The sequence below is a fragment of the Novosphingobium marinum genome, assembly GCF_013408095.1.
GTDB classification, from domain to species: domain Bacteria; phylum Pseudomonadota; class Alphaproteobacteria; order Sphingomonadales; family Sphingomonadaceae; genus Novosphingobium; species Novosphingobium marinum.
In genome coordinates, this window is record NZ_JACBZF010000002.1 from 725,813 (window position 1) to 835,152 (window position 109,340).

The following is a 109,340-nucleotide window of genomic DNA, read 5'->3' on the forward strand; positions in this document are numbered from 1 at the left end:
GTCGTGAAGCCGATCTGGTTGTTGATGATGAAGTGCAGGCAGCCGCCGGTCGCGTAGCCGCGGATACCCTGGAAGCCGAGCGTTTCCCAGACGATGCCCTGGCCGGCGAACGCCGCGTCGCCGTGGATCAGGACGGGCAGCACCTCGTCCATTTCCTTGAGGTCGTTGCGGAACTGGAGCGTCGCGCGCGCCTTCCCGAGCACCACCGGATCGACCGCCTCGAGGTGGCTGGGGTTGGGCACGAGGCTCATGTGCACCTTGATGCCGTCGAACTCGCGGTCGGTGGAGGTGCCGAGGTGGTACTTCACGTCGCCCGACCCGCCGACGTCGTCCGGGTTGGCCGAACCGCCGTGGAACTCGTGGAAGATGACCTTGTAGGGCTTGGCCATCACGTTCGCGAGCACGTTGAGGCGGCCGCGATGGGCCATGCCGAACACGATCTCGCGCACGCCGAGAGCGCCGCCGTACTTGATCACCGATTCGAGCGCCGGGATCATCGATTCGCCGCCGTCGAGGCCGAAGCGCTTGGTGCCGACGTACTTCTTGCCGAGGTACTTCTCGTACTGCTCTCCGCGCACGACCGCCTGCAGGATCGCCTTCTTGCCCATCACGGTGAAGTCGATCGACTTGTCGGCGCCTTCCATCCGCGATTGCAGGAAGCGGCGTTCCTCGACGCTGGCGATGTGCATGTACTCGAACCCGACGGTGCCGCAGTAGTTGAACCGCAACGTATCGACGAGCTCGCGCACCGTCGTCCATTCGAGGCCGAGATTGCCGCCGACGTAGACCTTCTTGTCGAGCTTGTCGGCGGTGAAGCCGTGCCATTCGGGCGTCAGGTCGCGCGGGAGAGCACGCTGGTGCAGACCGAGCGGATCGAGATCGGCGGCAAGGTGCCCGCGCACGCGATAGGTGCGGATGATCATCATCGCACGGATCGAATCGGCCGCCGCTTCCTCGAGCGAACCGGCGGGGATGGGCTTGCCCGCCTTCTCGGCAGACTTCGCGATCTCCGCCTTCAGCGTCGTCGGGTCGAGGCCCTGCGTGAGATCGTCGTCGTTCCCGGCAAGCGGCCAGCCCTCGCGCTGCCAGCTCGGACCCGGCTGCGGGTCGTCGGGGAAGAAATCGAAGCCTTCATTGCCCATGGGCGTCTACCTCAGTCGAGTCCCTGCGAAGGCAGGGACCTCATGGCTCGTTCGAAAGATGCATCGTATCGAACAGATCGATCCATCCCGGGTTCCGTTCCGCGATCCGCTTCAGCTTCCATTCGCGCCTCCGCTTCTTCATGCGAACTTCCGCCTTCCGCGCGTCCTCGAGCCTTTCATACCGCTCGAACCGGACGAGACGGCGACAATCGTACTTTCGCGTGAAGCCGGGCACCGCGCGCCGGCGGTGTCGCCGGACGCGGTTTGCAAGGTCCGACGTCACGCCGTCGGGACGGTTCGTCAGGATCTGGACGTACCCCGGTTTCACATGCCTCCTTCAACAGGACGAGGTCCCTGCCTGCACAGGGACCCAGGTGTCAGGCAAGCTCCTTGAGGAGCGCATCGAGAGTGACGCCCAGCTCGGAGGGCGAGGGGGAGACGCGGATGCCCGCATCCTCCATCGCCGCGATCTTGTCGTCGGCGCCGCCCTGGCCGCCCGAGACGATCGCGCCGGCGTGGCCCATGCGGCGACCCGGAGGCGCCGTACGGCCAGCGATGAAGCCCACGGTCGGCTTGCGGCGGCCGCGCTTTGCCTCGTCCTTCAGGAACTGCGCCGCTTCTTCCTCGGCCGATCCGCCGATCTCGCCGATCATGATGATCGACTTGGTTGCGTCGTCGGCAAGGAACAGCTCGAGCACGTCGATGAAGTTGGTGCCGTTCACCGGGTCGCCGCCGATGCCGACCGCGGTCGTCTGGCCGAGGCCGATGTTGGTCGTCTGGAACACGGCTTCGTATGTCAGCGTGCCCGAGCGCGAGACGACGCCGACCGAACCCTTCTTGAAAATGGAGCCGGGCATGATGCCGATCTTGCACTCTTCGGGAGTGAGGACGCCGGGGCAGTTCGGGCCGATCAGGCGCGACCTGGAACCCTGCAGCGCACGCTTGACGCGGATCATGTCGAGCACGGGAATGCCCTCGGTGATCGCGACGATCAGTTCCATCTCGGCGTCGATCGCCTCGAGGATCGAGTCGGCGGCGAACGGCGGCGGCACGTAGATGCACGACGCGGTCGCGCCGGTCGCGGCCTTGGCTTCGGCCACGGTGTCGTAGTTGGGCAGGCCGATGTGGGTCGTGCCGCCCTTGCCGGGGGTGACGCCCGCGACCATCTGCGTGCCGTAGGCCAGCGCCTGCTCGGTGTGGAAGGTGCCGGTCGATCCGGTCATACCTTGCGTGATGACCTTGGTGTCTTTGTTTACGAGGATGGACATGAGTCGAATTCCTTCGAATTGTTATTCTGGCGCTGAGCCCAAATCCTGCCCAGCGTGTATGTAACCGCGCCGATGATCAGTTGACCGACTGCGAGCCAGCCAAAATGTTGAAATAGAGGCGAGCTTGATTGAGAAAAGTCTATTGCAAGAGTCATTAACCCACCCATTGCAGCAGGAAAGCTGACCAGAAGGGCCAGCCACCACCACTTTCGCAATCCTGCCCAAAACACGAGGCCGATGTAAATAACCAGGCCTACCAACCCGAGCAATAAAACGAATAGTGATGGCTCCATCACTTCAGGCTTTCGTCGATACCCTTGCAGGCTTCGAGCAGTTCCTTGACCGCGTCGACCGAGACCTGGAAGTTCGACTTTTCCTCGTCGGTGAGGTCGATCTCGATGACCTGCTCGATGCCGTCCGCGCCGATCATCGCCGGAACGCCGACATAGAGGCCGTCGACGCCGTACTTGCCTTCGACGTAGGCGGCGCAGGGCAGGATGCGCTTCTGGTCGCCGAGGTAGGCTTCGGCCATGGCGATGCCGCTGGTGGCGGGCGCGTAATAGGCCGAGCCGGTCTTGAGCAGGGCGACGATCTCGCCGCCGCCGCCGCGCGTGCGCTTGACGATCTCGTCAATCTTTTCCTTGGTCGAGCGGCCCTGCGCGACGAGGTCGAGCACGGGGATGCCGCTGATCGTGGAATAGGACAGCACCGGCACCATCGTGTCGCCGTGGCCGCCGAGGACGAAGGCGTTGACGTCCTTGACCGAGGTTTCGAATTCCCACGCGAGGAAGGTGGCGAAGCGCGCCGAATCGAGCACGCCGGCCATGCCGACGACCTTGTTCTTCGGCAGGCCGGAGAATTCGCGGAGCGCCCAGACCATCGCGTCGAGCGGGTTGGTGATGCAGATCACGAAGGCGTCGGGCGCGTGGGTCCTGATGCCCTCGCCGACCGACTTCATGACCTTGAGGTTGATGCCGAGCAGGTCGTCGCGGCTCATGCCCGGCTTGCGGGCGACGCCGGCGGTGACGATGATGACGTCCGCGCCCGCGATGTCGGCATAGTCGTTGGTGCCGGTGATCCTCGCGTCGAAGCCCTCGATCGGACCGCACTGCGACAAGTCGAGCGCCTTGCCCTGCGGCAGACCCTCGGCGATGTCGAACAGGACGACGTCGCCCAGTTCCTTCTTCGCGGCGAGGTGCGCCAGCGTGCCGCCGATGTTGCCGGCGCCGATCAGTGCGATCTTCTTGCGAGCCATGATTCCGGGATGTCCTCTCTTCGAGCGGGATGGCATCGGACAAACGGCAGCCTGCATGTCCCGCCGCTTCGGCAGGTGCCCCAAGGTTCCGGGCTGCCCTAGGCCGCGCCGGAAGCCATTGCAACCGGGAAAAAGGCCAGTCCGGACCTATCTTTGCAAGCTATTCGCAATAGCAAGAATGATGCGGCGAGCGGCGCCGCGATGTGCCTAGAACCCGGTCGCGTCGGCCATCCGGCGGTCGAAGCTGCGACAGATTTCGAGCCAGCGGCGATAGCCGGCCTCGTCGCCTGCGAGAAACGCGTCCTCGGCATTCTTGCGCGCGACCTTGGCCGATGCCAGCCCGTGTTCGCCGAAGTGGCGCAGCGCGTCGATGAGCAGCGCGTTGCGCGACATGTCCCATCCATTGTCGTTCGCCGCCTTGCCGATCCTGCCTGCTCCGAGAGCACGGGCGACAGGGCGGGGGTAGCCGCGGGAAGCGGCGGCGAAGCGAATGGTCATGGCGGGAAATCTCCGTCTTGTTCCGGCGGTCGGCCATTCCAATAGCGTGCGGCGGCTAAGCCTTCGTTCGACGCTATGGTTGCCGCATTGTTAGCAACCGGGGCTGCGCTCAGTCACCGGGCCGGGCGATCCAGCGCCCGCTGTTGCGATACTCGGGGCGCACCTTCGAGGCTCCCGGCAGGCGATCGCGGCTCGCTTCGCTCGCGACGGGTTGCGGAGCGGCGGCGGGGGCGGTGGCGGCGGTCGCCTCGCGCTCTGCGGGCGGCGCCGCAAGCGCCGTTGCAGGTTTCGCATCGAAGGCGGCCTGGACCGCAACTGGATCGAGAGCGGCTGCGGCAACGGGCGCGCGGCGAAGCGGCGCCGCGGTCGGTTCGCCGCCCGCATAGGCGAAGCGGAACGCTCCCGGCCTGCCCGCCGCGCCGCCGAAGCGGTAGAAGCGGTGCGCGCCGATCGTGCCCATCGAGGTCAGGCTGCTCGCCCAGTACGGATTGACCTGGACGGTGTGATAATGCGTGGCGAGACCGGCGGGTGCGTGGACGTATCCGCCCAGAGCGGCGCGCGCCACGCTTTCGGCGCGCTGCCAGAACATGCGCGAGGGCTTGCGCGCCAGCGAACCGTCGCAGGTAAAGCTGAACTGGCAGCCCGTCCGCCGCTCAGACCCCTGGTAGACCACGCCGCAGACCGTGGCCGGATACGACGGATGCGCGACGCGGTTGAGCACGACCTGCGCCACGGCGCGCTGGCCGGTGTCGGGCTCGCTCGCGGCTTCGTAATAGACCGCCGCCGTCAGGCACTGCAGCGCGCGGGTGCGGTCGACGCCGCTATGGTCGATGCGCAGCGCGCTTGCCGCCGGGCCGACGAAGTTCGCGGGCCCGGGCCCGGCAGGCGCGGGCGCCTCTCCCGTTGCCGGGGCCAAATCGGGCACGGGTGCCGCGTCCTCCACGGCGAGGTAGTAGAAGGCCGATCCCGGAAAGCTCGATCCCGCCTGCTCGAACGGCATCGGCTGCACCATCGCCTGTGCTTCCGGGGCATTGCCGATCTGGAAGGCTTCCCATTCGCCTGGCGCCGCGAAGGCGGGCAGGGCGACCGCGCCGACCAGAGCGAAGGCCGCGCGCGGCGTCGCCCGCCGCCGCCTGTCCGCGCGCACGCTCACCATGCGCGAACGCCGGACCCGCGCGGAAAAATCGCGCGGCCTGGGTTCGGGCGGCAGGGTGAACGCGTCGGTCATTCGGCTCCTTCAATCGGCGCGCCTTGGCGCGTACCGGGCAAAGCCGCCCGCCGCACGCCCGCAGAAACGACCGTGCCAAGGCGGCACATCCCTTCAGCATAGGGTTAAGACGTTAACGATCTGCCGCGCTTGCGAAGCGCGCGGTTCGGGTCTATCGCGCGCTCCACGTCACGGGTTGCCCGTTTTCGCGGGCCGAAGAGGGAAGCGGGTGAGCGGGGCGATGCCTCCGCAAGTCCCGCGCTGCCCCCGCAACTGTGACCGGGGAGCGCGCCTCCATCATGCCACTGGCCCACGGCCGGGAAGGCGGCAGGCGAGCGACGATCCGGGAGCCAGGAGACCTGCCCGAGACGGTCGTTCCGCGCCGGGCGGGGTGTACCGGAATGCAGCGTGGTTCGTGCGCCGATCGGCGCGCGGGCCTCTCGCCATGAACGGCATGTCGTTCAATGGTGGAGGCCCAACCTGTGAAATACCTTGCAATACTGAGTACGTCGCTCGTCGTTGCCCAGCCCGCGCTGGCGCAGGGAGCGTCCGAGAACGAGATCACCGTCGTCGCCGCCGGCCTGCCGCAGCAGGTCGACCGCACCGGACAGTCGATCAGCATCGTCGGTGCCGAAGAGATCGAGGCGGTGCAGGGGCCGGACCTGTCGCGCGTGCTTGAGCGCCTGCCCGGCGTCACGCTTACCCGCAACGGCGGTCTCGGCGGCTTTACCGGCCTGCGCGTGCGCGGCGCCAATGCCGAGCAGGTGCTGGTGCTGGTCGACGGTATTCGCGTTGCCGACGTCGCCGCGCCCGGTGGCGGATACGATTTCGGCAACCTCGCGGCGAGCGGACTGGAAAAGGTCGAGCTGCTGCGCGGATCGAACTCGGTCGTCTGGGGATCGGAAGCGATCGGCGGCGTCGTGGCGCTCACCTCGAAGAAGATCGAGGGCGTCGAGGCCGCTGCCGAATACGGTGCGCGCGACAGTTTCGACGGGCAGGTGAACGGCGGCATCGCGGGCGACGGCTACGGCCTTTCGGCTGGCGGCGGCTACACGCGGACCGATGGCTTCTCGCAAGCCGCCGTCGGAACGGAGCCCGACGGCTGGCGGCAGTGGCGCGCGCACGGGCGCGGCTATATAGGGCTGACCGACCGGCTGACTGCCAAGGCCGCCGCGCGCTACAGCGACAGTCGCCTCGACATCGATGGCTATCCCGCGCCGGACTACACGTTCGCCGACACGCCCGAATTCCAGCAATCGCGGGAGATGAACGCGCGCGCGGGGCTGGACTACGTGGACGAGACGCTCGTCCTCGACGGCGGCTTCCAGCTCTCGGATACGCGCCGCGAATATGTCGACCCGACGTTCGGTCCCGCGCCGTACTACGCGACGAAGGGCCGCGCCGAACGCGCCGAGATCAAGGGCAACTGGACGCCCATCGGCCTTGTCCGCATCGATTTCGGCGCAGACCACGAATGGTCGCGCTTCGCCGACAGCGACGGGACGGAGAAGGCGCGGCTGGCAAGCGGGCACGTGCTTGCGGGGTGGTACGGACGGGGCTTCGCGCTGGCTGCGGGCCTGCGGATCGACGACCATTCGCGCTTCGGCTCCGAATGGACCTTCGGCGCGAACGGCAGCTACGCGCTGTCGCCCGACTTGCGCCTGCGCGCTTCCTACGGCGAGGGCTTCAAGGTGCCCACGCTCTACCAGCTGTTCTCGGACTACGGGAACGGCGCGCTCGCTCCCGAACGGTCGAAAAGCTACGACGCCGGTATCGAGTACGGCAATCGCAACGGGCGGTTTCATGCCGCGCTCACCGCGTTTCGCCGCGATACCGCGAACCTCATCGACTACGTCTCGTGCTTCTCGGTGGCCGACCCGCTGTGCGAAGACGGGCGGTTCGGCTTTTACGCCAATGTCGGAAAGGCGCGCGCGCAGGGCATCGAGATCGAGCTGGCCGCGCAGCTTTCGGAACGGTTCCGCGCGCAGGCGGCCTACACCCTGCTCGATGCCGCGGACAGGACGCCCGGCGGCGCCAGTCGCGGCAACGAGCTTGCCCGCCGTCCGCGCCACGCGGTCACCGTATCGGCAGACTGGCATAGCCCGCTTGCCGGGCTGACGCTGGGCGGCGACGTGCGCATGGTCTCGGACAGTTTCGACGATGCGGGCAATTTCACGCCCATCGACGGGCACGCGCTCGTCACCGTGCGGGCCAGCCTGCCGGTGAACGAAGCTTTCGAGATCTACGGGCGTGTCGAGAACCTTGCCGGTGTCGAATACCGGACGGTCGCCGGATACGGCACCCCCGGGCGTTCGGCATTCGTCGGAGCGAGGGCGCGATTCTGATGCGGACGGCGGCGCTCCTTCTTGCGCTTCTCCTCGCGGCCTGTTCGCGCGGGGGACAAGAAGGCGCGCCGCCTGCCGACCTGCCGACCATCGTATCGCTCAATCCGTGCAGCGACGCGGTGCTGCACGAAATTGCGGCTCCGGGCCAGTTGCTCGCGGTTTCCTCGTGGAGCCACCACCCCGCATCGAGTTCGATGGGTGTCGAGGCCGCGCGCCGCTATCGATCGGTGTCGGGCACGGTCGAGGAAGTGCTGGCGCTCGAACCCGATATCGTCGTGGCGGGCGCGTTCCTGCCGCCGGCGACCGAGGCTGCCTTCGCCGACCTCGGCTTCCGGGTCGAGAAGCTGCCCATCGCGGCGAGCATCGCGCAAAGCGAAGCGCAGGTACGCCGCCTTTCCGCGCTGGCAGGGCGGACGGCAGAGGGCGAGCGGCTGGTTGCGCGGATCGATGCGGCGCTGGCAAGGGCCGCTCCCGGTCCCGGCCCGGCGCTGCCAGCCGTCGTGTGGCAGTCGGGCGGGATCGTGCCGGGCAGGGACACGCTGATTGCCGATGTCCTGGAGGGCACCGGGTTCGCGAGTTTCAGCGCGCTGCGCGGGATGGGGCAGGCCGATTACCTTCCGCTCGAAACGATGCTCGCAGATCCGCCGCGCGTGATCTTCGCCGCCGGCAATGCCGCGTCCAACGATGATCGCCTGCTCGCGCATCCCGCGCTGGCAAGCCTTGCGGAGACGCGGCGCGAGCGGCTCGATCCCTCGCTCCTCTGGTGCGGCGGCCCCACCATCGCGCGCGCCGCCGAGCGCCTTGCCGAAGTGCGCGACACGGTCGCGGCCCTGCGCAAGCAGGGACCCCTGGCCATCGACGACATGCCCGACCGGCAGGAGGCCGCTGCCTTCGCAAGGCCTCGGCAGCGGTGACGCGCACGATCCCGCTGCTGCTGGCCGGGCTGGCGCTGGCGGTGCCGCTGTCGCTGCTCGCCGGGCGGGTATGGATCGATCCCTTCGCACCCGAGACGCGCAACGCCGCCGTCATCCTGATGGAGCTTCGCCTGCCGCGTGCGCTGCTGGCGCTGGCGGTCGGCGCGGGGCTTGGCGCGGCGGGAGCCGCGATGCAGGGTTACCTGCGCAACCCGCTCGCCGATCCGGGCCTGTTCGGCATCGCGCCGGGCGCGGCGCTGGGCGCGGTGCTCAGCTTCTGGACGGGCTACGCCGCCGCGCCGTTCGCACTGCCGCTGTTCTCGCTGGTCGGCGCGGCGGGCGCGATGGCGCTCCTCTCGCTCATCGCCGGGCGCGAAGGCGGGGTCGCGCTGTTCACGCTGGCGGGCATGATGATCGCCAGCCTTGCAGGCGCGCTGATGAGCCTGGCGATCAGCCTTGCACCCACGCCCTTCGCGATGAGCGAGATCGTGACCTGGCTGATGGGCGCGCTGGTCGACCGGTCCTGGCGCGAAGTCTGGATCGCCGCGCCGCTGACGCTTCTCGGGCTCGGCTTCCTGCTCGTCGCTGCGCGCAGCCTCGATGCGCTGACGCTGGGCGAGGCGGCGGCGCGGTCGCTGGGCGTCGATCCGCGGCGGCTGCAAATGCTGCTGATCGCGGGCGTCGGCCTGACCGTGGGGGCGGGCGTCGCGGTTGCCGGGATCATCGGCTTCGTCGGGCTGATCGTGCCCCACCTCGTTCGCCCGCTGACCGACCGGCGTCCTTCCTCGCTGATCGTGCCGAGCGCGCTGGCGGGCGCGCTGCTGCTGCTGGTCGCGGACTGCCTGTGCCGCGTCCTGCCGCTCGCGGGCGGGGAACTGCGGCTGGGCATCGCGCTCAGCCTGATCGGAGCGCCGTTCTTTCTCCATCTCCTGCTGCGCATGCGCCGGGGGCTGGCGTGATGCTGGAAGCCCGCGCCGTCACCGTTCGCGAGCGGCTGGAAGCGGTGGACGCGGTGTTGCGCCCCGGCGAAGTCGTGGCGATCTGCGGACCGAACGGCGCGGGCAAGTCGACGCTGCTGTCGTGCCTTGCGGGCCTGCTCGCTCCCGATGCCGGCGAGGTCCTGCTGGGCGGCACTTCGCTTTCGGCGCTGCGGGCTTACGAACGCGCGCAGGCCATCGGATACCTGCCGCAATCGCCCGAAGTCGCCTGGGACGTCAGTGTCGAGACGCTTGTCTCGCTCGGCCGCATACCCTGGCGCGGCGTTCCCCGGGCCGAAGCGCAGGGTGCCATCGAAAACGCCATCGCGGCGATGGAACTGCACGAATTGCGGCATCGCCCCGTCTCGCGGCTTTCCGGCGGGGAAAAGGCGCGCGCGCTGATGGCGCGGGTGCTGGCGACCCGCCCGCGCTGGCTGCTCGCCGACGAGCCGCTCGCCAACCTCGACCTTGCGCATGCCGCCACGCTCGTCGCGATGCTGCGCCGGCAGGCCGGGGAGGGGCGCGGCGTCGTGCTCGTCCTGCACGACCTTGCGGCCGCGATGAACCATGCGGACCGCGTGATCGTGCTCGACCGGGGCCGCCTTGCCGCCGACGGCACGCCAGCACAGGCGCTGGCCGAGCCGGTGATCGAGCGCGTGTGGCATGCAAAGGCCCGCTGGCTCGGCGAACCGGGCCAGCAGGCCTTGAGCTTGCCCGGCTGATGTCGGGTATTACCGGATGCCCGTCTCGTCCCCGCCGCTCGTCGCGGTCGCGCCCTCGATGAGGCCGCGCGCCTCGAGCATGGGTTCGACGCGAGGGTCGCGTCCGGCGAATGCCTTGTACATCTCGAAGTAGTCCTGCGTCCCGCCCCGGCTGAGCACGGTCGCGCGGAAGTGGTCGCCGTTCTCGCGCGTCAGGCCGCCGTTCTCGCGGAACCAGTCACGGCTGTCGCGGTCGAGCATCTCGGTCCACAGGTACGAGTAGTACCCTGCCGAATAGCCTGCAGGGTTCGAGAAGATGTGCCGGAAGTACGAGCTGCGATAGCGCGGCGGCACCAGCGAGACTTCGAGGCCGAGCTCCTTGAGCGCCTTTTCCTCGAATGCGTCGACTTCGGCGGGCGTGTCGATCGCGGCGGCTTCCTCCGCCGAAAGCGCATGCCACTTCATGTCGAGCAGCGCCGCCTCGACCACTTCGCCCAGTTCGTAGCCCTGGTTGAAGCGCGCCGCTTCCTGGATTTTGTCGATCATCTCGGTCGGGATCGTCGCACCGGTCTCGTGGTGCTTGGCGTAGTTCGCCAGCACCTGCGGGTCGGACGCCCACATCTCGTTCACCTGGCTGGGGTACTCGACGAAGTCGCGCGCGACCGCCGTGCCCGAAAGCGACGGATAGGTCTGGTCGGCGAAGAAGCCGTGCAGGGCGTGGCCGAATTCGTGGAACATCGTCTCGACGTTGTCCCAGCTGACGAGCTGCGGCTCGCCTTCGGGCGCCTTGGGGATGTTGAGCACGTTGTAGATGACGGGCTTGGTGCCGAACAGCCGGTTCTGGTCGACGAAGTTCGACATCCACGCTCCGCCGCGCTTGTTGTCGCGCTGGAACGGATCGAAGTAGAAGACGCCCAGCTCCGAACCGTCGCGGTCGAACACCGTGTAGGTCCACACGTCGGGGTGATAGACGGGCAGGTCGTCGCGGCGGCTGAAGCTCAGGCCGTAAAGCTGGTTCGCGGCATGGAAGATCCCGTCCTCCAGCACCGTGCGTACCTCGAAATAGGGCTTAACCGCGTCGGGATCGAAGTCGTAGCGCGCCTTCTTCACCTTGTCGGCGTACATCTGCCAGTCCCACGGGCGAACCTCGAAGTTCTTGCCCTCGTCCGCGATCGCCTCGTTCAGCATCGCCGCCTCGCGCCGCTGCGTGGCGGCGAGGGCGGGGACCATGCGCTGCATGAAGCCGAGCGCGGTGGTCGGATTCTCGGCCATGCGGTCCCACATCTGGTAGGTTGCCCAGTCGGGCTGGCCGAAGATCGCGGCCTTCCTCGCACGCAGCGCGGCGATCTCGGCGATAAGCGCGCGCGTATCGGTGTCGCCGCCCTGCTCGGCGCGGCTCCAGCTCTTCGCGAAGAGCGCCTCGCGCGTGTCGCGATCCTGCAGGGTCGAGAGCAGCGGCTGCTGCGTCGTGTTCTGAAGGGCGATGACGTACTTGCCGGGCATGCCGCGCTCGGTCGCGGCCTTCGCCGCCGCCTCGATCTCGGCATCGGACAGGCCGGCGAGCGCGTCGCGGCTGTCGACGACCAGCGCGTTCTGCTTGGTCGCCTCGGTCAGCTTCTGCGAGAACTCGGTGGTGATCGTCGAGAGCCGGGTGTTGATCTGCTTGACCTCGTCCTTCTGGGTCTCGGTCAGCATCGCGCCGGCGTGGACCATCTGGTCGTAGGTTTCCTCGAGCAGCTTGGCGTCCTCGGGCGTCATCGCCATCGCCGCGCGGTTGTCGTAGACCGCCTTCACCCGCTGGAAAAGCGCGGGGTTGAGCGTGATCCCGTCGAAGTGCGCGGACAGCCTGGGGCTGACTTCGGCATCGATCGCGTCGAGCGTGTCGTTGGTGTTCGCGCCGGTCAGCGCATAGAACACGGTGGCGACGCGGCCGAGCATGCGGCCGGACTTTTCCAGAGCGACGATGGTGTTGGAGAACGTCGGCGGCGAGGGGTTGTCGATGATCGCCTGCACTTCGGCGTTGTGGATTTCCATCGCCTGCTCGAACGCCGGGCCGTAATCGGCATCGTCGATCTGCGTGAAATCGGGAGCCTGGAAGGGCAGCGAGCTGGGCTGCGCGAAATAGCCGGTGCCCTGGGGGATGTCGGCGGTGGCGGGAGCCCCTGCCATCGGCGGGGGCGGTGTGTCGGGCATGGTGGTGCATCCTGCGAGCATGGCCGCTCCCAGCACTGCTGGTGCGGCGGCGGCCTTAAGCCGGGTCTTCATCAACGTGAAATCTCCTGTCGGTCAGGCAGAGGGGGGATGGCGGCCGCATCGGGGCCGCCGGGTCTGCCCGTGCTGTAATGGCGACAGGTTGAACCAGCGATTGACCGGCTTTGCAAGGCCCTCGCAAGGCAGGCTCCCGCGCCTCAATCCTCGCGGCGTTTAAGCCGGAACGCCAGCGCGACGAGCGCGATCCCGCTGACGAGCGCCCAGAACCCGATCACCCAGCCCAGCGAGAGCGCGGTGACGGCGGGGCTGGCGAAGGCAAGCCAGACGAGGGCGAGGCCGAGCAGCGCGGTCAGCGCGCCCGACGCCGCCAGCAGCCACTCGTTCGCGATCTCGCGCCGCATGCGGATCGCCGCGACCGCCTGGCTCACCCCGGCGACGATGGCCCAGAGCGCGATCAGCCACACGGTCAGCAGTGTGTAGGTGAATGTCGAGAGGAGCGGAAAGACCACGAACAGCGCGCCGATGGCGATCCCCGCGATCCCGGTCACGATCAGCGCGCCCCATCGCTCGGCCCGCTCGCCAGCTCCCCTGACCGCGCTGATCAGCGAGGCGACGCCGTCCGCGAAGCTGAAGGCGGCGAAGACCATCGCGAAGGCGAACAGCGTCAGACCGGGCGCAAGGATCGCGATCACGCCGAGCAGGATCGAAAGGATCCCGCGCACGAGGAACCACGACCAGTTGTGCCGCGGCAACCGTCCCGGCAGCCAGGCGCTGCCCGTGGCCAGCGTCGCGCCTGTCATGCGATCGGTTGCGCTATCCTGCATGTGCCCCTCGGTGTCGATTGAACCCGGTTAATCAATGCGCGGCACGATGCAGGAGTTCCGGCATGCCCCTGGCCAAGTACGAATTGCACGATGCGATAATCGCCGGGGCCAGAAAATGAAAGTTGAGGCAAAATGTTTCAGTTCAAGAAAAAATGTTCGACGACAGATGCTTAGTCAATAATCTCGCGGACTTGCATCTTTAGCTAATTTGCACAACCATAAGTTGCGATTCGCAACGCTTCGTGTGGATGATCGAACGTGATCACGCGATCTGGTCCCTTTAGGGCCCGTCTTGCGACCAAAGCCGTCTGCTGATCAATGGCCCTTGGGGCCTTTTCGCAGACGATGATAACAGGAGGGCAACGTGGCGCTCATCTCCTGCGAGGAATGTGGAAAGCAGGTTTCCGACAAGGCAGCAAATTGCCCGCACTGCGGTGCTCCTGTCGAAGTCACCCAGAACGTGACGTGCGAGGAATGTTCTGCGGACTATCCGGCGACATCCGATAATTGCCCGAACTGCGGAGCCCCGAACGACAGTCTCCCGGCAACGGGAGAACCAGCGCCCACGATGGGCGCGAGGCCACCTGCCACTCCTGCAGGACCGCTGGCCGCGCCGCCGCAGCCCGAACCCGTCGATACTGACGGCGAAAGCGATAAACGCAAGAAGCGCAGCATTATCGCGACCGGTATCTTCATCTTGTTTGTTATTGGGATCGTTGCCTCGAAGATTGCTGCCACCAACAACCGCGAGCGGGAGAGCAAACAGTTCCTCGACACTATGTCCGCGATGTCCTCTTCCGATCGAGATACGGACACCGGTAGCGACGCAATGGCAGAGGCAATGGAAGAGGATGCGGACGTCTTGCCACCGCGCCCGGTCGCGCCGGTGACGAGCTCCGGTTCCCAGCGCTTCGACCGGGCAAACCTGATCGGACAATGGACCTGCCATGCCTCCACTGACATTGCGAACCACGAGGGCGAGTTCATCTATTCGGCTGACGGGACGGGCACAAGCAGCGTCTACTCGGCCGGACAGGACAATGGCACCCCGTTCCAGTCGAGACTCGATTTAAGCACCCGCTGGCGCCTCCAGGGATCGAACCTTGTGGAGACCGTGACTGGCGTCGAAGTCCGGTTCTTTTCGGTCAACGGCCAGCAAATCTACGATCGCGCGTTCCTCTACGACCGGAGCAAGAGCCTGGTCGGACAGGAGGAGACTTCGCGCATCACCCGGCTGTCGGGCTCACAACTTACCTATCGCGATTCAGTTGGGTACGAGACCGAGTGCAGGAAGGGCGGCATGACGGGCAATTCGTGAGCCGCTTTCTCCGACCCTGCTCAACCCGGTTACGTCGATGAGGCAGGGCCAGGCGCGCGGAAGCAGGCCTAGCGTGCGCAGGCTTCGTAGTATCCGGCGCGGCAATCGGCGACGTCGGCGCGCCAGTCGGCCATGGCCTGCTCGTAGCGGCGGCGGTCCTCGGTGTAGCGCCGGGCATCGCGTTCGTAGTCGGCCTGCCGCGCCTCGTACTCGGCGAGGTCCTGCGCATGCTCGTCGCGGGCGCGGCGCGCGCGGTCGTAATCGCGCCAGCCCTGCGCGTAGCGGGCATCGCGTTCGCGCACGTATTCGAGTTCGCCGACATTGAGTTCGCGCGTCAACTCACGGTCGCGCGCGATACCCTCGGCGTCCATCGCCGGATCGAACGGATCGTCGGCCAGCGCCGGTCCCGACAAGATCGCCGATGCCGCCACCGCCATTGCCGCCAGCACTGCCTTCAAGCGCTTCTGCATGATTTCCTCGCCTTCCCAGTCCCTTGCCGCGAGAATGCCCTGAGCGGCCCGCCAAGGCAAAGCCATTGCGATGAGCCGAGCGCATCCCATCTTGTGCCGGTATCCCCCCGCGCCGCTTGAATGGCGTGAACAAATCTGGAACACGGCATTTCATGAGTCTCACCCACATCACCGTGCGCGGGGCGCGCGAGCACAATCTCAAGGGCATCGACATCGCGCTCCCGCGCGAGAAGCTGATCGTCATCACCGGTCTATCTGGGTCGGGGAAGTCGAGCCTGGCGTTCGACACGATCTATGCCGAGGGGCAGCGCCGCTACGTCGAATCGCTGTCGGCCTATGCGCGCCAGTTCCTCGAGATGATGCAGAAGCCCGATGTCGAGCACATCGACGGCCTCTCGCCCGCGATCTCGATCGAGCAGAAGACGACGAGCCGCAACCCGCGCTCGACGGTGGCGACGGTGACCGAGATCTACGACTACATGCGCCTGCTGTGGGCGCGGGTCGGCATTCCCTATTCGCCCGCCACCGGCCTGCCGATCGAGGCGCAGACGGTTTCGAACATGGTCGACAGGGTGATGGCGCTGCCCGACGGCACGCGGCTCTACCTGCTCGCGCCGGTCGTGCGCGGCCGCAAGGGCGAGTACCGCAAGGAACTGGCCGAGTGGCAGAAGGCGGGCTTCACCCGCGTGCGCATCGACGGCGAGATCTACGGGATCGAGGATGCACCCGCGCTCGACAAGAAATACAAGCACGACATAGAGGTGGTGGTCGACCGCCTGGCCGTGCGCGAGGGGATCGAGACCCGGCTCGCCGACAGCTTCGAGACGGCGCTGCGGCTTTCGGACGGGCTGGCCTACATCGATCTTGCGGATGGGACCGTGGCGTCGTTGCCCACCCCCGACCCCTCCGGCAAGCGGGAGGGGATCGAGACCGAGGCAGCCGAAGGCGGCAAGATGAAGGGCGCCGGCCTGCCGCCCAACCGCATCGTCTTTTCCGAACGATTCGCCTGTCCGGTCTCCGGCTTCACCATCGAGGAGATCGAGCCGCGCCTGTTCAGCTTCAATGCCCCGCAGGGCGCGTGCCCGGCGTGCGACGGGCTGGGCGAGAAGCTGCTGTTCGACGAGCAGCTCGTCGTCCCGAACGAGGCGCTGAGCCTCAAGAAGGGCGCGGTCGTGCCGTGGGCGAAGTCGAACCCGCCGTCGCCCTATTACATGCAGGTGCTCTCAAGCCTGGCGAAGGAATTCGGCTTCGGGCTCGAAACCCCCTGGGCCGAACTGTCGGATGAGCACCGCGCCGTCATCCTTTACGGCACGAAGGGCAAGCCGGTGCCGCTCACTTTCCAGGACGGGCGCAAGAGCTACACCGTCAGGAAGGCGTTCGAGGGCGTAATCGGCAACCTCAACCGCCGCATGCTCCAGACCGAGAGTGCCTGGATGCGCGAGGAGCTGGGCAAGTTCCAGACCGCGCAGCCGTGCGAGACCTGCCATGGCAAGCGCCTCAAGCCCGAGGCGCTGTCGGTCAGGATCGCCGGCTCCGACATCGCCGACGCTACCCGCCTTTCGGTCGCGGATGCGTACAAGTGGTTCGGCTCGGTCGAGGACAGGCTTACCGACCAGCAGCGCCAGATCGCCCGCGCCATCCTCAAGGAAATCAACGAGCGGCTGGGTTTCCTCAACAACGTCGGGCTCGATTACCTCAATCTCGACCGGACGAGCGGCACGCTGTCAGGCGGGGAATCGCAGCGCATCCGGCTTGCCAGCCAGATCGGCAGCGGGCTTTCGGGCGTGCTCTACGTCCTCGACGAGCCGAGCATCGGCCTGCACCAGCGCGACAACGACCGGCTGCTCGAAACGCTGAAGCGCCTGCGCGACCTTGGCAACACGGTGATCGTGGTCGAGCATGACGAGGATGCGATCCGCGCCGCCGACCACGTCGTCGATCTCGGCCCCGGAGCGGGCGTCCACGGGGGAGAGGTCGTCGCCGAAGGCACGCTGAAGCAGGTGCTCAAGTCGAAGCGCTCGCTCACCGCGCAGTACCTGACCGGCGCCCGCGCCATCGAGGTTCCGGCAAAACGCCGCAAGGGCAACGGCCACAAGCTGACCGTGCACGGCGCGCGGGCGAACAACCTGCAAGACGTCACCGCCGCGATCCCGCTCGGCACCTTCACCTGCATCACCGGCGTATCGGGGTCGGGCAAGTCGAGCTTTACCATCGACACGCTCTATGCGGGGGCGGCGCGCGCGCTCAACGGCGCACGCATGATCGCGGGTGCGCACGACCGGATCACCGGCCTCGAATTCTGCGACAAGGTGATCGAGATCGACCAGTCGCCCATCGGCCGCACCCCGCGTTCGAACCCGGCGACCTATACCGGCGCCTTCACCCAGATCCGCGACTGGTTCGCAGGCCTGCCCGAGGCGCAGGCGCGCGGTTACAAGCCGGGGCGGTTCAGCTTCAACGTCAAGGGCGGCCGGTGCGAGGCGTGCCAGGGCGACGGCCTGATCAAGATCGAGATGCACTTCCTGCCCGACGTCTACGTCACTTGCGAGGAATGCGGCGGCAAGCGCTACAACCGCGAGACGCTGGAGGTCCGGTTCAAGGGGCTGTCGATCGCCGACGTGCTCGACATGACGATCGAGGATGCGGAGGGCTTCTTCAAGGCGGTCCCCCCGATCCGCGACAAGATGGCGATGCTGAACGAGGTGGGGCTGGGCTACGTCAAGGTCGGCCAGCAGGCGACGACGCTGTCGGGCGGGGAGGCGCAGCGCGTGAAGCTGGCCAAGGAACTGTCGCGCCGCTCGACCGGGCAGACGCTCTACATCCTCGACGAGCCGACCACCGGCCTCCATTTCGAGGACGTGCGCAAGCTGCTCGAAGTGCTCCACCGCCTTGTCGACCAGGGCAATTCGGTGGTGGTGATCGAACACAACCTCGACGTCATCAAGACCGCCGACTGGATCGTCGACCTCGGACCCGGCGGCGGCGTCCGCGGCGGCGAAGTCGTGGCCGAAGGCACGCCGGAAAAGGTGGCGGCCTGCGAGGCGAGCTTTACCGGCGGGTACCTGCGGGAGATGCTGGGGAAGTGACGCAACCCCTCGATTTCGCCGCGATCACTTTCTCGCCAGGACGTACGAGGAGCGGTCCTCGCCCCCGTCCGTTGCCCTTGCCGGACCGGTCCAGCGGTGCGCCTTCGCGGATTGGGCGAGATACGCATCCATCTGCCTCAATCCTTCCTTCGATAGCTTCACGAAGCATCGGCGCAGGTCGCGCTCGTCGGTTTCGCGGGCGACCAGTCCGCGCTTTTCCAGCAGCTGCAGCCAGCGCAGGCCCGTCGTCGGAGGGACATCGGCGCCGATGCACGCGCTCGTCACGCTGATCCTGCGCTTTTCCAGCGTGGCGATGTACAGGTCGAGAAGGATGTCCCAGGCCGGTTCGGCAAAGAGGTCTTCGGGAAAATGCTCCTTGCGGAAACGTCGCGCGCCATACAGTTCCCTTGCCCGCGCCAGCAGGTAACGGTCGGTTGCCGGGCGGGATGGCGCGGAAACCGGTTCCGCCGGCCCGATCTGCGCGATCAGGTCCTGCAGCTGGCCCGCAATTTCCGAGAGCTTTCGCCGGATGTCCGGTTCGCCGTGGTCCTTCGCGAAGGGAACGACCGAGTTGCTAGCCCGCCCGGTCATCGGCGCGCGATCCCATGCGCGTCCGGCGCCGGTGGCATGCGATCGCGCATCCCAGGACTGCGAACTGGAGGTATTGCGGCACCGCCATCATCGCCCAGTAGACGACGTTCTTCCCGTCCACCTGCATCAGCACCGGGATGTGCGCCAGCACCACGACGAGCTGCAGCGCGGCCATGCCGATGGGCCAGAGCCGGTTCGCCCACAACGCTATCCAGACAAGTGCGACCAGGACGGACGTATCCACCGCCGCCATGACCGGATCGACATAGAGGAAGTCGAACTGCCCGATGATCGCGCGGTTGAGGACGCCGAGAAACAGCGATGCCCCGAGGATGTTCGCAACCTGGCGTTCCGGCTTGCCGCCGAGGCGATGGGCCAGGAAAACCAGGGCGGCCAGGACGGCCACGGTTAGCAACAGACGCATGCCGTACGCGAAACATTCCCCGGGTCATCAGGTCAAGGTCTCAGGCGGCTTCGGCTTCGCTATCCACAAGCGCGGTGTTGAGGTCCGGGCAATCCTGCGCCAGGTCGCCGTGAACCTGCCGGTCGATGTCCGCCAGCTGCCCGTGCACGCGGCCGAGGTCGTTGCCCGCCGAAAGCAGGCTGGTCTGCACCTTGTGGAGGCGCAGCAGCGCTTCCTGCCCGAGGAAGGCGCTTTCGGCGACCGCGCGCCTGCCGGCCACCATCGCCGCGAACAGGTTCGCCTGCTGCAGCAGTGCTTCGTCGAGCGCGGTTTCCGCCACGGAAAGCGCATTGCCGACACGTACGCGATTGATATTCTCGATCATCATCAACCTCTCTCGCTCCAGGCGGGCCGGAATTGGCCCGGGGGGTCCGAGAGGCGGACGATCAGGTCGCGAGCATTTGCGACACCGATTCGTAGATCGCCGCGGTGCCCGCTCCTGTCAGGACAAGCACGAATGCAATCGCGGCGATCAGACCGAGCCGGAAGAGCCACCCGTGCCCACCGCCCAGCCACTCGGGAACGATGCGATTAGGATCTTCTGGGCGGGGCGCGGAATCCTGTTCGATCGGATTTCGAACAATCAGGCCCTGCTCGAAGCTTGCATCGTCCTGTCCGGCACTGTCGGCAAAGGCGGAGCTGTGGGCGACGTCCGGCGATCCATATACGAAATCCCCGGATAGGACCGTTTCGGATTCGACGAGCTCGCGGTACGTCCTGGCCAGCTCCGCCCGGTTGCCCAGGCCGAACTTCGCCTTGGCAAGTTTCACGCGCTGATCGACCGTATGCGGCGAGATTCCGAGGATGCGCGATATCTGCTTGGAGGTCTTGTGCTCGATCAGCAGGTCCAGGACTTCCCGCTGCTTGGCGGTGAGGGCATCCAGTCCCGTACCCTCCGATATATGATCGACTGACATGGCGAGCATCCGTTTCGAGCGTTGATGTAGCTAACATGAACCTCCGAATCGGTGTGATCAATTAGGTAAAAGCCCATAGTCTCAATATGATGCATTGCTGCAACGCAGTGTAATCGGGCACGGGAGGAGAGCGCGGTTAGCTAAATGGGCTGTCGGAGGTGTCCGTGTCGGGGGACATGCGCGGGCTCCCCGGAAATGCTCACCCGGCTCGGCGAATGGGGCGCATCATTCGTGGCGATCAAACACTAACCTCGACGTCATCGAGAGAGCTTTGACCGGATCGTCAGCTTCAGCCCCGGCGTCCGCGACGGCGAGATCGTTGCGCGAGGGACGCCGGAAGAGCTAGCACCTTCCGAGACGATTTTTGACGGCGGTAATCTGCGGCGGGATGTTGGTGGAGGTCGAAAGCTTATGAATGCGATAAGGTCGGAAGGAATTACTCTGACTGAACGGTATCTTTCCGGCTTGGGTCAACGTAGCTTTTTGTCCCTTTGGTCTCACTCCAATTTATTTCGAGACAAATCCAAGGAATTGGCAGACCTCACCGTAGTTTGCGGAAATCACGTTATTATCTTCAGTGATAAGTTAATAAAATTCAATGAATCTATCGATATAAATACCGCTTGGCTTAGGTGGTATAATAAGGCTGTTCTAGCTTCTGCTAAGCAGCTAAAAAGAGCGAAAGGGTGGATAATGCGCCACCCAGACCGGATATTCTTCGACAATAAGTGCGCAAATGCGGCATGCTTGTTTGATAATATCGATCAAGATCTTGAAATTCACCTGGTTGCCGTAGCGAATGGCGCTGCAAGTCCGTGCATAAGGCACTTTGAAGGCGGGAGCGGTTCCTTGATCGTGCGCCCTTCAGAAAATGTGAAAAAACCAGAGCTCTTTTCCATCGGTAATCCCGGAGGAGAAAGCGAGTTCATCCATGTCTTTAATGAGGCAAACCTAAACATTGTTCTTCAGGAACTAGATACTTTAGGAGATTTACTTTCTTATCTGAGGGCGAGAGAAAAAGTATTCTCAAACGATAGCCTTCTATACGCGGCCAGTGAAGAAGATTTGTTGGCATTTTTTCTTACAGATATAAATGAAAAGGGCGATCATGACTTTGTAGTAACAAGTCGCCAATCCTTGAGGGGAGATAAAAAATTTCTTATCGATGAAGGATTATACAATTCTTATATAACACGTCCAGAATATAAAAGGAAAAAGAAAGCAGACAAAAAGTCGTATCTTTGGGATAGGATGATAGAGAGGTTTTCGACAAACTTAAATAATGGAACCCTTGTTCCTATTCCAGAAGAAATGTCTGAATTTGATGGCCGGCATGGTGGTGCTGAAATCGGTTTGAGGTACATGGCTCTACAGCCTCGCGTTGTTCGCAGAGCACATGTTTCGGCGATATTAGGCGCGTTTAAATCACTGAGTAAGGCTAAAGCCGATAGATTCTCCAGGGCTATGCTTCCGGATAGTGAATCGGGAGATGGGACGGGGTTTTTTATAATTCTATTAAATAGGAAGGGGGTGCTAAGTTCATGGACTGAAGAAGAGTACAGAAGATATAGAAGTCTTTTATGTTATGCCTACGCTCAAAATCTGCTAATGCGCCGGAGAGACTTGTTGCGTGTCGTCGGCATTGCAACAGAGGGTGAGTTAGGATCGGGTAGATCAGAAGATCTAATATTTCAATCGCAATTAGTTTGGGACGAAGATATTGAGCGAAAAACCTACGATTTAGCCAATAAATTCAATGTATTTTCAAACGTTTCAGAGCAAAAGTTTTCGGAAGATGAGTATCCTAAAACTGAGTTAGGCTTGCGTGGAGGATATGCGCCGATCCCCTATAGATTCTTCGAACCACCTAGGCTGGATGATCGTCATTCGATTGTTGGTAATCGGGCGCAGCGTAGGGCCCAAAAATCAAGAAATCGACAGACGTCCGCTCGCGGTAAAAGGCGGCGCTGACTGGCGCTTTTGTGGGGCAATTGGTCGCATTCTTCGCAAGTGTCCAAATGAAAAGAAGCATGATGGTGTTATGCAATCGGATACACACAATGGTACAGATCATCGACCGGACGGCGGAGACCGCGCAGATCTTCCAGACGCGCAACGGGCGCAATATCTTCTCTCACGGGCGCAACGATGCACGGCGGCCCACGGGCAATCTCCAAGGGGTGATCCTCCACCAGACCGCCTTCGTCTCGCACGACATGGCGCGGATGAACTACATCATCGCCAACTACATCGTCATGCAGGACGGGCGCATCCTGAAGGTGCGCGATCCCTCGATGATGCTCAATTCGATCGGCACCAACCGCCGCTCCATCGATATCGAGTTCGTCGGGCGCTATCCCGACGCGCGGACCGCGCATCGCGCGCACGGGGCGGGCGGGCCGCCGCCGGCGCAGGTGATGCAGGGCCGCGCGCTGGTCAAGCACCTCAAGGAAACCTACGGCCTCACCCACGTCTATGCCCACGTGCAGTTCACCGTGAAGAACTGCCCCGGCCCGCACCTGTGGTACAACGTCGGGCGCTGGGCGATGGACGATCTGGGCATGGCCACCGCCTCCACCCCGCTGCCGCGCGGCTGGGACAGGGAGGAGCTGGCGGTCGCCTGACGCGTCGCAGCCGGGCCTTCACGTCCTCCGGCGGAGCATGCCGGGGACTGCCGCCAGCGGTGTCACCGCCGCGCCGGAGCCTTGCGCGGGCGTTGGGCGCGCGTACGGCACGCTTCGGCTCTGATCGCACAACCGATTGAAATTGCGTGACGTTTCTTCACAGGACGGCGGCTCGCAGGCGTTTCCCCTCTTCACCCTCGGCCGTCGTCACAACCTTCGGAACCCGGTTGCCGACGGCGAAAGCGCCGCGGCCCGCGTCGCCGGGTCCGGGCCAAGGGTCGGGGGCACTCTTGGGGGACGTCCGTGCCGAGCCCGTCGGCGCGGGCGGGGCGGGGGCTTCTACCGGGAAGCCTCCGCCGTACCCCTCCTTCCCCGCCTCGGGTCCCGTGTCAGGTCCGGAGCGGGCGCGGCCCTTCCGTCCGGCGGCGGCGCGGGTTATACTGCGCTCCGCCTCGAAGAGGAGGGGGCGCCCCATGGCCTTGCCTTCCCGATCAAGCCTGGCTTGTTACGTGCTTTGCGCTCTGCTCGTGCCGGGCGCCGCGCCCGCGCTGGCCGACAAGCGCCTGCCGATGGCCAGGGAAATCCACGCCGATCTCGTCGGCGAAACCCAGGTGCCGTTCCCCGGCGACGTCGACTGCACCGGCCGTTTCACCGGCATGGTCAACCGCGAAACCCGCCAGCTGTGCTACGAGATAAAGGTCGCGGACATCTCCGAGGCGACGAAGGCGGTGCTGTTCGTCGGCGATCCGGGAGAGCAGGGCACCCCGCTCCTCGAACTGCAGCCGCCCGCCACGGGGTTCTCCAGCGGCTGCGTCGCCATCGCGGACGACTTGTCAGAGCACCTGATCATGTTTCCCGAATTCTACTTCGTCAACGTCATGACCGCCGGCTATCCGGGCGGCGCGATTCGCGGGCAGCTCGCCGAATAGCCCCGAAAAACAGGCTTTTGTTGCAACGGGCGGCGCGGTATCCTGCGCCCGCCTGCCGGATGCGGTGCCGTGCCGCCCGGCCTACGGGAGAGCCAAAGCCATGACCAGAACCGCAACCTGCCTGCTCGCCACCGCCGCCGCCGCCGCGATCGCGCTGCCGGCCCACGCCTCGGCCGCGACCCTCGTCGCCAGCCTCGCGGGCGCGAACGAAACCCACGAAGGCGACGCCTCGGGCACCGGCGTCTTCACCGCCGACGCCGATGTCGACTCGGGTGACCTTTGCTACACTCTCGCCGCGGAGATCGAAGGTGAACCCATGGCAGCCCACATCCACAAGGGCGCTGCCGGTACCGACGGTGCTCCCGTCGTCACCCTCGAAATCACCGGTCCCGAAGACGATATCTGCATGGCGGTGGAACCCGACGTGCTTAAGCCCATCCTCGCATCCCCTGCGGACTACTACGTCAACGTCCACAGCGCAGCCTATCCGAAGGGCGCAGTGCGCGGGCAGCTCGAAAAAGGTGGATGACGAGCGATTTCAGCACCCTAGAGGGTTACGCCCTGCCCTCAAAAAGTATATGACCCTGAGGTGAACGGGCACGTTAGCGGGAAAGCAGTCCGTTCCGAAAGGTTACGGACATGAAAATTCCGTGGAAGGTGCTGGCGCTAGGGGTTCTGACGGGTTCCATTGCGTCTCAGGGTTCGGCGACGACGAGTTCGACGGCGCGGATCGGCGCGCTGCTCGCCGGTGTGTACGAACCGAGGGGCGGAGACAGCGATGGCGGCGGATCGCTGCTCATGGAAGTCGATGCCGAAACGGGGCGAATTTGCTACACGCTCACCGCCCGTCGGATCGCACTGACCAACTCGGCGAGCCTGCACCAAGGCGAACAGTGGAAGCGGGGACCGGCGGTTCTGGCACTGGATGTGACCGGGCCGGACGGGGACGTGTGCACCGCCGCCGACCCTGACCTGGTTCGGCGCATGATCGCGCAGCCAGAGTCCTATTACGTGAACATTTCCAACTGGCAGTTTCCCGACGGAGCCCTTCGCGGACAGCTCGAAGCCAAGTAGGTGGAGCGTATTGCCCGAACGATCCCGGTCAACTGGTCAGGAGCGAGAGGCGCACCGCGCCGTGACCGCGCTTCAAAAGCCCGATCTGCTTGGCCGCTGCTTCCGAAAGGTCGATGACGCGAGCGCGATGGAACGGTCCGCGGTCGTTGATCCTGACAACAACCGATTTCCCGTTGCGACGGTTGGTTACGCGCACCTGGCTTCCGAAAGGCAGGGTCCTGTGAGCAGCGGTCAGGCCGGTATGCCGGAACGTCTCGCCGCTGGCGGTACGCTTGCCGGAGAAGCGGCGCCCGTAATAGCTGGCGTTGCCTCCCGCGATCTCCATTTCCGACACCACCCCGGGAGAAGGCTCCGCTTCGTCGGCGTCGTTCCTCGCCTCGGCAAGTGCGGGTGCATCTGCCGGGGCCTCGGTCTCGACGCCTTGGACGCTGGCGACGCCGGTACCGAGCGGCACGCGCTCGGGCGACGAAGACTCGTCCGCATACCCAACGGCCAGAGCCGCAGACGCGGGTAGCAGCAGCGCCACCGCACCGACCAGATATTGGCGCTGGCGCTTCAGATTTACGAAAGCTTTCAACCGCTTGCGCCGCGAAGGGAGGTGTGTCTGTTCATTCATATCGCCTTCAGGTTCTACCATGAATGTGCGGAAATGAACACAGTCGTCCGCTCGACCGAGCGCGTATCGCGAACGCCTCGGCTGTCGGCTGTGGAACGTCAGCGGTCGCGCTGTGCGAGCAGACGCAGCCGAAGCGCGTTGAGCTTGATGAACCCTTGCGCGTCCTTCTGGTCATAGGCGCCGGCATCGTCCTCGAACGTGACATGGCGCTCGGAATAGAGGCTGTTCGGCGACTTCCGGCCCACGACGTGCGCGCTTCCCTTGTAGAGCTTCAGGCGAACGGTGCCCGAAACCCGTTCCTGCGAATGGTCGATGGCGGCCTGCAGCATCTCGCGCTCCGGGGCGAACCAGAACCCGTTGTAGATGAGTTCCGCATAGCGCGGCATCAGCTCGTCCTTCAGGTGCGCCGCGCCCCGGTCGAGCGTGATCTGCTCGATACCGCGATGCGCGCGGGCGTAGATTTCGCCACCAGGCGTTTCGTACATGCCGCGGCTCTTCATGCCGACGAAGCGGTTCTCGACGAGGTCTAGCCTGCCGATCCCGTGCGTGCGCCCCAGGTCGTTGAGCGCGGTGAGCAGCATTGCCGGGCTCATCGCCTTTCCGTTCAGCGCAATGCCATCGCCCTTCTCGAAATCGATGGTGATGTACTCGGGCTCGTCCGGTGCGTCTTCCGGATTGACCGTGCGCGAATAGACGTAATCCGGCGTCTCTTCCCACGGATCTTCCAGCACCTTGCCCTCGGACGACGTGTGCAGGAGGTTCGCATCGGTCGAGAACGGGCTTTCGCCGCGCTTGTCCTTCGGCACCGGAATCTGGTGCTTTTCGGCCCAAGCGATAAGCGCCGTGCGCGAATTGAGGTCCCATTCGCGCCAGGGGGCGATGACCTTGATGTCGGGATCGAGCGCATAGGCAGACAGTTCGAAGCGGACCTGGTCGTTGCCCTTGCCGGTCGCACCGTGGGCGATGGCGTCGGCGTTGGTCTCGCGCGCGATCTCGATCAGGCGCTTGGAGATCAGCGGGCGCGCGATCGAGGTACCGAGAAGGTAGTCGCCCTCGTACCGGGCATTGGCGCGCATCATCGGGAACACGAAGTCGCGGACAAACTCCTCGCGCAGGTCGTCGATGTAGATGTGCTCTTCGGGAATGCCCATCAGCCGCGCCTTGTCGCGCGCAGGTTCGAGCTCCTCGCCCTGGCCGAGGTCGGCGGTGAAGGTCACGACCTCGCAATTGTAGGTAACCTGAAGCCACTTCAGGATGACGCTGGTGTCGAGGCCGCCCGAATAGGCAAGGACGACGCGCTTGATGCCGGACATGGCTCCACTCCGCTTGGAAACTCGGCTACAATGCCGGGAGCGCCCCTAGGCCATGGGGCCGGATGCGGCAAGGGGAGGTACGCATGAGCGGCAAAGCCGAAAACACCGACCGGTCCCGGGACGAGGTTGTCGAATTCATCGCATCGATCGGGGACGACCGCCAGCGGGATGAAACCCACGTCCTAGATGCGATGCATCGCCGGGTCACCGGATGCGAGCCGGCGATGTGGGGGCCGTCGATCATCGGCTACGGCAGCTATCACTACAGGTACGACAGCGGGCGCGAAGGCGACTGGATGCGGGCGGGATTCTCGCCGCGCAAGGGAAAGTTCTCGATCTACCTAATGGGCAACTACTGCGACAGGCGTGCCAAGGCCGACGATTTGTTTGCGCGTCTCGGCCAGTACAAGACCGGCAAGTCCTGCCTCTACGTGACGCGGCTCGAGCGGATAGACCTCGACGTGCTCGAACGGCTGGTCGACCTCAGTTGGCACATCATGCTCGAGAAGTATCCCGAATAAGCGCGCTTTCCGCTTCGTGCAGGTAGTCGCGCGTCAGCGGGAGCGCGTTGCGGTTGCGCGCGTACTGGATCTGGTAATTGCACATGCCGCCGCTTTCGAAGGCTGCCGTCGCGCCCGAAAGGTAGAAGGTCCACATACGGTAGAACCGCTCGTCGAACATGCCGACGATCGCGGCGCGGTTCGCTTCGCAACGGCGATACCATTCGCGCAGGGTCCTGGCGTAATGCAGCCGCAGCGTCTCGACGTCGCTGGCGATGAGCCGTGCCTTCTCGCTGGCGGCCACTGTTTCGCTGAGTGCGGGGATATAGCCGCCGGGGAAGATGTACTTGTTGGTGAAGGCGTCGGTGCTGCCCGGCTTGCCGAACCGGCCGATGGTGTGGAGCAGCATCACGCCGTCGTCGGTCAGCAGGTTGGCGCAGGCCCGGAAGAAGGTTTCGAATTGCGGACGTCCGACATGCTCGAACATGCCGACCGAGACGATGCGATCAAACTTTTCACCGCGCCTGGGCAAGTCGCGATAGTCGACAAGTTCGAACATGATGCGATCGGACACTCCTGCGAGGTCGGCCCGCTCGCTTGCGAGGGCAAGCTGCTCTTCGCTCAGCGTGATCGCATGGACGCGCACGTCGGCCTTCTGCGCAAGGTAGATCGCCATGCCGCCCCAACCGCATCCGATGTCGAGCACGCGCTGGCCGGGCGCGAGCGCCAGCTTTGCCGCGATGTGCGCCAGCTTCGCCTCCTGCGCCTCGCCCAGGGTCATGTCCTCGCGCGGCCAGTAGGCGCAGCTGTACTGCATGTGCTCGGAATCGAGCATCAGGCGGTAGAGGGCATTCCCGATGTCGTAGTGGTGCGCCACGTTCTTTCGCGACGAAGTCGCTTCGTTGAACGATGCCGCCGCGAACGCCAGGCGATCCCTGATACGGCGAGTAAGCGAAGGGCGGCGCAGCGCGCCGCCCCTGTCCCAGGGCTGGTTTGCGCGCATCAGCGACACCAGGCCCATGATGTCGCCCTGTTCGATGACCAGCCTGCCGTCCATGAACGTTTCGGCGGCGCCAAGGCGCGGATCCATCAGGATGTCGCGCGTCACCTTCCTGTCGGCCATGCGCAGCGCGACTTCGGGGAAGCCGGGCTCGGGCGTGCCGAACGAGACCTTGCGACCGTCGGCGTGGGTCACATCCAGCCTGCCGCGCTTGATGACGCTGCCGATGCCCTTGTCGAAAAGTCTGGAACTCATGCGATTTGAGAAATCTTGCTGCGTTCGAACATGGCGCGACCTTAGTTGGCGCGCCTCGCCGTGCAAGAGTGTTTCGCCTGCCTATGGCCACCCCGCGATCCGTGCAAGTTGCCACAGGCCCAGGACAAGGAACAACAGCGCGGCAGCGATCCGCGTCGCCCTGAGCGAGATGCGCCGCACCAGCGCTTCGCCGAGGAACACGGCAGGCGCGTTGGCGATCATCATGCCGAGCGTCGTGCCTGCCGCGACCACGAGAACCGCCTCGTATTGCGCGCCCAGCGCCACGGTGGCGACTTGAGTCTTGTCGCCCATCTCCACGATGAAGAAGGCGACGAGGGTTGTGAGAAAGGCACTGCCGCGCCGGGTGAAGCCTTCCTCGTCCTCGCCCAGCTTGTCGGGGATCAGGATCCAGCCTGCCATCGCGATGAAGCCGAGCGCGACGACGAGGCGGAACCAGTCCGCCTCGACCAGCCCCGCCACCTCGCGCCCGACGAGGGCGGCCAGCGCATGGTTGGCGAGCGTCGCGACGAGGATGCCCGAGAGAATCTGCCAGGGCGCACGCAGCCGTGCCGCCAGCACTATCGCCAGCAGCATGGTCTTGTCCCCGATTTCCGCGAGTGCGACGACAAGGGTCGACGCGGCAAAGGCTTCGATCATTGCCGGGCGAGGTATAGTACATCGCGCGGCTGCGAAAGGAGGTGCTGGCCCGAATCCACGAACATCGTCTTGCCGCTTGCCAGCCATCCGCCCGCCAGGAACAGCGCGGCGTCCGCGATCTCGTCCGCGCCGGTCTTGCGTTCGAGCAGGTTGAGGCGATGCGATCGCTCGGTTTCTTCCTCGGTCTGGTCGTGGCTGGCAAGGATCGCGCCGGGAGCGAGCCCGTAGACCCGGTCGCGCGGATCGTCCTGCGCCATCGCCAGCATGCGGACGGTCGATGCCAGCGCATGCTTGCTCATCGTGTAGGAGAAGAAGTCGGGGTTCGGATTGGCAAGCTTCTGGTCGGTCAGGTGGATGACGCGCCGCCCGCCGTCAGCCCGGGCGCGGGCAAGGAAGGCCTGGGCCATGCGCGCCGGGGCGGCGGCATTGACCTGCATCGCGCGCCCGAAGGTACGGGGATCGAGACCGGTCGCGAGATCGCGCTCGAACAGGCCGGCGCAATTGACCAGTACCCGCCAGTTCCGGATCGTTTCCGCAAGTTCCTCGATCATCGCGACGGCAGCATCGCCATCCGCAAGGTCGCAGGTCACGACGGAGGCGTGCGGCAGGCTCGCGGCCAGTCGGTCGGCTTCCTCTCGCGAGCTGTTGCAGTGGATCGTCACGTGCCATCCGGCGCGGGCAAACCCTTTTACGATCCGCGCTCCGATACGCTTCGCCCCGCCAGTAACGAGCACGCCGGGGCGCGTGGAATTGGTGGCAAGGTCGCCGGTCATGTCCGGGAAATCAGCATAGCGACGGCTTCAAGGGAAGAGCTGGTTCGAAACAATTTCCCGCGCAATTCCTTGAATCCTCAAAGGCAACTCGAAAAACGGAGAAACGACATGCCACGCACGCTCGTATCTGCAGCGATTGCCGCTGCATCCATCGCTCTCGTCCCCGCTGCCGCACAGGCCGCTCCGGACGGCCTGAACGCACAGGAAGAAGCGCAATGGAACGAGCTCGAAAAGCGGGAACGCGAGCTCGCACGGACGGTCGACGACAGGCTGGAAACGGTCGAGAAGCGCCGCAAGCAGATGGACAAGGCACAAAAGCGACTTCGCGAAGCGCGCGACGACGTCGATGACGCGCGCGAGGATCTGGCGAAGGCCAACAAGCGGCTGATACGCGCTCAGGACAACTTGCAGACGGTCACATCGCGAAGGATCGAACTCGCCGGCTACGGATCGGGTACCGACACCCGGAACTGATCGACGCTGAAAGCAGCAGTATGGGAAGGGGGCGCGGAATCGGTCAGCGCCCCCTTCCCGAACCGATTAGCGGCAGCGCAGGCTGCCCTTGTCGATCTCGCGACCGAGAAGACCGCCGGCCACGCCGCCGATGATGGCGCCGAGCGTCCTGTCGCCGCGTCCGGCGATCTCGTGCCCGGCAAGCGCGCCGACGCCCGCTCCGATGATGAGACCGGTCGTACCGTTGTCGCGGCGGCAATAGTATCGACCGTCGCGCCCGCGCCAGACGCGATCGCGCCGATCCATGCGACGCGGTTCAATGTAGCGTCCGCGCGAATCGTAGATTTTCTTGTCGCGATAGCCATGCGCGGGTGCCCAGGGCGGCGGGTCGGCAAAGGCGGGGGCCGCCGGAACAGCCATCGTCGCGGCAATCGCGGCCGCCAGGAATTTCGTTCGCATTGGATGCTCCTTCCAGGTCGCTTCGGGTTGCCCTGTCAACGCGGGACCTCGTTCATCGCTCCACAACGTCAGATGAACGAAAGCCTGCATTCATTGAGAAAAGACAGGCTGTGGCAGCGGCGCGACGAATGCCGCCGACAGAAGCTAGATGAGTTATCGCATTGTCGATTGGATCACCTCAAAGTCCCGATATGGTTGTGCTTTGACGGAAAAGGGAATCTGATGCGGCGTCTGAAAGAGGTCATCCTCACGATCGTTGCAGCAATGGTCTCGCTTGCTCCGGCGGCTGCGCTCGCTGAGGCACCCGACTGGAGCAACGCGACCGCGCCGGTCCCGCTGCTGATCGAAGCCGATGAGCAATATCGATCGGATGTTATCGCGCTACTTCGTGAGATGCAGGAAGGAGTGATTCGGCCGGAGACCATAGAAAGGGTCGACGCGTTGTCCGCGCGGCTCAGCGAAGCATCGGGAGCGACCGGCCTGCTCAAGCTCTTCAAGGGCAGGCAAATATTGTCCGCGGGCAGGAAAGGCGAAGGGGCGGCGCAACTGAAGGCAGCCCTTCGGCAGTACCCCAATATCCCGGTGGCGTGGCTCTGGACCATAGAAGGCCTGAGCTTTTATACGCCGGAAGTCGGGTTTGCCGCGAACGCCTGGATGGAGCTTGCGCAGCAATCACCCGAATTGGCAAATTTGATCGACCCGATATACCTCACCGCGCTAGCCGGCAATCTGGCTGCCAACGGGGAAATGGAGACGCTTGAGCAGCTCTATCTTGCGCTCGACCGTATCGGTTACGCTGCCAAGGACCCTTTCACGAGTTCGGCGGTCGCATACGAGGCATTCGGTTCTCTGGCCGAGGATGGGCTCGAAGAGGAAGCTCGACTGCGGCTCGCACGCATCGCGGACCCGAGCAAACTGGCGCAAATCCTCACTTACCGCACTTTCGAACCTTACTGGAACGATGTCGAATTCGATTCTGCCGAGCTGCGCACCCGTCTGGTGCGAACCTGGCTGATCGAATCCGGTCGCGCAATCAGCCGTTCCGACGATGCCCAGCGGTTCGGCTGGTTTCTGAGCACGCTCTCACCCTATGTCGAACCGGTGCTTTTCACGGGACGCTACGAGCCCCAATTGCGCGCGGTCATGCAGCGCAAGAACCGCAGCGAGGCAGACGCGTTCTACGCGGCGTGGGTTTCGCCGATCGCGCGAGCGCATGTCAATGCGGGCAACATCGACGCGGCCGAGGCGATGTACAAGGACGCCGAACTGTTCTTCGATGGGTTCGCCAACCGCGCCAAGTTGTCGGTCGGAGCCAACTATGCGGATTTTCTTGCCAACAGGGGGCGCTATCGGAAAGCGCTGGAGAAGACCGATTCGCTCATTGCAATCCTGGAGGAGGCAACCGGCAATGAACTCGCCCTGCTCAAGATGAAGAGCATCCGGTTGAGGGCTCTCCATGGCCTTGGCCGCGACTACCGGTCGGATCCGGCAATGGCAGCTATCGCCGACGCGAGAAAAGGCGTGCCATCGCTGGAATTCGAGTTGATGCTCGATTTGGGCGATTACGACGCCGCGCGCCAACAAGCGCTGAGCTTGCTTGACGGCGACGACTACGCATTCGTGGTCGATGCCTTTCAGCCCCGGCTTGGAGCGTTTGGGCATTCATATCCGGAAGCGAGGGAAAAAACGCTGGAGCGGCTCCGTGCCGATCCGCAGGTTCTGGCAGCGGTTGAAGAGAAGGGCAGGATCCTCGATTTCGAACCCGTAGCAGTTTCGCTGGACGAATGGCCCGCGCTGGATAGCGCGCCCTGACCTACCCCAGCGCCGCCTCCTTTTCGGCATAGAGCCGGTCCAGTTCGGCGCGGCTCTTGCGTTCGGATGCGGTCTTGAGCTGGCCGCAGGCGGCGTCGATGTCGCGGCCGCGCGGGGTGCGCACCGGCGCGCTGATTCCGGCTTCGAAAACGATATCGGAAAAGCGGCGGATGCGCTCGGGCGAGGAGCACTCGTACTGCGCGCCGGGCCAGGGGTTGAACGGGATGAGGTTCACCTTGGCCGGCAGGTCGTACTTGCGCAGGAGGCGGACGAGTTCGCGCGCATCCTCGTCGCTGTCGTTCTTGTCCTTCAGCATCACGTATTCGAACGTAATGCGCCGGGCGTTGGATGCGCCGGGATAGGCCGCGCATGCCTCGAGGAGATCCTCGATGCCGTACTTCTTGTTGATCGGCACGATCTCGTCGCGCACGTCCTTGGTGACGGCATGGAGCGAGACAGCCAGGTTCACGCCGATTTCCTCGCCGCAGCGCGCCATCAGCGGCACGACGCCACTGGTCGAAAGCGTGATCCTCCGTTTCGAGAGCGCCAGCCCGTCGCCGTCCATGACGAGGCGGAGCGCGTCGCGCACGTTGTCGAAATTGTAGAGCGGCTCGCCCATGCCCATCATCACGATGTTGGTAAGCAGCCGTCCGTCGGCGGAATAGCCGCCTTCGTCCTCGGTTTCGTCGAGCCCGTCCATCCGGCCCTTCGGCCACTCTCCCAGCGCATCGCGCGCGAGCATGACCTGACCGACGATCTCGCCCACGGTGAGGTTACGCACGAGCCGCATCGTGCCGGTATGGCAGAACCGGCAGTTGAGCGTGCAACCGACCTGGCTTGATACGCACAGCGTGCCGCGATCCGCATCGGGGATGAACACCATCTCGAAATCGTGGCTATCGGCGGTGCGCAACAGCCACTTGCGCGTCCCGTCGGTCGAATGTTGGGCTTCCACGACTTGCGGGCGTCCGATGAAGAAGCGTTCGGCCAGCCAAGGGCGCATCGTCTTGGCGATGTCGGTCATCGCGGCAAAGTCGGTGACGCCGCGGTGGTAGAGCCAGTGATAGACCTGCTTGGCGCGCAGTTTCGCCTGCTTGGCGTCGAGGCCCGCATGGCCGAACAGTTCGGCGATGCGCTTCCTCGGCAGGCCGATAAGGTCGATCCGGCCATCCTCGCGCGGGGTCACGCCATCGACGACGCTGTCGCGCGGAACGGGGACCGGGTCGATATACCCGGGGATCGGCATCTGTTCTGTCTGGGACATGATGCGGGCGCATATAGTGCGTTCCTGCCGTTCGCGCAAAATTTCGCATCGAGACTTTCCGTCCGACGCTTCTCCCGAACATATCGGCCACGAGGTGTGGCGACAGAGCGGCAGTTGTATTGTTATTTCAGGTTCAGGAAACTTTCTTTCGCCTCTCGGCATTCAACCGGTCCCGGCGGCCACAAGCCGTCGCTGTTGAATGGAGTACGCAATGAAAAAGTTTCTCGTCCCGCTCGCCATCGGCAGTGCGCTCGTCTCGGTACCCGCGCTGGCGCAGAACGCCTCGCCGTTCACCGGACCGCGCGTCGAGGCCGTCCTCGGCTACGACGTGTCCAAGGCGGGGAGCAGCGTCGACGACGACGCCAATGTCGACAACGACCAGTCGATCGACGGCCTGCTCTACGGTGTGGGTATCGGCTACGATCACGATTTCGGAAGTATCGTTGCCGGCGCGGAAGCCGAACTGACCGATTCCACGGCGAAGACCGAATTCGACAACGGCGATTTCGAGGGATTCGGCTTCGGCAACGTCAAGGCCAACCGTGACCTGTACATCGGCGGGCGCATCGGCGTGAAGGCGACCCCGCGCACGCTGATCTACGGAAAGGCCGGGTACACGAATGCCAAGTTCGATGTCCTGTCGAGCGACGGCACCACGGAATTCCGGCAGGATTTCGATGCAGATGGCTACCGCGTGGGCGCCGGCGTCGAGCAGGCGCTGAGCGAGCGCACCTTCGCGAAGGTGGAATACCGATACTCGAACTACGCCAGGGCAGAAGTCGATTTCGATGGCGACATTCCGGACAGCGAGCGCTTCGATATCGATACCGACCGCCACCAGGTCGTCGCCAGCGTCGGCATGCGCTTCTGACGAGGGCGGAGTTCGCGACGGGAGGGGCGGGCCGGTGGCTCGCCCCTTCTGCTACCGGCCCAGCTTGGCGCAGCCGAGCAAGGCTGCGTCCATCGCCGAGGCTGCGCCCGAGAGCGTCCAGGTATTGGAGAAACGCCGCCCCCGCTTGTCGCGAGAGGATACGGTCATGCTCCGGGCAGAGCGCATCGCGGCGGTGATCGCGGCGTTCATCTTGCGATCGGTTGCCCAGGCATCGCCGCCGCCGCCCGCAAGCTCGAACCGTTCGTCTCCTACACGAAGCAGGATGGCGGCGTCCTTCGCCATTTCGCGCGATAGGCGGAAGTGAATCTGCCCGCGCACGCCCCGCTTCGGCCAGGTGCCGATCGCCGCGAAGGGCTGGTAATCGCGCTCCTTCCGGCTCGGTTCCGCCTTCGCTATGGCGTAACAACGCGGGACCATGGGATCGCGGAAGGCGCCCCACGTGGCATAGAGGCCAAGGCTGTCGCGGGCCTGCGCGTGCCCCGTCGCCAGAGCGGCGACCGTCGCGGCGGCAAGCGCAAGGCTACGCATCGGGATATCCGATCGCGAGAACTTCCCACTCCTTTTCGCCCGCCGGGAGCCTGACGGTGCGCAAGTCGCCCACCGACGCTCCGCGCAGCGCCCTTGCAAGCGGTGCGCTCCACCCGATCCGGCCCGCGCCTGCGTCCTGCTCGTCGTCGCCGACGATGGTCCATACGCGCTCGTCGTCGTCCTCGTCCGCAACGGTTACGGTCGCGCCGAACCACACCCTCGTGCGGTCGGGCTGGGCGGACGGATCGACGATGCGCAGCTTCTTCATCCGGCGGGCAAGGTAGCCCAGCTCGCGGTCGATCTCGCGCATGCGCTTGCGACCGTAGAGGTAGTCGCCGTTCTCTGATCGGTCGCCGTTGCCGGCGGCCCAGCTCACGATCTCGACGATCTCGGGCCGCTCCTTGCCAAGCAGGTGGTCGTAGCGGGCTCGCAGCGCGGCCATGCCCTGCGGCGTGATCGGCGGCCCACCCTGCTGCACCCCCCGGCCTTCCGTCAGCCCGGCGTGCGCTTGCCGAGGAAGCTGCTGAGCGGAGTGTTGCCCCTGTCGAACGCGCGTCCCTCATTCAAGTGTTCGTAGATCACGGCGTTTTCCAGCACCTTCTGGATGTAGTTCTTGGTCTCGTAGATCGGGATTTCCTCGATCCATCGAATCCAGTCGATAGTGCCGTTGCGCGGGTCTCCGTTCTGGCGCAGCCAGCGGTTCACGTTGCCCGGCCCGGCGTTGTAGGCACCGACGGCAAGCGGGTAGGCGCCGCCGTAATAGTCCATCATCCGCGCGAAGTAGCCGTCACCGAGCCGGATGTTGTAATCGGGATCGCTGATCAGGCCGCCAAGGCTGTAGCCCAGGCCCATCTTGCCTGCCTGCTCGCGCGCGGTTGCCGGCATCAGCTGCATCAGTCCGCGCGCGCCTGCATGGCTGATCGCGTTCTGTGCGAACTGGCTCTCCTGACGGGAGATGGCATGGACCATCGTCCAGTTGGTCCCCGGCGGCGTGGGGATCAGCGGGAAGGACGTGGTGTGGAAATTGCCATGGCCATCGGTATGTGCCGACTGGCCGAGGATGACGGCAAGGTCGCGCCGACCGATCTCGCGCGCAAGATCGGCGACCAGCACGTGCTCGGCCTCCGTTCCGGCCTGTTCGGCGATCTCGCGGAAGAACTGCACGCCCGTGCGCCAGTCGACGCCGCGCGCCACTTCGCGTACCGCCTGCGTGATCGGGCGCGCCTCGAAAGCGGCGCGCTCGTCGGGCGTCGGGGCGATGCTTGGCGGATCGTCGAGCGAGGGTATCGGGCGACCGAGCCGCTCGAGCGACAGGAGGCCGTAGAAGTGATCGGGATACTGCGCGGCAAGCTCGAAATACCGGTTCGCCCCCGCAGCATCGCCGGCTTGCGCCATGGCGCAACCGGCCCAGTAGAAGCCCTTCGAGCGGGTCGGGGGGGTCTGTGCGGCGGCGCCGTATCGATAGAACAGCGGCGCGGCGCGGCGAGCATCGCCCAGTTCCCAGAGCGCCTTGGTGCCGCCCAGCCACATGAGCGAGGTATAGTCGTCGCGCAGGCGGAAGCTCTTGGTGCTGATGTCGGTGCCGGGCGCGAACCCATCGTCGATGGACGCGGCGATGCGAACCGCGCTGTCGGCGCTCGCTCCGCGCGCGGCGGTCAGCAGTTCGCGCACCCAGGCATCCTCGTCGAAGGGCAGGGTCTGCGCCTCGGGCCGCGTGGCGAGGAGGTTGATCGCCGATCCGATGTTGCCCGAACGCCGGGCCTGCACCGCGCGGTTGTAGATATACCCGATGTCGCGCAGCATCTCGCCTGTGGAAGGCAGGCCGAGCGAACCGGGCGCGGCACCCTGCATCAGCGAAAGCCGCTCCATGAACAGGTCGCGCGAACCGGGGGAAACGTACGAAATCTGCCGCGCGGCCTGCGCCTCGTCGCCTTCCCACAGCAGCGCGTTCATCCGCGCATCGTGATCGGCAGGCGTGAAGCGGTTGCCGAATAGCGCAAAGATCGACGCCGCTGCGGTCTCGGGAAGCGGACCGCCGCGCCATGCCTGTCGCGCAACTTCGGCGGCCTCGCTCCGGCCCAGCGCTGACAGTGCCAGTGCGTAGCGCCCGCGCGCGTCGTTGGTCAGCGGCGGATTGCGGTCGAAGAAGGCGACGAGCGTAGAGTTGTCCACGATCTCGTCCTCGAGCGCAGCCTCGGCATAGCGGCGAAGCTTCTCTTCCTGCGGAAAGCCCGGATAGGTGATGATGAAACCGGCGTAGTCGCTGAACTGGTAGTCGCCCGACCGGCTGAGCATTTCCCAGCGCTGGATCGCCTGGCGCATCGTGCCGCTTTGCGTCTGCATGAGCCGGGCGCGCGCCTGGTCCCATTCGGCGCCGTTCTGGGCCAGCGCCGGCGCAGACATGCATGCGGTTGCCGCCAGCAGGGCGACCGCCGAACCACGGAGCAGCAGCGAGGAAGCGGGAAGAGTGGTCGGGGAGAATCTGGGCATGTACGGTTCCGGTATCCGATTGCAGGGGCAATTAGGGAAAGTGGCCGCGCAATGGCAAGTTCCTCTCCCGCATTCGTCCACCGGATCGACCGGTGGATCGTGCGGAAGCGTGCCTGCCGTTGCGGCTTTCCCTAGACAATCTGGCAAGCGCCTCCTTATCAGGCGCTGAATGACGCGCCGTCCGTAATTCCGGCGATGGTCGAGGAGGGACGTAATCCAGATGTTTTCCGGTTCCATACCCGCGCTTGTCACGCCGTTTCGCGACGGGGCTTTCGACGAGGCCGCATTCCGCCGCCTTGTCGACTGGCAGATCGAAAACGGATCGTCGGCGCTGGTGCCGTGCGGTACCACCGGCGAGAACTCGACGCTGTCGAATGCCGAGCATCACCGGGTCATCGAGGTTTGCGTCGAGCAGGCGGCGGGCCGGGTGCCGGTGATCGCCGGCTGCGGGTCGAACGATACGATGAACGCACTGCTTCACATGAACTTCTCGAAGAAGTGCGGCGCGCAGGCCGCGCTGGTCGTGGGGCCGTACTACAACAAGCCGAGCCAGGAAGGCCTGCTCGCCCATTTCAGCTACCTTGCCGAGAACATCGACCTTCCGGTGATCCTTTACAACGTTCCGGGCCGGACGGTGACCGACATCATGCCCGAAACTGTTTGCGAACTGGCCAAGCGCTATCCCGACACTTTCGTCGGCATCAAGGATGCGAGCGGCGACCTGTCGCGCGTTACCGACCACCGCATGGGAATCGGCAGGCATTTCTGCCAGCTATCGGGTGACGACGAACTGGCGTTGCCTGCCAATGCCGCCGGGGCCGTGGGCTGCATCTCGGTGACGGCCAATGTCGCACCGCGCCTTTGCGCCGACTTCCAGACCGCCTGCGCCGCGAACGATTTCGAGAAGGCGCGCGAAATCAACGACAAGCTCTACCCGCTGCACTACGCGATGTTCGAGGACAGTTCGCCGGGACCGTGCAAGTACGCGCTGAGCCGCGTTCACGACTGGATCGAGAACGAGCTGCGCCTGCCGCTCGTCCCGTGCAGCGAAGAAGCGATGAAGGCGGTGGACAAGGCGCTGGAACACGCGGGCCTTGCCTGAAGCGGTGCGCCTCAGGAAACCAGCGTGATCCGCGGGGCCGGGCGGCCCGTTTCCTCTCGGAACCAGTCGATGGTCCTGCGCACGCCCTCCTCGTAGTCGACCTTGCATTCCCATCCGGGAAGCAGGTCGCGTGCCAGCGTCAGGTCGGGGCAGCGGTTCGTGGGATCCTGCGGGACGGGAGCTTCGTGCTGTATCGGGCACCCGCCCATCACCTGCGAAACGTATCGGGCAACGTCGATGACGCTCACTTCACGGTCGTTGCCGATGTTGAGAGGTCCGGGATAGTCGATCTTGTCGCGCCAGAAATACCGTGCGAGTCCCTCGACGATATCGTCGATGTAACCCCAGCTTCGCGACTGGAGCCCGTCTCCGTAGATCGTCAGCGGCCGCCCGGCGAGTGCCTGGGTGATGAAGTTCGACACCGCGCGACCGTCGTCGGGACGGGTGCGCGGGCCGAAGACGTTGAACAGGCGGACAACCCGGATATCGGTGCCGCGGGTGCGGCGCATCTCGAACAGCAGCGCCTCGGTCGCGCGCTTGGACTCGTCGTACGAGGAGCGCGGGCCGGTGCAGTCCACCGAACCGCGATAGCTTTCCGGCTGCGGCGAAACCAGCGGATCTCCGTAGACTTCGGAGGTGGAGGCGAAACAGAACTTTCCATCGGGCGCGAGCAGGTCGAGCATGCGCATCGCGCCGCCGATGTTGGCGCTCATGGTGCGATAGGGATCGCTCATGTACCAGGGCGGCGACGCGGGAGAGGCGAAATGGTAGACTTCGTCGAAGCGGTCTTCGCACTGGAACTTTTCGATATCGCAGGTAACGACGCTGAAGCGGGGGTCCGTCACGTGGCGGACATTGTCCTCGAGCCCGGTCCAGAGATTGTCGACACAGATTATCTGCTCGACGTCGCTGCGCTGCAGCAACGCATCGATCAGATGCGAACCAATGAACCCGCAGCCTCCCGCAAAGAGGATGCGCCGACCGGAAATCGGGGATATCGACATGCGCGTTACAATTCGCCTTAATCGAAGCTTCGAAAATTTCTTATAGCATTCAGCGGTGTATCTAACAATTGCGCAAAAAAATGCCAGATAACAAAGTCTTCAATCGCGCGCCGATCGTTGGGGCAGTAAATGTCTAGCGCGATAGGGACGATTCCGGGCGTGACCGCAATAATACCTGCCTATAATGCGGAAAAGCATTTAGAAAAGACGCTGCGAAGCGTTCTGGCTCAGACCTACGAAAATCTCGATGTCATCGTCGTGGATGACGGGTCCACGGACAGCACCGCAGAAATTGTTTCAATCGTTGCGCGGCAGCATGACCGCGTCTGTTGCGATACTATCGAGAACCAGGGCGTTGCTGCAGCGCAGAACAGGGGCCTTGCCTTGTCGCAAAGCCGGTATGTCGCATTTCTGGACGCCGACGACCTCTGGCACCCGCAGAAGATCGAGAAACAGGTCGCCGCGCTACTTGCGCACGGCGATTCGCCCGAGTGGGCCGCTTGCTATACCTATTATCGCCGTATCGACGATGACGACCGCGTCCTGTGGGACGGGGCCGAGGGCGGATTGCGGGGCGATTTCCTCGCCCAGCACCTGCTCGACAACCACGTCGGCAACGGCAGCAGCCTGCTCGTGCGCCGCGACCTGGCGATCGAACTGGGCGGTTTCGACCCGGAGTTCGCGCAAAGGGGCATTGGCGGGTGCGAGGATTTCGACCTGCAGCTTCGGATCCTGCGCCGGCACCGGATCGAACTCGTCCCGGAATTCCTCGTCGGGTACCGGACCCACGCCGAAGCCATGTCGAACGACGATCTCGCGATGGGCCGCGGCATCGTCGCGGTGGTCGAGAAGCTGGGAAAGCGCGGGTTGCTCGAGCCGGCCGAACTTCGCAGCGCCCGGTTCGCGATGCGTTCGCACGCGATCGTGCGCTTTGCCCGCGCCGGGGCCTGGGGACGGATCGCCGGTGCGCTGCTCCGTATGTTTTCCATCGCCCCGCTCGCGACGATCCGCTTCGCGCTGTCGGCTCCGGGCAGGCTCTCGCGGCGCAGGACCCGGCTCTCGAGACTACGCGACCAAGGTAGCGGACCGGACTTCGCATCGCTTACCCCGACACAGCGTACCGCTCCGCAGTAACCGCGATGCTTAGTCGGGCGATCCGGGCTTTCGCCAGGTCGCCGCGATCTCGGCACCGGGGCTGCCGGGCCTGTTGGCGAGCCACCCTGCCAGCGAGACCGGCGCGGCAAGGACGTGCGCGGCAAAGCGAAGGGGGCGAGGCAGCTTCGAGAAGGCGATATCGTGGCTGAGCGCGAGCCCCGAATTCACGAAGCTGCCCGTTGCTTCCGCAGCCCGCCCGAACAGCGCATCGAGTTCCTCCTGCCGGTAACCGCGCCTGACGTGTCCCCATTCGCGCAGAAGGCGTTCCTCCGGCGGGCATAGCGGCCGCATGAACCGGTAGTGGGGGTAGCGCCAGCGTTCGCGGCTGGGCGTCGTGACGATGATTACACCGTCCCTGCGCACCACGCGCATCGCTTCGCTGGCCGCGAGCGCGTCGTCCTCGACGTGTTCGAGGATGTCGAACATCGTGACGCAGGCGAAACTCTCGTCCTCGAACGGAAGCGCCGTTGCCGAGCCTGTGACGAGCCGCTGCCCGGCTTGCAGGTTGCATGCGGCATCGGCGACACCCGGATCGGCGTCCAGGTTGACGACTTCGGCATCGGGATAGAGCAGCTTGGTCAGGCCGCTGCGTCCGCCCCCGATTTCGAGGATCTGGCTGCCCGTCAGGTCGGGCGCGACGCGGTGGATCGCCCGCATCTTGTCGCGAAAGAAGAGACCGTCGGTCAGCGCGCCGCGAAACGGATTTCCGGCGAGGAACAGGTGAAGCGGGGCCCTGGCGACCATGGCGCTCATTCGCCGCTGCCGCGCCTGCTGCCGTACCTGGGGGAACTGCGGTGGCGCAGCCAGTAGAACGGCGCTTCGGCCAGCCCCGCCACGCCCGCCGACCAGAACTTGCGGCGCATCGGGTCGTTTCCGAACGGCAACTGCATCCCCGCCTTCGCATAGGTACGCGGCAGGTGGAGGAAGAATCGCCCGAGATGACCCAGCCTTCGCGATTGCGCATATTGCGCGAACAGCGCAACCGCGTGTCCGCGCATGTAGCTGCGCGTCTGCTCCAGTAGCGCGTCGGCGCTGTCGCGGTGATGATGGAAGACGCTTGCCAGCGGCTCGTAGCGGCAGGTCCAGCCTTTCAGGAGCAGGCGATGCCAGAGCTCGGTATCCTCGCTGCATCCCGCCGCGCCCGCACCCAGCCTCTCGTCGAACGGGCCGACGTCGTCGAGGGCTGCGCGGCGAAGCGCCATGCTCGCACCCGCGCCGATCGCATCGAGGTAGGGTGCGTCCCATGGTCTGCTCTCCAGGAAGCGTGGTCCGAAGGTTTGCGGCAGGAACCCGCGCTGGAGACCGCCGTACCCGAATTCGAAACGGAATGCCGCCTCGGTCGACAGGTCGGCGGGCAGTACCAGGCCGGTGACACAGCCGGTTCGCGGATCGTCGAAGCCGGAAGCGAGCATCGCAAGCCAGTGCGTCGTGACTTCGGTATCGTCATCCGTGAACGCGAGGATGTCGCCCGACGCGGCTGCGATGCCAGCGTTGCGCGCACGGCTGAGGCCCGGAGCGGGCTCGGCGACGTATCGCGCCTTTCCGAACCGCTCGACGACGGGTCGCGTCCGGCCATCCAGCGGCGCATTGTCGACGACGACGATCTCGAGGGGAGGGGTTTCGAGTGCGTCGAGCGCGCGCAGGCAGCGTTCCAGCGATCCGGGCCGGTCGCGCGTGCAGACGATTATCGAGGCGCTGCCCGAAAGCGCGCTGCCGGCCACCTTGCGCTCCCCGACGACGCTTGCCGGGGTGGCCTCGCGAGGGTCCTGCCCCGATGCCGCTACCAGCGGGGCGACGGCGTCGGCGGCAAGCGAAGCCGAGGCGGTCGGCGGGAGCGGAAGTTCCTCGGCGGTGAAAACGCGGGTGGCAACGGGCACGCCTTCATGCTCGTAGACGACATGGACGCTGCGAAATCCCTCGGGCAGGTCGAGCGCCCGCGCGGGCGCGCCGATGTCGATGCGCACGACGGCGCAGGGGAAGTGCTCGAGATTCAAGCGACTTCGCGCCGGATGCGTTCCGAGCGCCGCGCCGACCGGTCGTATTCCCCGAAAAAGCCCTTAACGCCGCCCCGGAACTCGGCAAGGACCATTCCGAAGGGCGTGATGTCGTCGCGCAGCAGGCGGACTCCGTAGCGCAGCCACCACCTGACGGTTCGCCACATCGGCCCGCGCATCTCCGGGTCGGTTCGCATCGACTTGGCGATGTAGGCCATGAAGCCGAGGCCCCAGGTATAGAACTGGTGGCGAAGCTGCGACATCTCCCGCCGGTGCTCGTGATAGACGGTGCATTGCGGCTCGTAGACCAGCGGCCGCCCGGCCCGCAGCACCCTGTAGAACATGTCGATGTCGCCGCCGCCCGGAAGCGGCCTGCCGGTATCGAGCGCCTCGTCGAAACCGCCCAGCGCGCGGACAAGCTCGACGTCGAAGCTCATGTGCGCGCCCGCACCGAAGCTCCCTGCGCCGCAGGGGTGGAGCTGGTCGCGAAACCGCCTCGCGCCGAAGCGGAGCGGGCGGAAGCCCCGCCTGAACCCCCCGCGCTTTTCGAACAGGACCTGGGCCGGGGTTTCCACCGCGAAAGGCATGACGAGGCCCGTCATGGCCCCGGCGTCCGGGTTTTCGAGCCATGCCCGGCGCAGGCCGATGAGGTAGTTCGGATCGGCCACGACATCGTCGTCGAGGAATGCCAGTATCCGTCCAGACGCTTCGGCGACCGCTCGGTTTCGCGCGAAATCGAGCCCGGCTTTCGGTTCGCGCACGTAGCGCACGCCCTCGCGAGCCTCGGCGACATCCTTCGTGCGGTCGTCGCTCGGCGCATTGTCGACCAGCAGGACCTCGCACGGTACCTCGCGTCGCAACGGAAGCAGCGAGTCGAGCAGGCGTGCGACCCAGACGGGCCTGTTCCTGCTGCAGATCGCAACGGTGATCTTGTGAGCATCGGCGATGTCCGCAGGCACTCGCGGGCGGAGCCGGTTGCAGATCGCCGCCTGCCGCACCTCGTCGTCCACGGCATCGCCTGCACGGAGCCCGGCGGGACCCATCCTCGCGGACGGATGCAGCGAAAAGCCGACCAGCGCGCCTTCGTCACGCACGGTGCAGGCGATCCCGTCGTCGCCGGCATCCGGGCGATATCGCCGATCCGGGTTGTCGAGCGCATCGGACAATTCGATGGTTATCGGCGTGTAGCCTCCGCTCATCGCCGCCCTACCCGTTCACGGATGCAGGAGCGCAGGAAATACGGCAATTGGCGGACTCCCGTTCGCAGCGCGCGCCCATGATCGACATGGGCTCTATATTTGCGAAAAAGCCCGATTTGAAGCTGTTGTTCTTCGCAGGAGCCACCGCGTTTGGACAGAACCGGCAATTGTGCAAGAACGGCCGGGATCGAGGTCGGGTGCGATGGCGGAATGAAGCTGGCGATACTGCCCTGGGGCAACGTGATCGAGGATTTCCTGGGGCCCATCGGACTGACCGTCGAACAGTTCGCGACCCGGATGTCCGGCGGCTGGCTGTTCGGGTACGCCGAAGCCTTGCACCGTGGCGGGATCGAAAGCTGCGTCATCGTCTTCTCCGCATCGCTCCGTTATCCCGCCCGCTTCGTCAATCCGGAGACCGGTCGCGTCACGGTCGCGCTGCCGGCCGCCGCGACCTACTGCGCGGCTCGTCATGTGTTCGGCGATGTCGACGGGCAGGCGAGGGGGGCGATCCCGGTGCGCGCGCTCGGCCGGATAGCGTCTTTCCTCGCAACCCCGGCCGCTCCATTGGTCGCCGCCCTGCACGCCGAGGCATGCAGCGCCGTTCTCTGTCAGGAATACGAGTACGCTCGGTTCGCGTCGCTCGCACGCATCGCGGGGCGCGAGGGGCTGGGCCTTTTCGCGACGTTCCAGGGCGGTTCCCCGAGCGCGGGCGCTTTCGAAAGGCGATTGCGCGACCGGGCCATTGCGCAAGCCGCCGGACTGATCGTCGGATCGAAGGTAGAGCAGGAGCGACTTGCCGCCACGTCCGCAATCGACGCCGACCGGATAGCCGCGATCGTGAACCCGCTAGACCTCGACGAGTGGCAGGCGGTCGATCGCACTGCCGCCCGCGAGCGACTGGGCATCCCGGCCGACGCCCGCGTCGCAATCTGGCACGGCCGGGTCGATTACCGCCGCAAGGGCCTCGATCTCCTCCTCGAGGCGTGGCGGCTCGTGACCGGGAACGCGCCCGGTGCCGACTTGCGACTGCACCTGATCGGCTCGGGCGCGGACGACGCCGTCCTGCGCCGTGAGATCGCGGCGGCGTGCTTGCCGGGCATCCGGTGGCTCGATCGCTATTCGAACGACCGGAACGCCATGAGGCTCGAGCTCTCGGCTGCGGACCTCTACGTCCTGCCGTCCCGGCACGAGGGCTTTCCGGTGGCGCCGATGGAGGCCATGGCCTGCGGCTTGCCCGCGGTGATGACCGACGTTCCGGGTGCGCGCGACATCGTGCCGGATGGCGACGGGAGCGGCGGCGTCATCGTGCCGCCCGACAATCCCGAAGCGCTTGCCGCTGCCATGCTCGACCTGCTGGACGACCCGCGCCGTCGCAAGGCGATGGGCGCGGCGGCCCGGTCACGGATCGGCTCTTTCGCGTCGCTCGACGCCACGGGCGAAATGCTCGCCACGTTTCTTCGGTCGCGATCCGCCGCGCGCCCGCAAGCATCGACACGGTCGCATGACCGGGTGTAACGGGCAGGCAGAGGAGCCTGACCCGCAAGCCGTGACCCTTCGCCAACTTATCGCAAGCGGTTTGCTCCCGCTCGGACCGTTCGCCGTCCGCGGCCCCCTGCATCGCATCGCGGCACGATATGCCTGGGCGCTGCCTGCGACTGCCGTCGTCGGCTTCCTTGCGAGCCTGTTCGAAACGATCGGCGTCGGACTGCTCATCCCGCTGGTCGGGCTTTTTCTCGGCGACAATGCCCCGATCGGAATGCCCGCGCCGCTGGGCTCGGTCGCCGACGCGGCCACCTCTATGGGCCCGCACGCGCGCTTCTTGCTGCTCGGCGGGACGATACTGCTGCTCTTCCTGCTCAAGAGCGCATTGCAGATCGCCAACGCATTCATGATCGAGGCCGTGACGGGCCGCGTCGGGCACGACATTCGCAACGCCCTTGCCGAACGCCTGCTCGGCCAGGAATACGCCTTCTTCCTGCGGCAGGACGAGGCACGGCTCGTCGACACGATCGCGCGCGCGAGCTGGTCGGCGGCGGATTCGATGCGCTGGTTCCTCCAGCAGCTGCCCGCCGGCGTGGGCATAGTGGTGATCGTCGGCTTCCTGGCTTGGATCGACTGGCGGCTGACCGCGATGGCGATCGCCGGGGGCGGGCTCATATTCCTGCTGCTGCGTGCCAGGGCGCCGCAACTTCGCGCCGCGAGCCGCCTCGTTCGCGAGCGAAACCAGCAACTCGGTGCGCGGATGCTTACGATCATCCGGGGGATACGCCCGATCACCGTCTTCGGGCAGCAACGCCGCGAGGCGACCCTGTTTGACGAGGCATCTGAGACAGTGCGGGCCGTTACTCTGGAAACCGGAAAACTCAAGGCGACCACCGGTCCGGTCACCGAACTGCTGATCGTCGTGCTGTTCATCGCGCTGCTTGCGGCCTCGTTCGAGCTGGGCCTTGCCATCGCCACCGTCACCGCCTTCCTCGTGATACTGACCCGCGCGCAACCCCATGCCCGCACCATTGCGGAGGCGCATGCCGGGATCGCGGCGGTGCGCGGCTCGGTGCAGGAAGTCGCATGGCTGCTCGAACAGGACACGCCCGCGCACAAGGAGGACGGACTGCCCGTTCCCGCCGGAGCCGCAGGCAAGGCGATCCGCTTCGAAGGCGTGACCTACGCCTATCCCAATGCCTCGGTCGCGCTGCACGATGCCGGTTTCGCGATAAAGCCCGGCCTCGCGACGGCGCTGATCGGCCGGTCGGGCGCGGGCAAGTCGACGGTCGTGGCGATCGTCTGCGGCCTTTTGCAGCCATCGTCGGGCAGGGTCATGCTGGGAGATACCCCGCTTGCCGATGTCGATGCCCAAGCATGGCGAACGCGCCTGGCCGTCGCCGGGCAGGACCTGTTCCTGACCGCAGGGACGGTACGCGAGAACATCGTGTACGGAACTCCCGACGCTACGGAGGAAGACGTGCTCGCGGCAGCCGACGCAGCGGGCGCATCGGAGTTCATCGCGCGGCTGCCGGAGGGATACGATACGCAGGTCGGCCCCAACGGCCTCAACCTGTCGGAAGGGCAGAAGCAGCGGCTGGGGCTTGCCCGAGCGCTCATCCGCCAGCCCGACTGGCTCATCCTCGACGAGGCGACAAGCGCGGTCGACGCGATGACCGAGCGCGAGATCGTCGACCTGCTGACCGAACGTCGCTTTTTCCGGAGCGCCATCGTCATCAGCCACCGCCGCAGCACGCTCGCCGCGTGCGAGGATGGCATCGTGCTCGCGCATGGCCGGGTGGTCGAAGCCGGCCCGCTCCGCGACCTCGCCTATTTCGCGACGATGGGCGACGAAGCCTGACGAGGCGAACCACCGTGCCTCGGCGCATGGTGCCGGCTGCAGGATTCGAACCCGCGGCCCCCTGATTACAAATCAGGTGCTCTACCAACTGAGCTAAGCCGGCGTCTCCACCGCGTGAAGAACGCGCGCTCTTTGCTTCAAATCGCGCCGAACGTCCAGCCTTCGGTGCGGGCGATCTCGTCGGTGAGGGCAGGCGGGTGCCAGAGGTCGGAATCGGCGGCGACGCGGCGCAGCCAGGCTGCGGAAAGGAGCGCGTCGGCGCTGTGATCGTCGATGGCGCCTTCGCCTTCGACAGGTGCGCTGCCGAGTACGGCAAGCGCGGCATTCAGGGCGGCATAGTCGCGCATCTTGCTGCGGCCGGGGGACAACCCGGCGGCCACCGCGGCGATGGTGGTATAGATCTCGACGACGACCGATCCGGTGGCGGGCAGCGGATCGACGGGCCAGACGGGCAATGCGCCGCCCAGCGCGTGGAGCATGCGCATGCCGGTCAGGCTCGACTTGCCGACCTGCGCTGCGCCGACGAGGTTGAAGTTCGAGTAGGGCTTGCAACCCATCGCTGCCTGCCTGGCCTCGGTGACGCGAAAGCGTCCGCGCCCGTGGAAGGCACCATCGCAGCGGAAATGCGCGCCTTCGCGTCCGCCGTGGCGGCGGAAGTATTCCCCGAGAGCCGCGTGCTCGACGAAGGACTGGGCTTCCAGGTGCAGGTCGGCGGCGCAGATCGCCTCGACTTGCGCCCAGAGCCGCCGGGCATCGGGTGGGGAGCCGCTCCAGCCCGGAAAGTATGCGCCGCAATCGGCGAAAGGCAGCGCGATGCCGAGGTCGAGGCCGGCGAGCGTTCCGGGTGGCAATTCGTCGCGCAGGACGGCCAGAACTTCGCCGCGCGACCAGGCGCACTCGCGCTCGACGAGCACCGGAGGACCGCCGCGCGCGTCGCACACGGCCACCGCGATACCCTTCTGCCGGGGCCCGCGCGCGCCCGACCAGTCTATCGCCGCGAATTGCCCGAAGCGGTCAGCCATCCCGCTCCCCGCGCAGGCGCTGCCAGTAGGCGAGGCGTTCGCGGACCTTGCGCTCGAACCCGCGCTCGACCGGCTCGTAATAGCTCTGCGGCTCCATCTCGTCCGGCCAGTAGTTCGCGCCCGAAAAGCCCTCGTCGGTGGCATGGTCGTATGCGTAGTCGCGACCGTAGCCGATGTCCTTCATCAGCTTCGTCGGCGCGTTGAGGATGCTGGCGGGCGGCGAGAGCGATCCGGTTTCCTTCGCGCCTTTCCATGCCGCCTTCTGCGCTGCGTAGGCCGCGTTCGACTTGGGGGCGGTGGCGCAATAGAGGCAGGCCTGCACGATGGCCAGCTCGCCCTCGGGGCTCCCGAGGAACTCGTAGGCATCCTTGGCCGCGAGGCACTGGACGAGCGCCTGCGGGTCGGCGAGGCCGATGTCCTCGGACGCGAAGCGCACGATCCGGCGCAGGACGTAAAGCGGCTCTTCGCCGGCGGTCAGCATCCGCGCGAGGTAATAGAGAGCCGCTTGCGGGTCCGAACCGCGCAGGCTTTTGTGGAGTGCCGAAATGAGGTTGTAGTGCCCGTCGCGGTCCTTGTCGTAGATGGCGACGCGGCGCTGCAAAAAGCTGCCGAGTTCCGCCGGGCCGAGCGGGTTTTCGATCGCGGCGGCGTAGAGTGTTTCCGCCTGGTTGAGCAGGAACCGTCCGTCGCCGTCGGCAGAAGCGACGAGCGCCTCGCGCGCCTGCGCCGACAGGGGCAGGTCGCGGCCTTCCAGTTCCTCGGCCCGGCCGAGCAGGCTGGTGAGCGCGGCCGTGTCGAGCCGCTGGAGGATGAGCACCTGCGCTCGGCTGAGCAGCGCGGCGTTCAGCGCGAAGCTGGGGTTTTCGGTCGTCGCGCCGACCAGCGTCACCGTCCCGCGTTCGACGAAGGGGAGGAAACCGTCCTGCTGAGCGCGGTTGAAGCGGTGGATCTCGTCCACGAACAGGAGCGTGCGCTGCCCCGCCTTCATCGCGGTCTCGGCCTCCGCGAAGGCCTTCTTGAGATCGGCAACGCCCGAGAACACCGCGCTGACCGCCGCGAAACGCATGCCGACCGCATCGGCCAGAAGGCGCGCGATGCTCGTCTTGCCAGTGCCGGGCGGCCCCCACAGGATCATCGACGAGAGCCGGCCCGCCGCCACCATTCGTCCGATCGCGCCTTCGGCACCGGTCAGGTGCTCCTGCCCGACAATATCGGCGAGCGAGCGCGGCCGCAGCCTGTCGGCCAGCGGTGCGTCGGCGGGCGGCTCGCCCGGGTCCGGCCCGGGTTGCTGGTCTGCGAAAAGGTCGTCCATCGCCTCCTACCTAGCCATTCGCGCGGGCAATTGCATGGGGCAGGATAGAGGCATATCCTCCGCGCCGGGGTCGCACCTGCATGGAGGGGGAGACGAAATGGAAACGACTGCGGAAATGGCGCACGAACCGGTGCGCAAGGCCACGCCCTGGCATTTCTGGGCGGTGGCCGCGATCGGACTTCTGTGGAACGCGTTCGGCGCTTTCGACTACACGATGACGAACATCCGGGACGAGGCGTACCTGGCCAACTTCCCGCCCGAGATGATGACGATGATCGACGCCTTTCCGACGTGGATGACCGCCGCATGGGCGCTTGGCGTATGGGCGCGGTCGCGGGCTCGGTGCTGATGCTGCTGCGCTCGCGCTACGCGGTCCATGCTTTCGCGATCTCGCTCCTCGGCCTTGCCGCGACGACATTCTACCGTTTCGGGATAGAGTTGCCCGAGGCGCTGAAGTCTTCGGGCAACGATGTGATGACCGTCGTCATCTGGATCATTGCCGTGTTCCTGCTGCTCTATTCGATCAGGATGAGCCGCGAGGGAATCCTGCGATAAGCGCTAGCTCGCGCCCGGTTGCTTCTGGCGGATCAGCCGGAGGTAGGTATCCGCCACCGACTGGTTGATGCGGTCCCACGAATAAGCCTGCGCGCGCGCCTCGCCCGCGTGGCCGTGAGTGAGCCGCAGGGTGTCGTCGCGGACGTAGGCTTCGAGGGCGTCGGCGAACTGGCGAACCGCGCCGGGGCGGATGAGCCGCCCGGAGACGTGGTCGGCGACGAGGCTCTCGCTGCCCGTCGCGGCGGCGGCGACCACGGGGACGCGGCAGGCCATCGCCTCCAGCGTGACGTTGCCGAAGGTCTCCGTCACCGAGGGATTGAACAGCACGTCCATCGCGGCCACCGCCCGGCCGAGGTCGGCGCCGGTCTGGAAGCCGGCGAAGACCGCATCGGGCAGTCGCCCCTCGAACCAGCTTCGCGCCGGACCCTCGCCGATGACGAGCACCTTGTGTGGCACCCCGTCGCGCTTCATCTCGTCGATGGTGTCGGAAAAGACGTCTAGCCCCTTTTCCATGACGAGCCGCCCGAGGAAGCCGATCGCGACCTCGTTGTCGCCGATGCCCAGCCCGCGCCGCCATTCGAGCGAGCGGCGGTCGGGATGGAACACCTCGCGGTCGACGCCGCGCGACCAGATGCCGATGTCGTAATTCATCCGCTGGTCGCGAAGGACCTGCGCCATGCTTTCGGACGGCGCGACGAGCGCGTCGCACCGGCGGTAGAACCGGCGCAGCATCGCTTCGATCACCGGCTCGCCCCAGGCCATGTTGTAGTAGCGCAGGTACGTTTCGAACCGCGTGTGGACCGACGCCAGGATCGGAAGCTCGCGCTTTCGCGCCCAGGCGACGGCGCGGTGGCTGACGAGGTCGGGCGAGGCGACATGGACGACGTTGGGCGAGAACTTCGCAAGGTCGCGCTTGACCGATGGAGAGATGGCCAGTGGAAAGCGATACTCGCCGCGACCGGGGATCGGGAACGAGGGGATCGAGACGAGGTCGCCGGTCGGCTCGAAGGCCGGTTCGTCGACCGTGGGCGAGTAGACCCGGACTTGCGCACCCTGGGCCAGCAGGTGGCCGACGAGCCGGTTGAGCGCCTGGTTCGCACCGTCGCGGACGTAGTTGTAGTTGCCCGTGAACAGGGCGATGCGAAGGTCGGCCGTTTTCATCGGCAGGCCCCTAGACTATCGCATCACACTGGGCGAGTCCGGATGCGGATCGGGAGCAAGGGCGATGGGAAGCGGCGCGGTCAGGATCGAGAGGGCCGATTTTTCGGACCCGCGCATCGTCGAATTGCTCGCGCTCCACTTCCGCACGATGCGCTCGACGGGACCGGAGGAAAGCTGTCACGTCCTGCCGATAGAGCGGATGGACCGTCCGGACCTGTTCCTCTTCGCTGCCTGGAACGGTGAGACGCTGCTGGGCATCGGGGCCTACCAGGTTCTCGACGAGGACCATGCGGAGGTAAAGTCGATGCATGTGCGCGAGGCGGGCAGGCGGCTCGGCACCGGACAGGCGCTGCTCGACCACATCGTTGCCGAGGCCCGGCGCGGCGGCGTTGCGCGCCTGAGCCTCGAAACGGGAGCGGGCGATTTCTTCGTGCCCGCGCAAACATTCTACGAAAGGAACGGGTTCACGCGCTGCGGACCGTTCGGCACCTACACCGGCGATCCGAACAGCGCGTACTACACCCGCACGATCTGAACGGCGTTAGCGGTCGTGCCGGTAATAGCGCTCGCGCCGGTCGTAACGGTCGCGCCGATAGTCGCGACGATCCCGCCAGTCGTAACGGCGATCACGACGATAGTCGCGCCGGTAGTCCCTGCGATAATCGCGGCGATAATCCCTGTAGCCACGGCGATAGTCGCGATAGCGGTCGCGCCCGTAGTAGCGGCCATAATAGTTGCCGTAGTACCGGTCGCGGTAATAGCGCTGCGGATAGCCGCGGTAGTAATAGTAATATCCCGGATGGCCGCGCACGCGCACGTAGCGGCGGTCGCGCCAGTAGCGGCGGTCGTAGTACCGGTCGTCGCTGCGGTCGGCGATGGCCGCGCCTATCGCAAGGCCGATGATCCCGGCCCCGATGGCGATGGCTGCATCGTTGCCGCCCCGGTCGCGCCAGCGGTCGCGCGCGTCGGCGGATGCGGTGGTTGCAGTGAACGTGGTCGCCGCGAGAACGACGGCCATGCCCACCTTCTTCAGGTGTTCGAGCATGGGCATTTCTCCCTTCAGTGGTGCCTGCGGCACGGCGAAACCGGCAGGCGCATTCGCATTGGAGCATGTCGCGCCTGAACTCGCCGTTAACCTTCCGGACAGGAACCGCGCGGGACCGCGTGCGCTTGCATTCTAGTGGGACCCGAAAGCATCCTTGCCACCGGCCTGATGGCCGCTGCCTTCTCGGCCATCCATCTGCTGGCAGGCACTCTTTCGGTGCTCCATCGGGTGCCGCGCAATCGCTGGCTCTCATTCGCGGGCGGCATCGCGGTCGCCTACATCTTCCTTCACGTTCTTCCCGAACTGAGCGCGCACCAGACGACGTTCGCCGAGCTGTTGGGGCTGGACCCGGTCGCGGCAGAAAGCCTCGTCTACGGTATCGCGCTCTTGGGCCTTGCGGTTTTCTATGGGGTCGAGCGCATGGCAAAGACCTCACGCGAACGTTCGCGGATGCGCGGGGAGGGCGACCGGCTGGAGAACGGCCCGCTCTGGATCCACGTCGCCAGCTTTTCGGTCATCAACCTGCTGATCGGCTATCTCCTGCTCCATCGCGAGGAAACCGGGGCATGGAGCCTGGGGCTGTATTTCGTCGCGATGGCGCTGCACTTCCTGACGAGCGATTTCGGCATGCGACAGGACCATCCGCAGGCCTATGACCGGACCGGGCGGTGGATCATCGCGGCAGCCGTTTTCGGCGGCTGGCTACTCGGCGTATTCGTCGAACTGCACGAGGTGGCAATCGGTCTCGTCTTCGCTTTTGTCGCGGGCGGCGTGGTCCTGAACGTTCTCAAGGAGGAACTGCCCGAAGAGCGCAAGAGCCGCTTTCTGCCCTTCTTCGGAGGGACCGCGCTCTATGCCGTCCTGGTCATCGCCGAGCGCACCATCGCCTGATCGGGTTTGCAGCCGACAGGGAGCTTCCCCCCGGTCGCTGCGTTGCACGGGTGCAAGGACAACGCGAACGACAGGACACATCATGGAACGCTTTACCGGAAAGACCGTCATCGTCACCGGATCGTCGAGCGGCATCGGCGAGGGGATCGCCCGCCGCTTCTCCGCAGAGGGCGCGAATGTCGTGCTGAACAGTCGCAGTCGCGACGACCTTGCCGAAGTCGCCGCCGACCTCGACCCGGAACGGACGTTCGTCGTCGAAGCCGACGTTTCGGACAGGCATGCATGCGGAGGGCTGGTCGGCGCGACGGTGGACAGGTTCGGCGGGCTCGACGTGCTGTGCAACAATGCCGGGATCGGCGCCTTCGGGCCGTTCGCCGACGCCGAGGAGGGCAAGATCGACGCGGTGCTGGGCGTCAATGTAAAAGGCACGTTGCTGATGTCGCAGGCCGCCTACCCGCACCTCAAGGCTAGCAAGGGGTGCATCGTCAATACCTCGAGCTGCTCGGGCACCGGCGGCGACTACCAGATGGTCATCTACACCGCGTCCAAGGGCGCGGTGACGCAGATCACGCGCTCGCTTGCACTCGAATGGGGACCGGTGGGCATTCGCGTCAACGCCGTCAACCCGTCGCTGACGAGGAGCGAGATGACCGGGGACATGCTCGACAACGACGCGATGATCGATGCGTTCATGGACCGCTTCGCGATCAAGCGCATAGGCGAGCCTGCGGACGTCGCGGCGGCGGTGGCGTTCCTTGCATCGGACGATGCCGCGTTCATCACCGGCGCGAACCTGCCGGTCGACGGCGGCATCACCGCTTCGAACGGCCAGCCCGACTTCCGCAACGTGCAATAGTCAGGCGGTGGCGGTCCTCGCGGTCGGGGCGGTCGCCAGGCTGATCCCGACGATGGCGACAAGCGACGCGAGAAAACCGGGAATGATCTCGTAGACGCCCGGTCCACCGAGGAACGCGCCGTTCCAGCCAAGCTGCACCCAGACCAGCGTAACCGCCGCGCCGGTCACCAGCCCGGCCACCGCGCCCGCTCCGGTCATTCGCTGCCAGGTGAGCGACAAAAGGACAAGCGGGCCGAACGCGGCACCAAAGCCAGCCCACGCGTTGGCGACGAGGCCGAGTACCTTGCTCTCCGGGTCGGAGGCGATGACGATGGCGGCGAGCGCGACGAGCACCACGCTGGCGCGCCCGACATTGACGATCTCGCGCTCGCTGGCGCTGCGGCGCATGAACAGGCGATAGAAGTCCTCGGTCAGCGAACTCGACGAGACGAGCAGCTGCGAGCTGATCGTGCTCATGATCGCGGCGAGCAGCGCGGCAAGTAGGAAGCCGGTCACCAGCGGGTGGAACAGCATGTTGGCGAGCACGATGAAGATCGTCTCCGGATCGTCCACCGCGATGCCGTTGCGCGCGGCGTAAGCGCGGCCGGCAAGGCCGACGCCGAGCGCGCCGATCAGGCACACGAACATCCAGCCCATCCCGATGTTGCGCGCGGTGGCCACGTCCGCGACACTGCGCACGGCCATGAAGCGCACGATGATGTGCGGCTGGCCGAAGTAGCCGAGGCCCCAGGTCACTGCCGAGAGCCATGCGATGAAGGTCAGGCCATAGCCGATGTCGAGGAAGCCGGGCTGGACGCGGGTCAGCGATTCGCCCGCGCTGCCCCCCGGCCCAAATATCACGACCAGCGGCATGACGACGAGCGCGACGACCATGATGCAACCCTGCACGAAGTCGGTGAGGCTGACCGCCAGGAATCCGCCGATCATCGTGTAGGCAAGGACGACGACCGCGGTCAGCCAGATGCCGGTCATGTAGTCCGACATGCCGGTATCGCCGAACAGCCCCGCGAAGCTCGTCTCGAAAAGCTTGCCCCCGCCTGCGAGGCCCGCGGCGGTGTAGACGGTGAAGAACACGACCACCACGATGGCCGAGAGTACGCGCAGCGCGGTGCCCTTGTCGGGAAAGCGGTTCGACAGGAATTCGGGAATGGTGAGCGCGTTGCCCAGTTCCTCGGTCTGGCGGCGCAGGCGCGGCGCGACGACGATCCAGTTGGCAAGCGCGCCGACGAACAGCCCGATGCCGATCCACGCCTCGACCAGTCCCGCCGCGTAGAGCGCGCCGGGCAGGCCGAGGAGCAGCCAGCCCGACATGTCGGAAGCCCCTGCGGACAGCGCGGCGACGGCAGGCGAAAGCTGCCGTCCGCCAAGCAGGTAGCCCTCGGACGTGTCGGTGGACTTCTTCCAGGCGTACAGGCCGATGCCGAGCATCAGCACGAAATACGCGGCGAGCGAGATAAGCGTTCCGGCCTGCATGGCAGGCGATTAACAGGGCCGGAGCGGCTTTGCCACTCCGGCACCGTATCGGATCAGGCCGCTTCCTTCTTGCGGCCCGCCTTCTTGCGCTCGTGCGGGTCGAGCAGCGCCTTGCGCAGGCGGATCGTCAGCGGAGTGACCTCGACCATCTCGTCGTCGTCGATATAGGCGATGGCCTGTTCGAGCGTCATCACGCGCGGCGGGGTGAGGCGGATCGCGTCATCCTTGCCCGTCGAACGGAAGTTCGTGAGTTGCTTGGACTTCATCGGGTTGACCTCGAGGTCCTCGGGCTTGGCGTTCTCGCCGATGATCATGCCCTCGTAGACCTTTTCCTGCGGTTTCACGAACAGGATGCCGCGATCCTCGAGGCTGTTGAGGGCGTATCCCACCGCCTCTCCGGTGCCGTTCGAGATGAGCACGCCGTTCTGGCGGCCCTCGATCGGGCCCTTGTGAGGTCCGTACTTCTCGTAAAGCCGGTTCATGATGCCGGTGCCGCGCGTGTCGGACAGGAACTCGCCGTGGTAACCGATGAGGCCGCGCGAGGGGGCGGAGAAGGCCAGACGCGTCTTGCCCAGGCCGGAGGGGCGCATCTCGGTGAGCTCGGCCTTGCGGCGCTGCATCTTCTCGACGACGGTGCCGGAGAATTCGTCGTCGACGTCGATGACGACGGTCTCGTAAGGTTCGGTACGCTGGCCGTTCTCATCGGTCTGGAACAGCACGCGCGGGCGGCTGATGCCCAGTTCGAAACCTTCGCGGCGCATCGTCTCGATCAGCACGCCAAGCTGCAGTTCGCCGCGACCGGCGACCTCGAAGCTGTCCTTGTCGGCGCTTTCGGTGACGCGGATGGCGACGTTGGTCTCGGCCTCGCGCATCAGGCGGTCGCGGATCATGCGGCTGGTCACCTTGTCGCCCTCGCGGCCGGCGAAGGGGCTGTCGTTGACGGCAAAGCGCATGGCGAGCGTCGGCGGGTCGATCGGCTGTGCGGCGATCGGCTCGGTCACTTCGGGATCGGCGATGGTATTGGCGACGGTCGCCTTCTCGAGCCCGGCGAGAGCGATGATGTCGCCGGCCCGCGCCTCTTCGACCGGCACGCGGTCGAGCCCGCGGAACGAGAGCAGCTTGGAAGCGCGGCCGGTCTCGATCACTTTTCCGTCGGCATCGAGCGCGCGGATCGGATCGTTGATGCGGATCGTCCCCGACTGGACCCGGCCGGTCAGCACGCGGCCCATGAAGTTGTCGCGGTCGAGCAGGGTGGCAAGGAAGGTAAACTTGCCGTCCGGATCGAGATCGGGAGCAGGCACATGCTCGACGATGCGCTCGAACAGCGGGTCGAGCGTGCCTTCGCGGGCATCGGGATCCTCGCTGGCGTAACCGTTGCGGCCCGAGGCGTAGAGCGTCGGGAAATCGAGCTGGTCGTCTTCCGCGTCGAGCGCGACGAACAGGTCGAACACCTCGTCGAGCACTTCGCTGGCGCGCCCGTCGGGCCGGTCGATCTTGTTGACGACGACGATGGGGCGCAGGCCTAGTGCGAGCGCCTTGCCGGTGACGAACTTGGTCTGCGGCATAGCGCCCTCGGCGCTGTCGACGAGCAGGATCACGCCATCGACCATCGAGAGGATGCGCTCGACCTCGCCGCCGAAATCGGCGTGGCCGGGCGTATCGACGATGTTGATGCGCGTGCCCTTCCATTCGACCGAGGTGCACTTGGCGAGGATCGTGATCCCGCGCTCCTTCTCGAGGTCGTTCGAATCCATCGCGCGCTCGTCGATGCGCTGGTTTTCGCGGAACGTGCCGGATTGGCGGAAAAGCTGGTCGACGAGCGTGGTCTTGCCGTGGTCGACGTGCGCGATGATGGCGATGTTGCGCTGGGGAAGCGGGGCGGACATATCGGATCTTTCGGGGTTCGAGCCTTGGCGGCTTCGCTGCGCCGCACAATCGGCGCGCCCTTAGCCGAAGTGCACGGCCCCGGCAAGGCGCGCACGCATATGTTGCCCTATTGACACACCTGTGCGTTGTCATAGTCCTTTCGGAAACCTGCCATTGTCTGAATTTGTTGTGCTTCCTAAGCAGGCAGACAGAACAAAAGGGCGCCCCGCCACTTCTACCAGGGCGACCCCGCTGAAAAGATTGTCGCAGGAAGGATGCCAGGAATGAAAGGCTTCACCGCAGGTTTTGCGGACCGTTCGCGTGTCGCGCTCTATATCGGCGCGGCCGCCATCGCATTTGCGGTCCCCCAGGTCGCGAGCGCGCAGGATACCGATCCCGCCGTTCCCGATGACGGTGCGGACGACTTCGCCGCCGTTCCGGTCGGGAACGAGATCGTCGTCACCGCCACCAAGCGCGAACAGACGCTTCAGGACGTGCCGGTCGCGGTCTCGGTCACCAGCGCCGAAACCCTCGAGCGCGCGCAGATCCGCGACGTGAAGGACCTGTCGAGCGTCGTGCCGTCGCTGCGCGTCAATACGCTGCAAAGCTCGGCCAACACCAATTTCTACATCCGCGGCTTCGGCAACGGCGCGAACAACGCCGGCATCGAGCCTTCGGTCGGCCTGTTCGTCGACGGAGTATACCGCTCGCGCTCGGCCTCGATGATCTCCGACCTGCCCGACGTGCAGCGGATCGAGGTGCTGCGCGGTCCGCAATCGACGCTTTTCGGCAAGAACGCGTCGGCGGGCGTCATTTCCATCGTCACCAGGAAGCCGCAGTTCGACTTCGGCGGGAACGTCGAGGCGACTTACGGCAACTTCAACGCCTGGACGCTGAAGGGCGTCGTCACCGGCCCGGTCACCGACAGCATCGCGGCGAGCATTTCGGGCAGCATCAACAAGCGCGACGGATTCATCCGCGACCTCGGTACCGGCGACCGCACCAACGACCGGGACCGCTGGTTCGTGCGCGGCCAGTTGCTGTTCGATCCCGACAGCCCGCTGGAAGTCCGCATCATCGGCGATTACGGCGAGATCGACGAGAACTGCTGCGCGGTCTTCAACCTGCGACCCTCGGCCGCGACGTTCGCGATCCAGGCGCTGGGCGGCCAAGTCAACGACCCGACCGACCCCTTCGCCGACGACGTGGTCTACAGCAATTTCAATTCGACCAACGAGATCGAGAACTGGGGCGTTTCGGGCGAGATCGACTACGATTTCGGTGCGTTCAGCCTGACCTCGATCACTGCCTATCGCCGCACCAACGCGGTCACCAACCAGGATTCGGACTTCACCAGCGCCGACCTGCTCGGTCGCAACTTCCAGGACGTGCGGATCAAGACCTTCACGCAGGAACTGCGGCTCGAGGCCGAACTGGCCGACACCGTGTCGTTCCTGCTGGGCGGATACTACTTCGACGAGAAGATCGATCAGGACAACGAGCTGGCCTACGGGCAGGCGTTTCGCCCCTATGCCAACCTGCTGGTCCAGGGGCAGACGGGCGGCGCGATCTCGATACCGGCGCTCGAAACGCAGATCGGCCAGATCGCCGGCGCACCGGGCGCGTTCGACGGGACGTTCTTCGGGGCAGGGCAAGGCTTTTCCGAGACCTACACGCTCGACAACACGGCCTACTCGATCTTCGGCCAGGTCGACATCGAGATCACCGACCGGCTGACCCTGACCGGCGGCGTGAACTACACGCACGACAAGAAGACTTTCACCACCGACGTACAGTCGACAGACGTCTTCGCCGGGCTTGACCTTCCCGCCATCGTGACCGGCGCGACCAACGCCGGCATCTCGCAGCAGGTCGGCGGAATCCTCGGTGTCCCGGGCGGCTTCGCCAGCGCCGAGCAGATCGCCGGCTTCGCACAGGCGCAGCCGCAGATCTACCAGCAGATCGTGGCAGGCGTCAGCGCGCAGACGCAGCCGCTTCTCGGCCTGCGTTCGCTCCAGCTGTTCCCGCCGTTCCTCAACGTGCCCAACGCGGTGGAGCCGGGACGGATCAGCGACGGCGACTTCAGCTACACCGCCAACCTCTCGTTCCAGGCGACCGACACGATCAACGTCTATGCCCGTTACGCGACCGGCTACAAGGCGGCCTCGATCAACCTCTCGCGCGACAGCCGGCCGACGCCGGGCGACCTGGTCGCGATCCGGCAGCAGGGGCTCGGCCTTACCAACCTGACATCGGGCAGCCGCTTCGCCAATGCCGAGGAATCGACCCTGTACGAGATCGGCCTAAAGGCCGACTGGGAGTACGCCTCGGCGAACGTCGCGTTCTTCAAGCAGGACATCAAGGGCTTCCAGTCGAACATCTTCACCGGCACCGGCTTCTTCCTGGCGAACGCAGGCAAGCAGTCGGTCAAGGGCTTCGAGTTCGAGGGACAGGTACGCCCGGTCGAGCCATTGACGCTGAGCCTGGCGCTGACCTATCTCGATCCCGAGTACGACAGCTTCAACCTTTCGGCGTTCGGCGATCTTTCGGGAACGACCCCCGCGGGCGTCACGCCGCTTTCGGTGACTTTCGCGGCCACCTACGAGCATGAACTGGCCAGCGGCGACCGCATCATCCTGCGCGGCGACTATCATTACGAAGCGCCATTCCGGCTGGTCGAGGGGCTTCCGGCCCTCGTCGTCCGCAATCCGGTGACCGGCGAGACGATCGACGTCTCGAACGCGTTGCAGGCCGCGCGCGACTTCAAGCAGGACATCAACGACGTCAACGCGTCGATCACCTACGCGATGGACAACGGACTTGAACTGAGCGTCTGGGGCCGCAACCTGCTCGACGACAGGACCCTTCTCAGCCTGTTCGATTCGCCGGGGCAGCTGGGTTCGATCTCGGGTTATCCGAACCAGCCGCGAACCTACGGCATATCGGCCCGGTTCCGCTGGTAGTGGTCCTGAGCAGCGAATGAAAAAGGGCCTTCCAAGGCCCTTTTTTATTGCGGGTGGCCCCGAATTGTGATGCGTTCCGCAAATCGCATGAGTGTGGGGAAACCAGGGAGGGACTCATGGTCGAATGGATGATCTTGCCGTTCAAGCGGTATGCCGACTTCACGGGGCGTTCGCGCCGCATGGAATACTGGTCGTTCATGCTGCTCAACATCGGCGTCTACATCCTGCTTGCGCTCGTCATGTTCGCAACAGGCGCATCGATGGCGAGCCTTGCTTCGGCGGACGCTGCCAATCCGCTGGCGCTTTACTCGGTGTTTTTCAGCGGGATCGGCCTCGTCTTCTTCGTTTGGTGGCTGGTGACGATCGTACCGGGCATCGCCGTGGCGGTGCGCCGACTGCACGATCGCGACATGTCGGGCTGGTGGCTGCTGGGATTTTTCGTCGCCAACCTGGTGCCGCTCGTGAACATGATTGCCGGGATCGTCTTCCTCGTCCTCATGCTGCTGCCCGGAACGGCCGGGCCGAACCAGTACGGGCCCGATCCCAAGGATCCCGACGGCGCCGAAGTCTTTGCCTGAGGCCCGGCGGTTGCCCGCCCGGCTACCATGAAGCCAGGACCGGACCATCCCGGCCGGACCGCCTTGCCTAAAGGAGTTTTGCGATGGACTGGATGTTGATGCCCTATCGCCGCTACTTCGACTTCACCGGTCGGTCGCGGCGCAAGGAATACTGGATGTTCGTGCTGTTCACCACGATCGTCACCATCGTTTGTCTGATGATCATGTTCGCGGGCGGACTTTCGATGGACGAGACGACGCAGGCAGAGCCGGGTTTGCTGTTCTGGGTCGGACTGATCCTGATCGTGCTCTTCGCCCTCGGCTCGATCATCCCGTCGATCGCGGTGCAGGTGCGGCGCTTCCACGATCAGGACAAGTCGGGCTGGATGGTCCTTCTCGGCCTGATTCCGTACGTTGGCGGCATCATCCTGTTCGTCTTCATGCTGCTCGAAGGGACCAAGGGGCCCAACCGCTTCGGACCCGACCCGAAGGACCCGGCCGGAGCCGAAGTCTTCGCCTAGAGCTCGCGCAGCGCGCGCGCCGGTTTCGCCCGCAGGAGCGGTAGCGAGCCGGCGAGCGCGAAGCCGACGACGAGGACTACGCCGCCGACCAGTACCGCGAACACCGTGGGCCAGTCGGGCAGCCAGTCGAACTCGAACAGCTGCGTCACCACCGCCCAGGCGATCGCGCTGCCGAGCGCCAGCGAGACTATCGCCAGCACCGAGGCGAGCAGCCCGTATTCGGCGAGCTGCAGCAGCAGGAGCTGCTTGCGGCTCGCCCCCAGCACGCGCAGCACGACATTGTCGTAGAGGCGGCTCGCACGCGCCGCCGCGATCGCTCCGAACAGCACGGCCAGCCCCGCCAGCACCGCAACCGAGGCCGCCGACAGGATCGCGACCGACATCTGCGAGAGAATGCCGCGCGCCTCCTCTAGCAGGCTGCCGGTCTCGATCACCGAGCTCGACGGGAAGGCGCGCACCAGCCGCCGCAGCAGCCCGCCTTTCTCGGTGCCCGGTGCCAGGTCGATAGTCGCGGCAAGGTTGTGCGGCGCATCCTCGATAGCATTGGGCGAGAAGACGAGGGTATTGTTGAAGCCCATCGATTCCCAGTCGATTCGCCGGAAGGACGCGATGCGCGCGGTGCGCTCGACGCCAAGCAGCCCGATGGTCAGCATGTCGCCCACTTCCAGCCCCACGTCCTCGGCCAGTTCGGCGTCTATCGAGACAAGCGGTTCGCCATCGTGGTCGGCGCCCCACCATTCGCCTTCGGTGACGACGTTGCCCTCGGGAACCTCGTCGGCATAAGTCAGCCCGCGTTCGCCGCGTAGCTGCCAGGCGCCTTCGGGCAGCTCCTCGAGGTCGGCGACGCGCGTCATCGCGCCTTCGGGACCGTAGGCCAGGATCTTGCCGCGCAGCGCCGGTACGGTGCGGATGTCGGCATCGGGAGCGGTTTTCCCGACGGCCGCGCGGAAATCGGCCTCGCGCTCGCGCGGCACGTCGAGCACGAAGTAGTCGGGCGCGCGCTGCGGCACGCGGGCGCGGATGTTCGCATCGAGCGCGGTCTGGACCGCCGCGAGCAGCACGAAGGCGGAAAGGCCGAAGCCAAGCGCGGTGACCAGCGCCCCGGTCTGCGCCCCCGGCCGGTAGAGGTTCGCAAGCCCCGCGCGGAGCAGGGGTCGCTCGGGCCTCGGCGCGCGCGCGGCAGCGGTGCGGATCGCCCAGCCGAGCAGTGCAAGGAAGGCGAGCATGCCTGCCGCGCCCGCAAGGAACAGGGCGGTCATCTGCATGTTGCTCGCGGTTCCGAGCGCCAGCGCGACGATGGCTGCAATGCCCAGCCCGACGGGCAGCAGCCAGGATCGCCGGTCGAGCCTGAGGCGGGAGACGCGCGCGCGCATCAGCGCCATCGCCGGGAACGTCCGGGCGCGCGCCAGCGGCGGGGCGGAAAAGACGAGTGCGATGAGCAGGCCGTAGAGCGCCGCGCGCGCCATCGCGCCGAAGTCCACGGCCAGCCCCGCCTCGACCGGCAGCAGCGATCCGATCGCGGCGGCGAGCAGCGGCGTGATCGCAACACCCGCGACCAGCCCCGCAGCGCTGCCGACGAGCGCCGCCGCGCCGACCTGCAGCAGGTAGATGCGCGCGATGTCCGTGCTCGTCGCTCCGAGCACCTTGAGCGTCGCGATGCTCGCGCGCCGGGCCTCGAGGTAGGAGGTAACGCCGCCGCCGATACCGATCCCGGCGATGAACAGCGCGGCCAGGCCGACGAGCACGAGGAAATCGCCCATCCGCCCGACGAAGCGCTCGGTATTGGGAGCGGCGCGGTCGCTGGTGCGGAATTCGAAACCGCTATCGGGAAACGCCTCCTCGATCCGCTCGACCGCCTCGTCGGGGTCGATGCCGGGATCTAGGACGATGCGGATCTTGTTGCGGTACATCGAGCCGGGAGAGGTGAGACCCGCCGCCCCGGGCATTTCCTCGCGGACAATGGCGACAGGGCCGAGGCTGAATCCCTCGCTCAGCATTTCGGGTTCCTCGGCTACGATGCCGCCGACGGTCAGCGGCGCGCCGCCTATCGCGATTGCGTCGCCGGGCGAAACGCCCAGCCGCTGGGCCGCGCCCTCGGCCAGCCAGACGGTGCCGGGGGCGGGAGCGCCGGCCTCGCGCCCGTCCTGCAGGACGAGCGTGCCGACCATCGGCCATTTCTCGTCGACCGCTTTCAGCGCGATGGGAGCGGACAGGTCGCCCGCGCTCGCCATCGCCTGCATCCGCGTGCCGTAGGATACGGTGCCGAGTTCGGCGAAGGCGGCGCGCTCCTCTTCGGTCGGCGGGCGTTGCCAGACGCGCATCTCGATGTCGCCGCCCAGGATCGCGCGGCCCCGTGCCTCCAGTTCGCCCTCGATCGAGCCGGTGAGCGTGCCGATCGCCGCGATCGCGCCGACGCCGAGGAACAGGCAAACGAGCAGCAGTCGCAGGCCCCGGAAGCGGGAGGACAGGTCGCGCCGCGCGATGGACCAGGCGGCCCGCCAGGTGAGGCCGCCGGTCACGCCGGGACGGTATCGCTCGCCACGCGCCCGTCTGCCAGCGTCACGATGCGCTCGCAGCGCTCGGCCAGCGCGGGATCGTGCGTGATGACGATGAGCGTCGCCCCGGTTTCGGCGCGGCGGTCGAAGATCAGGTCCATGATCGTCTCGCCGGTAGCAGCGTCGAGGTTGCCGGTCGGCTCGTCGGCGAAGATCAGCGACGGGCGCGGCGCGGTCGCCCGGGCCATGGCGACGCGCTGCTGCTCGCCGCCCGAAAGCTGCGCGGGGTAGTGGGTCAGGCGATGGCCGAGGCCGACCGCCTCGAGCTCGGCCGTGGCCCGCTCGCGCGGAGTATCGATGCCGGCAAGCTCCATCGGCGTCATGACGTTCTCGAGCGCGGTCATCGTCGGCAGGAGGTGAAAGGCTTGCAGGACGATGCCGATCCGGCCGCGCCGCGCGCGCGCCAGCGCATCCTCGTCGAGCGCGGCGAAATCCTCGCCTGCGACCGAGAGAGTGCCGCCGGTCGCCCGCTCGAGGCCCGACAGCACCGCCATCAGCGAGCTCTTGCCCGACCCCGACGGACCGAGCAGCGCGAGTGTCTGGCCTTCGGGCACGACGAGGTCGATGCCTTTCAGGATCTCGACGGGCCGCGCGCCGTCGCCGATGGTCAGGGTAAGGTCATGGGCCGCGATGGCGGGTGCAGGGCTTGTCACGCGCGCCAGATGGCATAGCTATGCCCCGTTCCTCAAGGAGTTTGCATGATCGCCCGCATTTTCCTCGCCCTTCCCGCCCTCGCTCTGGCTGCTTGCGGCAGCGAGGCACCGCCGGCACCGCCGCCCGCCGGGGCCGCCTCGGCTCCAGCCGACCTGCCGGTTATGGGAGACGAGGTTCCCGTCCTGGCTTTCGGAGACAGCCTGCTCGCGGGCTACGGGCTCGACGATGGCGAAAGCTATCCGGCGAAGCTCGAGGCGGCGCTGCGGTCGCGCGGGGTCAACGCGCGCGTCGTCAACGCCGGCGTTTCGGGCGATACGACGGCGGACGGGCTTCGAAGGCTCGAATTCACCCTGAATAGCCAGAACAAGGCCCCGGCGCTCGTCGTCATCAGCCTGGGCGGCAACGACATGCTGCGCGGGCTCCCGGTCGAGGAGACGCGAAACAATCTCGACGCGATGCTCGACGAATTGTCGGAGCGCGGCATCCCGGTGGTGCTGCTCGGCATGCTTGCCGCGCCCAACATGGGCAAGGACTATGCCTCGCGCTTCAACGCGATCTATCCGGCAATGGCGCGAAAGCACAATGCGGCGCTGGTTCCGTTCTTCCTGCAGGCGGTGATGGACCGGCCCGACCTGTTGCAGGACGACCGCATCCACCCGACCGCCGCCGGGATCGAGGCGATGGTCGGCGATACCGTCGACACCGTGGCCGACGCTATCCCGGCCGAAGAGGGCGCAGCGCCCCCTCGCTGACGCGCCAGATTGCCGCCTCGTCCTCGATGGCTGCGAAAGGGGCAAGCTCGGTGCCGGTCAGCCAGACTTGCGCGCCGCCGCCGCGCAGCCGGTCGAACAGCGCCTCGCGCCTGACAGGATCGAGATGCGCCGCCACCTCGTCGAGAAGGAGAAGGCGCGGGCGGCCGTCCTGCGCCAGTTCGTCCTCGAGTACCTGCGAATGCGCGAGCGCGATGGCGATCAGCATCGCCTTCTGCTCGCCGGTCGAGCACTCGGCGGCCCGCTGGCCCTTCCCGGCCATGACCACCGCGATCTCGTCGCGGTGCGGGCCGACCAGCGTGCGTTGCGCCGCGCGGTCCCGCGCCCGGTTCGCGCGCAGGGTGGCGGCAAGTTCCTCGCCTCCCGTCGGCCCGCCCGGCTCGTAGGTCAGGGCAGGGCGCGCGAACGGCACGTCGGGCAACACGGCCAGAGCCCCTGCCAGCCTTTCGAGCATGTCGGCACGCGCCTCGGCTACGGCGGTGCCGGCCTGAGCGATCTGGGTCTCGATGGCGTCGAACCAGGCAGGATCGGGCTCGCGCTCGTCCGAAAGCATGCGGTTGCGTTCGCGCAGCGCGGTCTCGAGCCGCGAGGCGTTGCGCGCATGTCCGGGATGAAGCGCCAGCGCCAGCCGGTCGAGGAAACGCCGCCGGCCGCCCGCGCTGTCGACAAAAAGCCGGTCCATCGCGGGGGTAAGCCAGCCTATGCTCAGCCATTCGCCCAGCCGGTTAGCAGGTGCCTCGGCCCCGTTTACCTGCACCACGCGCCGTCCCGGCCGTTCGGGCCGCATGCCGGTGCCGAGCTGCACTGTCCCGGCCGGGCTCGCCAGCTCGGCGCTCAGTGCAAAGCCGCCGCCGCCTCCCTGCGCCGCCATGTCGGCAAGCCCCGCGCGCCTGAGCCCGCGACCCGGTGCAAGCAGCGATATCGCCTCCAGCACATTGGTCTTGCCCGCCCCGTTCTCGCCGACGAGCAGGTTGAACCGCGCCATCCCCTCGATCGAGGAGCGCGCGTGGTTGCGGAAATCGGCAAGCAGTATGCGGTCGAGCGCCATCAGCCCTTCTGCGCGGCCTTCGCAAACGGCGAGAAGTCGGTGTGCTCGTCGTAGACATCGACGCCCTCGCGCGCCTTGAGCCAGCCGACGACCGCGTAAGTGACGGGCGTGAGGATCGCTTCCCACGCGGTCTTGATCAGCCACTGCGAGAGCACGACCTGCCAGAGCAGTTCGACCGGCCATCCGGCGATGCCGTAGAAGGCCAGCGGGTAGAAGATGAGGCTGTCGAAGCCCTGTCCGACGACGGTCGAACCGATCGTGCGCGCCCACAGGAAGCGTCCGCCGGTCCACACCTTCATCTTGGCGAGCACGATCGAATTGGCGAACTCGCCCACCCAGAACGCGACCATCGATGCGATGACGATGCGCCACGAATTGCCGAAGACGAACTCGTAGGCTTCCTGCCCCGGCCAGCCTTCGGCGGGCGGCAGTGCGACGACGACCGTCGCCATGAAAGCCATGAAGATCAGCGCGGCAAAGCCCGTCCAGATCACCCGCCGCGCGTTGGCATAGCCGTAGACCTCGGTCAGGACGTCGCCGATGATGTAGCTGACCGGGAAGAACAGCACGCCCGCGCCGAACGACCACTCGGTCCCGCCCGGAAGCGTGACGAAGGAGGGCTTGGACGCGCCGATCAGGTTCGACAGCAGCAGGATCGCCACGAATGCCGCCATGACGTAGTCGAAATAGCGGAAATGGCGCCGCGCGCCCCTTTCGCCGTCGATCCGGGATAGCGGGTGATCCATCGCGCGATGCCTACTCCGAAAGCGCCGCCGCGCAAAGCACGGCGATTGATGGTTTGCGAACCGGGCGGGGAAATCTATGGAGACATTCGCGCGCGCCCGTAGCTCAGCTGGATAGAGCACGAGACTTCTAATCTTGAGGCCACAGGTTCGAATCCTGTCGGGCGCGCCATAAAATCAATGACTTAGCCATGATGGGAACGGCTCGGGCAAAGCGCCGCCTTCTCTGTGTCATCACCGTACAAGCACGCGGAGGAATCGGTCCCGTGTCCGATAAGACGCCCAAGCCCGGCTGGTATGCGGTTCTCAAAGGGGAGCCGATAGACCTCGCCCTTTGGCGCGAGGCATTGTCTGAACCCTTCGAGCCAGTCGCTTTGGAGGGGCCCAACGGTGAGACGCTCTTGCGCTGCCGGGAGGGTCATGCGGCAAGCGAAGGCGAGGAGATACGAGAACATGCCATCGAACGCATCGCACTCGTCAACGGGGCATTGCGCCTTGCGAAGGCCGCGCGACCGGTCGAATTCGGGGGACTAGTTCGATACTCTGAGGACGGACGGGCACACCATTATGTTTGGGCTGGGCCTGATGTGATTGAACTCCGCGCAATAATGATGAGCCCGACTTTGACGGTCCTCGGGCCTGATGGGACGCCGCTTCCTCCCGCAGAGCCTATGCCTTCGCCAGCACAGGCATTGTTGGGTTGCGCCGACGGTAGCGACCAGGTGGCGGACGTGCTGTACTACGCCGGTCGATCGGATAGCTGGTTCGAAATCTACAAATGCATCGAAGCGCTTAGAACTCTCGCCGCCCGACAAGGCGCGAAGCTGAGCGACTTGGCTCAGCAATCGGGCGTGCCGCTCAATAAGCTTCAGCGAAGCGCCAATCACTATCGGCACAACAATCGGCGTGACCCCTTCAAGCCGATGCCGCTTGCCGAGGCGAAGTCTCACTTGGTCAACCTGGCCCGCAAGGTGCTCGAAGAGCGCTGATCGATCGAGGCGATCAACGCGCGGGTCCTTACCCGGCGATCCGCGCGGCATAAGCGCAAGGGGACCGCTTTTTTCGACCCTCGCAGCCTTTAGGGGCGTCGGAATAGTTACAACTTCGACTCTTCGGGCTGCTTATTTTCCGAGTTGCGGGGCAGACCTCCTCGGGCAGCTAGCCAACCGAGGCACCAATTGATCGCGTTCAATGAATGCGCCAATTCTTCGGGCATGTTCGCGATTGCCCGGCGCAAGGCCTCGATTTCGCGCGGGTCGAGCTTGGGACAGCTTTCGAGAGCCGGCTCTTGCGAGATGGCAACGCTATTCATGGCTCAATCCTGAGAGTGGGAGTACAACGACCCTCGGCGGAATGATGGACCCGACGCCGGAGGGGTTAGGTTGTCGCCGGGCCCATGCATTGGGTGTATTGGCAGCAACATGCTGCGGCCTCGGGCGATAACCGCCAATTCCTGAAATCTTGTAAATGCGACGCGTAAGGTAGCGCCCAGCGCCACTCGTTGTCGCTGGGCGCTTGGATGACCGGGTATGAAAGACATCGCCCGGCTGTCTTGTAGCCAAAATGACTAATTTCGAGTAAACGCGTTAGTCGGGTACTGTAGAGAAATGAGGCCCGGCCAGCTTGGTACCCGCCACGACCGAGCCCCAGTTCGTCGACTTCGCGATTTGCATCGCATCAGGCTTATTTGCCTTATCGATACTAACAAAGCATTGCCGCGAAACGAAAAATCCCTCCGCGAGCGGGTGTACCCTAGGCTGCAACATTTACCGCAGCGGCACGTTCGGGTCGATTGGAGGCCGCAAATGAAAGTCACAGTTAGGGTAACGCGTAAGGGGCAGGAGCTCGTTTCCATAGTCCAGCCGATCGAGTCGGACGGTACGCCCGCGACTACCGATATCTGGGTTGAAGCAATCTGCATGGCAGCCCAAGCCTGCAAAACGAATGCGTTCATCAACGAAACGCTTCTTGATGACGATACGGTCGTTGAGTTCTCAATTCAGCGCCAGGAGCGATACTAGAAATAGGGCGGCCACCGGCTGGAAAATCGGTGACCGCCCCGCTCGGCGGATGGACGCGCCGCCGAGCCCGGCGCGCGGGAAACTGACCCCCAGAAACCGCGCGCCCGAAGGCTTAGTAGGACAACAGTTGGATCTGCTTGGGCGCCGCCCGGGAAAGCGCCTTGCCCTTATCCGCGAGAGGCTCGAGCGCGTCGACGATCGCGGCTGGCACGTCGGCGAACTTCGTCCGACGGAGCAAGCCGAAGTCCCGAGATGCGCCGTCTAGAGCCGTGCGGGCGGCGCTGGCTGCGCTGTCCGCAAGCGTCATCCTCGTGGCAGTCTCGATCGCCTGAAGGGCGGTGAAGCAATCTCGGATCGTCTCGGCCGCTCTTGTCGCCTCCGCTCGGAACGCGATGGCGAGGTCCTCACAGGCCGCGCCGGCCTTTCGGTCCGCCGCGCGCTTCACAGCGTCTATCTCGCCGCGCTTTGCATCCCGCCGTTGGGCCAGTTCGCCGATACCGAGCCGAAGTGTCTCGCGCTCGTGTTCGAGCTCGTCTCGCGACGGCGCCGCATCGATGACCACGCCTCGTGCATCGCCGGCGAGTAGACGGTCGGCGATGGCGCGCGGAGCGGCGCGGTCGTTCGGGTGCGCGCGGTCGGGATGCAGGATTTGCGAGATTTCCTGCCGGCGTGCGTTCGCGCGTTCGATGGCGGCCTCGATTTCGCCGAGTTCGGTCTCGAGCGTGCCGAGGCGCTCGTCCTCTTCGCTCAGGTCGAGCCGTTCCAGTGCGGTCCGCGTGTCGCGAATAAGGCGTTGGTCAATGCTCATGCTCGTGCCCCTTCATAAGCCCGCGACCACACGTCGGCGGGCGCTTTGTCGGCCGCCTTCGCATTGGTCGCGTCGGTCGCATATGCCCGGTCCCAGACGGCCGCAGCGCGGGCCTTCGCTGCCGGGTCGTTTCGCGCGATCTCCGCGTCGGTTGGCAGGTGCGGCAGTTCGGCGATGATGGCCGCCGCGGTCCAGCCCTTCGCGCTCGTCAGCAGCGAGACGCATCCCCGCTCCCGGCCGCGCGAGTGCGGTGAAGCGAAGACCTTGGCGAAGCGCTCCCGCTCGGCCTTCGTGGCGGCCGCCTCAGCGCTGTAGCGGGTCATGGCGAGGTCAGCACCCGTATACCGATTGGCAGGCCCTGTGGTGGCATTCTTGGCCGCCTGCCGTGGCGCTGCTGGCGTGCGCGCGTCCGTCGCCTTGCGCGTGGGTGCCGAGCCGTAGACGCGGTCCTGAAAGTTGGCGAAGCGCCCCGGCTGGGGTGCCTCGCGTTCGGTCCGTATTCGCAGGGATTCGTAAGCCATCGTTAGGTCCTTCCGTTGTTAAAACTGAGTGGAAAATGCCGGGATTGCGGCACCGCCGCCGCCAGCGGCGAAGCCCTGTCGGACAAGGGTCGCTATATTGTCGTTGACCGCGTCGAGCCGCAGGCCGAGTCCGTTCACGAGCGCGTCGACAATGGCTTGCGTCTGGGCATCGATTGCCGACACGATGCCCGCATTATCGGCGACAGGAATGCTGCCCTCCGCGAAGGGGCTATCGCGCCCGATCGCGGCATCGGCGATGGCCGTCTGCGCATCAATCGCCGTATTCGTCAGGCCGAGGATCTCGTCGCGGATGGCGAAATATCCGTCCTGGCTGCCATAGAGCGCGCGGCTGATTTCCAGCATGGTCTGCGATGCCGCGGCGAAGTCGTCGAACGCCGAGGTATCGCCCGCCCGGACTCGCTCGGCGAGCGGATCGAACTCAGCTTCGGCGTTTGCCAGCCGGGCGCGGAGTGAAAGGCCCGTGTCGCCGGTTAGAAGCTGGCTTCGAAGGTCGGTCAGTGAGCCGAGAAGCGCCTGCTGTGCCTCCCGGACGGCCTCTGCTCGGCGTATCCCGTAAAGCTGCTCAAGGTCGGCGTACTCGGCGGCCGACGCGCCGGCATCCTCGAATATGACCCGAAGTCGCACGAACTCCTTGTCGAGGGCATCGATGGCCGCGCCGACCGGATCCTTGATGCTCTTGAGTTCGGCGAATACGCCCTCGAAATCGAGCGCCCGACGGATGGCGGTGTCGAGGTCATCGGACTGGCGCAGAAGCCGATTGGTGCTGTCCCTGAGACCTTGGAGCACCCCGTCTTGAATGAGGTCCATGGTGGCGAACCGGATGGCCGCTGCACTATCCTCCCCGAAATCGATCGCGCCGCGCTTCGTCTTCGTGATGCCGGTGCCCGACGTATCGACGCGGTAGTTTCCTTTGCGGACGCCGATCGAAACCGCGCCCAAGCTGGCATCGATCGTCGCGCCCAAGGCTTCGGCTATGCGGTCAAGCGTGTCGATCGCCTCGCCAGCCGCGCCCTCGCTCGCTCGCCGACGGGAGCCGGAATTGCCGCGGATGGAGACAACCTCGAGGCCGTTCGCGGTGCCGCCGATAGTCGCCGACGCGCGCGGCGTCGAAGTGAAAACGCCGCCTATGACGCTGCCCAGGACGCCGCCTGCGATGGCGCCGAGCGGACCGGCAAGCGGGCCGAGGCTTGAGGCGATGGACTCGAGCGGCTTTGCGAGGAAGTTCTCGCCAAGTTCCTGCCCTATGGCACCGCCGATTGCCGAACCTAGCGGCGAGCGCGCGCCGGCTCCGAGGAAAACCGAAGCTCCGAGGCCGCCGTACATGGCCCCCTCGAGTCCAGTCGCAAATGATTTGCCGATTTCCTTGGCGGTGCCCGGGTCCACGAAGGCACCCGCAACCCCTTCAACGATCATGCCGAAAAGGCGCCTGGGGCTCGAGTAATCGGCTCTAACCACAATGTCGCTCGCCGCTTCCGGCGCGGCTCCGACGGCCGCATCTACAGGGCTAGGCAGGCCGACTTGGCCTTGCATCGCGCCAGCCGCCAACGTCGCAGCCCGTTCGAGGGCTTGGAGGGCCGTCGCCGTGTTCGTGCCGGCGGCTGCCAGTTCATTGTGCACCCCGATGACGCGTTCCTCTGCGTCCGTGAAGGCGTCTCCGAACAGGTCATCGATCAGGTCATCGGCGAAGGCTTGAGTGTACTGATCGACCATGCGCTCGAAGAACCCGCCGACGGCGCCGATTCCCTCAGTGCGAAGGCCCGTCAGCGTCTGCGAAATGTTGCTGCGGACGCCTTCAAGCTGGCTGAGTTGCGCTTGCTGGCGAGCCAAGAACCTATCTTGCTCCGCATTGCTCTGCCGTAGGAGCCCGACGTTTCGCTGAAGCTGCGCGTGCTCGGCTTCGCTTATGCCGAGCCGGCGGAGTTCGGTCTGCAGCCGGGACGCATCCTCGACGCCCAGCGCATCCATCAACCTGAACTGCAATTGGAGGAGGTCCGCTTCCTGAGACCGGCCCTGCGTTACCAATTCTTGGAGCGCCAGGGTCCGCTCTTGATCTTTCAGGATCCCGCGCACCGCATCGGACTGCCGCTCGAACTCCCGCGCCGCTCGCTCGGCCTCCCGCTCGGTCGCAGAGGTCTTCGACCGGCCGCCGCCGCGTGCCTTGCGCTCGCGCTCCGGTCGTTCCTGCAGGGCGTCGCGGTTCTCGGCCTGGATGCGGGCCACGTCGACCGCGCCGCGGATCTCAGCGAGGTCGCGGTCGGCAGCGCGGAGTTCGCTTTCGAGACGGCGCTTTTCGGTGCGGAGGTCGTTGAGCCTTTGAGCGTTCCGGTCGGCCGATCTTGCTGCCGCCTCGGACGTTGGCGCATCGGCCAGCCGAGCCTGTCGGAGGGCGATTTCGGAATTTACCTTCGCGATATCGCCCAGCGTTTCCACTCGTTTTTTGGCAACCTCCGTGAAGGCGTCGGAGAAAGCGGAGGTTTGTGCCAGGCTTTGCCGGAGCTTTTTCATCGCTTCGTCGGCAGCATCGCCGACGTCGTCGAGCGCCGTCGACGTGCGGTACAACTCTGCGATGTAGGGACCTAGCACCGCCGTCGCCGCGAAGATCGCCGCGCCCCAAGGTCCCGAAAGGAATTGCGCGGTCGTCCCGATCGAGCGATACAATTTGTTGTTGCTCTCCGTTAGACCGCTCAGCGCGAATGCAGCTTGCCCGCCCTGTTGCGTCAGGATCGTGAAGGCGTTGGTGCCCATCTGGGCCTGGATAGTCACGTCCTGAAGTTGTTGGCCAAGCTGCGCGAAGGCGAACCGCTGGGCCCTCATTCCAGCCGCATTGTCGTTGGCGACGAGCGCTTGCCGCCGTTGCGCGTTGACTACGCCGTCGACCGTCGACCGCTGCCTGTTCAGCACCGCCTGCACCTGCTCGACGGCCTCCGCATGGCTAAGCGCGGCCTTCGCCGCTTCCCGTTCTTCGCGCGCCAGCGCATCCAAGGCGGCGATCGACAGCCTGGCTTGCTGCGAATGATCCCCCGCCTCCTGCGCAGCGATGCGCGTCGCCCTCGCAAGCTCCATCGAGGCCCGGGCCTGAGCATCGGCGGCGGCGGCGGCGCGGCGAAGCTCGTCGGCCCCAAGGTCCAGCGCACCGAACCGGTTGCGGTCCATGGACAGCGCCCTGTTGACCTGCTGGAGCGCCTCGGTGCCGAACTGCTTAAATCGCCGCTCGCCGTCATTTAGCGTCCGGTCGATTTCGGCGAGGAAGCTGGCCCGCGCCGAGTTGTCGGGTCGATGTTCTAGGCGGATGAACATCGGAAAGTCCGGAACACTACCGGCCATTGGGAAGTCCTTTCAGTTCGGTTTTCGCGCCGAGGTCGGCGAGGTCGTCGTTGAGTTCGCCATCCGGCACCGGCTCGGCCTTGCGGCTCAGACGTCGGCGACGCTGCGGCGCCAGCGGCGATGCGCGGTGTTCGTGGAGGGTGAACAGGTCGGGCTGTTCGGGTGCTGCACCACCCCGATTTTGCACCACCACAGTTCGAGTGCTTGCAGCACCGTGCAGCACCCCCACCCCCTGACAGGGGTGGGGGGTGGTGCTGCAGCGATGGTGCGCACCACTGCAGCACTTTGCAGCACCTGATGATTTACAGGTGGTGCAGGCCGTCATTCGGCTTCTCCGGAGACTACAAATTTGCGAGCCTGGCGGTTCTGATCAGGCCCTTCTTCGACGCGAAGGGCTCCGGCCTTTATCCATTCCTTCGCGATCGATTTCACTTTTGCCTTGTCGGCAGCTTCCTCGAGGTCGAGGCCGATCACTTCGGCAACCAAGTTGCCAATCCAGTGCGGCGATTGCGGGCTCTCGCGCCATTCATGGGCGCTCCCGACACGCCGTTGGACCGTTCGCAAATGCTCGATCGTCACGTCATCAAAAGGATCTGGCGGGCTCCACGGGACGAGGACCCCAACATTGTCGCCGGGGCAATCCTCGGTACCGTTGCCAAGGTCCACGCCGATGATTTGGAACCAATCTGCAGCTTCGGCAGGAGCGCGACTGCTCTTATCGTCGCCGATTCTGACATAGCGTTTGCGCTCAGCTTCAGCGATGCCCCAGCGCTTCGCTTCGTCGACTGTCATCCTGTTCAGGACCATCGCGGCTCGCATCGCATCCACAGCGGCCGAGCCCCCTCGCGATGACATGACCGTTACTTCGCCGGCACCCGCTTTGCTCGAATGGTGGGCTAGAACGATGCTACAATCTGCTGCCATTGCCACGCGAACCCATGCCTTGACGACTTTGTCGACCCGACCATTGTCGTTTTCCTCGATCGCATGGCTCGAGACGAATGGGTCTATGATCAATACATCGATATCGCGCTTACGAATCGCGGCCGCGAGTTCGTCGTAAACGGGCTGTAACAGCCGAAAGCCCGTTTCGTCGGATATGGCCGTGCAAAGCTGTTTCGCGGGCGCATCCATTGCGCTGTCGACCATCAGCCAGCCGTCGAGGTCAGCTGGGCCAATACCGTGGTGCTTCGCAGCCGCCTGAATGGACCGCGAAAGTTCATCGATTTCGTCTTCGAGATTGTAGATCCAGACGCGCTTGCGCCCGCCGTGGACGTGCTTTCCGATCAGGGGCCGACCCGTGGCAAGCGACAATGCGATCCCTGCCAGCGCCGTCGACTTTCCGGATCCGCCCGGCGCGATGATGCCGGCGACAGTGCGACGAAGAAGCCAGCGTCCGAGCACCCAAGGGCGCAGCGGAATTTCAGAGGGGTCGCGCCAAGCGTAGGGCGTCGCCTCGATCGTCGGGCGGGGCTTCGCTTGTTCAAGCGTCGCATTCATGTCCGCGAGAATCTGTGCCGTGTTAGCACCGGGCTCGCGGAGCGCTGCCGCCGCCGCCGCCGTCACCTCAGCGGTTTGGCGTTGTGCCGCCAGTTCCCGAATTTGATGCGCGAGTTCGGCTGACGAGAGCATGCCGCCAGGATCGCCGGTTAGCCGCGCGAGATAGCTCACGCCACCTAGGTCCTTTAGGGCCTCGTCGCTTTCGAAATAGGGCTTGAGCGTGACCGGCGTGACCACCGTCTTACGATCGAGCAACTGCAGGATGCGATCATATATCCGCGCATGTATCGGTTCAAAAAAGTGACCCGGCGCTAAGAATGCCCGAGACCGCCGCGCGACTTCGTTGTCGATGAGCATAGCGCCCAGGAGCGAGGCCTCTGCTTCGATGTTCGAAGGCATCGGCTTGGGGTCGGCAGGGGCAAGGCGGGCGACGCTGCTCACTCTTCAGGTCCCGCTTCGCCCAAGTCGAAGAGCCCGACGCCATGAGCTTCCGCTAGTTCAAGCGCATGGGCCAGCGCGAGGGCGCGGTCCGGGAACCATCGCCGCCGCGCGGCTCGTCCCAGGCCGATGCGCCCGGTTACGCTGGTCATTTCGCGGCCGGCCACGTGGGCGGTCTCGAGGATCACGCCACGCCAGCCGCGCTTTGCGACGATGGGTGGAATTGCGACCTCAGCCATCGCGCCGTCCGAACTTCGGAAGTTCCGGGAAAGCCTCGCGGGTCACCGCGACCGAGCCGCCGAGAACCGCGACGTAGTGTCGGGTCGCCGCTTCGGCCTGTTCGAAAGTCGCGAATTCGTGCGGCTGGCCCGTCTCCCGCCAAATCCCTGACGGAGCATGGTAATGGCGGATCACCCAGTGATCGCCTTCCTTGTCGAGGAAGGTAAAGGGCAGCGACGCGTTGCGAGGATTAGCCATGCCGAGCCCCCCACGCCGCGGCCGCAAGGGCAGGCGCGACTTCCGGTCTTACGCCGCGTCGGGCGAGGAATTGAACCCGGATTGGAACTGCGCTATCTAGGTGATCCAAACCGCGCCCCTCGGGAGGCGCCAGCGCCCCGGTCTGATCGCCGGGGCGCTTTTCGTTTCGCCGCCTCATGCGGCCCGCTCCGAAGTCGAACGCACTTTGCGGCTAGCCAGCCATTGCTGCACATCCGCCGGATCGTACCGGACGGAGCGTCCAATCTTCAGGAACGGCGGCCCCTCGCCAGTGATGCGCCATTTCGCCAAAGTATTCGGCGCGACGTCCAGGGCTTCAGCCGTTTGGACTTCATTCGCGAGCGAGTTGCCGAACGGGCTGGTTGGAGGCGTCCGGGTCTTGTCGGTTTCGTTGGGAATTTGCATTGAGGGCACGCTCGTTCTCCTTTCGGGAAACAAGCGCTACTCCGGGGAACCATCAGCAAAAAGGTTCAGTTATTTCCACTTCAAGTGGGTCTATCTCTTTGGTTTTCCGGGCTTTTCCGGCAAATGAAATTCTTCGAGCTGATATGTGCCCGTAAATTTTTCGTACTGTTGGGTGTCCCTGTTCCATCGCGCAAAGCGGGATCGGTCAGCTTTTTCACGCTCACGCAGTCGCCTCAGCCAGGAGCGCATCCCTTCTAAGCCCACGGGCTCCAATCCCCACTGCCGCTGCGCCATGATGCCAGCGATCACTAAGGCCGATTCCATTCCTGGTTGGCCCGGCAATTCGATGTAAGGATGGTCGGTGATTACACTTGAGTTGGCGAAGAACTTCTCCGCTGTCCAACCTTCCTGATACGCGACGGAAACCCATATGAGCCGTTCGAGATATAGCTCTTCAAGGGGTTGTGGTTCGTCTTGAGAGGTCAGCGCTTCTAGGGCATTTGCGAACTCGTCTTTGAGACCGCCTTCGCCAAGTTCATCTAAAGCGCCGAATATTTCTAGGATTGCTCCAACCTGCGAGTTCCGCACTGCTGGGTCGGGCTCTTGTCCGGTCGTGGAAAAAACTCGCTCGGCCCGTTCGAGCGTTTCAAATAAACGAATGAGCTTTTGTTTGCGCTCAGCATCCATCCGGCGTCCATTCCGGGTCCGTAAGGGTGCGGCGGCAGGGAGCGGACGTCTCCCTGTTCGGCTGGCCAGCCTAGCCGCCGCAAGGTCAAATTCGCGCCTTCTCGGCTGGCGAGCAAGCCCCCGATGCCGGGAAACTGCGGAAAATTGCACTCGCTCAGAGATAGCGGCGGCGCTTGCTTCGGGAACTCGTTTCCACTCTCGCTCCGTCAACCTCCGAGGAATCGACGCGCGTCGCGCAAGACCTGCGCTATGTATTTCTTCGCGAAGCCGGGTGTGAAATCGTCACCGTCCTCGTCCCATCCGAGCGTTATCTCAATTTTCCATAGGAGCGCGGCACGATCGGGTGCCGGCCGCTCCATCAGTTCCCATCGAAGGTCGCTGATTAAATCGCCGAGACGCTCGATTTCGGCGACTACGGCGTTGTAGCCTGACGCCGCCTCCCAAGCAGCAAGTTCCGAGGCTTCCTCGGGAGCCAGTTCACAAGGATTTCGATCTGCGCCAAATCTCGCGCTGCGTTCTCGGTCGAGCGGATCGCAGTCGGCGTTAATCGCATCAAGGTCTCGGCATACCTGGCGGTATTCCGCCAGCCGAGCGTGCCAAGGGTGAGTATCCCATGTCGGGCCGGTTGCGGAGACCGTCGGTCGGCCGGTAGTACCTTCAATAGTCATGCTCGATTCCTTTGTGCTCGAGGGTGATCAGGGGGCGCGCTGAGGTGCAATCTCCGCGTGCCCCCGCTCTTCATGGGGCGTCGCCACCCGATGAACTTGTTGCCGCCCGAAGCGGCACGATATTATCGGCGCTCGCGGCGGGTGCGAGCAGTTTGTCGCAAAAAGTGGCCCACGCTTCGATGGCGGCGCGTTTCTCGACTTTCCAATCATGCCGCTGATAGACGGCGGCGACGCCGGACCGGCTGGCACCGGAGACATGGTTCAAAAGCGCTTCGGTCACTTCGAAGCGCACGCCAAGTCGCTGCATCGCCGTCGCGAACGTGCGGCGGGCATCATGGAACCGCCAAGGCGCCAACGTGACCGCGTCGGGATCGTCGCCCGCTTCCTCGGCGTCTTGTCGCGCTATCTCGAGCATCTTGGCATCGAGTTGCGCCTTAGCCCGCGAGAAACCGGAAATCGGCGTCTTGCCGGTAGTCGTAAAAAGCAATCCCGTCCGAGGCCATTGCGGCTTCTCAGCGTCTTCAACGCCGGCAATGCGATCGAGTATGGCCACTGATCGGGAATTGAGCGGGACAACGCTCGGCACGCCGTTCTTCGACCGGCTGGCAGGTAGCGTCCATTCCGCCGCGGCGCGGTCGAGCTCGCTCCACTGCAAGCCGGCGACCTCGCTGCGGCGCTGTCCCGTCGAAACGAGAAGTTCGACGAACGATCCGAACGGTTGCGAGAGCAGCGCGGCGCCACGAAGTGCAAGAGCAAGCTCATCATCGCTCAGGATCCGGTCCCGTGCCTTCACCGGCTCTGGCGCCTTCACCCCGTCGAGCGGGCTGCGCTCGATTATGTCACGCGACAAAGCCCAAGCGAAGAAAAGGCGCATGACGGCGAAAGCCATTCGCCGAACCGACTGCTGTTCCGCGGGTATCGCGTCCAAGACTTTTATGACGTCGCGCCTCGATATTTCGGGCAGAGGTTTTTCTTCGAAGACCGGTGCGCAATGATTTGTCAGGGCCGAGCGATAGCCCGCGACGGTGCCCTCCCTAGTGCCGGGGGACAGGCCGGACTTGAGGAACTGATCGGCGACGGCATCGAAGGACAGTTCCTTGAGCCGCAGGGCTTCCTCCTCTTCAGCCACGCGAGCGGCTCGAGCCTCATCAATCTTGGCGCGCTTCTCGTCGAGCGGATCGATGCCCTTCCGGACCGCTTCGGCCAAGTCCTTCGCGAACTCCCGGGCCTGATCAGGGGTCCACGGGTCGCCGTGCTTACCGATAGTATAGCGGCGCGTCCGTCCGGCGCGGCCGCCAAGGCGATATTGATAGACATATGACTTGTGCCCTGACGGAAGGACGAGAAGGCCAAAGCCTTTGACGGCCGTGTCCCACAGAATGACCTGGCGCTTGCCTGGCCTCGCCTCGTCGACGGTGCTTTTCTTGATGGAAATCGTCGGCATGCGTCCGTCCAAAACGCCTCTCGTGTAAGCACCGTACAAGCACGGCATGGCCATTGTGAGGAATGTCCGGGAATTGGCATAAACGAAATAACCGCAGAATCCAGAGGGTTTCGCCATTTTACGCAATTTCCATCAATCGTGAGAAATGCGTCGGCACAAAACTTCTAATCTTGAGGCCACAGGTTCGAATCCTGTCGGGCGCGCCACGAACTTCAGCCAGCGAAGATCGTGGGGCGTTCACATGGCAGGTTCGGACTTCGGATTCGAAGCGCCCTCGGGCGCGGCGAGGGGCGCGCGACAGCGCGTCCAATCCTGTCGGGCGCGCCACCGTCTTCGGCTCCACCGCATAAGCCGGGCAACCGGACCGGAGCGGCAATATCCTGTGCCCGTCCTTCATCGCAGCCAGCACTCGGTTGGACCATATTAACCATCTTTGGCAGGCCAGAATTAACCCTTTCGGCGTGAATCGGCTCTCGGGGGCGAACAGGGAAACTGGAGTTTCGCCATGTCAAAAATCGTTTACATCAATCGCGACGCCGAGATCGCGGCCATTCTTCCCAAGTCCTACCGGACCCGTTGGACCGCGACGCGCAAGGCCGTCGTCGTCGAGGCGATCGAGCGCGGCGTGCTGCGGGTGGAAGAGGCCATGGAGCGTTATCGCCTGAGCCTGGCCGAGCTGCGCAGCTGGACCAGTGAATGGGGCGGGCAGCAGCCGCGTGAGCGTCGCGCCGGCCGGTCGTGAGCCTTCCCGCGGGGCGGGCGAGGGGCCTCCCCTTCCGGTAATCGGCCTTGCTGGCCGGTCCGCCCTTTACTTGTCCGGTCCTGCCTGTCATGCTGCTTAGCTAACAGGTCGCCTACAACAAAACCGCTTGCGTTCGGGTCCGGCTTGAAAAAGCCGCCCATCACAAGATCGAGGCGATCGTGGCACATTCAGTACATGACAAGATCAAGGCCAACCTGGCATCGGTGAACGGTGCGCGCGTGCGGGCGGACAAGCAGCTGAGCGACCTGAACATTGCGCTCAGTATGTCCGATCTTTGCCAGACGATTGCCGTGCAGGCGGCGATGCAGGCGGCGATGATGGGGGTGGCGGGCAAGCTCGGCGGCCTTGCCAAGGCCAAGTACGCCGCACAAACGGAAGCAGCCGCGCTCATGGAGGTTTCTGCTGCCAAAGCGATGCAGTTGACACGCGTCAACCCGATCAAGGCTCTGATCGCCCCGATAGCCATTCGCGTGGCAGTCGGCTCAACCGTGGTCGTCGCAAAGAAAGCGCTGTCGTCCTACAAGACGGGAGACGATTTCCTCGATGCCGATCTTGCCCTGAACCTCGCCGTTACGGCTATACTTGGAATCGCCGGCCAGCCGGGTGCTCCTGTCAAGGGCTTCGTGCTCACTGGCCCGGGGGTCAAGAGCCTGCAAGCATTCGCGCAGACCATGGCGCTGGGCAACAAGATCTACAATTTCAAGCCAACGGCCGAGGACAAGAAGCTTCGCGAATTGCTGATGGCGAACAAGCAGAAGCTCGTCGGCGAGATCAGGCGCGCTACCGAGGAAGCACAAGCCGTGGCCGTCGAATGGGCGACACAGAACCAGCAAAGCATCGCGAAGCAGGCGGGCAAGGAAGTAGACACGATTAACTTCGTGGACCGGCTGAACCTCACGACCAAGCTGACCAGCGGCGCGAAGATGTCCGAATTCATGCGCAATTGCGTTAGGGCCTGCATCATGGCCGAGACGCGCTATGCGCTGTGGCTCGCGGTTCGCAACGCCGTTCTCGACATCGAAACCAAGGGCAAGAACCTGTCTGCGGGCGTCAAGGCGGTGACCTGAAACGCCGGGAGCCTGCCCGCCGCGTCACTGGCGCTCGGGCTGGTCCCTGAAGACGGGTTCGTCCGTACCGTCGATGGCTGCGGCAAGTTGCGGCGTCGATGCAAGGTGCGCAATTCGCTGCGCAAGCACTGCCATTTCCCTGGCAGCTTCGGTGCGGAAAGCGGCCGGATCGTCCGGCGTCCATGCTATCGAATCGCATACGCCGATCAGCGCCTCGAGGAGGTGGCGCGCTCCGGTCTTCGCCTTTTGCTCGATCGAGCGCTGGTACTGGTCGGCGGGCATGACAACCCACTGGCGCCCGTCGGTCAGCGGCGCGGTCATCGCGCCCTCGAAATCGCCGTGCGCGTCACGCAGAAGCCTTTCGACTTCGGCGCGAAGTTCAGTGCGATATTGTCCTGCTTGTGATTGTGCCATTATTGCGACCTGTTGAAATTTTCTAATTCGACGTGCTCGATCACGCCCTAGACGCTAAGGAGGCTGCGTCAATCGCAGCGCGACCGGACGTGTGCGATTGCTGATGCCTGCGTTTAACGATCCGTTACCCTTGTGCGGTAAGGTTCGCCCCATGGAACGCGAATTCGTCAATCGCCGAGCAGAGCGCAAGCACGTCGAGATGGCGGCGCAGTGCCGCACGCAGAGCGGGCTGCGCGACATGGGCAAGATTCTCGACATCACCCCCGAGGGGTGCTGCGTCGCTACCAATTCCCTGTTCTTCAAGGTCGGCACGCGGGTGATGATCCGCCCGCCCGGCATGGAAGGCCTTTCCGGCGTGGTACGCTGGATCGGCCCCGACAAGGCCGGGGTCGAATTCGACCGGCCGCTCTATGCGCCGATATTCGAACACCTTGCGCAATCGCATGCCGCCGGCCGGCCCGTATCGTTGAGCCGCTACTGACACATCAGCCACGCATGGCGGTTTCGTAGTCCTCGCCGGTTACCGGATAGCCGAGGCCTTCGGGTATCACGAGCATGTCGCGTCCGTCGCGCCGCTCCCGCCATGGCGTAATCATGGTGACGGGGGTGGTCCGCGCCTGGTCCGAGGCTGACTCGAAGCTGGCGCAGGCCGCCAGCCGTTCCAGATTGCGCCGGGTCGGGAAGATGACGTGCAGGTCCCCGCCATCGGCCGCGGCCAGCGCGTCGCGTGCGCTCGTCCAGAACAGGCGGCTGTTCTCGGTGGCATCGACCGCGATATCGACGGCTCCGGTCCCGAGGTCGGCGAGGAAGAAACGCGTGTCGAACGCCAACTCGAAATCGGGGCACCAGCGCGCGAAATAGACCAGCGAATCGATATCGAACCGCCAGTCGAAATGCCGGGCGACCGGCGCGATCCTGCCGCACTCCAGCAGCATGCGGCGGGCATTTGCCGCCTCTTCAGGATCGACGGGGCGATGGACCGACAGGACGAGGCCGGTTTCCTCGAGCGTTTCGCGGATCGCCGCGATCCGCGCGGCGGCGAGATCGGCGTTTGCGCCTCCGGCAAGCTCGGCGGCGAATTCGTGGTCCGCCGGATCGATCCTGCCGCCCGGGAACACGGCGGCGCCGCCCGCGAAGCGCAGCGCGTTCGATCGCTCGACCATCAGGATTTCGGGCGGATCGCCGGCGGATCCGTTACGGAAGATGACGACGGTCGCTGCGGGGATCGGCTCGGACATGCCGAAGCCTTGGACGTTCACGAAAGCGTGCACAAGTGGGTGGATGGCGAGGGTGTCGGAGGCCTTTACAATCCGATGCCCGCACCTGCGCCGCCCCGGCAGGAAAATGCCGGAAAACCGTGGGCCATTGAATTTGGCACGGGGTATGCATTCCTATGGATGTACCCCCAATGCAGTCCGATAGAGGCGGGGCCGCACAGTCTCCCAGGCCCCGCCTCCCCGGACTTCCCCGAAAAACCGCACGAAAAAGGCCGGCAGCAGCGCCGCCAGCCTCTACCGTCATTCGAACGGGATCGAACGCTTATTCGGCCGGCTTGACCTGCGCGTCCTGCATGTGCTGCTGAAGCTCGCCCGCCTCGAACATTTCCATCATGATGTCGCTGCCGCCCAGGAACTCGCCCTTGACGTAGAGTTGCGGGATCGTCGGCCAGTCCGAATAGGACTTGATGCCCTGCCGGATCTCCATGTCCTGCAACACGTCCACCGTATCGTAGGCGACGCCGAGATGATCGAGGATCGCCACCGCCCGGCTCGAGAATCCGCACTGCGGGAACAGCGGCGTACCCTTCATGAACAGCACGACGTCGCTGGATTTTACAATCTCGCCGATCCGGGCGTTCGTTTCGGAAATGTCATTCATGGGGCAGGGGACCTTGTTCGAATTGCAAGGTCATCACTTGGGCACGGCGGTCGTCAGTTGCAAGGCGTGGAGCTCGCCTCCCATTCGCCCGCCGAGAGCTTCGTAGACGAGCTTGTGCTGCGCCACGCGGGGCTTGCCCGCGAACTGCGGCGAGACGACGTGCGCCGAGTAGTGATCGCCGTCACCGGCAAGGTCGGTGATCGTCACTTCCGCGTCGGGCAGCGCCTCGCGGATCAGCTTTTCGATTTCTGCGGCGGCCATGGCCATCGCGATATTCCCTTCGCTCTCAGCTTTCGCCCATCAGCGCGCGGCGCGCCTCGACGTGCTTGGCCTCGAGCGCGGCGCGCACCTCGGCGTCGCTCGTCTCGACACCTGCGGACGTCAGGTCGCCCAGCAGCTTGCGCACGACGTCCTCGTCGCCGGCTTCCTCGAAGTCGGCCTGGACCACCGCCTTGGCATAGGCTTCGGTCTCTGCGGGCGAGAGGCTCATCTTCTCTGCGGCCCACTGCCCCAGCAGGCGGTTGCGCCGCGCCTGGATGCGGAACTGCATGTCCGAGTCGTGGACGAACTTGGCTTCTTCTCCGCGTTCGCGATCCTTGAAATCCGTCATTTCGGAACCCTTCGTGGTTGTCAGTGCGGCGATAGGGCGGCTGGCCGCCCGGTTCAATCCCGAATGCCCGCCGGTCAGGCGCCGGTGCGCGCCAGGAAAGGCAACTCGCTTGCCATCCGGCCCTCGTGCGTCGCGATGGCGGCGTCCTGCGCCAGTGTCAGGCCGACCTCGTCGAGGCCGTTCAGCAGGCAGTGCTTGCGGAACGGGTCGATCTCGAAAGCGAAGCGGTCCTGGAACGGGGTGGTGACGGTCTGGCTCTCGAGGTCGACCGACACGGGATCGGTGCGGGCGACTTCCATCAGCCGGTCGATCGCTTCCTGCGGCAATTCGACCGTGAGAATGCCGTTCTTGAAGGCGTTGCCGGAGAAGATGTCCGAAAAGCTCGGCGCGATCACGCACTTCACGCCCATGTCGAGCAGCGCCCAGGCAGCATGCTCGCGGCTGGAGCCGCAGCCGAAGTTGTCGCCCGCGATCAGGATCGGCGCGTCCCGGTACCCGGGATCGTTGAACACGCTGTCTGGCTGCTTCTTGAGCGCCTCGAACGCGCCTTGCCCAAGTCCCTCGCGCGTGATCGTCTTGAGCCAGTGGGCGGGGATGATGACATCGGTATCGACGTTCTTGCGCCCGAACGGGATCGCGCGCCCCTCGACTTCGCTGACCGCTTCCATCAGTCGGTCTCGGGCGCGTCTTCGTAGCGCGGCGGCTTGGCGTCCTTCGCCTTCTTGCGCTTGTTGACGTAAAGCAGCGCGGCGGCGATCGCGGCCGAACCGATGGCGGCACCGGCCGCGGCGACGGCCTTGCCCGAAAGCGATTTGTCGGAGTTGTCGGTCATGACGGCTTCTATGGGTTCGGCGACGCGCCCGCGCAAGCACCATCGCCGAATAAAGCAGCGCGCCGGGCGGGCCTCAGCTCGTCAGGTGGGCGATAGCCTCGGGCGGCATGACCGAGAACAGTTCCTCGCCGGTCGGATTGCGACGAAGCGTCAGTCCGCCGTTCACCTGCAGGTTCTGCCCCGACATGAAGCATTCGTCGCGCGCCAGCCAGACGACGGCATGGGCGATGTCCTCACAGGTGCCGTAGCGGCCCAGCGGGTACTCCTTGGTGAAAGCGTCGCGCACCGCTTCGTACTTGAGCGAATCGCCCGCCATCGGCGTTTCGGTGACGCCGGGCGAGATCGAGTTCGCGCGGATGCCGACCTTGCCGTATTCGTTGGCGACGGTTCGCACCACGTGATCCGTGCCCGCCTTCGTGCCCATGTACGCCGAGTGCATCTCGAGCATGATCGTGGCAGTCGCCGAACTGATCTGGATGATCGATCCGCCGCGCCCGCCCGCGGTGTTGTCCATCGCCCCGATCAGCGCCTGCATGAAGAAGAACGGGCCCTTGAACTGGATCGCCAGCATGCGGTCGAGATCGGCCTCGCTCGTTTCGGTCGTGCTCTTGAGAAGGCCCCAGCCGGTCGCGTTGACGCCGATGTCGATGTGGCCGAATTCCGCCTTTGCATCGCGCACGGCTGCGAAGACCTGCTCGCGATCGGTGATGTCGCAGTCGAGAGCGATGCCGCCGATTTCCCTGGCGATGCCGGCCATGCGATCCTTGCCGCGACCGCCGACCGCGACCTTCGCGCCTTCCTTCGCCAGCTGGCGCGCGATGACCTGGCCCATGTTGCCCTCGCCCGCCGCGCCCGGCACGATGGCTCCCTTGCCGTCCAGACTGCCCATGATCGTCTCCCTTCCGGTTCATCCTCGTCAGCGGCGGATAGCCCGCTTGCGCAGTCAGGGGTAGGCGGCGGCAACATGATACGCAAGCTAATCATCGGGGATCCGATGCGAAGGCACCAGACGCGCCCGGACGAAAAAAGGGCGGCCTTGCGGGCCGCCCCATTCTCCGTCCCGTGTTCGGGATCAGAATTCGAAGATGATCTCGCCGCCGTAGGTGCGCGGTGCGCCCGGCGCCGATGAGTAGGCGGAGCCGCCCGCCTGCGCATAGTAGTTGATGTTGTATTTCTTCCCGGTGATGTTCTTCATCCAGAACCGGAAGGTGACGTGCTCGTAATCCTCCGGCGTGAATGCCACCGAACCGTCGAGCAGGAAGCGCGAGGGTTCGTAAATCACGTTGTCCGCGTCCCAGGGGAACTTGGTCGAGTAGCTGGCATTGAGCGTGAAGCGCGCCTCGCCGGTGCCGACGATGTCCGCCAGATAGTCGATGCCGCCCGCAAACTTCCACTTGGAAGTGTAGGGCATGCGATTGCCCGTACAGTCGGTGCCGGTAGTCACCAGCGCGCCCTCTGACGGGATGACGGTATAGGTCGGGCAGTCGTTGAAGTCCGTGAACTTCGCATCGAGGTACGAAGCCGCCGCGCGCAGCGTCAGGCCGGGAGCCGGGGCCGCGGTGATGTCGACCTCGACGCCCTTGGTCCGCGCCGAACCGGCGTTGCGCAGGAAGACGAGGCCGTTGCGCTGCGCCTGGATCTGCGGGTTCTCGATATCGTTCCAGAACAGCGCGATGTTGAGGCGCAGCAGGCGGTCGAGAAGCTCGGACTTGAGGCCGACTTCGTAGGCGTCGACCACCTCCGGCTGGAGTGCAGGCGAATCGAGCGGCAGCGTGTTGAACGTGCCCGCCTTGTAGCCGCGGCTGACCGATGCATAGGCCAGCACGTCGTCCGCGATGTCGTAGTCGATCGCGCCGCGCCAGGTCAGCTTCTTGAACTTCCTGTCGTAGTCGGGGTTGCCGCTGCCGTCGCAGATGCCTGCTGCGGGCACCGCGCCGCCGGTGAAGAATTCGGTCAGCAGCCCGGTGCAGTTGTTGCCCGCGTTGAAGATCTGGTCGCGGAACGTGAACGGCGCGTTCGGATCGATCACGCCCGGAAGGAACGTGATGTCTGTAAAGCCGTTGCCGGTCACTTCGTCGATGGTGTAGCGCAGCCCGGCGGTGATGTTCAGGCGATCGGTGACCGGGTAGGTGATCTGCCCGAATGCCGCGTAGGACTTGACGTCCTGCTGGCCGTTGATGTCGATCATCTGGATGCCGCTGAATTCGACGGCGGGACCTTCGATGGTTGTCGGGGCGAAACCGCCCTTGGCGTCGAGGTAATAGAGGCCGAGGATCCAGTTGATCGCCGAGGTCGACGGCGATTTGAGCTGGAATTCCTGGCTGAACTGTTCGTCCACGATGTTGAGCGAGTACTGTGCGTAGTCGTACGGCGAGTAGTTGCCCGCCGAGTAGTACAGTTCGTCAGATTCGCGGTAGGCGGTGATGCTGACGAGGTCGGCGAAGCCGAGCTCGATGTCGAGCCGGCCGGAGAAGCCGTAACCCTCGACGTCGTCGAACATTTCCTGCGTCGGCGTCTGCCCGCCGCCCAGAGGCACGTCGTAGAAGCCGAGTTCGGGAAGCGCCTGCGGCGGCGTCGGGATGAAGGGGTTGTCTGCAAAGCCCTGCAGCGCCGGATTCGGCGTGCCGCCCAGCGTGCCGGGGAACGGCCGCGAATAGATGCCGATCGAGCTGCGGAAGTTGACGTAATAGCCGACCAGCTTGAGGTCGATCGCGTCGGAAATATCGAACAGCAGCTTGCCGCGCGCGCTGAAGCTGCGGCCCTTCCAGTAATCCTCGTCGTCGTCCGAATAGCCGAGCGAGGGGTTGAGCGGATCGATCAGGCCCTTGTTGCGGCCCCAGCCCTGGTTCTGGTCGTTGTAGCTGACAGACAGGTTCGCCGCGACGCTGTCCCCGATCGGCATGTTGCCGTAGAAGGTCGCGTCCATCGTCTGGTAGTTGCCGTAGCCGAGGCTGGCCTTCAGCGCGGGCGAGGAAAGGTCGGGATCGGCGGTCACGACGTTGATGACGCCGCCAGATGCGTTACGTCCGAACAGCGTGCCCTGCGGGCCTTTCAGGATTTCGATCCGTTCGATGCTGGCAAGGTCGAAGTAGGCGAAGGCGGCGCGGGTGAAGTACACGTCGTCGATGTAGACCGGCACCGACGCCTCGTTGCCCGCCGTGGTGACGGGGTTGCCGATGCCGCGGATGAAGGTCGTGACGACGCCCGTAGCCTCGCCGATCTGGAGCGAGGGGTCGACTGCCTTGAGGTCGGCGACTTCCTCGATGCCCTGCGCGGCCAGCGTCTCGCCCGAAAGCGCGGTCACGCTGATCGGCGTGTCCTGCACGTTCTGCTCGCGCTTCTGCGCGGTCACGACGATGGTCTGTAGACCGCTGAACTGTTCGTCGGCGCTATCCTGCGCCTGCGCCGTACCGGAATAGGCGAGCATGGCCGAACCGGCCAGCAGGCCACCCACGAACGCACGCGTGCCGAAAATATTGCCCTTCATCGTCGAGGCCTCCTCATTGTGGTGGAGGGACCCGCTCTTGCCGGCGGATGACCCTTCCACGTGATCCCTGAAGGGGCGAATCTCGGGAATTCGCCCCGTTGCCCGGCAGCAACCCCGAGTTGCAACCGATTTGATACGATGGCGTACGACTTACGTAGACATGGTGCAAAGGTCAATAGTTTCGCAAAGCACTTGCCCACACCACGACGGTTCGTGTCGCCGGCCCTTGAATACCAACAAGATTCTTTCGCTGATTTTCCGCACCGCGTGATCGGTCAGGGCGCTTACAGGCGAATGGATGCTAGCATACGATTATGCCTTGATTGCTCGTCCGGTCGCGCAGAAGATGCGGCGAAACACCAAGCGAGGATGACGATGGAGAGGATCGAAGGCGATGCGCGCGCGGGCTTCGTGCCAGGCGAATACGAAATGCCTGTCGAGGGCGAGCGCCACCCGGTAGAGCGCAAGTCGCCGGCGCTGCGCGATGTGCAGCCGCACCGCGACCGCAACCTGACGGTCGATGCCGCGCGCTACACCAGCCGCGAGTGGGCCGAGCTCGAATGGCAGCGGCTCTGGCCGAAGGTCTGGCTCTGCGCGGGCAGGCTGTCGGACATTCCCCGCAAGGGTTGCTGGCTGCAATTCGAATTCGGCGTCGAATCGATCCTCGTCGTTCGCGGCGAGGGCGATGCGGTCCATGCGCTGCTCAACGTCTGCCAGCATCGCGGGCACCAGCTCGTCAGCGGAGACTTCGGCGAGGGGCCGCAATTCGTCTGCGGCTATCACTCATGGCGCTACGGCCTCGACGGGCGCAACCGCCACGTCACCGACCGCAGGTTCTTCCGCGAGGAGGCGCTGTGCGGAAAGCTCGACATGCCCTCGCTCCGCTGCGAGACCTGGGGCGGCTTCGTCTTCGTGAATTTCGACAACGATGCGATCCCGCTGTCCGAATACCTCGGCGAGATCGCCGACGTCCTGGCCGACTACCGGATCGAGGACATGGCGGTTGTGAACGACGTCGTCGTGCAGCTGGAATGCAACTGGAAGACCGTGCTCGACGCCTTCAGCGAGGCCTATCACGTCCACGTCACGCATCCCGAACTCATGGAGGCGATCGAGGACAAGTACCTGCAGCACGATTTCTATGCCCACGGCCACAGCAGGCAATGGGTACCAAACGGCATCCCCAGCGCCCGGCTGGGCGAGGCGCGGCTGACCGAGCCGCTCAAGTACCTGCTCGCCGAGGCCGGGCTCGATCCCGCCGACTTCGCGGACAGGCCGGGAGACGTGCGCCCCGCCTTGCGCGAGGTCAAGCGGCGCAGGGACAATCCCTGGGGCCTCGACTACAGCCGCTTCACCGACAGCCAGCTGACGGACTCGTGGGCGATGAACCTGTTTCCCAACCTGCAGATCATCGTCCAGCCCGAAGGCGTCCTGTTCCAGCGCTACATTCCCGACAGGAACGATCCGCAGAAATGCCGCCAGCACATCATGGCGCTGGCGCCCCGGCTGGGACCCGGCGTGCGACCGCCAGCCTACCTCGGCGGTTCGGACGTTCCCGACCCGGACAACCGGCCCGAACGGATCCGCACCAGCTGGGACGCGCCGGACCTGATCGACACGATCGGCCTGCTCCTCTGGCAGGACGTCGATACCACACGTCGATGCCAGCGCGGGATGCAGTCGGTTGGCTTCGACAAGGTGCGCTTTTCCGAGCAGGAGACGCGCAACCTGCACCAGTTCGCGGAAATGGATCGCTACCTTTTCGACGAACTCTGACGAATAGCGGCACGAAACCGCCGGCAAGCAAGGGAGAGATGATGGACGCGACCACGACGATGAACGGCGGCGACCCGACGCGGCTTCGCGGCGATCCGATGTCGGGCGAGCGCTACTGGTCGCGCGAGTTCGCCGACCGCGAATGGCAGTGCATGTGGAAGAAGGTCTGGCACATCGCCGGTCGCGAGAACGAGGTGCCCGAAACAGGCGATTACCTCGTCCACGATTTCCTGCACGAATCGGTTATCGTCGCGCGCCAGCCCGACGGTTCGCTGCGCGCCTTCTTCAACAGCTGCCGCCATCGCGGGCACCGGCTGACGTCGCAAAGCTCCTCGATCGAGGCGTTCACCTGCCCCTATCACGGCTGGGTCTTCGGCATAGACGGAGAACTGCGCAACGTGCCCGACGCCGACAATTTCCCGCAGGGCGATCCGTGCGGCAAGCTGTCGCTCAGGGAAACGCGCTGCGCCACCTGGGGAGGCTTCGTCTGGTACGCGATGAGCGACGAGGCACCCTCGTTCGAGGACTTCATGGGACCGGTGCTCCACCAGTACGATAGCTTCCCGCTGGAAAGTCTCGTGCGCGTCTTCCAGATCAAGATCGACCTCAACACGAACTGGAAGTTCGCGCCGGAGAACTTCTCCGAATCCTACCACACCCGCACCGCGCATCCGCAGGTTCCGGCATTCTGCGACCAGGATTACTGGAACGCGCGGCTCGAGATGTTCCCCGAGGGTCACGGGCGGACGATCCAGCCGTTCCGCCCCTCGCTGCGCGACAGTCCCGAAGGCTCGGAGCCGCACGTCTTCGACGACGTGCTGCGGCACTGGGAGATCGATCCCGCGCACTATCGCAGCTTCGAGGAAAAGGTCGTCGAAGGCTGGCGCGACCTTGCCGAGGCGAAGCGCAGGCTCGGCCCCGGCCGCGGGTCGAAGCATTACGCGCGCCTCAGCGACAGCGAGCTCACCGAATCGATCCACTCGACGATCTTTCCGAACGTCGCGCTCACCTTCGGACCAGACGAGGTCTTCCTCCAGCGGACCGAGCCGCACCCCCATGACCCGGAGAAGTGCACCTTCGACCTCTGGGCGATGGTCTTCCCGGTCGAGGGCCAGACGATGACCGCAACCGCGATGGTCGGGACAGAGCGCCTGCCCATCCGGGAGGCCGAGCCGATCCGCCGGTCCTTCGACGGCGGGCGCGGCGTCCACGAGATGCATGGCGGCGTGGTCATCCAGGACCTGATGCTGGCCGAGGGGCAGCAGCGCGGCATTCGCTCGCAAGCCTACGAGGACGCCTACCTTGCCGGACAGGAGACGCGCGTCCGCTTCTTCAACGAAGTCCTCAACGATTACCTCGAGGGGCGGCGATGAGCCGCCGGGTCCTCGTCACCGCCGCCGCCGGCAACCAGGGACGCCTCGTCGTGCCGAAGCTCGCCAAGGCCGGCTTCGAGGTTCGCGCGTTGCGTGCAACGTCCGGCAAGGACGACGAGGTCCTTGCGCTCGGAGCGTTTGAAGTCATGGCGGGCAACGTTGCCGACAGGGGCTTCCTCGCCGAGGCGGTCGCGGGCGTCGACACGATCTACCACGTCGGACCGACCGCGCACCCTCTCGAGCGGGAAATGGGTTTCGCGATGGTCGACGCCGCGCGCGAGGCGGGGACCGGGCACCTGATCTACAGCTCGACGCTCTATCCCAACGCCACGAAGATGATCCAGCACAAGCTGAAGGGCGAGGTGGAGGAGCATCTTCTCGAAGCGAACATCCCCTTCACGATCCTCCAGCCTGCCGACTACATGATGCCCGGCGTGTTCGGCGCCACGTTCGAAAGCGGCGTCTGGCGCCAGCTCTACGACCTCGACCGGGTTCAGGCGATGGTCGCGCTCGAGGATGTCGCGGAAGTCGTCGCGAAAGTCGCGACCGAGCGCGAGGCCCACTACGGCGCGACCTACCAGCTATGCTCTCCCGGCAACTTTTCGGGCAACCACATCGCCGCCATCGTTTCGCAAGTGACGGGCCGACCGACGGGCGCCGAGATCATCTCACCGGACGATTACTTCGCGCACTTCTACGGCATGGGCCACGGCGACGAGTTCCGCTACGCCAAGGCGCTGATCCGCGCCGTCGCGCTGTGGTACGGGCAGTACGATTTCGCGGGCAACGCCAACGTCCTCACCTGGCTGCTCGGACGATCCCCGCTCACGCTGGAACGGTTTGTCGAGCGCGAATGGCGGACGTGGCAAGAAGCTGCGGGAGAGGCGGGCTAGACCTCGCTCGGGATCGAGAAATAGTCCTGGTACCGGCGGAAATGCTCGCGCTCGCGGGCTATCCGGTCGGCATCGCCCGTCTGGTATCGGTGCGGCTTTCTTGCCTCCTGCGGGTTGCGCGCGAAGTGGTCGGCGATCGCCTCGCGCGCCGCTTGCGACAGGTCGATGCCGATCTGCGCATAGGTCTTTTCCAGCGCCGCCAGCGGATCGTCGACCAGTTCGTCGTAGCGGATGCTGGCGATCTGGTCGGAAGGGATGGTGCCGTTCTCGATCAGGTCGATCGGCGTCGATAGCCGCCTTGCCGACGCTTCCGGGTCGGTCATGAAATCGAACACGCTGGCGGGCGGGATCGTGTCGCTGCGCGCCCAGACGAAGTTACCGATCATGTTGACCGCCGATGCCATCGCCTTGATCGGGTCTCGATGCGGCCAGATCAGCCGCGCGTCGGGAAAGACCTCCAGCACGACGGGCAGGTAGGCGGTCGCCTCGGGCGACTTCACTACCCAGCGCCGACGGGCGCGTTGCGCTGACGCAGCTTCATCACCCGCTTCGCATAGGCGAGCGAATTGCGCCGGTGCGCGTCGGTGATGAAGGCATTGTACGACGGCGTCAGGCCGAGGAGGTTGAGCCAGGCGGGGCACTGGAAACTCATCGATTCGGCAAGGATCGTCTCCATCGGCTCGTCGCCGCCCCAGTCGTGGATGCGGTCGAGTTCGGGAGCGACGCCGGTCCACAGCGCGAAGTGCGCATCGGCCCTTGCGATCCGCGCCGCGACCGGATCGTCGCCCGCCGGGAACATGCACTCCCAGGTCATCAGCGTCCGGTTCGCCGGGTCGAGGCCGAGCAGCTTCTGCAAGATCGAGGTGCCCGTACGGCCCTGGCCGACGATGAACACCGGCTCCTCGATCGCCTCGTCATCGATCGAGGGATCCTGCGCGAAGGCATGCTCGACCAGCAAGCGCCCGGCAAGCAGCCGGATCAGGTCGGCGCGCGCGAGCAGCCGCCCGGTGGGGTTGAGGTCGGCCTCTTCCTCGAGGCTCTTCAGGAAGACCGCGAACGGTTCGCGCCAGTCGTCCGCGCCGAAATCGGAAAGGCCGGTCTCTTTCCGCGCCGCCGCGATCAGCGAATCCGCATCGAGCGGAACGAGGTCGGTCAGCCCGGTAGCGCCCGCCAGCGCGTTGAATTGCTCGACCCACCCGGGCCGCTCGGGAGGGGACCAGGCCGCCTGGCGGCTCTGCTGCACCGTCGCACCGTCGTTCATCGCTTTCCTCCCCGCTCCGTCATTCGCCGTGCAGCTTGAGGACGCCGGCATGGCGCGAGCGCAGCTGCGCGGCGCGTTCCTCTGCCGACACCGTTGCGGTGCCGGGCGGCAGGTGGTCGGCGATCTCGTCGAACTTCACCACCCGCGTCGAGGGGACCGGCGCCTTGGTCGCGCGATAATTACGGAAGACGAGCGAGCCTTGCAGCCGCCCCGTCGTATCGAGCCAGTTCTGCACGCCCGGATCGCGATGGGCGACGACCACGCGCAGCGCACCGTCGCCGTCCACCGCTGCGTGGTGCATGCTGATCGAGCTGTTGTGGTACATGTAGTTCAGCGAGCGGGACCAGACGTCGCCCAGCTGGTAGGACCAGTAGACCCCGTCCGGCACCTCGTCGAGCTCGACGATAAGCGCCTCGTCGGGAGCGAGGTTGTAGATCGCCATGGCGTAGTTCGACGCCGGAGAGCCTACCGTGCTGGTGATCGTGCCCGGCAGGAAGCACAGGCGGTTGAACCCGGCGTCGCTGTCGTTGCGGGCCATCACCTTCGTCCGGGTCTCGCCGCCCTGCTCGTCCTCCGCCGCATTGCCCCGGTACCATTCGTAGAGGTTGATCGCGAAATCGCGCACCAGGTACTTCATGAAGGCGGTGGCGCGGTCGATGCGCTCTGCCATCGTCGCCTCGTCGAACTCGTCGTCGTCGTAGTGGTCGTCGGGCAGGGGGCTGGTGCGTTCGATGTGAAGGCTGGCGGGCGTCTGGTTCCAGTCCCCGGTCGCGCGCCTGAACAGGATGAAGTTGTAGCCGCTGTCGGGCGACAGCTTCATCCAGTTGCCCGGCTTCTCCTGCGCGCTCACCGCGATCTCGTACGATCCGTCGTGGCCGACCTCGAAGTCAGCGAAGTCGTAATTGCCGACCACGTCCGATTCGGGGTGCCCGGAAAGATGCGCGATGACCTGTCCGAGGATCAGCACCGAATCGTTGAAATTGCCGGTGATGCGGTATTCCTGCTCCCCGTCGAGGAAGCACACGCCGTAGTAGAAGTCGGGCCCGTTCTGGCCGAGCGTGTACATGTCAGTCTGCCAGACGGTGTTCACGAACATGCGCGGGTGCAGGCGGCGGGGCGCGACCGCGAAGTTGTAGGCCATCGCGGTAGCCTCTATCGCGGCGTGGTAGGCGCGCGCGCGGCTTTGCGCAAAGCGCTCGAACCGTTCGCTTCCGGTCATCCAGCCCAGCACTTCTCGCTGCGCCTCGTGAAAGCCCTCCCACGCCTGCGCCAGCACGGGCGCGGCCGATCCATGAGCATCCATCGGACTCTCCCGGTCTCTTGTCGTTGCCGGGATGCTAAGACATTGTTCGCAGGATTACTACCTGCTTTTGCCGACCTGCATCAGACGCTCGCGTCGGCCCCCATGAGCTCTCGCACGTCGGTCAGCCGGCCGGTCACCGCCGCTGCCGCCGCCATCGCGGGCGAGACGAGGTGCGTGCGCGCGCCGGGTCCCTGCCGCCCGGTGAAGTTGCGGTTGCTGGTCGATGCGCAGCGCTCGCCCGCCGGGACCTTGTCGGGGTTCATGCCGAGGCACGCCGAGCAGCCGGGTTCGCGCCATTCGAGGCCGGCATCGGTGAACACCTTGTCGAGTCCCTCGGCCTCGGCCTGCTGCTTGACGAGGCCCGAGCCGGGCACGACGATCGCCCACTTCACGCCGTCCGCCTTGTGCCGTCCGCGCAGCACCTCGGCGGCGGCGCGCAGGTCCTCGATCCGGCTGTTGGTGCAAGATCCGATGAAGACGTTCTGCACTTCCACGTCGCTCATGCGCATTCCTGGTTCCAGGCCCATGTATTCCAGGCTGACGCGCGCCGCGTCCTGCTTCGATGCGTCGGCGAAGCTCTCGGGTGCGGGCACGGTGCCGCCGATGGGCACGGTATCCTCGGGGCTCGTGCCCCAGGTAACGGTCGGCTGCACCTGCGCCGCGTCGATGATGACCGACTTGTCGAACCGCGCTCCGGGATCGGTGGCAAGGCCCTTCCACCAGGCGACCGCCTTGTCCCAGTCCTCGCCCCGCGGGGCGTAGGGGCGACCTTCCAGATAGGCGAACGTGGTTTCGTCGGGCGCGATCAGGCCGGCGCGCGCGCCGCCCTCGATCGACATGTTGCACACGGTGAGGCGGCCCTCGATGCTCATCTGCTCGAAAACCTTGCCGCGAAACTCGATGACGTGCCCGGTGCCGCCGGCGGTACCGATGGTGCCGATGATGTGGAGGATCAGGTCCTTGGGCGTGACGCCGGGCGAAAGCTCGCCCTCGACGCGCACTTCCATCGTCTTCGCCTGCTTGAGCAGCAGCGTCTGCGTTGCCAGGACATGCTCGACCTCGCTCGTGCCGATCCCGAAGGCGAGCGCGCCGAGACCGCCGTGGCACGAGGTGTGGCTGTCGCCGCACACGATGGTCGCGCCCGGCAGCGAGAAGCCCTGCTCTGGCCCGACGACGTGGACGATGCCCTGCTCGGCGGCGGCATCGTCGATGTAGCGGATGCCGAATTCGGGCGCGTTGCGCTCCAGCGCGGCAAGCTGCTGCGCGCTTTGCGGATCGGCGATGGGGATGCGGTTGCCGGCATCGTCGCGGCGTGCGGTGGTCGGCAGGTTGTGGTCGGGCACGGCGAGCGTCAGGTCGGGACGGCGTACCTTGCGGCCCGAAACGCGCAGCGCCTCGAACGCCTGCGGACTGGTGACTTCGTGGACGAGGTGCCGGTCGATGTAGACAAGGCAGGTGCCGTCGTCGCGGCGTTCGACGACGTGGGCGTCCCAGATCTTTTCGTAAAGCGTGCGCGGTGTGTCAGACATGAAAGCGCGGTTAGGCCCGCCGCCCGCGCAATTCAAGCGCGAACGGCGGGCCTTCGAAGGTGCCAAGTGGGAACGGCGATCCCCAATGCCGGGCGTCAGCCCCGGCGGCGGTCGCGGTCGCGGCGTTCGGCGCGCAGGGCGAGCTCTACGCCGTCGATGCGGTTCTTCAGGCTGCGCACTTCGCCGCGGGTCAGGCCGTCGCGGGCATATCGGGCATAGGTGCGGCGTATCTCGCGCGTGTCATGGCGAAGCGCGTTCGCCTCGCGCTTCGAAATCGTGCCGCGTCGCTGGGCGATGGCGATGCGGTCGCCCAGCCTGCGGATCTCGGCACTTACCTGCGCCGGGGTGGCGGCGGTGTAGTGGCGGGAATCGTAGTAGTTGCGGGTGTCGTGGCGCATATCGTGACGCGCGTTCGCGTTGTGATACCCGGTATCGTGCGCCTGCGCGGCAGGAACGCCGGCAGCGAAACCGGTAGCGGCAAGAACGAACATCAGGGACTTGTGCATGGCGGTTCTCCTTGGCTTGCGATGCACTTATCCATCTAGCCCGATGAACCGTCACTGTCCGTCACATGGTGTAAGAAATTGTCGCAGGGCTGCGGCATGGCTATATGGGCCGCGATGTCCACGCTCGTTGCCATAGCCATCGTCCTTGCCACCATGCTCGCCATGGAATTCGTCGCTTGGTCGAGCCACAAGTATATCATGCACGGCTTCGGCTGGGCCTGGCACCGCGACCACCACGAGCCGCACGACAACCTCCTCGAGAAGAACGACCTCTATGCCGTCGTCGGCGCGGCAATGAGCATATCGATGTTTGCGCTCGGCAGCCCGCTCGTCGCCGGGGAGGCGGCATGGTCGCCGGCGACGTGGATCGGTGCCGGCATCCTCGGCTACGGCATCGTCTACACGCTGATCCATGACGGCCTCGTCCACCAGCGCTATTTCCGGTGGGTGCCCAAGCGCGGCTACGCCAGGCGGCTCGTTCAGGCGCACAAGCTGCATCACGCCACCGTCGGCAAGGAGGGCGGGGTCAGCTTCGGCTTCGTCATCGCCCGCGATCCTGCGGCCCTGAAGCGCGAGCTGAAGGAACAGCGCCGCAGCGGCATCGCTGTCCTGCGCGCGGCTGTCGACGACTGAGCCGCGGCGTTTCCTACTTCGAGTGTGCGGTGTACAGGAGCGTGCACCGCTCTCCTGGTATCGCTGGAGACATTTTTGGCATGCAGGGTGTCAACCGGCGCATTCTGCCGCATATCATTGAAACAACAGGGAATTAGTGCATTCAGGTAAGGTGACGGGGTGTCAACTTCGTCGCCTTTGGTCCTACTCCGGCCGGGTCCAGATCCACGGGCCGACAAGGACGAGGATCGCTGCCGAGATCAGCACCCACGGCCAGCCGATGGTCAGCGCGGTGAAGCCGACGCCGATGGCCATCGCGGCGATTGCGGAAATCTTCGCCCTGCGGCCGATGGCGCGCCGGTCACGCCAGTCGCGCAGCGAGGCGCCGTAGCGCGGGTGCTCGTAGAGCCGCTGTGCAAGGTCGGGGCGGCTGCGCGCGAAGCAGAACGCGGCAAGAAGCAGGAACGGCACGGTCGGCACGATGGGCAGCGCCGCGCCGACAATGCCCAGCCCGACGAACAGGAGGCCGAGTGCGAAGAAGAAATGACGGCCCACCGGGGCTTGCGACGCTATTGCGCGGCGAAACGGGCGGCGGTTTCCCGGATCAGCGCGATCATGTTGGGCACGCCTTGCGTCCGGTTGGACGATAGCTGGTTCCTGAGGTCGAACGGTTCGAGCCGGGCGGCGATGTCGGTTTCGGCGACTTCGACGGCGGGCCGGTCCTGAACGGCGGACAGGACCAGCGCGACGATGCCCTTGGTGATCGCCGCGTTGCTGTCCGCCAGGAAGTGCAGTTGCCCGGCCCCGGTCTGCGTCGGGTAGACCCAGACGCTGGCCGAACAGCCGCGCACCTTGGTGGCATCGGTCTTGAGCGCATCGGGCATGTCGTCGAGCTCGCGCCCGAGTTCGATCAGCAGCCGGTAGCGCTCGTCGCCTTCGAGGAATTCGTATTCCTCGCGGATATCGTCGAGACTGCGCATGGCGACGCGCTCTAGCCCATTCGCGGTGCGAGGCGAAAGCGGCAATTCGCCGGGGCGGGGACGGGCAAGAGGATCAGGCCGGCGCGCGGTCGCCCAGCTTCTCGAAGGAGGCGGCCTCGCTTTCCTCGATCTGCTGGATCTCGATCACGTTGCCGTCGGGGTCCCAGCCGTAGACCGCCTTGATCGGGCCGAAATCGCAGGGTTCCTCGGCGGCAAAGCGCATTCCGGCAGCGCTGAGCCGGGCATATTCGGACGCGATGTCCTGCACGTCGATGGCGAAGTGGGTGTAGCCCCTGTCGCAGGGCCGCAGCGCTTCCCCGTCGCGCGCCACGGGATTGGTGTACTCGAACAGTTCCAGGTAGACGTTGCCCGCCTTGAAGAAGACCTGCCGCGCCGCCGAATCGCGCAGTCCGATCGCACGGTCGGACGTCGGGTCGTTGGCCCATGCGTGCGGATCGCCGACCTGTTCGAAGCCGAGCGTGGTGCCGTAGAAGTGCTGCATCCGGTCGAAGTTGCCGGTGTTGAGCGCGATGTGGTGGATGCCTCGGATCATTGTCGTTTCCTCTCTGCGCCCGCCCGGTCCGGCGGGTTCGCCCGCGATCCTCTTGGCGAACCGGACGAAATGCAAGGCCGGGATCGGGCAGGGCATCTAAATAAATCGGATAAAACAATGGCGAGAAGTTAATTGGCTGGCAACTAGATCGTTTTACTGACGAGCGCAGCATTGGGGAGACTGTTATGTTCAAAGTTGCGCAATACTTCGTCAGGCACAAGGTACTGACGCTTGGCATCGTCGGCGTCGCGGCCTTCACGTTCATGGGCAACCAGCCCTCGGAGGAAGAGCAGAAGCCGGACAACCCGTGGTCGAAGCAGTCGGTCTCGGTGGCATCGCTCGACAGCAAGAAGGACGACGACTCGATGCTCGGCCAGGTTACCGACAAGGCGATGGCCGTGGCCGGCGAATATCTCGGCGAGTCGGTCGGGATCGATCCGGTCGAGCTGAAGGACCAGACCGTCGGCAACTGGGACGGCGCCGCCTCCGCCTACGAGAAGGCGAACAAGGGCGAACGCTGAGCGGGCCGGAGCATGGCTCCGACCCGCTGATCTTGTGACGCCTAAGGGAGGTCAGTCGCGCAGCGACTCGATCTCCCTGGCGATGTCGTGGGTCTGGCGCTCGTCGGTGGCGATGCGCTCGAGCACCGCGATCCGCTCGCGCAGCTTCTCGACCTCGCGCTCCAGTTCGGGGTCGGCGGAGTGGCTGATTGCCTTGCCGTCGCCCTGCTGGCCGCTGCGATACTTTTGCGCACGCAGCCAGGCGAAGGTGGCGATCGCGAAGATGACGACAACGGCGGTCCAGAAACTCATTGCTTCGTCATCTCCGCATCGGACGAATCGCGCAGGGCATCGATCTGGCGTGCCACGTCGAAGCCCTCGTCGGTGACGATGCGCTCGACCGTGGCCAGCCGGTCCTTCATCGAGGACAGTTCGGCCTGCAACTTGGCGTTTTCCTGCGTCAGCAACTGTATGCGCGCCTTCGCTTCCTGGTCGGTCTTGGGATAGATCGGGGTGCCCCACGCGCTTTCGAGCGGGTAGCCGTGCCGCATCCGCAGCCAGGTCGTAGCAACCCAGCCTAGGGTGAGCAGCACGCCGATAACGACGATTGCGGGCATGGCGACGTCGAAGGGAAAGTTGTCCATGTCCACCTGCCTCAGTTGACCGAGCGTTCGACGTTCTGCGCCGCGCTCTCGCGCAGTTCCTCGACCTTCTGCTGGTCGCGCAGGGCCTCGATCTGGAGGCCGACGTCATAGCCCTTGTCGGTGACGATGCGTTCGAGGACGCGGACGCGTTCCTCGAGCTCGGTGTTGTCGGACGCGTACTGTGCGGCCTTCTCGGCGGTTTCCTTCATGTGCATTTCGGCCATCCGGCTCTGATGCCGGGTCCAGATCCAGATGCCGCCGAGAATGAACGGGGCGAGCGGGATCATGAGGGCGAGTATGCCTTCCATCTTGATTCTCCTCTCCGGCCGCTCAGCGCAGCCGGTCGATTTCCGCGGCGAGACGCGAGTTGCTCGCCGAGTAGTGCGATTCCACGTTCGCAATGCGGCGGTCGATCTCGCTCAGGTCGCGGCGGACGCGGCCCGAGCGGGCTTCGCGGCGCCGGATCTTGCGGAGCAGCCGTTCCTCTTCCTCGTCGGAATAGAGGTAGGCGGGCTTCGAATCGGCCAGGATCGCGGTGACGATGTAGATCGGGATCGTGATGAACGAGACGAACAGCGTCAGCATCACTGCCGCCACGCGAATCCAGATCGAATCGATCCCGGTGTAGTCGGCGAGTCCCGAGCACACCCCGAACAGCTTTCCGTCCGCCTTGTTCAGATAATAGCGATTGCCGTGCCTGTTCACTTCGATGTCCCTTCCTTGACAGGTGTACCAGTTTCTTCGTCCGGACGGTTCGTCTGTTCGGCTCTCCCGCGACCGGACGGGGCGCGGGAGGCCTTGGGGGTCCGCTTGCGGATCATTCGGCGGGCTTGGCCGCGTCCTGCGATCCGGCGTCGGCGGTCTTGGCGACCGGGGCGCTGTTACCCTTAACGCGCCGCTTCAATTCTTCCAGCTCGGCCTCGACCTTGTCTCCGTCCGCAAGCGCGGCGATTTCCTCGGCCAGGGTCGGCTGCTGCTTCTCCGCGATGCTCAGCGACTCGGCACGACCTTCCGCGTAATCGACCCGGCGTTCGAGCTGGTCGAAGCGGACCATCGCCTCGTCGACGCGCTCGCTCGACAGGAGTGTGCGCAGCTTAACCCGATTCTCGGCACTTTGCAGCCTCGCAGTGATCGAGGACTGGCGCGAGCGTGCTTCGCGCAGGCGCTGCTGAAGCTTCTCGATATCCTGCTCGTAGGCGCGGAGCGCATCGTCGAGCACATCGATCTCGGCATTGAGCTGGTCGGCCATGTCGCCGGCCTTCTTCTTTTCGAGCAGCGCGGCCCGGGCCAGGTCCTCGCGGTCCTTGCTGAGCGCGAGCTGCGCCTTGTCCGCCCAGTCTGCCTGCAGCTTTTCCAGCTTGGCGACATGGCGGCGCATTTCCTTCTGGTCCGCGATGGTGCGGGCGCTCGAGGAACGGACTTCGACGAGCGTCTCTTCCATCTCGAGGATGATCAGGCGGATCATCTTCGCCGGGTCTTCTGCCTTGTCGAGCATGTCGTTGAAGTTGGCGGCGATGATGTCGCGAGTGCGGGAGAAAATGCCCATCTTACGAACTCCGATCTTGTGGTTCTTGACGGTGTAGGGAACGGGATTGCGGCGGATCGCCTCGATTTCTGCGTCGAGCCGGGTCATGCCAGTTCGATCTGGCAGGTCGGCGTCGCGGCAAATGCCTTGGCGGGGCCGAGGTGATCCGAAAGAACGACCAGGTTCAGCGCTACCATCGCCAGAATGCTGGCCACGATAGCCCAGTCGAGGTTGCTCCTTCCGGCTAGCGTTGTCTTGCGCAGTTGCATGGTCCGTTTCCCTCACGATGTCAGTCTGGTGTGTCATTGCCACCCATACGTCGCAAAGGGCGTGCCAAACCGAGAAAACGGCAGAAATCCGCCAAAAGTCCACAGTGCCGCGCAAAAAACACCTGACACATATTGCCAAGTAGTGGGAAATTACACTAACTATTGGGAATGGATCGCGATACCCAGTTCATTGGCCAGTCGCTGGCATTCCTCGACGCGGTCGAGCGGGCGAGCCGGGCCGCGCACATGCGTCGCCCGGTGCTGGTGATCGGGGAGCGCGGCACCGGCAAGGAGCTTATCGCCGAACGCCTCCACCGGCTGTCTCCGCGCTGGGGAGAGCCGCTCATCACGTTGAACTGCGCCGCGCTTCCCGAAACGCTGATCGAGGCCGAGCTATTCGGGCACGAGGCCGGGGCCTTTACCGGCGCGACGCGCGCGCGCGCGGGCCGGTTCGAGGAAGCCGACAGGGGCACGCTGTTCCTCGACGAGCTTGGCACGCTTTCGATGGCGGCGCAGGAGCGGTTGCTGCGCGCGGTCGAATACGGCGAGGTGACGCGGATCGGCTCCTCGCGCCCGGTCAGCGTCGACGTGCGTATCGTTGCCGCAACCAACGAGGACCTGCCGAGCGCCGCCGAAGCGGGCCGGTTTCGCGCCGACCTGCTCGACCGCCTGAGCTTCGAGGTCGTCACCCTGCCGCCCCTGCGCGAGCGGGAGGGCGACATCCTGGTCCTTGCCGACTACTTCGGGCGACGGATGGGAACCGAACTGGGCTGGGAGGAATGGCCCGGCTTCTCCGATGCGGTCATGGCTGCGATGGAAGAGCATCCCTGGCCCGGCAACGTCCGCGAACTGCGCAACGCGGTCGAGCGCGCGGTCTATCGCTGGGACGTCGCCCACGAACCGATCGACGAGATCGTGTTCGATCCGTTCGACAGTCCCTGGCGACCGAAGGCCGCGCCCGGACCGCAAGCCGTCGCCGACCCCGCGCCGCAGCCGGTCGCGGCGGTCGCCGCGCGCAAGCGGGCGCCGGACGTGGCCGAGGTGTCCGACCTGCGCGCCGCGGTCGATGCGCACGAGCGGCGGATCGTCGAGCATGCGCTGGGCCGGAACCGCTTCAACCAGCGCCGCACCGCAGAGGCGCTGGGTCTCAGCTACGACCAGTTGCGCCACTGCATGAAGAAGCACAACCTGTCGGCGAATTAGCGAAATATTCACCCCGATTGTGGACATACGGTGCCCGAATCCGGAACCGGTCGAAGGGGGACTGGCAATGATGGGCTTTATCGGCAAGACCGTGGTCGTGATCGGGCTTTTCGTCCTGTTCGTCTTCATCTTCCACAATGTCGGCGAGGAAAGCGACGCCAGTAGCGAGCGATACGCGGCCGACTTCAACCGGACGCTTGCAGAGAGCCGCAATCGCGAACTCGAAACCGGGATCAACGCTCCGGGCGCTGCGAAGTGGAACGAGGACGGCAACGACTTCGACGATGCCAAACCCGTTCGCAAGAGCGACGACTGGGCATCGAGCCGCAACAACAGCGACTGGGACGGCGGTAGCAGCGACGACTGGGCCGCGGACTGAAGAAGCCACGCCGGGCCGCGTCCCGCCACGGCGCGCAGCTGGCCGATTAGGGTTGCATTTCGCGCGCGACGCGCCTATTTCCCCGCACATACCGACATTGTAGCGACAATGCTTGGTGCTGGCGCCCTCGGGGGCCGGCCCGAACGGCGTTGATGCTCACGGTCGGCCCGAACGGAGAAGGCATGGCGGATATCGCGCGCATTACCCAGATCGTCGAGCCCGAGGCGCAAGCGCTCGGCTTCGATCTCGTGCGCGTCGTCATGACGGGTTCCGAGGCGGGCGACGGCGAACGTGCGCTGCAGGTCATGGCCGAGCGTCCCGAGACGGGACAGCTCGTGCTCGACGAATGCGCCGCGCTTTCGCGCCGCATCTCCGACCGGATCGACGCGCTCGAGGAGCAGGGCGAAGTCCTCGTCGAGGGCGCCTACCACCTCGAGGTCAGTTCGCCCGGCATCGACAGGCCCTTGACCCGGCGCAAGGATTTCGAGGCGTGGACCGGGCACGAGGCGAAGGTCTCGCTCGCCGAGAAGGTCGACGGCCACCGCAACCTGCGCGGCGATCTCGTCGGCATCGAGGGCGAGGTAGTGACGATCGATGACCGCAAGGCGGGACGCATCTCGTTCCCGCTTTCGGCGATCCATTCGGCCAAGCTGGTCTTGACGGACCGGCTGATTGCCGCCACCCGCCCGCTCGACACCAGCGGCGCAGACGAATTCGAGGACGAAGCGGAAAGCTTCGAGAAACAGGAAGACTGACGACAATGGCCAGTGCGATTTCCGCCAACCGCGCCGAGCTGCTCGCGATCGCGAACTCGGTGGCTTCGGAGAAGATGATCGACAAGTCGATCGTCATCGAGGCGATGGAAGAGGCGATCCAGAAGTCCGCGCGCAATCGCTACGGCGCGGAAAACGACATTCGCGCCAAGCTCGATCCGCGCACCGGCGACCTGCGCCTGTGGCGCGTGGTCGAGGTGGTCGAGGAAGTTGAGGACTACTTCAAGCAGGTCGATCTCAAGCAGGCGCAGAAGCTGCAGGACGATGCCAAGCTGGGCGACTTCATCGTCGATCCGCTGCCGCCGGTCGACCTCGGCCGTATCGACGCGCAGTCCGCCAAGCAGGTGATCTTCCAGAAGGTGCGCGATGCCGAGCGCGAGCGCCAGTACGAGGAATTCAAGGATCGCGCGGGCGAAGTCATCACCGGCGTGATCAAGTCGGTCGAGTTCGGCCACGTCATCGTCAACCTCGGCCGGGCCGAGGGCGTCATCCGCCGCGACCAGCAAATCCCCCGCGAAGCCGCCCGCGTCGGCGAGCGCATCCGCGCGCTGATCCTGAAGGTCGAGCGCCAGAACCGCGGCCCGCAGATCTTCCTCACCCGCGCGCACCCCGAGTTCATGAAGAAGCTTTTCGCGCAGGAAGTGCCCGAAATCTACGACGGCATCATCGAGATCAAGGCCGCCGCCCGCGATCCGGGCAGCCGCGCCAAGATCGGCGTGATCAGCCACGACGGCTCGATCGACCCGGTCGGCGCCTGCGTCGGCATGAAGGGCAGCCGCGTCCAGGCCGTCGTGCAGGAACTGCAAGGCGAGAAGATCGACATCATCCCCTGGAGCGAGGACACCGCGACATTCGTCGTCAACGCGCTCCAGCCCGCCACCGTCAGCCGCGTCGTCATCGACGAGGAGGAAAGCCGCATCGAGGTTGTCGTGCCCGACGACCAGCTGTCGCTCGCCATCGGCCGCCGCGGCCAGAACGTGCGGCTTGCCAGCCAGCTCACCGGCTCGCAGATCGATATCATGACCGAGCAGGAAGCGAGCGAGAAGCGCCAGCGCGAATTCGCCGAACGCTCGCGCATGTTCGAGGAGGAACTCGACGTCGACGAGACGCTCTCGCAGCTGCTCGTCGCCGAGGGTTTCACCGAGCTCGAGGAAGTCGCCTACATCGAGATGCAGGAACTCGCCGCGATCGAGGGCTTCGACGAGGAACTCGCCGAAGAGCTTCAGAATCGCGCGGTCGAAGCGCTCGAGCGGCGCGAGGAAGCCTATCGCGAGGAGCGCCGCGCGCTCGGCGTCGACGATGCCGTGGGCGAACTGCCGCACCTGACCGAGGCGATGCTCGTCACGCTCGGCAAGGCCGGCCTCAAGACGCTCGACGACGTCGCCGACCTCGCCACCGACGAACTCATCGCAAAGAAGCGCCCCGAGCAGCGTCGCCGCGACGGTTCCGGACCGCGCCGCCGTGAAGAGGACAAGGGCGGCGTGCTCGGCGAGTACGGCCTGAGCGAGGAACAGGGCAACGAGATCATCATGGCCGCCCGCGCGCACTGGTTCGAGGACGAGGGATCGCCCGGGCCGGACGACGCGGACGCTGCCGCAACCGGGGAGGCCGCCGATGCGGAACCTTCCCAATGAGCGCCTGAGCGCCGACATCGATGAAACCGGACCGGAAAGGAAATGCATCCTTTCCGGGACGACCGAGCCACGCGACGCGCTCGTCCGCCTTGCGGTGTCCCCGCCGGGGCCGGACGGGCGATCCGATGTCCTGCCCGACGTGCGCGCGAAGGCGCCGGGTCGCGGGGCATGGATCGGCGTTTCGCGGGACGAGCTTGAAAAAGCGATCGCGAAGGGCAAGTTAAAGGGAGCTTTGGCGCGTGCCTTCCGGGGCGCGCCGCTTGTCGTACCCGAGGACCTGCCCGAGCGGATCGAAAGCGCGCTGCAGCGGCTTCTTGCCGACCGGCTCGGTCTCGAGATGAAGTCCGGGAACCTGCTGGTCGGTTCGGACCGCATCGCCGAACAGGCGCGGGCGGGCCGCGTGGAATGGCTGGCCCATTCCTCGGATGCCAGTGCCGACGGTTCGCGAAAGCTCGACCAGGCCTGGCGCGTGGGAACGGATTCGGAAGGCAGCGGCCTTGCGGGAACGGCCTTGCCACTGGACCGGGCGGCGCTGTCTGTGGCATTGGGCCGCGACAATGTCGTCCACCTGGCGTTGACGGACAAGGCGGCGGCCCGACGGGTTGCCGTGCCGCTCCAGCGCCTGATGCGTTTCCTGGGGCGGACCGAAGCGAACGGAAATGATCCGGGCACCGTGCCGGCGCATGGCGCCGGGCACCTTGCCGCGACGACGAATTGAGATTGAAGGGCGAAAAGCGAAGTATGAGCGATACCGACAACAAACCTGCGCGCAGCCGCAAGCCTCTCGGACTCAAGCGTTCGGTGGAAGCCGGCGAGGTCAAGCAGACCTTCAGCCACGGCCGGACCAACAAGGTCGTCGTGGAGGTCAAGCGCCGCAAGGTGATCGGCAAGCCGCCGGCCGCCGACGCTCCGCCCGCGCCCGCGAAGTCGGACGAGAAGCCCGCCGCCAGGGACGAGGCGCCCGCAGTGAAGGAAACGAAGGCCGCACCCGCGCCCGCCGCGAAGAAGGCGGCCAAGCCTGCCGCCAAGCCCGGCGAGACTCGCCAGGAAATGCAGGCTCGCCTGCTGCGCGAGGCCGAGGAAGCGCGCCTTGCCGCCCTCGAGGCCGCGAACCGTCGCGAGACCGAGGAAAAGCAGCGCCAGATCGAGGAAGAGCGCCAGCGCGCCGAAGACAACCGCAAGGCCGAGGAAGAGGCCGAGCAGGAAGCCGCCGAAGCCGAGGAGCGCGAGGCGCGCGAGGCCGAGCAAAAGGCCAAGGAAGCGGAGAAGCAGGCCGAGGAAGCCGAGCAGGCCAAGGCCGATGCCTCCGCCGCCGCAGCCTCCGAGCCCGAAGCAAAGGAAAAAGGCCCTGCACCGCGCAAGTTCACCCCGGTCAAGCGTCCGGAACCTGCCGCGCCCAAGAAGCCGGCGGCGACGCGTGACCGCAAGGGCGGCGACCGCCGCCAGTCGGGCAAGCTGACCGTCGCCCGTGCCCTGAACGAGGACGAGGGTGCGCGTGCGCGCAGCCTTGCAGCGCTCAAGCGGGCGCGCGAGAAGGAGCGCCGGGCGCAATTCGCCGGCAAGTCGCAGCCGCGCGAGAAGCAGGCCCGCGACGTTGTCGTGCCCGAGGCGATCACCGTGCAGGAACTCGCCAACCGGATGGCCGAGAAGGGCGCGGACCTCGTGAAGGCGCTGTTCAACATGGGCATGATGGTCACCGTCAACCAGACGATCGACCAGGACACCGCCGAGTTGCTCGTCGAGGAATTCGGTCACCGCATCCAGCGCGTCTCCGACAGCGACATCGACATCGACACGTCGACCGACGTCGATCCGGAGGAAGCGCTGCAGGCGCGTCCGCCCGTGGTCACGATCATGGGCCACGTCGATCACGGCAAGACCAGCCTGCTCGACGCGCTTCGCGGCACCGATGTGGTGCGCGGCGAGGCCGGCGGCATCACGCAGCACATGGGCGCGTACCAGATCAGGACGAAGGGCGGCGACCACGTCACCTTCCTCGATACGCCAGGCCACGAAGCCTTCACCGAGATGCGCGCGCGCGGTGCCAACGTGACCGATATCGTCGTGCTGGTCGTCGCGGCGGACGACGGGATCATGCCGCAGACGATCGAGGCCATCAATCACACGAAGGCCGCCGATGTCCCGATGATCGTCGCGATCAACAAGTGCGACAAGGAAGAAGCCAATCCGAAGCGGATTCGCGAACGGCTCCTCGAGCACGAGGTCATCGTCGAGGAGATGTCGGGCGACGTCCAGGACGTCGAGGTTTCGGCCAAGACCGGCAAGGGTCTGGACGAGCTGATCGAGAAGATCCTCCTCCAGGCAGAGTTCCTCGAACTCAAGGCCAATCCGGATCGTCCGGCAGAAGCCACCGTGGTCGAGGCCAAGCTGGACAAGGGCAAGGGCCCGCTCGCTACCATCCTCGTCAATCGCGGCACGCTCAAGCGCGGCGACGTCTTCGTCGTCGGCACCGAGAGCGGCCGTGTGCGTGCGATGCACGACGACAAGGGCAAGCAGGTCAAGGAAGCCGGCCCGTCGATGCCGGTCGAGGTCCTCGGCCTTGGCGGCGTGCCGATGGCGGGCGACCAGCTTCTCGTCGTCGAGAACGAGCAGCGGGCGCGCGAAGTCG

115 protein-coding genes, 2 tRNA genes and 1 riboswitch (2 of these 118 running past the window's edge) are annotated in these 109,340 nt (G+C 65.4%); of the genes, 45 read left to right on the forward strand and 72 right to left on the reverse strand.

The genetic code is table 11. From position 1 onward, the window contains the following. The 6 genes from FHS75_RS08300 to FHS75_RS08325 form a co-directional block, all read right to left on the reverse strand. Positions 1 to 1,142: the 5' end (the start) of a 2-oxoglutarate dehydrogenase E1 component gene (locus FHS75_RS08300; protein WP_179407204.1), read on the reverse strand. The gene continues 1,669 nt to the left of window position 1, outside the view; 1,142 of the gene's 2,811 nt are visible here — the first part of the coding sequence; it begins with the start codon at positions 1,140 to 1,142; its stop codon lies beyond the left edge, outside the window. 40 nt (positions 1,143 to 1,182) lie between these two features. Further along, positions 1,183 to 1,470 (reverse strand): GIY-YIG nuclease family protein, encoded by a 288-nt coding sequence (locus FHS75_RS08305; protein WP_179407205.1) that lies wholly within the window; start codon positions 1,468 to 1,470, stop codon positions 1,183 to 1,185. A 49-nt stretch (positions 1,471 to 1,519) separates the two neighbouring features. Further along, complete coding sequence (gene sucD, locus FHS75_RS08310) at positions 1,520 to 2,410, reverse strand: succinate--CoA ligase subunit alpha (RefSeq protein WP_179407206.1); 891 nt, start codon at positions 2,408 to 2,410, stop codon at positions 1,520 to 1,522. Between the two features lie 292 nt (positions 2,411 to 2,702). Then, positions 2,703 to 3,665, reverse strand: coding sequence for a malate dehydrogenase (gene mdh, locus FHS75_RS08315; RefSeq protein ID WP_179407207.1), 963 nt, complete (start codon positions 3,663 to 3,665; stop codon positions 2,703 to 2,705). A 207-nt stretch (positions 3,666 to 3,872) separates the two neighbouring features. Continuing rightward, entirely contained in the window at positions 3,873 to 4,163 is a 291-nt protein-coding gene (locus FHS75_RS08320) for a hypothetical protein (RefSeq protein WP_179407208.1), read from the reverse strand. Between the two features lie 109 nt (positions 4,164 to 4,272). Then, positions 4,273 to 5,391: a cell wall hydrolase gene (locus tag FHS75_RS08325; protein WP_179407209.1), complete on the reverse strand. Its 1,119-nt coding sequence runs from the start codon at positions 5,389 to 5,391 to the stop codon at positions 4,273 to 4,275. Positions 5,392 to 5,546: 155 nt separating this feature from the next. Further along, positions 5,547 to 5,751, forward strand: a riboswitch (cobalamin riboswitch). 101 nt (positions 5,752 to 5,852) lie between these two features. On the opposite strand from FHS75_RS08325, the gene FHS75_RS08330 reads away from it, so the two are divergent. From FHS75_RS08330 to FHS75_RS08345, 4 genes are read left to right on the forward strand one after another with little or no spacing between them, the layout of a single operon-like run. Continuing rightward, positions 5,853 to 7,715: a TonB-dependent receptor plug domain-containing protein gene (locus FHS75_RS08330; RefSeq protein WP_179407210.1), complete on the forward strand. Its 1,863-nt coding sequence runs from the start codon at positions 5,853 to 5,855 to the stop codon at positions 7,713 to 7,715. Beyond that, positions 7,715 to 8,629, forward strand: a complete 915-nt coding sequence (locus tag FHS75_RS08335) for an ABC transporter substrate-binding protein (RefSeq protein ID WP_179407211.1) — start codon at positions 7,715 to 7,717, stop codon at positions 8,627 to 8,629. Before FHS75_RS08330 ends, FHS75_RS08335 begins: the two co-directional genes overlap by 1 nt. Beyond that, entirely contained in the window at positions 8,626 to 9,588 is a 963-nt protein-coding gene (locus FHS75_RS08340; RefSeq protein ID WP_179407212.1) for a FecCD family ABC transporter permease, read from the forward strand. The genes FHS75_RS08335 and FHS75_RS08340 overlap by 4 nt, the downstream gene beginning before the upstream one ends. Next, the gene (locus tag FHS75_RS08345) at positions 9,588 to 10,328 is read left to right on the forward strand and encodes an ABC transporter ATP-binding protein (RefSeq protein WP_179407213.1); all 741 of its coding nucleotides are present in this window, start codon (positions 9,588 to 9,590) and stop codon (positions 10,326 to 10,328) included. Before FHS75_RS08340 ends, FHS75_RS08345 begins: the two co-directional genes overlap by 1 nt. A gap of 9 nt (positions 10,329 to 10,337) precedes the next feature. Here FHS75_RS08345 and FHS75_RS08350 read toward each other — a convergent pair whose 3' ends face one another. Further along, complete coding sequence (locus FHS75_RS08350; protein WP_179407214.1) at positions 10,338 to 12,572, reverse strand: M3 family metallopeptidase; 2,235 nt, start codon at positions 12,570 to 12,572, stop codon at positions 10,338 to 10,340. 143 nt (positions 12,573 to 12,715) lie between these two features. Further along, a complete protein-coding gene (locus FHS75_RS08355) occupies positions 12,716 to 13,342 on the reverse strand; it encodes an HdeD family acid-resistance protein (RefSeq protein WP_179407215.1) in 627 nt (208 codons plus the stop codon). Positions 13,343 to 13,706: 364 nt separating this feature from the next. Between FHS75_RS08355 and FHS75_RS08360 the strand changes: the two genes are divergently transcribed. After that, positions 13,707 to 14,660 (forward strand): zinc ribbon domain-containing protein, encoded by a 954-nt coding sequence (locus FHS75_RS08360; RefSeq protein ID WP_179407216.1) that lies wholly within the window; start codon positions 13,707 to 13,709, stop codon positions 14,658 to 14,660. A 68-nt stretch (positions 14,661 to 14,728) separates the two neighbouring features. On the opposite strand, the gene FHS75_RS08365 is transcribed toward FHS75_RS08360, so the two are convergent. Next, on the reverse strand, positions 14,729 to 15,196 hold the full coding sequence (locus FHS75_RS08365) for a hypothetical protein (RefSeq protein ID WP_229735515.1): 468 nt from the start codon (positions 15,194 to 15,196) through the stop codon (positions 14,729 to 14,731). An 86-nt stretch (positions 15,197 to 15,282) separates the two neighbouring features. On the opposite strand from FHS75_RS08365, the gene uvrA reads away from it, so the two are divergent. Further along, entirely contained in the window at positions 15,283 to 18,216 is a 2,934-nt protein-coding gene (uvrA, locus tag FHS75_RS08370) for an excinuclease ABC subunit UvrA (RefSeq protein WP_179407217.1), read from the forward strand. A 24-nt stretch (positions 18,217 to 18,240) separates the two neighbouring features. On the opposite strand, the gene FHS75_RS08375 is transcribed toward uvrA, so the two are convergent. The 4 genes from FHS75_RS08375 to FHS75_RS08390 are packed head-to-tail and all read right to left on the reverse strand — an operon-like array spanning position 18,241 to position 20,187. Further along, positions 18,241 to 18,807: a helix-turn-helix domain-containing protein gene (locus FHS75_RS08375; protein WP_179407218.1), complete on the reverse strand. Its 567-nt coding sequence runs from the start codon at positions 18,805 to 18,807 to the stop codon at positions 18,241 to 18,243. Then, positions 18,791 to 19,231 (reverse strand): hypothetical protein, encoded by a 441-nt coding sequence (locus FHS75_RS08380; RefSeq protein WP_179407219.1) that lies wholly within the window; start codon positions 19,229 to 19,231, stop codon positions 18,791 to 18,793. The genes FHS75_RS08375 and FHS75_RS08380 overlap by 17 nt, the downstream gene beginning before the upstream one ends. A 40-nt stretch (positions 19,232 to 19,271) precedes the next feature. Next, positions 19,272 to 19,598, reverse strand: a complete 327-nt coding sequence (locus FHS75_RS08385) for a hypothetical protein (RefSeq protein ID WP_179407220.1) — start codon at positions 19,596 to 19,598, stop codon at positions 19,272 to 19,274. A 58-nt stretch (positions 19,599 to 19,656) separates the two neighbouring features. Then, positions 19,657 to 20,187 (reverse strand): helix-turn-helix domain-containing protein, encoded by a 531-nt coding sequence (locus FHS75_RS08390; protein WP_179407221.1) that lies wholly within the window; start codon positions 20,185 to 20,187, stop codon positions 19,657 to 19,659. A gap of 531 nt (positions 20,188 to 20,718) precedes the next feature. Between FHS75_RS08390 and FHS75_RS08395 the strand changes: the two genes are divergently transcribed. The 5 genes from FHS75_RS08395 to FHS75_RS08415 all read left to right on the forward strand — a co-directional run bounded on the left by FHS75_RS08395 (position 20,719) and on the right by FHS75_RS08415 (position 24,814). Beyond that, positions 20,719 to 22,158: a hypothetical protein gene (locus FHS75_RS08395; protein WP_179407222.1), complete on the forward strand. Its 1,440-nt coding sequence runs from the start codon at positions 20,719 to 20,721 to the stop codon at positions 22,156 to 22,158. An 89-nt stretch (positions 22,159 to 22,247) separates the two neighbouring features. Next, positions 22,248 to 22,811, forward strand: coding sequence for a peptidoglycan recognition protein family protein (locus FHS75_RS08400; RefSeq protein ID WP_179407223.1), 564 nt, complete (start codon positions 22,248 to 22,250; stop codon positions 22,809 to 22,811). A 473-nt stretch (positions 22,812 to 23,284) separates the two neighbouring features. Then, entirely contained in the window at positions 23,285 to 23,740 is a 456-nt protein-coding gene (locus FHS75_RS08405) for a CHRD domain-containing protein (RefSeq protein ID WP_179407224.1), read from the forward strand. A 100-nt stretch (positions 23,741 to 23,840) separates the two neighbouring features. Continuing rightward, a complete protein-coding gene (locus tag FHS75_RS08410; RefSeq protein WP_179407225.1) occupies positions 23,841 to 24,269 on the forward strand; it encodes a CHRD domain-containing protein in 429 nt (142 codons plus the stop codon). Between the two features lie 110 nt (positions 24,270 to 24,379). Then, positions 24,380 to 24,814: a CHRD domain-containing protein gene (locus FHS75_RS08415; protein ID WP_179407226.1), complete on the forward strand. Its 435-nt coding sequence runs from the start codon at positions 24,380 to 24,382 to the stop codon at positions 24,812 to 24,814. 28 nt (positions 24,815 to 24,842) lie between these two features. On the opposite strand, the gene FHS75_RS08420 is transcribed toward FHS75_RS08415, so the two are convergent. Continuing rightward, the gene (locus FHS75_RS08420) at positions 24,843 to 25,430 is read right to left on the reverse strand and encodes a septal ring lytic transglycosylase RlpA family protein (RefSeq protein WP_179407227.1); all 588 of its coding nucleotides are present in this window, start codon (positions 25,428 to 25,430) and stop codon (positions 24,843 to 24,845) included. Positions 25,431 to 25,528: 98 nt separating this feature from the next. Next, entirely contained in the window at positions 25,529 to 26,743 is a 1,215-nt protein-coding gene (locus tag FHS75_RS08425; RefSeq protein ID WP_179407228.1) for an argininosuccinate synthase, read from the reverse strand. An 83-nt stretch (positions 26,744 to 26,826) separates the two neighbouring features. Between FHS75_RS08425 and FHS75_RS08430 the strand changes: the two genes are divergently transcribed. Next, the gene (locus FHS75_RS08430; protein ID WP_179407229.1) at positions 26,827 to 27,264 is read left to right on the forward strand and encodes a DUF1801 domain-containing protein; all 438 of its coding nucleotides are present in this window, start codon (positions 26,827 to 26,829) and stop codon (positions 27,262 to 27,264) included. Here FHS75_RS08430 and FHS75_RS08435 read toward each other — a convergent pair. The 3 genes from FHS75_RS08435 to FHS75_RS08445 all read right to left on the reverse strand — a co-directional run bounded on the left by FHS75_RS08435 (position 27,239) and on the right by FHS75_RS08445 (position 29,928). Beyond that, on the reverse strand, positions 27,239 to 28,498 hold the full coding sequence (locus FHS75_RS08435) for an SAM-dependent methyltransferase (protein ID WP_179407230.1): 1,260 nt from the start codon (positions 28,496 to 28,498) through the stop codon (positions 27,239 to 27,241). The two genes, FHS75_RS08430 and FHS75_RS08435, sit on opposite strands and share 26 nt — an antisense overlap. A gap of 81 nt (positions 28,499 to 28,579) precedes the next feature. Continuing rightward, positions 28,580 to 29,152 (reverse strand): TMEM165/GDT1 family protein, encoded by a 573-nt coding sequence (locus FHS75_RS08440; protein WP_179407442.1) that lies wholly within the window; start codon positions 29,150 to 29,152, stop codon positions 28,580 to 28,582. Beyond that, positions 29,152 to 29,928 (reverse strand): SDR family oxidoreductase, encoded by a 777-nt coding sequence (locus tag FHS75_RS08445; protein WP_179407231.1) that lies wholly within the window; start codon positions 29,926 to 29,928, stop codon positions 29,152 to 29,154. Before FHS75_RS08445 ends, FHS75_RS08440 begins: the two co-directional genes overlap by 1 nt. Before the next feature lie 108 nt (positions 29,929 to 30,036). Here FHS75_RS08445 and FHS75_RS08450 point away from each other — a divergent pair, with 108 nt between their 5' ends. Continuing rightward, complete coding sequence (locus FHS75_RS08450; protein ID WP_179407232.1) at positions 30,037 to 30,402, forward strand: hypothetical protein; 366 nt, start codon at positions 30,037 to 30,039, stop codon at positions 30,400 to 30,402. A gap of 66 nt (positions 30,403 to 30,468) precedes the next feature. Here the strand turns inward: FHS75_RS08450 and FHS75_RS08455 are convergent, their stop codons facing one another. Beyond that, entirely contained in the window at positions 30,469 to 30,840 is a 372-nt protein-coding gene (locus FHS75_RS08455; protein ID WP_179407233.1) for a glycine zipper 2TM domain-containing protein, read from the reverse strand. 72 nt (positions 30,841 to 30,912) lie between these two features. On the opposite strand from FHS75_RS08455, the gene FHS75_RS08460 reads away from it, so the two are divergent. Beyond that, positions 30,913 to 32,652, forward strand: coding sequence for a hypothetical protein (locus FHS75_RS08460; protein ID WP_179407234.1), 1,740 nt, complete (start codon positions 30,913 to 30,915; stop codon positions 32,650 to 32,652). 1 nt (position 32,653) lies between these two features. Here the strand turns inward: FHS75_RS08460 and rlmN are convergent, their stop codons facing one another. Further along, complete coding sequence (gene rlmN / locus FHS75_RS08465) at positions 32,654 to 33,916, reverse strand: dual-specificity RNA methyltransferase RlmN (RefSeq protein WP_179407235.1); 1,263 nt, start codon at positions 33,914 to 33,916, stop codon at positions 32,654 to 32,656. Positions 33,917 to 34,127: 211 nt separating this feature from the next. On the opposite strand from rlmN, the gene FHS75_RS08470 reads away from it, so the two are divergent. After that, positions 34,128 to 34,787: an outer membrane protein gene (locus tag FHS75_RS08470; protein WP_179407236.1), complete on the forward strand. Its 660-nt coding sequence runs from the start codon at positions 34,128 to 34,130 to the stop codon at positions 34,785 to 34,787. Positions 34,788 to 34,838: 51 nt separating this feature from the next. Here the strand turns inward: FHS75_RS08470 and FHS75_RS08475 are convergent, their stop codons facing one another. The 3 genes from FHS75_RS08475 to FHS75_RS08485 are packed head-to-tail and all read right to left on the reverse strand — an operon-like array spanning position 34,839 to position 37,826. Further along, positions 34,839 to 35,336, reverse strand: coding sequence for a hypothetical protein (locus FHS75_RS08475; protein WP_179407237.1), 498 nt, complete (start codon positions 35,334 to 35,336; stop codon positions 34,839 to 34,841). After that, positions 35,329 to 35,814, reverse strand: a complete 486-nt coding sequence (gene greB / locus FHS75_RS08480; RefSeq protein ID WP_179407238.1) for a transcription elongation factor GreB — start codon at positions 35,812 to 35,814, stop codon at positions 35,329 to 35,331. Before greB ends, FHS75_RS08475 begins: the two co-directional genes overlap by 8 nt. Positions 35,815 to 35,828: 14 nt before the next feature. Continuing rightward, the gene (locus FHS75_RS08485; RefSeq protein WP_179407239.1) at positions 35,829 to 37,826 is read right to left on the reverse strand and encodes a lytic transglycosylase domain-containing protein; all 1,998 of its coding nucleotides are present in this window, start codon (positions 37,824 to 37,826) and stop codon (positions 35,829 to 35,831) included. A 220-nt stretch (positions 37,827 to 38,046) separates the two neighbouring features. On the opposite strand from FHS75_RS08485, the gene dapA reads away from it, so the two are divergent. Next, a complete protein-coding gene (dapA, locus tag FHS75_RS08490) occupies positions 38,047 to 38,928 on the forward strand; it encodes a 4-hydroxy-tetrahydrodipicolinate synthase (RefSeq protein WP_179407240.1) in 882 nt (293 codons plus the stop codon). Positions 38,929 to 38,939: 11 nt separating this feature from the next. On the opposite strand, the gene FHS75_RS08495 is transcribed toward dapA, so the two are convergent. After that, positions 38,940 to 39,932, reverse strand: a complete 993-nt coding sequence (locus tag FHS75_RS08495; protein WP_179407241.1) for an NAD-dependent epimerase/dehydratase family protein — start codon at positions 39,930 to 39,932, stop codon at positions 38,940 to 38,942. Positions 39,933 to 40,061: 129 nt separating this feature from the next. On the opposite strand from FHS75_RS08495, the gene FHS75_RS08500 reads away from it, so the two are divergent. Then, a complete protein-coding gene (locus FHS75_RS08500; RefSeq protein ID WP_179407242.1) occupies positions 40,062 to 41,066 on the forward strand; it encodes a glycosyltransferase family 2 protein in 1,005 nt (334 codons plus the stop codon). Positions 41,067 to 41,075: 9 nt separating this feature from the next. On the opposite strand, the gene FHS75_RS08505 is transcribed toward FHS75_RS08500, so the two are convergent. From FHS75_RS08505 to FHS75_RS08515, 3 genes are read right to left on the reverse strand one after another with little or no spacing between them, the layout of a single operon-like run. Continuing rightward, on the reverse strand, positions 41,076 to 41,840 hold the full coding sequence (locus tag FHS75_RS08505) for a class I SAM-dependent methyltransferase (RefSeq protein WP_218845164.1): 765 nt from the start codon (positions 41,838 to 41,840) through the stop codon (positions 41,076 to 41,078). Further along, positions 41,837 to 43,081, reverse strand: coding sequence for a glycosyltransferase family 2 protein (locus FHS75_RS08510; protein WP_179407243.1), 1,245 nt, complete (start codon positions 43,079 to 43,081; stop codon positions 41,837 to 41,839). The genes FHS75_RS08505 and FHS75_RS08510 overlap by 4 nt, the downstream gene beginning before the upstream one ends. Further along, positions 43,078 to 44,280, reverse strand: a complete 1,203-nt coding sequence (locus tag FHS75_RS08515) for a glycosyltransferase family 2 protein (protein ID WP_179407244.1) — start codon at positions 44,278 to 44,280, stop codon at positions 43,078 to 43,080. Before FHS75_RS08515 ends, FHS75_RS08510 begins: the two co-directional genes overlap by 4 nt. A gap of 210 nt (positions 44,281 to 44,490) precedes the next feature. Between FHS75_RS08515 and FHS75_RS08520 the strand changes: the two genes are divergently transcribed. Further along, entirely contained in the window at positions 44,491 to 45,795 is a 1,305-nt protein-coding gene (locus FHS75_RS08520; RefSeq protein WP_179407245.1) for a glycosyltransferase family 4 protein, read from the forward strand. Beyond that, complete coding sequence (locus FHS75_RS08525; RefSeq protein ID WP_179407246.1) at positions 45,782 to 47,623, forward strand: ABC transporter ATP-binding protein; 1,842 nt, start codon at positions 45,782 to 45,784, stop codon at positions 47,621 to 47,623. The genes FHS75_RS08520 and FHS75_RS08525 overlap by 14 nt, the downstream gene beginning before the upstream one ends. A 27-nt stretch (positions 47,624 to 47,650) precedes the next feature. Here FHS75_RS08525 and FHS75_RS08530 read toward each other — a convergent pair. The 3 genes from FHS75_RS08530 to FHS75_RS08540 form a co-directional block, all read right to left on the reverse strand. Further along, positions 47,651 to 47,726 (reverse strand) — tRNA-Thr (locus FHS75_RS08530). A 34-nt stretch (positions 47,727 to 47,760) separates the two neighbouring features. After that, positions 47,761 to 48,645 carry a hypothetical protein gene (locus FHS75_RS08535; protein WP_179407247.1) on the reverse strand — a complete coding sequence of 295 codons (885 nt, stop codon included), beginning with the start codon at positions 48,643 to 48,645 and terminating at the stop codon, positions 47,761 to 47,763. Further along, on the reverse strand, positions 48,638 to 49,957 hold the full coding sequence (locus FHS75_RS08540) for a replication-associated recombination protein A (RefSeq protein ID WP_179407248.1): 1,320 nt from the start codon (positions 49,955 to 49,957) through the stop codon (positions 48,638 to 48,640). The genes FHS75_RS08535 and FHS75_RS08540 overlap by 8 nt, the downstream gene beginning before the upstream one ends. A gap of 97 nt (positions 49,958 to 50,054) precedes the next feature. On the opposite strand from FHS75_RS08540, the gene FHS75_RS17830 reads away from it, so the two are divergent. Continuing rightward, positions 50,055 to 50,306 carry a hypothetical protein gene (locus FHS75_RS17830; protein WP_229735517.1) on the forward strand — a complete coding sequence of 84 codons (252 nt, stop codon included), beginning with the start codon at positions 50,055 to 50,057 and terminating at the stop codon, positions 50,304 to 50,306. Further along, complete coding sequence (locus FHS75_RS17835; RefSeq protein WP_244959013.1) at positions 50,279 to 50,512, forward strand: hypothetical protein; 234 nt, start codon at positions 50,279 to 50,281, stop codon at positions 50,510 to 50,512. Before FHS75_RS17830 ends, FHS75_RS17835 begins: the two co-directional genes overlap by 28 nt. A 3-nt stretch (positions 50,513 to 50,515) precedes the next feature. Here FHS75_RS17835 and FHS75_RS08550 read toward each other — a convergent pair whose 3' ends face one another. Beyond that, positions 50,516 to 51,673, reverse strand: a complete 1,158-nt coding sequence (locus FHS75_RS08550; RefSeq protein WP_179407249.1) for a glycosyltransferase family 4 protein — start codon at positions 51,671 to 51,673, stop codon at positions 50,516 to 50,518. Between the two features lie 64 nt (positions 51,674 to 51,737). Here FHS75_RS08550 and FHS75_RS08555 point away from each other — a divergent pair, with 64 nt between their 5' ends. Then, positions 51,738 to 52,208, forward strand: coding sequence for a GNAT family N-acetyltransferase (locus FHS75_RS08555; protein WP_179407250.1), 471 nt, complete (start codon positions 51,738 to 51,740; stop codon positions 52,206 to 52,208). A 6-nt stretch (positions 52,209 to 52,214) separates the two neighbouring features. On the opposite strand, the gene FHS75_RS08560 is transcribed toward FHS75_RS08555, so the two are convergent. Continuing rightward, positions 52,215 to 52,718 (reverse strand): hypothetical protein, encoded by a 504-nt coding sequence (locus tag FHS75_RS08560; protein ID WP_179407251.1) that lies wholly within the window; start codon positions 52,716 to 52,718, stop codon positions 52,215 to 52,217. A 135-nt stretch (positions 52,719 to 52,853) separates the two neighbouring features. On the opposite strand from FHS75_RS08560, the gene FHS75_RS08565 reads away from it, so the two are divergent. Beyond that, a complete protein-coding gene (locus FHS75_RS08565) occupies positions 52,854 to 53,609 on the forward strand; it encodes a hypothetical protein (RefSeq protein WP_229735519.1) in 756 nt (251 codons plus the stop codon). An 82-nt stretch (positions 53,610 to 53,691) separates the two neighbouring features. Continuing rightward, entirely contained in the window at positions 53,692 to 54,465 is a 774-nt protein-coding gene (gene budC, locus FHS75_RS08570) for a meso-2,3-butanediol dehydrogenase (protein WP_179407252.1), read from the forward strand. Here the strand turns inward: budC and putP are convergent, their stop codons facing one another. Together putP and typA are read right to left on the reverse strand one after the other, a co-directional pair. Continuing rightward, on the reverse strand, positions 54,466 to 55,938 hold the full coding sequence (gene putP / locus FHS75_RS08575) for a sodium/proline symporter PutP (protein ID WP_179407253.1): 1,473 nt from the start codon (positions 55,936 to 55,938) through the stop codon (positions 54,466 to 54,468). A gap of 53 nt (positions 55,939 to 55,991) precedes the next feature. Further along, positions 55,992 to 57,824 carry a translational GTPase TypA gene (gene typA / locus FHS75_RS08580; RefSeq protein ID WP_179407254.1) on the reverse strand — a complete coding sequence of 611 codons (1,833 nt, stop codon included), beginning with the start codon at positions 57,822 to 57,824 and terminating at the stop codon, positions 55,992 to 55,994. A gap of 264 nt (positions 57,825 to 58,088) precedes the next feature. On the opposite strand from typA, the gene FHS75_RS08585 reads away from it, so the two are divergent. The 3 genes from FHS75_RS08585 (at position 58,089) to FHS75_RS08595 (ending at position 61,845) form a co-directional block, all read left to right on the forward strand. Further along, entirely contained in the window at positions 58,089 to 60,767 is a 2,679-nt protein-coding gene (locus FHS75_RS08585; RefSeq protein ID WP_179407255.1) for a TonB-dependent receptor, read from the forward strand. 116 nt (positions 60,768 to 60,883) lie between these two features. Continuing rightward, positions 60,884 to 61,345: a DUF805 domain-containing protein gene (locus FHS75_RS08590; protein WP_179407256.1), complete on the forward strand. Its 462-nt coding sequence runs from the start codon at positions 60,884 to 60,886 to the stop codon at positions 61,343 to 61,345. Positions 61,346 to 61,428: 83 nt separating this feature from the next. Continuing rightward, positions 61,429 to 61,845, forward strand: a complete 417-nt coding sequence (locus tag FHS75_RS08595) for a DUF805 domain-containing protein (RefSeq protein ID WP_179407257.1) — start codon at positions 61,429 to 61,431, stop codon at positions 61,843 to 61,845. On the opposite strand, the gene FHS75_RS08600 is transcribed toward FHS75_RS08595, so the two are convergent. Together FHS75_RS08600 and FHS75_RS08605 are read right to left on the reverse strand one after the other, a co-directional pair. Then, positions 61,842 to 64,364, reverse strand: a complete 2,523-nt coding sequence (locus FHS75_RS08600; protein ID WP_179407258.1) for an ABC transporter permease — start codon at positions 64,362 to 64,364, stop codon at positions 61,842 to 61,844. The two genes, FHS75_RS08595 and FHS75_RS08600, sit on opposite strands and share 4 nt — an antisense overlap. Further along, a complete protein-coding gene (locus FHS75_RS08605; RefSeq protein WP_179407259.1) occupies positions 64,361 to 65,053 on the reverse strand; it encodes an ABC transporter ATP-binding protein in 693 nt (230 codons plus the stop codon). Before FHS75_RS08605 ends, FHS75_RS08600 begins: the two co-directional genes overlap by 4 nt. 45 nt (positions 65,054 to 65,098) lie before the next feature. Here FHS75_RS08605 and FHS75_RS08610 point away from each other — a divergent pair, with 45 nt between their 5' ends. Further along, entirely contained in the window at positions 65,099 to 65,806 is a 708-nt protein-coding gene (locus FHS75_RS08610) for an arylesterase (protein ID WP_179407260.1), read from the forward strand. Here FHS75_RS08610 and recF read toward each other — a convergent pair. Together recF and FHS75_RS08620 are read right to left on the reverse strand one after the other, a co-directional pair. Next, positions 65,769 to 66,872, reverse strand: a complete 1,104-nt coding sequence (gene recF, locus FHS75_RS08615) for a DNA replication/repair protein RecF (protein ID WP_179407261.1) — start codon at positions 66,870 to 66,872, stop codon at positions 65,769 to 65,771. The genes FHS75_RS08610 and recF overlap by 38 nt on opposite strands. Further along, positions 66,872 to 67,618: a queuosine precursor transporter gene (locus FHS75_RS08620; RefSeq protein WP_179407262.1), complete on the reverse strand. Its 747-nt coding sequence runs from the start codon at positions 67,616 to 67,618 to the stop codon at positions 66,872 to 66,874. The genes recF and FHS75_RS08620 overlap by 1 nt, the downstream gene beginning before the upstream one ends. Before the next feature lie 92 nt (positions 67,619 to 67,710). On the opposite strand from FHS75_RS08620, the gene FHS75_RS08625 reads away from it, so the two are divergent. After that, positions 67,711 to 67,787, forward strand: a tRNA-Arg gene (locus FHS75_RS08625). Positions 67,788 to 67,881: 94 nt separating this feature from the next. Next, on the forward strand, positions 67,882 to 68,604 hold the full coding sequence (locus tag FHS75_RS08630) for a hypothetical protein (RefSeq protein WP_179407263.1): 723 nt from the start codon (positions 67,882 to 67,884) through the stop codon (positions 68,602 to 68,604). Positions 68,605 to 68,711: 107 nt separating this feature from the next. Here the strand turns inward: FHS75_RS08630 and FHS75_RS08635 are convergent, their stop codons facing one another. Beyond that, positions 68,712 to 68,927, reverse strand: a complete 216-nt coding sequence (locus FHS75_RS08635) for a hypothetical protein (protein WP_179407264.1) — start codon at positions 68,925 to 68,927, stop codon at positions 68,712 to 68,714. A gap of 493 nt (positions 68,928 to 69,420) precedes the next feature. On the opposite strand from FHS75_RS08635, the gene FHS75_RS08640 reads away from it, so the two are divergent. Continuing rightward, positions 69,421 to 69,636: a hypothetical protein gene (locus tag FHS75_RS08640; protein ID WP_179407265.1), complete on the forward strand. Its 216-nt coding sequence runs from the start codon at positions 69,421 to 69,423 to the stop codon at positions 69,634 to 69,636. Positions 69,637 to 69,748: 112 nt separating this feature from the next. Here the strand turns inward: FHS75_RS08640 and FHS75_RS08645 are convergent, their stop codons facing one another. The 11 genes from FHS75_RS08645 to FHS75_RS08695 form a co-directional block, all read right to left on the reverse strand. Beyond that, positions 69,749 to 70,444, reverse strand: coding sequence for a hypothetical protein (locus FHS75_RS08645; RefSeq protein ID WP_179407266.1), 696 nt, complete (start codon positions 70,442 to 70,444; stop codon positions 69,749 to 69,751). Next, the gene (locus FHS75_RS08650) at positions 70,441 to 70,965 is read right to left on the reverse strand and encodes a hypothetical protein (RefSeq protein ID WP_179407267.1); all 525 of its coding nucleotides are present in this window, start codon (positions 70,963 to 70,965) and stop codon (positions 70,441 to 70,443) included. The genes FHS75_RS08645 and FHS75_RS08650 overlap by 4 nt, the downstream gene beginning before the upstream one ends. Positions 70,966 to 70,983: 18 nt before the next feature. Further along, entirely contained in the window at positions 70,984 to 74,310 is a 3,327-nt protein-coding gene (locus FHS75_RS08655; protein ID WP_179407268.1) for a phage tail length tape measure family protein, read from the reverse strand. Further along, entirely contained in the window at positions 74,300 to 74,497 is a 198-nt protein-coding gene (locus FHS75_RS08660) for a hypothetical protein (protein WP_179407269.1), read from the reverse strand. The genes FHS75_RS08655 and FHS75_RS08660 overlap by 11 nt, the downstream gene beginning before the upstream one ends. A 134-nt stretch (positions 74,498 to 74,631) precedes the next feature. Continuing rightward, the gene (locus FHS75_RS08665; protein WP_179407270.1) at positions 74,632 to 76,251 is read right to left on the reverse strand and encodes an AAA family ATPase; all 1,620 of its coding nucleotides are present in this window, start codon (positions 76,249 to 76,251) and stop codon (positions 74,632 to 74,634) included. Next, positions 76,248 to 76,487: a hypothetical protein gene (locus FHS75_RS08670; RefSeq protein ID WP_179407271.1), complete on the reverse strand. Its 240-nt coding sequence runs from the start codon at positions 76,485 to 76,487 to the stop codon at positions 76,248 to 76,250. The genes FHS75_RS08665 and FHS75_RS08670 overlap by 4 nt, the downstream gene beginning before the upstream one ends. Further along, positions 76,480 to 76,725, reverse strand: a complete 246-nt coding sequence (locus tag FHS75_RS08675; RefSeq protein ID WP_179407272.1) for a hypothetical protein — start codon at positions 76,723 to 76,725, stop codon at positions 76,480 to 76,482. Before FHS75_RS08675 ends, FHS75_RS08670 begins: the two co-directional genes overlap by 8 nt. Before the next feature lie 174 nt (positions 76,726 to 76,899). After that, positions 76,900 to 77,148, reverse strand: a complete 249-nt coding sequence (locus FHS75_RS08680; protein ID WP_179407273.1) for a helix-turn-helix transcriptional regulator — start codon at positions 77,146 to 77,148, stop codon at positions 76,900 to 76,902. Between the two features lie 90 nt (positions 77,149 to 77,238). Then, positions 77,239 to 77,835: a hypothetical protein gene (locus FHS75_RS08685; protein ID WP_179407274.1), complete on the reverse strand. Its 597-nt coding sequence runs from the start codon at positions 77,833 to 77,835 to the stop codon at positions 77,239 to 77,241. Between the two features lie 206 nt (positions 77,836 to 78,041). Then, entirely contained in the window at positions 78,042 to 78,503 is a 462-nt protein-coding gene (locus FHS75_RS08690; protein WP_179407275.1) for a hypothetical protein, read from the reverse strand. A gap of 70 nt (positions 78,504 to 78,573) precedes the next feature. Then, positions 78,574 to 79,947 (reverse strand): tyrosine-type recombinase/integrase, encoded by a 1,374-nt coding sequence (locus FHS75_RS08695; protein ID WP_179407276.1) that lies wholly within the window; start codon positions 79,945 to 79,947, stop codon positions 78,574 to 78,576. A gap of 505 nt (positions 79,948 to 80,452) precedes the next feature. Between FHS75_RS08695 and FHS75_RS08700 the strand changes: the two genes are divergently transcribed. Together FHS75_RS08700 and FHS75_RS08705 are read left to right on the forward strand one after the other, a co-directional pair. Beyond that, entirely contained in the window at positions 80,453 to 80,689 is a 237-nt protein-coding gene (locus FHS75_RS08700; protein ID WP_179407277.1) for a DUF1153 domain-containing protein, read from the forward strand. A 179-nt stretch (positions 80,690 to 80,868) separates the two neighbouring features. After that, positions 80,869 to 81,777 carry a hypothetical protein gene (locus tag FHS75_RS08705; protein WP_179407278.1) on the forward strand — a complete coding sequence of 303 codons (909 nt, stop codon included), beginning with the start codon at positions 80,869 to 80,871 and terminating at the stop codon, positions 81,775 to 81,777. Positions 81,778 to 81,801: 24 nt separating this feature from the next. Here FHS75_RS08705 and FHS75_RS08710 read toward each other — a convergent pair whose 3' ends face one another. Then, positions 81,802 to 82,191 carry a hypothetical protein gene (locus tag FHS75_RS08710; protein WP_179407279.1) on the reverse strand — a complete coding sequence of 130 codons (390 nt, stop codon included), beginning with the start codon at positions 82,189 to 82,191 and terminating at the stop codon, positions 81,802 to 81,804. A 151-nt stretch (positions 82,192 to 82,342) separates the two neighbouring features. On the opposite strand from FHS75_RS08710, the gene FHS75_RS08715 reads away from it, so the two are divergent. Continuing rightward, positions 82,343 to 82,672 carry a CAP-Gly domain-containing protein gene (locus tag FHS75_RS08715; protein ID WP_229735520.1) on the forward strand — a complete coding sequence of 110 codons (330 nt, stop codon included), beginning with the start codon at positions 82,343 to 82,345 and terminating at the stop codon, positions 82,670 to 82,672. A gap of 4 nt (positions 82,673 to 82,676) precedes the next feature. Here FHS75_RS08715 and FHS75_RS08720 read toward each other — a convergent pair whose 3' ends face one another. The 8 genes from FHS75_RS08720 to FHS75_RS08755 form a co-directional block, all read right to left on the reverse strand. Further along, positions 82,677 to 83,429, reverse strand: coding sequence for an NUDIX domain-containing protein (locus FHS75_RS08720; protein WP_179407280.1), 753 nt, complete (start codon positions 83,427 to 83,429; stop codon positions 82,677 to 82,679). Positions 83,430 to 83,730: 301 nt separating this feature from the next. Continuing rightward, positions 83,731 to 84,060 (reverse strand): Grx4 family monothiol glutaredoxin, encoded by a 330-nt coding sequence (gene grxD / locus FHS75_RS08725; RefSeq protein WP_179407446.1) that lies wholly within the window; start codon positions 84,058 to 84,060, stop codon positions 83,731 to 83,733. A gap of 42 nt (positions 84,061 to 84,102) precedes the next feature. Continuing rightward, on the reverse strand, positions 84,103 to 84,336 hold the full coding sequence (locus tag FHS75_RS08730; RefSeq protein ID WP_179407281.1) for a BolA family protein: 234 nt from the start codon (positions 84,334 to 84,336) through the stop codon (positions 84,103 to 84,105). A gap of 19 nt (positions 84,337 to 84,355) precedes the next feature. Then, positions 84,356 to 84,679: a DUF1476 domain-containing protein gene (locus FHS75_RS08735; RefSeq protein ID WP_179407282.1), complete on the reverse strand. Its 324-nt coding sequence runs from the start codon at positions 84,677 to 84,679 to the stop codon at positions 84,356 to 84,358. A 74-nt stretch (positions 84,680 to 84,753) separates the two neighbouring features. After that, entirely contained in the window at positions 84,754 to 85,347 is a 594-nt protein-coding gene (leuD, locus tag FHS75_RS08740) for a 3-isopropylmalate dehydratase small subunit (RefSeq protein WP_179407283.1), read from the reverse strand. Beyond that, the gene (locus FHS75_RS08745; RefSeq protein ID WP_179407284.1) at positions 85,347 to 85,511 is read right to left on the reverse strand and encodes a hypothetical protein; all 165 of its coding nucleotides are present in this window, start codon (positions 85,509 to 85,511) and stop codon (positions 85,347 to 85,349) included. Before FHS75_RS08745 ends, leuD begins: the two co-directional genes overlap by 1 nt. Before the next feature lie 73 nt (positions 85,512 to 85,584). Then, entirely contained in the window at positions 85,585 to 86,400 is an 816-nt protein-coding gene (locus FHS75_RS08750; protein ID WP_179407285.1) for an SDR family oxidoreductase, read from the reverse strand. A gap of 183 nt (positions 86,401 to 86,583) precedes the next feature. Further along, positions 86,584 to 88,998: a TonB-dependent receptor gene (locus tag FHS75_RS08755; protein WP_179407286.1), complete on the reverse strand. Its 2,415-nt coding sequence runs from the start codon at positions 88,996 to 88,998 to the stop codon at positions 86,584 to 86,586. Positions 88,999 to 89,373: 375 nt separating this feature from the next. Here FHS75_RS08755 and FHS75_RS08760 point away from each other — a divergent pair, with 375 nt between their 5' ends. From FHS75_RS08760 to FHS75_RS08770, 3 genes are read left to right on the forward strand one after another with little or no spacing between them, the layout of a single operon-like run. Beyond that, a complete protein-coding gene (locus FHS75_RS08760) occupies positions 89,374 to 90,774 on the forward strand; it encodes an aromatic ring-hydroxylating oxygenase subunit alpha (RefSeq protein ID WP_179407287.1) in 1,401 nt (466 codons plus the stop codon). 38 nt (positions 90,775 to 90,812) lie between these two features. Beyond that, positions 90,813 to 92,147: an aromatic ring-hydroxylating oxygenase subunit alpha gene (locus FHS75_RS08765; RefSeq protein ID WP_179407288.1), complete on the forward strand. Its 1,335-nt coding sequence runs from the start codon at positions 90,813 to 90,815 to the stop codon at positions 92,145 to 92,147. Next, entirely contained in the window at positions 92,144 to 93,040 is an 897-nt protein-coding gene (locus FHS75_RS08770; protein WP_179407289.1) for an NmrA family NAD(P)-binding protein, read from the forward strand. Before FHS75_RS08765 ends, FHS75_RS08770 begins: the two co-directional genes overlap by 4 nt. Here FHS75_RS08770 and FHS75_RS08775 read toward each other — a convergent pair. From FHS75_RS08775 to FHS75_RS08790, 4 genes are all read right to left on the reverse strand, one after another. Then, positions 93,037 to 93,843 (reverse strand): sulfotransferase family protein, encoded by an 807-nt coding sequence (locus tag FHS75_RS08775; RefSeq protein ID WP_308420084.1) that lies wholly within the window; start codon positions 93,841 to 93,843, stop codon positions 93,037 to 93,039. The two genes, FHS75_RS08770 and FHS75_RS08775, sit on opposite strands and share 4 nt — an antisense overlap. A 477-nt stretch (positions 93,844 to 94,320) precedes the next feature. Then, entirely contained in the window at positions 94,321 to 95,604 is a 1,284-nt protein-coding gene (locus tag FHS75_RS08780) for a DUF1214 domain-containing protein (protein WP_179407291.1), read from the reverse strand. 80 nt (positions 95,605 to 95,684) lie between these two features. After that, entirely contained in the window at positions 95,685 to 97,133 is a 1,449-nt protein-coding gene (leuC, locus tag FHS75_RS08785; RefSeq protein ID WP_179407292.1) for a 3-isopropylmalate dehydratase large subunit, read from the reverse strand. A gap of 95 nt (positions 97,134 to 97,228) precedes the next feature. Next, positions 97,229 to 97,639, reverse strand: coding sequence for a hypothetical protein (locus FHS75_RS08790; RefSeq protein WP_179407293.1), 411 nt, complete (start codon positions 97,637 to 97,639; stop codon positions 97,229 to 97,231). Positions 97,640 to 97,753: 114 nt separating this feature from the next. Here FHS75_RS08790 and FHS75_RS08795 point away from each other — a divergent pair, with 114 nt between their 5' ends. Then, positions 97,754 to 98,272 carry a sterol desaturase family protein gene (locus FHS75_RS08795; protein WP_179407447.1) on the forward strand — a complete coding sequence of 173 codons (519 nt, stop codon included), beginning with the start codon at positions 97,754 to 97,756 and terminating at the stop codon, positions 98,270 to 98,272. A gap of 183 nt (positions 98,273 to 98,455) precedes the next feature. On the opposite strand, the gene FHS75_RS08800 is transcribed toward FHS75_RS08795, so the two are convergent. The 3 genes from FHS75_RS08800 to FHS75_RS08810 form a co-directional block, all read right to left on the reverse strand. After that, positions 98,456 to 98,806, reverse strand: a complete 351-nt coding sequence (locus FHS75_RS08800; protein WP_179407294.1) for a YbaN family protein — start codon at positions 98,804 to 98,806, stop codon at positions 98,456 to 98,458. Between the two features lie 14 nt (positions 98,807 to 98,820). Further along, the gene (locus FHS75_RS08805) at positions 98,821 to 99,231 is read right to left on the reverse strand and encodes a SufE family protein (protein WP_179407295.1); all 411 of its coding nucleotides are present in this window, start codon (positions 99,229 to 99,231) and stop codon (positions 98,821 to 98,823) included. 73 nt (positions 99,232 to 99,304) lie between these two features. Further along, positions 99,305 to 99,784 carry a VOC family protein gene (locus FHS75_RS08810; RefSeq protein ID WP_179407296.1) on the reverse strand — a complete coding sequence of 160 codons (480 nt, stop codon included), beginning with the start codon at positions 99,782 to 99,784 and terminating at the stop codon, positions 99,305 to 99,307. 185 nt (positions 99,785 to 99,969) lie between these two features. Between FHS75_RS08810 and FHS75_RS08815 the strand changes: the two genes are divergently transcribed. Then, positions 99,970 to 100,305, forward strand: coding sequence for a hypothetical protein (locus FHS75_RS08815; protein WP_179407297.1), 336 nt, complete (start codon positions 99,970 to 99,972; stop codon positions 100,303 to 100,305). Between the two features lie 51 nt (positions 100,306 to 100,356). On the opposite strand, the gene FHS75_RS08820 is transcribed toward FHS75_RS08815, so the two are convergent. From FHS75_RS08820 to FHS75_RS08845, 6 genes are all read right to left on the reverse strand, one after another. Beyond that, entirely contained in the window at positions 100,357 to 100,596 is a 240-nt protein-coding gene (locus tag FHS75_RS08820) for a hypothetical protein (protein ID WP_179407298.1), read from the reverse strand. Beyond that, entirely contained in the window at positions 100,593 to 100,928 is a 336-nt protein-coding gene (locus FHS75_RS08825; protein ID WP_179407299.1) for a hypothetical protein, read from the reverse strand. Before FHS75_RS08825 ends, FHS75_RS08820 begins: the two co-directional genes overlap by 4 nt. Before the next feature lie 11 nt (positions 100,929 to 100,939). Then, the gene (locus FHS75_RS08830) at positions 100,940 to 101,236 is read right to left on the reverse strand and encodes a hypothetical protein (protein ID WP_179407300.1); all 297 of its coding nucleotides are present in this window, start codon (positions 101,234 to 101,236) and stop codon (positions 100,940 to 100,942) included. A 22-nt stretch (positions 101,237 to 101,258) separates the two neighbouring features. Next, positions 101,259 to 101,633, reverse strand: a complete 375-nt coding sequence (locus FHS75_RS08835; protein WP_179407301.1) for a PspC domain-containing protein — start codon at positions 101,631 to 101,633, stop codon at positions 101,259 to 101,261. 112 nt (positions 101,634 to 101,745) lie between these two features. Beyond that, positions 101,746 to 102,561 (reverse strand): phage shock protein PspA, encoded by an 816-nt coding sequence (gene pspA / locus FHS75_RS08840; RefSeq protein WP_179407302.1) that lies wholly within the window; start codon positions 102,559 to 102,561, stop codon positions 101,746 to 101,748. Next, positions 102,558 to 102,722, reverse strand: coding sequence for a hypothetical protein (locus tag FHS75_RS08845; protein WP_179407303.1), 165 nt, complete (start codon positions 102,720 to 102,722; stop codon positions 102,558 to 102,560). The genes pspA and FHS75_RS08845 overlap by 4 nt, the downstream gene beginning before the upstream one ends. A 168-nt stretch (positions 102,723 to 102,890) precedes the next feature. Between FHS75_RS08845 and pspF the strand changes: the two genes are divergently transcribed. The 6 genes from pspF to infB all read left to right on the forward strand — a co-directional run. Then, the gene (gene pspF, locus FHS75_RS08850; RefSeq protein ID WP_179407304.1) at positions 102,891 to 103,925 is read left to right on the forward strand and encodes a phage shock protein operon transcriptional activator; all 1,035 of its coding nucleotides are present in this window, start codon (positions 102,891 to 102,893) and stop codon (positions 103,923 to 103,925) included. A gap of 67 nt (positions 103,926 to 103,992) precedes the next feature. Then, a complete protein-coding gene (locus FHS75_RS08855; RefSeq protein ID WP_179407305.1) occupies positions 103,993 to 104,304 on the forward strand; it encodes a hypothetical protein in 312 nt (103 codons plus the stop codon). Between the two features lie 182 nt (positions 104,305 to 104,486). Next, a complete protein-coding gene (gene rimP, locus FHS75_RS08860) occupies positions 104,487 to 105,059 on the forward strand; it encodes a ribosome maturation protein RimP (protein ID WP_179407306.1) in 573 nt (190 codons plus the stop codon). A gap of 5 nt (positions 105,060 to 105,064) precedes the next feature. Next, positions 105,065 to 106,711: a transcription termination factor NusA gene (nusA, locus tag FHS75_RS08865; protein WP_179407307.1), complete on the forward strand. Its 1,647-nt coding sequence runs from the start codon at positions 105,065 to 105,067 to the stop codon at positions 106,709 to 106,711. Next, on the forward strand, positions 106,692 to 107,429 hold the full coding sequence (locus FHS75_RS08870) for a DUF448 domain-containing protein (protein WP_179407308.1): 738 nt from the start codon (positions 106,692 to 106,694) through the stop codon (positions 107,427 to 107,429). Before nusA ends, FHS75_RS08870 begins: the two co-directional genes overlap by 20 nt. A gap of 23 nt (positions 107,430 to 107,452) precedes the next feature. Further along, positions 107,453 to 109,340, forward strand: partial view of a translation initiation factor IF-2 gene (gene infB, locus FHS75_RS08875; RefSeq protein ID WP_179407309.1) — the 5' portion only. 710 nt of this gene lie beyond the right edge of the window; 1,888 of the gene's 2,598 nt are visible here — the first part of the coding sequence; the start codon lies at positions 107,453 to 107,455; its stop codon lies beyond the right edge, outside the window.

Bases quoted from the DNA above. Each gene is read 5' to 3' on its own strand.
- sucD (WP_179407206.1), bottom strand. From the start codon at position 2,410: ATGTCCATCCTCGTAAACAAAGACACCAAGGTCATCACGCAAGGTATG.
- mdh (WP_179407207.1), bottom strand. From the start codon at position 3,665: ATGGCTCGCAAGAAGATCGCACTGATCGGCGCCGGCAACATCGGCGGC.
- FHS75_RS08320 (WP_179407208.1), bottom strand. From the start codon at position 4,163: ATGACCATTCGCTTCGCCGCCGCTTCCCGCGGCTACCCCCGCCCTGTC.
- FHS75_RS08325 (WP_179407209.1), bottom strand. From the start codon at position 5,391: ATGACCGACGCGTTCACCCTGCCGCCCGAACCCAGGCCGCGCGATTTT.
- FHS75_RS08335 (WP_179407211.1), top strand. From the start codon at position 7,715: ATGCGGACGGCGGCGCTCCTTCTTGCGCTTCTCCTCGCGGCCTGTTCG.
- FHS75_RS08345 (WP_179407213.1), top strand. From the start codon at position 9,588: ATGCTGGAAGCCCGCGCCGTCACCGTTCGCGAGCGGCTGGAAGCGGTG.
- FHS75_RS08350 (WP_179407214.1), bottom strand. From the start codon at position 12,572: ATGAAGACCCGGCTTAAGGCCGCCGCCGCACCAGCAGTGCTGGGAGCG.
- FHS75_RS08355 (WP_179407215.1), bottom strand. From the start codon at position 13,342: ATGCAGGATAGCGCAACCGATCGCATGACAGGCGCGACGCTGGCCACG.
- FHS75_RS08365 (WP_229735515.1), bottom strand. From the start codon at position 15,196: ATGGCTTTGCCTTGGCGGGCCGCTCAGGGCATTCTCGCGGCAAGGGAC.
- uvrA (WP_179407217.1), top strand. From the start codon at position 15,283: ATGAGTCTCACCCACATCACCGTGCGCGGGGCGCGCGAGCACAATCTC.
- FHS75_RS08375 (WP_179407218.1), bottom strand. From the start codon at position 18,807: ATGACCGGGCGGGCTAGCAACTCGGTCGTTCCCTTCGCGAAGGACCAC.
- FHS75_RS08380 (WP_179407219.1), bottom strand. From the start codon at position 19,231: ATGCGTCTGTTGCTAACCGTGGCCGTCCTGGCCGCCCTGGTTTTCCTG.
- FHS75_RS08385 (WP_179407220.1), bottom strand. From the start codon at position 19,598: ATGATGATCGAGAATATCAATCGCGTACGTGTCGGCAATGCGCTTTCC.
- FHS75_RS08390 (WP_179407221.1), bottom strand. From the start codon at position 20,187: ATGTCAGTCGATCATATATCGGAGGGTACGGGACTGGATGCCCTCACC.
- FHS75_RS08400 (WP_179407223.1), top strand. From the start codon at position 22,248: ATGGTACAGATCATCGACCGGACGGCGGAGACCGCGCAGATCTTCCAG.
- FHS75_RS08405 (WP_179407224.1), top strand. From the start codon at position 23,285: ATGGCCTTGCCTTCCCGATCAAGCCTGGCTTGTTACGTGCTTTGCGCT.
- FHS75_RS08410 (WP_179407225.1), top strand. From the start codon at position 23,841: ATGACCAGAACCGCAACCTGCCTGCTCGCCACCGCCGCCGCCGCCGCG.
- FHS75_RS08415 (WP_179407226.1), top strand. From the start codon at position 24,380: ATGAAAATTCCGTGGAAGGTGCTGGCGCTAGGGGTTCTGACGGGTTCC.
- FHS75_RS08420 (WP_179407227.1), bottom strand. From the start codon at position 25,430: ATGAATGAACAGACACACCTCCCTTCGCGGCGCAAGCGGTTGAAAGCT.
- FHS75_RS08425 (WP_179407228.1), bottom strand. From the start codon at position 26,743: ATGTCCGGCATCAAGCGCGTCGTCCTTGCCTATTCGGGCGGCCTCGAC.
- FHS75_RS08430 (WP_179407229.1), top strand. From the start codon at position 26,827: ATGAGCGGCAAAGCCGAAAACACCGACCGGTCCCGGGACGAGGTTGTC.
- FHS75_RS08435 (WP_179407230.1), bottom strand. From the start codon at position 28,498: ATGAGTTCCAGACTTTTCGACAAGGGCATCGGCAGCGTCATCAAGCGC.
- FHS75_RS08445 (WP_179407231.1), bottom strand. From the start codon at position 29,928: ATGACCGGCGACCTTGCCACCAATTCCACGCGCCCCGGCGTGCTCGTT.
- FHS75_RS08450 (WP_179407232.1), top strand. From the start codon at position 30,037: ATGCCACGCACGCTCGTATCTGCAGCGATTGCCGCTGCATCCATCGCT.
- FHS75_RS08455 (WP_179407233.1), bottom strand. From the start codon at position 30,840: ATGCGAACGAAATTCCTGGCGGCCGCGATTGCCGCGACGATGGCTGTT.
- FHS75_RS08460 (WP_179407234.1), top strand. From the start codon at position 30,913: ATGAACGAAAGCCTGCATTCATTGAGAAAAGACAGGCTGTGGCAGCGG.
- rlmN (WP_179407235.1), bottom strand. From the start codon at position 33,916: ATGTCCCAGACAGAACAGATGCCGATCCCCGGGTATATCGACCCGGTC.
- FHS75_RS08470 (WP_179407236.1), top strand. From the start codon at position 34,128: ATGAAAAAGTTTCTCGTCCCGCTCGCCATCGGCAGTGCGCTCGTCTCG.
- FHS75_RS08475 (WP_179407237.1), bottom strand. From the start codon at position 35,336: ATGCGTAGCCTTGCGCTTGCCGCCGCGACGGTCGCCGCTCTGGCGACG.
- FHS75_RS08485 (WP_179407239.1), bottom strand. From the start codon at position 37,826: ATGCCCAGATTCTCCCCGACCACTCTTCCCGCTTCCTCGCTGCTGCTC.
- dapA (WP_179407240.1), top strand. From the start codon at position 38,047: ATGTTTTCCGGTTCCATACCCGCGCTTGTCACGCCGTTTCGCGACGGG.
- FHS75_RS08495 (WP_179407241.1), bottom strand. From the start codon at position 39,932: ATGTCGATATCCCCGATTTCCGGTCGGCGCATCCTCTTTGCGGGAGGC.
- FHS75_RS08500 (WP_179407242.1), top strand. From the start codon at position 40,062: ATGTCTAGCGCGATAGGGACGATTCCGGGCGTGACCGCAATAATACCT.
- FHS75_RS08505 (WP_218845164.1), bottom strand. From the start codon at position 41,840: ATGAGCGCCATGGTCGCCAGGGCCCCGCTTCACCTGTTCCTCGCCGGA.
- FHS75_RS08515 (WP_179407244.1), bottom strand. From the start codon at position 44,280: ATGAGCGGAGGCTACACGCCGATAACCATCGAATTGTCCGATGCGCTC.
- FHS75_RS08520 (WP_179407245.1), top strand. From the start codon at position 44,491: ATGAAGCTGGCGATACTGCCCTGGGGCAACGTGATCGAGGATTTCCTG.
- FHS75_RS08525 (WP_179407246.1), top strand. From the start codon at position 45,782: ATGACCGGGTGTAACGGGCAGGCAGAGGAGCCTGACCCGCAAGCCGTG.
- FHS75_RS08535 (WP_179407247.1), bottom strand. From the start codon at position 48,645: ATGGCTGACCGCTTCGGGCAATTCGCGGCGATAGACTGGTCGGGCGCG.
- FHS75_RS08540 (WP_179407248.1), bottom strand. From the start codon at position 49,957: ATGGACGACCTTTTCGCAGACCAGCAACCCGGGCCGGACCCGGGCGAG.
- FHS75_RS17830 (WP_229735517.1), top strand. From the start codon at position 50,055: ATGGAAACGACTGCGGAAATGGCGCACGAACCGGTGCGCAAGGCCACG.
- FHS75_RS17835 (WP_244959013.1), top strand. From the start codon at position 50,279: ATGGGCGCGGTCGCGGGCTCGGTGCTGATGCTGCTGCGCTCGCGCTAC.
- FHS75_RS08550 (WP_179407249.1), bottom strand. From the start codon at position 51,673: ATGAAAACGGCCGACCTTCGCATCGCCCTGTTCACGGGCAACTACAAC.
- FHS75_RS08555 (WP_179407250.1), top strand. From the start codon at position 51,738: ATGGGAAGCGGCGCGGTCAGGATCGAGAGGGCCGATTTTTCGGACCCG.
- FHS75_RS08560 (WP_179407251.1), bottom strand. From the start codon at position 52,718: ATGCTCGAACACCTGAAGAAGGTGGGCATGGCCGTCGTTCTCGCGGCG.
- budC (WP_179407252.1), top strand. From the start codon at position 53,692: ATGGAACGCTTTACCGGAAAGACCGTCATCGTCACCGGATCGTCGAGC.
- putP (WP_179407253.1), bottom strand. From the start codon at position 55,938: ATGCAGGCCGGAACGCTTATCTCGCTCGCCGCGTATTTCGTGCTGATG.
- typA (WP_179407254.1), bottom strand. From the start codon at position 57,824: ATGTCCGCCCCGCTTCCCCAGCGCAACATCGCCATCATCGCGCACGTC.
- FHS75_RS08585 (WP_179407255.1), top strand. From the start codon at position 58,089: ATGAAAGGCTTCACCGCAGGTTTTGCGGACCGTTCGCGTGTCGCGCTC.
- FHS75_RS08590 (WP_179407256.1), top strand. From the start codon at position 60,884: ATGGTCGAATGGATGATCTTGCCGTTCAAGCGGTATGCCGACTTCACG.
- FHS75_RS08595 (WP_179407257.1), top strand. From the start codon at position 61,429: ATGGACTGGATGTTGATGCCCTATCGCCGCTACTTCGACTTCACCGGT.
- FHS75_RS08610 (WP_179407260.1), top strand. From the start codon at position 65,099: ATGATCGCCCGCATTTTCCTCGCCCTTCCCGCCCTCGCTCTGGCTGCT.
- recF (WP_179407261.1), bottom strand. From the start codon at position 66,872: ATGGCGCTCGACCGCATACTGCTTGCCGATTTCCGCAACCACGCGCGC.
- FHS75_RS08620 (WP_179407262.1), bottom strand. From the start codon at position 67,618: ATGGATCACCCGCTATCCCGGATCGACGGCGAAAGGGGCGCGCGGCGC.
- FHS75_RS08635 (WP_179407264.1), bottom strand. From the start codon at position 68,927: ATGAATAGCGTTGCCATCTCGCAAGAGCCGGCTCTCGAAAGCTGTCCC.
- FHS75_RS08640 (WP_179407265.1), top strand. From the start codon at position 69,421: ATGAAAGTCACAGTTAGGGTAACGCGTAAGGGGCAGGAGCTCGTTTCC.
- FHS75_RS08645 (WP_179407266.1), bottom strand. From the start codon at position 70,444: ATGAGCATTGACCAACGCCTTATTCGCGACACGCGGACCGCACTGGAA.
- FHS75_RS08650 (WP_179407267.1), bottom strand. From the start codon at position 70,965: ATGGCTTACGAATCCCTGCGAATACGGACCGAACGCGAGGCACCCCAG.
- FHS75_RS08655 (WP_179407268.1), bottom strand. From the start codon at position 74,310: ATGGCCGGTAGTGTTCCGGACTTTCCGATGTTCATCCGCCTAGAACAT.
- FHS75_RS08670 (WP_179407271.1), bottom strand. From the start codon at position 76,487: ATGGCTGAGGTCGCAATTCCACCCATCGTCGCAAAGCGCGGCTGGCGT.
- FHS75_RS08675 (WP_179407272.1), bottom strand. From the start codon at position 76,725: ATGGCTAATCCTCGCAACGCGTCGCTGCCCTTTACCTTCCTCGACAAG.
- FHS75_RS08680 (WP_179407273.1), bottom strand. From the start codon at position 77,148: ATGCAAATTCCCAACGAAACCGACAAGACCCGGACGCCTCCAACCAGC.
- FHS75_RS08685 (WP_179407274.1), bottom strand. From the start codon at position 77,835: ATGGATGCTGAGCGCAAACAAAAGCTCATTCGTTTATTTGAAACGCTC.
- FHS75_RS08690 (WP_179407275.1), bottom strand. From the start codon at position 78,503: ATGACTATTGAAGGTACTACCGGCCGACCGACGGTCTCCGCAACCGGC.
- FHS75_RS08695 (WP_179407276.1), bottom strand. From the start codon at position 79,947: ATGCCGACGATTTCCATCAAGAAAAGCACCGTCGACGAGGCGAGGCCA.
- FHS75_RS08700 (WP_179407277.1), top strand. From the start codon at position 80,453: ATGTCAAAAATCGTTTACATCAATCGCGACGCCGAGATCGCGGCCATT.
- FHS75_RS08710 (WP_179407279.1), bottom strand. From the start codon at position 82,191: ATGGCACAATCACAAGCAGGACAATATCGCACTGAACTTCGCGCCGAA.
- FHS75_RS08715 (WP_229735520.1), top strand. From the start codon at position 82,343: ATGGAACGCGAATTCGTCAATCGCCGAGCAGAGCGCAAGCACGTCGAG.
- FHS75_RS08720 (WP_179407280.1), bottom strand. From the start codon at position 83,429: ATGTCCGAGCCGATCCCCGCAGCGACCGTCGTCATCTTCCGTAACGGA.
- FHS75_RS08730 (WP_179407281.1), bottom strand. From the start codon at position 84,336: ATGGCCATGGCCGCCGCAGAAATCGAAAAGCTGATCCGCGAGGCGCTG.
- FHS75_RS08735 (WP_179407282.1), bottom strand. From the start codon at position 84,679: ATGACGGATTTCAAGGATCGCGAACGCGGAGAAGAAGCCAAGTTCGTC.
- leuD (WP_179407283.1), bottom strand. From the start codon at position 85,347: ATGGAAGCGGTCAGCGAAGTCGAGGGGCGCGCGATCCCGTTCGGGCGC.
- FHS75_RS08745 (WP_179407284.1), bottom strand. From the start codon at position 85,511: ATGACCGACAACTCCGACAAATCGCTTTCGGGCAAGGCCGTCGCCGCG.
- FHS75_RS08750 (WP_179407285.1), bottom strand. From the start codon at position 86,400: ATGGGCAGTCTGGACGGCAAGGGAGCCATCGTGCCGGGCGCGGCGGGC.
- FHS75_RS08755 (WP_179407286.1), bottom strand. From the start codon at position 88,998: ATGAAGGGCAATATTTTCGGCACGCGTGCGTTCGTGGGTGGCCTGCTG.
- FHS75_RS08760 (WP_179407287.1), top strand. From the start codon at position 89,374: ATGGAGAGGATCGAAGGCGATGCGCGCGCGGGCTTCGTGCCAGGCGAA.
- FHS75_RS08765 (WP_179407288.1), top strand. From the start codon at position 90,813: ATGATGGACGCGACCACGACGATGAACGGCGGCGACCCGACGCGGCTT.
- FHS75_RS08770 (WP_179407289.1), top strand. From the start codon at position 92,144: ATGAGCCGCCGGGTCCTCGTCACCGCCGCCGCCGGCAACCAGGGACGC.
- FHS75_RS08780 (WP_179407291.1), bottom strand. From the start codon at position 95,604: ATGGATGCTCATGGATCGGCCGCGCCCGTGCTGGCGCAGGCGTGGGAG.
- leuC (WP_179407292.1), bottom strand. From the start codon at position 97,133: ATGTCTGACACACCGCGCACGCTTTACGAAAAGATCTGGGACGCCCAC.
- FHS75_RS08790 (WP_179407293.1), bottom strand. From the start codon at position 97,639: ATGCACAAGTCCCTGATGTTCGTTCTTGCCGCTACCGGTTTCGCTGCC.
- FHS75_RS08795 (WP_179407447.1), top strand. From the start codon at position 97,754: ATGTCCACGCTCGTTGCCATAGCCATCGTCCTTGCCACCATGCTCGCC.
- FHS75_RS08805 (WP_179407295.1), bottom strand. From the start codon at position 99,231: ATGCGCAGTCTCGACGATATCCGCGAGGAATACGAATTCCTCGAAGGC.
- FHS75_RS08810 (WP_179407296.1), bottom strand. From the start codon at position 99,784: ATGATCCGAGGCATCCACCACATCGCGCTCAACACCGGCAACTTCGAC.
- FHS75_RS08815 (WP_179407297.1), top strand. From the start codon at position 99,970: ATGTTCAAAGTTGCGCAATACTTCGTCAGGCACAAGGTACTGACGCTT.
- FHS75_RS08820 (WP_179407298.1), bottom strand. From the start codon at position 100,596: ATGAGTTTCTGGACCGCCGTTGTCGTCATCTTCGCGATCGCCACCTTC.
- FHS75_RS08825 (WP_179407299.1), bottom strand. From the start codon at position 100,928: ATGGACAACTTTCCCTTCGACGTCGCCATGCCCGCAATCGTCGTTATC.
- FHS75_RS08830 (WP_179407300.1), bottom strand. From the start codon at position 101,236: ATGGAAGGCATACTCGCCCTCATGATCCCGCTCGCCCCGTTCATTCTC.
- pspA (WP_179407302.1), bottom strand. From the start codon at position 102,561: ATGACCCGGCTCGACGCAGAAATCGAGGCGATCCGCCGCAATCCCGTT.
- FHS75_RS08845 (WP_179407303.1), bottom strand. From the start codon at position 102,722: ATGCAACTGCGCAAGACAACGCTAGCCGGAAGGAGCAACCTCGACTGG.
- pspF (WP_179407304.1), top strand. From the start codon at position 102,891: ATGGATCGCGATACCCAGTTCATTGGCCAGTCGCTGGCATTCCTCGAC.
- FHS75_RS08855 (WP_179407305.1), top strand. From the start codon at position 103,993: ATGATGGGCTTTATCGGCAAGACCGTGGTCGTGATCGGGCTTTTCGTC.
- rimP (WP_179407306.1), top strand. From the start codon at position 104,487: ATGGCGGATATCGCGCGCATTACCCAGATCGTCGAGCCCGAGGCGCAA.
- nusA (WP_179407307.1), top strand. From the start codon at position 105,065: ATGGCCAGTGCGATTTCCGCCAACCGCGCCGAGCTGCTCGCGATCGCG.
- FHS75_RS08870 (WP_179407308.1), top strand. From the start codon at position 106,692: ATGCGGAACCTTCCCAATGAGCGCCTGAGCGCCGACATCGATGAAACC.